Here is an 87172-nt window from a genome sequence, read left to right as displayed (position 1 = left end):
CCAGCCCGGTCTCCCCGGCGACAAGGAAAAGATTACATGCCCGGGATCAGCTCGTGAACACGGGGGTCCACTACTCGCGAAACCCCAGTTCAGCGGCCTGCCCGGGGCACCGATCCGACGAGCCGTAACCCGCCGGCGGTTGACCCATGGGGTCACCGATACACGTCAACCACGCACACCTCGCGGATATTCCGCTCCGCGGCCGTCAGCTCAGCAGCCGGACGCCCGCGGTGTTCCGCTTGCCCCTGCGCACCACGAGCCAGCGCCCGTGCAGCGCGTCCGACGCGGCAGGCCGCCAGGCCTCGTCCGTGATCTTCGTGTTGTTCACGTACGCGCCGCCCTCCTTGACCGTGCGTCGTGCGGCACCCTTGCTGTCCACCAGCCCGGTGGCCGTGAGCAGCTCGACGATCGTCGGCTCCTCGGACAGCTTGACCTCGCCGGTGGGCACCTCGGCCATGGCTGCGTCCAGCGTGGCGGCGTCCAGCCCCGCCAGCTCTCCCCTGCCGAACAGCGCCTGGCTGGCCGCGACGACCTGCCGGGTCTGCTCGCTACCATGCACGAGGTCGGTCAGCTCCTCCGCGAGCCTGCGCTGGGCGAGGCGGGCGGCCGGCCGCTCCACCGTCGCCGCCTCCAGCTCCGCGATCTCCTCCTTGCCGAGGAACGTCAGCAGCTTGAGGCAGTTCACGACGTCGGCGTCCGGCAGGTTGAGGAAGTACTGGTACCAGGCGTACGGCGAGGTCATCGCCGGATCGAGCCAGACGTTCCCGCCGCCCGTCGACTTCCCGAGCTTGCGCCCCTCGGAGTCGGTGATCAGCGGCGTGGTCAGCGCGTGCACCTGCTCGCCGTGCACCCGCCGCACCAGGTCGACGCCGGCGACGATGTTGCCCCACTGGTCGGAGCCGCCGACCTGCAGCCGCACGCCGTACCGCTCGAACAGTTCCCGGTAGTCGGTGGCCTGCAGGAGCATGTAGCTGAACTCGGTGTAGGACATCCCCTCGCCGTCGAGGCGGCGCCGGACGGTGTCCCTGGCGAGCATCGTGTTGATCGAGAAGTGCTTGCCGACGTCGCGGAGGAAGGCAGGCACTGTCATCGTGCCGAGCCAGTCCAGGTTGTTGATCTCGATCGGCGGCACCTCGGGGTGGTCGAAGTCGACGAACCGGGCGAGCTGGCCCCGCAGCCGGCCTGCCCATTCGCGCACCGTCTCCTCGGAGTTCAGCGTGCGCTCGCCGACATCACGCGGATCGCCGATCAGCCCGGTGCCCCCGCCCGCGAGCAGCACCGGCCGGTGCCCGGCGTTCTGGAAGCGGCGCAGCACCAGCATCTGCACGAGGTGACCGGCGTGCAGACTGGGTGCGGTCGGATCGAATCCCGCATACACCGCGATCGGGCCCGCGGCCAGGTCGCGACGCAACACGTCGAGATCCGTGGACTGCGCGATCAGCCCGCGCCAGGACAGCTCGTCAAGAATGTGCTCGCTCACGCCCTGAATCTTCCCTTACCCGCGCAATCAGGTTTGCGCCCGGGCGCGTACGCGGCCGCCGCGCCGGTACGTGCTGACCGCCGGAGAACCGTCGATCCAGAACCGCCACGGGATGTCCCTGGCGGCGGCCACTCCCACCCGCGGCCCCGCGCGAACCCGGTCCTCGGGCACCTGCGGGCCCGCGAACAGCCGGACCGGCGATGCGGGATCGGTCAGGTCCGACCCGTTGTGGGCGCGGTCGAGACCGAGCACCGAGGTCAGCACCGCCGGCCCTTTCGCCACGGCACCGTTCCCGCGAGCGGTCGGCCGCCTGCGCCTCGCCAGCTCACTGCCCTCGACGACCTCCCCGGCACGGACGAGGACCGCGCCCGGCTGGCCGTCGGTCAGGCCGACGACGTTCGCGCAGAAGTGCATGCCGTAGACGAAATACACGTACAGGTGACCGGCGGGGCCCCACATCACGTCGTTGCGCGCGGTGCGGCCGCGGTAGCAGTGGGAGGCGGGGTCGTCGAGGCCCCGGTACGCCTCGACCTCGGCCAGCCGGACCCGCACGGTGCCCTCGTCGCCACGGGACTCGAGTACACAGCCGAGCAACCGGCGGGCGAGCGCCACCGGGTCGATGGCGAGTTCCTCACGCGCCATGATCCGCTCCGCCTCGTCAGCGGCTCCTGTCATCGCGGCCTCCCCGTCGCTCCCCGGCGTCCCCAGGCTAACCGGCCAGAACGCCGGTGCTCGCCCAGGCTCGGTGCTCGCCGAGCCGCGCGACGAGCCGGTCGCGCTGCTCGGCGACGCGCGCGGGAGCGGTACCACCGCGGGCGTCGCGGGAGCCGACCGAGCCGGCGACGGTCAGCACCTCGCGGACGTCCGGCGTGAGCGCGGGATGGATCTTGGCGAGCTCGTCGTCGGTCAGCTCGTCGAGCCCCGCGTCGCGCCCCTCCACCACCCGTACGCACTCGCCCGCCGCCTCGTGCGCCGTGCGGAACGGAACACCCTGCCGCACGAGCCATTCCGCGATGTCGGTGGCGAGGGTGAAGCCGGCCGGGGCCAGCTCGGCCAGGCGGTCGGTGTGGAAGGTCAGCGTGCCGAGCATGCCCGCGATGGCGGGGAACAGGAGCTCGAGCTGCTCCACCGAGTCGAAGACCGGCTCCTTGTCCTCCTGCAGGTCGCGGTTGTAGGCGAGCGGCTGCGCCTTGAGCGTGGCCAGCAGCCCGGTGAGGTTGCCGATCAGCCGCCCCGACTTGCCCCTCGTGAGCTCGGCCACGTCCGGGTTCTTCTTCTGCGGCATGATCGAGCTGCCCGTGGCCCACGCGTCGTCGAGCGTGACGTAGCCGAACTCGGCGGTGTTCCAGATGATGACCTCTTCCGCGATGCGCGAGAGGTTCACGCCGAGCATCGCCACCGCGAACGCGAACTCGGCCGCGAAGTCGCGGGAAGCCGTGCCGTCGATCGAGTTCTCCACGGAGGCGTCGAAGCCTAGCTCCCCGGCCACGGCGTCCGGGTCGAGGCCGAGCGACGAACCGGCGAGCGCGCCCGAGCCGTAGGGCGACTCGGCGGTACGGGTGTCCCAGTCGCGCAGCCTGCCGATGTCACGCAGCAGCGACTGGGCGTGTGCGAGCAGATGGTGTGCGAGCAGAACGGGCTGGGCGTGCTGCAGGTGGGTGCGGCCGGGCAGGACCGCGTCGGGGTAACGTCCGGCCTGCTCCACCAGGGCGTCGATCACGTCGAGGGTGCCTGCCACGACCCGGCGCGCCGCATCGCGCAGCCACATGCGGAACAGCGTGGCGACCTGGTCGTTGCGCGACCGCCCTGCGCGGAGCTTGCCGCCCAGCTCCGCCCCGGCGCGTTCGAGCAGGCCACGTTCGAGCGCGGTGTGCACGTCCTCGTCGGCGACGGTCGGCGTGAACGCACCGGACGTCACGTCCTCGGCGAGCGTGTCCAGCGCCGCGAGCATGCCGTCCAGCTCCCCGGCACTGAGCAGGCCGGCCCGGTGCAGCACGCGGGCATGGGCGCGCGATCCGGCGATGTCATAGGGCGCCAGCCGCCAGTCGAAGTGCGTCGACGCGCTCAGCGCCGCCATCGCCTCGGCAGGCCCGCTCGCGAACCGCCCGCCCCACAGTGCCACGTGCTCTCCCCAATGCCACATTCGTTGCGTTCACGTTGCCCGATGTGGCATCCGGTGCGTCCAACGCACCGAACGCCACATCGGGGTGCTGCTCAGTTCTTGCTCTGCTGACGCTTCGCGGCGATCTTGCTCGGCAGGCCCCAGAGCTGGACGAAGCCCTTGGCGAGCGACTGGTCGAACGAGTCGCCCTCGTCGTAGGTCGCCAGGTTGAAGTCGTAGAGCGACTCCGCGCTGCGCCGGCCGGTGACGATGGCGTTGCCGCCGTGCAGCACCATCCGGATCTCGCCGGTCACGTGCTCCTGCGTCTTCGCGATGAACCCGTCGAGCGCGTCCTTGAGCGGCGAGAACCACAGGCCGTCGTAGACGAGCTCGCCCCAGCGCTGCTCCACCTGCCGCTTGAACCGGGCGAGGTCGCGCTCGACCGTGACGTTCTCCAGCTCCTGGTGCGCGGTGATGAGCGCGATGGCGCCGGGCGCCTCGTACACCTCGCGGCTCTTGATCCCGACGAGGCGGTCCTCCACCATGTCGAGCCTGCCGATGCCGTGCGCGCCGGCACGCCGGTTGAGCTGCTTGATGGCCTCCAGCACGGTCACCGGCTCACCGTCGATCGCCACCGGTACGCCCTTGTCGAACCGGATGACGAGCTCGTCGGGCGCCTGGAAGTGGACGGTCGGGTCCTCCGTGTAGGAGTAGACCTCCTTGGGCGGTGAGTTCCAGAGATCCTCGAGGACCCCGGTCTCGACCGCACGGCCCCAGACGTTCTGGTCGACCGAGAACGGCGACTTCTTGGTGACGTCGATCGGCAGGTTGCGCTCGTCGGCGTAGGCGATGGCCTTCTCGCGGGTCCACGCGAAGTCACGCACCGGCGCGATGACGTCCAGATCCGGCGCGAGCGCGCCGATGCCGACCTCGAAGCGCACCTGGTCGTTGCCCTTGCCGGTGCAGCCGTGCGCGACCGTGCTGGCACCGTGGTACTTCGCCGCCTCGGCGAGGTGCTTGACGATCAGCGGCCGGGACAGCGCCGACACCAGCGGGTAGCGGTCCATGTAGAGCGCGTTCGCCTGCAGCGCGGGCAGGCAGTACTCGTCGGCGAACTCGTCCCTGGCGTCCGCGACGACGGCCTCCACCGCGCCGCACTCGATCGCCCGCTTACGGATGGTCTCCAGGTCCTCGCCGCCCTGGCCGAGGTCGACGGCGACCGCGACCACCTCGGCACCGGTCTCCTCGGCGATCCACCCGATCGCCACCGAGGTGTCCAGCCCGCCGGAATACGCGAGCACCACCCGCTCACTCATCATCGTTCTCCTCACTGAATTCTACGTCCACAGTAGACGATCGCCGCGCCAGCGCCGCGAATCGTTCGGCCAGGTCCTTGCCCGACAGCGGTTCCCTGGCGATCACCGCTACCGTGTCGTCGCCGGCGATCGAGCCGACGACCTCTTCCAGCGCCGCCCTGTCGATCGCGCTGGCCAGGAACTGCGCCGCTCCCGGTGGGGTCCGCAGCACCGTCAGGTTGCCCGAGGCGTCCACCGACACCATCAGCTCGGCGAGCAGGCGGGACAGCCGGGAGGTACCGCCCTGCACTCCCCGGACCGGGCTTCCGTCCTCCGGTATGACATACACCGGCGCCCCGGAGTCGGCACCCCGCAGCTTGACGGCGCCGAGCTCGTCGAGGTCCCGGGACAACGTAGCCTGCGTGACCTCGATGCCCTCGGCCGCCAGCAGCTTGGCCAGCTCCGTCTGGCTGCGCACGGCCATTCTGGACACCAGCTCGATGATCCTGGCCTGGCGGGCTGCCCTGCTCATGCCGCCGCCGCGCGAGGGCGCACTCATCGTCACTCCACCTGATCGAGCAACCACACCAGCAGTGCCTTCTGTGCGTGCAGGCGGTTCTCCGCCTCGTCCCACACCGCGCTCGCCGGTCCGTCGATGACCTCGTCGGTGATCTCGGCACCCCGGTGGGCGGGCAGGTCGTGCAGGACGATCGTTTCCTTGCCGGTGCGTGCCAGCAACCCGGTGTTGACCTGGTAGCGGCGAAACGGTGACACCCGGTCCTTGCCGTCGTTCTCCTGGCCCATCGACGTCCACGCGTCGGTGGTGACCACGTCCGCGCCGTCGACGGCGGCGTGCGGATCGGTGAACACCTCGGCGCTGCCACCGGTCTCCGCGGCCCGTTTGGCGACGGCGTCCAGCACCTGCGGCGCCGGGTGGAACCCGTCCGGGGCCGCGACGCGCACGTGCAGCCCCGCGGTCACACCGCCAAGCAGCAGCGAGTGGGCCATGTTGTTCGCCGCGTCGCCGAGGTAGGTCAGGGTGAGGCCGGCCAGCTTGCCCTTGCGCTCGCGCACGGTCTGCAGGTCGGCGAGGATCTGGCACGGGTGGAACTCGTCGGTGAGCGCGTTGATCACCGGCACCCCGGCGGCCGCGGCGAACGCGTCGACGCGGGCCTGTGCAAAGGTCCGCCAGACGATCATGTCGACATAGCGTGAGAGCACCTTCGCCGTGTCCTCGATGGTCTCCTCCCTGCCGAGCTGCATGCTGCGCCCGTCGACGATCACCGGTTGCCCCCCGAGCTGCGCGATGCCGACCTCGAAGGAGAACCGGGTCCGGGTGGAGTTCTTCTCGAAGATCACCGCGACCGCCTTCGGCCCGGCGAGCGCGTCGCCGAACGGCTGCTTCTTGAACCGGTCGGCGAGATCGAGCACGGTGAACTGCTCGTCGGGGGTCAGGTCGTCGTCGCGGAGGAAGTGCCGGAGCATGTCAGTCCGTATCCTTTTCTTTCGCCGAGCCGAGCGCGGCGGGCAGGGCGGCCAGGAACTCGTCGGCCTGTTCGCGGCCGAGGATCAGGGGCGGGGCGAGCCGCAGCACGTCCGGCTGGACGGGGTTGATCAGGAAGCCGGCCCCCTGCGCCGCGGCGGCGACCTTCGCCGACACCTGTTCGTGCAGCACGATGCCCAGGAGGAACCCGGCGCCCCTGACCCCGCGCACCAGCGGGTGCCCGAGCTGCTCCACACCGGCGGCGAGCTCCTTGCCCGCCGAGGAGACGTGTTCGAGGAGTCCGTCGGCGGCGATCGTGTCGAGCACCGCGAGCGCGGCCGCGCAGCACACGGGGTTGCCGCCGAAGGTGGTGCCGTGCTGGCCCGGCTCGAAGAGCGCTGCGGCCGGCCCGGCCGCGATGCACGCGCCGAGCGGCAGGCCGCCACCGAGACCCTTGGCGAGGGTGACGAGGTCGGGCACCACGCCGGCCCGCTGGAACGCGAACCAGCTGCCGAGCCGGCCGATGCCGGTCTGCACCTCGTCGACGACCAGCAGGGCACCGTGCTTCGCGGTCAGCGAGCGAGCCGCCTGCAGATAGCCCTCCGGTGGCACCACGACGCCGTTCTCACCCTGGACGGGCTCGACGACGAACGCCGCGGTCTCGTCGTCGATCGCGGCTTCGAGCGCCGAGACGTCACCGTAGGGAATGTGCGCGACCCCCGGCACGAGCGGCTCGAACGGCCCGCGCTTGCCCGGCTGCCCGGTCAGCGACAGCGCGCCCATCGTGCGCCCGTGGAAGCCACCATCGGTGGAGACCACCCTGGTCCGTCCGGTGCGGCGGGTGAGCTTCAGTGCCGTCTCGATCGCCTCCGCGCCGGAGTTGCAGAAGAGCACCTTGCCTTCACCATCCATACCGGACAGATCGAGCAGCCGCTCGGCGAGCCGCAGCGCCGGCTCGTTGACGTAGAGGTTCGACGTGTGCCCGATGGTGGCGATCTGCTCCGTCACCGCCGCGACGACGGCGGGATGCGCGTGACCGAGTGCGTTCACGGCGATACCGGTAAGCAGGTCGACATAGCGGTTGCCGTCCGCGTCCCACACCACGGCGCCCTCGCCCCGCGTGAGCGTCAGCGCGGGCGTGCCGTAGTTGTTCATCATCGAGGCCTGCCACCGCAGCTGGTTGTCCTGGTTGGACATCATTCGCCCCCCGGATCGGGCAGGACCATCGTTCCGATGCCCCGCGACGTGAAGACTTCGAGCAGTACCGAGTGCGCGAGCCTGCCGTCGATGACGTGCGCCCGCTCGACGCCGCCCCGGATGGCGCGCAGGCAGGCCTCCATCTTCGGGATCATCCCGCTGGCCAGGCTCGGCAGGAGCTGTTCAAGGCGGTCCGCCGCGATCCGGTCGATCAGCGACGACCGGTCGGGCCAGTTCGCGTAGAGCCCCTCCACGTCGGTGAGTACCACGAGCTTCTCCGCGCCGAGTGCGGCGGCGAGCGCGCCTGCCGCCGTGTCGGCGTTGACGTTGTGCACCACACCGTCCACGTCGGGCGCCACGGTGGACACCACCGGGATGCGGCCGGCGTTGACGATGTCGAGCACCGCGTCCGGGTTGACGTCGGCGACCTCGCCGACCAGCCCGATGTCGACGGATTCGCCGTTCACCGTGGCCAGCTTGCGCTCCGCGGTGAACAGCCGCGCGTCCTCGCCGGAGATGCCGACCGCGTACGGGCCGTGCGCGTTCATCAGGCCCACTAGCTCGCGGCTGACCTGCCCGACGAGCACCATCCGCACGACGTCCATGGTCTCCGGGGTGGTCACCCTCAGGCCGCCCTTGAACTCCCCGACGAGGCCAAGACGGTCGAGCATCGAGGTGATCTGCGGGCCGCCGCCGTGCACCACCACCGGCTTCAGCCCTGCGAGCCGCAGGAACACCATGTCCTGCGCGAACGCCCGTTTCAGTGCGTCGTCGACCATGGCGTTGCCGCCGTACTTGACGACGACGGTCGCGCCGTGGAAGCGCTGCAGCCACGGCAGGGCCTCGATCAGCACACCGGCCTTCTCACCCGCGGTGGCCAGCCGCTCGTCCGCGGCGACCAGGGATTCCGGATTGCTCATGTCGAGTACGCCGAGTTCTCGTGCACGTAGGCGTGCGTCAGGTCGTTCGTCCAGATCGTCGCCGACTCGGCGCCCGCCTTGAGGTCGACGGTCACGGTCACCGCACGCTCGCCGAGGTCGACCTTCTCGCGCGGCTCGCCCGGCTCACCGCCCCGGCACACCCAGACGCCGTTGAAGGCGACGTCGAGCTCGGCCGGTTCGAAGGCGGCCGACGTGGTGCCGACGGAGGCGAGGATGCGGCCCCAGTTCGGGTCCCTGCCGAACACGGCGCACTTGAACAGGTTGCTCCTCGCGACGGCCCGGCCCACCTCCACCGCGTCGTCCTCGGAGGCGGCGTTGACGACCTCGATCGCGATGTCGTGCTCGGCGCCCTCCGCGTCGGCGAGCAACTGCTGGGCGAGGTCATGGCAGACGTCCGTCAGCACCACGCCGAACTCGGCCGCGTCCGGTGTCACGCCGGACGCGCCGCTGCACATCAGCAGCACCGTGTCATTGGTCGACATGCAGCCGTCGGAGTCGAGCCGGTCGAAGGTGACCCTGGTCGCCTCCCGCAGCGCCCGGTCGGCGGTCGCGGCGTCCACCAGCGCGTCGGTGGTGATCACCACGAGCATGGTGGCCAGCGCCGGAGCGAGCATGCCCGCGCCTTTCGCCATGCCGCCGACGCACCAGCCCTCGCCCTGGCGCAGCGACTCCTTGCTGCGCGTGTCGGTCGTCATGATCGCCTCGGCGGCGGCGGAGCCCCCGGTCGCCGAGAGCTCGGCGACCGCCCGCTCGATGCCCGTGGTGAGCTTGTCCTGCTGGAGCTGCTCCCCGATCAGGCCGGTCGAGCACACGACGACGTCGATCGCGCCGAGGCCGAGCGTTCCCGCGACGAGCTCCGCCGTGGCGTGCGTGTTCTGGAAGCCCTGTGGCCCGGTGTAGCAGTTGGCGCCGCCGGAGTTGAGCACGACCGCCCGCGCGCGGTGGTCCGCGAGCACCTGCTCGCTCCACAGCACCGGGTTGGCCTTGCACCGGTTCGAGGTGAGCACGGCGGCGGCGACGTCGGAAGGGCCTTCGTTGACCAGCAGGGCGACATCGGGCCTGCCACTCGCCTTCAGCCCCGCGGTGACGCCCGCGGCCCGGAAGCCCTGCGCGGTGGTGATGGTCACGGTGCGACTCCTACAGTCGGCAGCCCGATGGTCTCGGCGAGCCCGAGCGCGATGTTCATGGACTGGACGGCACCGCCCGCGGTGCCCTTGGTGAGATTGTCGATGGCGGCCACCACGATCAGGCGGCCCGCGTCGGTGTCGATGCCGACCTGGAGTTGCACGGTGTTCGAGCCGACCGTGGCTGCCGTGGCGGGCCAGGAGCCCTCCGGCAACAGGCGCACGAACGGCTCGCCGGCATAGGCCTTCTCGTAGACCTCCCTGGCCGCGGCCGGATCGGCCGGGCCGGCGAGCGGGGCGCTCGCGGTGGTGAGAATGCCGCGCGGCATCGGCGCGAGCACCGGGGTGAACGACACGGTCACCCGCTCCCCCGCGACGACGCTGAGATTCTGCGCGAACTCGGGCGTGTGCCGGTGCGCCCCGGCGACACCGTAGGCGCTTGCGGAGCCCATGAGCTCGGCCCCGAGCAGGTGCGGCTTGAGGCTCTTTCCCGCGCCGGAGGCACCGGTAACGGAGACGATGGTCACCTCGGGCCGGATCAGCCCACCGGAAAGGGCGGGTGCGAGCGCGATCGAGCCACCGGTCGGATAGCAGCCGGGAACGGCGACGCGTTTCACGCCCCGCAGCCGTTCGCGCGCGCCGGGCAGCTCCGGCAGCCCGTACGGCCACGAGCCCGCGTACTGCCCGCCATACCACCGCTGCCAGTCGCGTTCCTCCAGCAGCCGGTGGTCCGCTCCGACGTCGATGACGAGCACGTCCCGCCCGAGCCGGGCGGCGATCTCCGCGGAATGCCCGTGCGGCAGCGCGAGGAAGACGACGTCGTGCCCGGCGAGCGTGTCCGCGGTCGTGTCCTGCAGCACGCGGTCCGCGAGCGGAACCAGATGTGGATGATGCTGTCCCAGCGGCGTTCCGGCGCTGCTCGCCGCCGAAAGCACGCCGATCTCGACCTCCGGGTGCCCGAGCAGCAGGCGCAGGAGCTCACCGCCCGCGTACCCACTCGCCCCGGCCACCGCGACCTTCACCGTCATACGAATGATTATGCATGCCTACGCAAGTTCAATCAAACGAGTTCGGTTCACCCACTTCGGTGACCACTCGCGCGACCGCGCGGACGAGCTCCGAAACTGTCGTGCTCCCGGCCTAGCGTTGCCTCCACCAGCACCGAGAGATCCTGGGGGGACGATGGACGAGAACAGGGGTGGCGCGCAGGAGAGCCATCCGCTGACCGGAGCGGTGCGCGCCCGGCTCGCCGCGCTGGCCGACCCGGTCAGGGCCCCGCAGATGCGCCGGTACATGAAGTCCGACCTCCCGTTCCGCGGCGTGCCGAAGCCGGCGAGACAGCAGCTCACCCGCGAGATCTTCGACGAGTACGTGCTCACCGACGTGGACTCCTGGGAGCGCACCGTGCGGGAACTCTGGCACGGCGCCTCCTTCCGCGAGGAGCGCTACATCGCGATCGACCTCACCGGACATCGCCGCTATCTGCGCTGGCAGACGGCGGAGCGGATCCCGTTGTACGAGGAACTCGTGCGCACCGGGGCCTGGTGGGATCTCGTCGACGAGATCGCCATCCGGCGAATCGGGCCCATCCTCCGGGCCGAGCCCGCGGCCGTCGGGCCGGTGCTGCGCCGGTGGGCCACCGACCCGGATCGCTGGATCCGGCGCACGTCGGTCATCTGCCAGATCGGCGCGAAGGGCCACACCGATCGAACGCTGCTCACCGGCTGCGTGGAGGCCAATGTGGACGATACGGACTCCTTCATCCGCAAGGTGATCGGCTGGGCACTCCGCGACCACGCCAAGACCGACCCGGACTGGGTGCGCTCGTTCGTCGCCGACCATCCCGGGTTGTCCGGCCTGTCCCGCAGGGAAGCGCTGAAACATCTCTGAGAAGGAGCCACTGTTGCGAAACGGCATGACAGCACTCAGGACGACCACCGGCCACCTGCTCCGTGGCCTTCGCGGCCGCACCGGGCCGCCGCACACCTTCGGCCGAAGACGCCACGCGACGCCCGCGGCGCGACCCTCGGAGCGTCCGGACGACTGGCTGTGCGACACCATCGACGCGTTCGGCTGGGCGATCCAGTACGTCGTCGGCGACGAGGGGGCGCCACCGTTCGCCTACACGATCGGCCTGTCGGAGTACCGGCACCCGGAACTCATCCTGTTCGGCACCGACCAGTACACCGCCGGTGGAGTGCTCAACGCGCTCGGGAAACGGGTCCGGCACCGCCGGCCACCCGGCACCGGCGCGCCCCTCACGCTCGACGGCTGGCCGCACCGGGTGCACCTGGTACGGGTGCCCGACTCCTCGGGATTCCTGCTCGGCGCGAACTTCCGCTACCGCGCACCCGGCGGGCCGCCGGTGCCGGCGTTGCAGGTCGTGCACGACGACCTGTGGGGCCGGTTCCCGTGGGAGTCCGGCTACGGGATGGACCGCGCCCGGCAACCCGTGCTCGGCGCTCCCCCGGCGTCGTGATGGGCACGTCGCCGGCGACCGGCGGGTTCAGCCACGTAGGAAGGCGCCGAAACGCTCCTTCGCGGACGCCACCGCCGAGTCGCGTGCGTGCGTCGCCTCCTCCACCGTCAACGTGCGGTCCGCGGCACGGAAACGCAGCTTGTACGCCAGCGACCGCTTGCCCTCGCCGATCTGCTCGCCGGTGTAGGTGTCGAACAGCGCCACGTCCTCGAGCAGTTCACCGGCACCCTGCCGGAGCGCGTCCGCGAGGTCCGCCGACGGCACCTCGGCGTCAACCACCAGCGCGACGTCGAGCAGGACGGGCGGGTACGGCGACACGGCGGGCGCGGGCCGCGAGTCCGGAAGCGGGATCGCGTCGAGATCCAGTTCCATCGCCACGGTGCGCTTGGGCAGGCCCATCGCCTCGACGACCTTCGGGTGCAGTTCTCCCGCATGTCCGACGGGGCGGTCGCCGGCCAGCAGCCGGGCACAGCGGCCGGGGTGCCAGGGCAGCAGGTCCGCGGCCTCGGTACGCAGGCCGACCCCGGACGCCGCGGCCACCGTACGTGCGGACTCCACCGCGTCCGCCCAGGTCGCGGCCTCGCCGGGGCCCCACCAGCCGGTACGCAGGCGCTGGCCGGTGAGAACCACGGACACGTGCAGCGGCTGGACCGGCACCGACTGCTCGAGCGCCGCCAGCTCGTCGTCGGCGGGCCGGGCGTCGACCGCCAGGTCGGGCACGTCGGCGGGCTCGGCACTCGGCAGCACCACCTGGCCGATATGGAACAGCGCGACATCTCGGAACCCGCGGGAGAGGTTGCGCTGCAACGTCTCCAGCAGTCCCGGCAGGAGGGTGGTCGCCAGCTCGTCCTTGTCCGACTCCAGCGGGTTCAGCAGTGTCAGGCCACGCCTGCGGGGGTCGTCCTCCGGCAGCGCGAACGCGTCCCAGGTCGACTTCGAGACGAAAGGAAACGGGATGACCTCGACATAGCCGGCCTCGGCGAGCGCGCGGGACACCGTGCGGCGGCGCCGTTGCGACTCGGTGAGGCCGCGGCCCGCGGGCGCGGCGGGCAGGACCGACGGGATGCTGCCGTAGCCCTCCAGCCGAAGCACTTCCTCCACCAGATCCGCCTGCTGGCCCAGGTCACCACGCCAGCTCGGCGGCACCGCCGAAACCACCGCGGTGCCGTCGTCCCCCGTGCCGACCGCGACCTTGCAGCCGATCTGCGTCAGCCTGCGCACGGTCACGCCACGTTCGTAGCGCACACCGGCGACCTGGTCGGGCAGGCTGATGGGCATGGTGATGGCCGGCATCGGCTCCGTTCCGCCCTCGTCGGTGCGGCCCGGCCGGATACTTCCGTCGCCGTACTGGCGCAGCAGCCGCGCGGCCGACTCCACCGCCACAGCGCACAGCTGCGGGTCGGCGTACCGCTCGAACCGCTTCGCCGCCTCGGAGAAGAGCCGGTGCCTGCGAGCCGTCCGGCTGATGGACGGCGGGTCCCAGTGCGCCGCCTCCAGCAGGACATCGGTGCTGTCACCGCTGATCTCGGTGCCAGCGCCACCCATGGTGCCGGCCAGCGAGACCACCCCGGTGTCGTCCGCGATCACCACGTCGTCGGGGTCGAGCTCCCGCTCGACGTCGTCGAGCGTGGTGAGCTTCTCGCCTGGCCGGGCCCGGCGGACCACCAGGTCACCCTTGACCGAACCGGTGTCGAAGGCGTGCAGTGGCTGGCCCAGCTCCAGCATCACGTAGTTGGTGACGTCCACGGCAAGCGAGATCGACCGGATACCGGCGAGCAGCAGCCTCCGCCGCATCCACCACGGCGTCGGCGCGCCCGCGTCCAGCCCGGTCACCCGGCGCAGCACGAACCTGCGACAACCCTCGGTGTCCTCGATGCGCACCGGCCACGCGTCGCCCTCGGCCTCCGGCACGTCGGTGTTGGCGGGATCGCCGAAGGGGACGTCGAGCGCGCACGCCAGCTCGCGGGCCAGGCCGCGGACCGACAGCGCGTAGCCACGGTCGGGAGTGGGCGCGACCTCGATGACCGTGTCGTCCAGGTCGAGTACGTCGCGGGCGTCGTCACCGGGATCGGCCGTTCCGGGCGGCAGTACCAGGATTCCGGTGTGGTCGTCACCCAGGCCGAGCTCGCGGGCCGAGCAGATCATGCCCTCGCTGACGTGGCCGTAGGTCTTGCGGGCCGAGATCTCGAAGCCACCGGGCAGCACGGCACCGGGCAGCGCGACGACGACGAGGGCACCCTCCGCGAAGTTGGTGGCGCCACAGACGATGCCGTTCGTGCGCGCCCTTGGCGGATCGACGTCCTCGTCCTCGGTGGAGTCGGGCTCCCCGGTCTCCTCCACCGCATCCCCGAGAGCGGTACCGGCGTCGCCGAGCTCGACCTGGCAGTACCGGATCGGCTTCTTGAAGTCGGTGAGCTCCTCGATCTCGGCAACCCGGCCGATCACCAGCGGGCCGGTGATCTCACCGAGCGGGTGCACGCCATCGACCTCGATGCCGATGCGGATGAAGGCGTCGGCCAGCTCCTGGGCCGTGACCTCGTCGACCTTGTCGCCGAGCTCCAGGCGCTCCTTCAGCCAGCTAACGGGGACTCGCACTACTTNAGGCGTCGGCCAGCTCCTGGGCCGTGACCTCGTCGACCTTGTCGCCGAGCTCCAGGCGCTCCTTCAGCCAGCTAACGGGGACTCGCACTACTTCTCCGTTTCCTGCGGGACACCCGCACCCGGTCGGCGCAAACGATCCGCTCCGCAATCATCGATCATTCACGCCTCCGTTTCCTGCGGGACACCCGCACCCGGTCGGCGCAAACGATCCGCTCCGCAATCATCGATCATTCACGCCTCCGTTCCGAAGGGAAGGGTGAACCGGATATCGCCCTCCACCATGTCACGCATGTCCGGAATGCCGTTGCGGAACTGCAGGGTGCGCTCCAGGCCCATGCCGAACGCGAAACCCGAGTAGACGTCGGGGTCGACGCCGCAGGCGCGCAGGACGTTCGGGTTGACCATGCCGCAGCCACCCCACTCGACCCAGCCTGCGCCACCCTTCTTCTCCGGGAACCACACGTCCACCTCGGCCGAGGGCTCGGTGAACGGGAAGAAGTGCGGGCGCAGCCTGGTCTCGGACCGCTCACCGAACATGGCGCGGGCGAACGCGTCGAGCGTGCCCTTCAGGTGCGCCATCGTGATGCCCTTGTCCACGGCCAGTCCCTCGACCTGGTGGAATACCGGCGTGTGCGTCGAGTCGAGCTCGTCGGTGCGGTAGGTGCGGCCCGGGCACACGACGTAGACCGGCGGCTCCCGGTGCAGCAGCGTCCGCGCCTGCACGGGCGACGTGTGCGTGCGCAGGACCAGACCCGAGCCCTCCGGGGCGACGTAGAACGTGTCCTGCATCTGGCGCGCCGGGTGGTCCTTGCCGAAGTTGAGCGCGTCGAAGTTGAACCACTCGGCTTCGAGCTCAGGGCCCTCGGCCACCTCGTAGCCCATGCCCACGAACACGTCGGCGACCCGCTCGGCGATGGTCGCGACGGGGTGGCGCGCCCCGCGCGGCAGCCGGTCCCACGGCAGCGTGACGTCGACGCTCTCCTCGCGCAGCACGCGCTCGTCGCGTTCCGCCTGCAAGGTGGCGCGCCGGGAGTCGTAGGCCGCCTGGACAGCCTGCCGGGCCTCGTTCACCCGCTTGCCGGCTTCGGCCTTCCGGTCCTTCGGGAGTCCACCGATCTCGCGGCGCGCGAGGAGCAGCGGCGACTGGTCGCCGAGATGCGCGGGCTTGACCGCGGCCAGCGCGTCGAGATCCGCCGCGGCGGCGAACTCCTTCTCGGCCGTCTCGACGGCGGCGGACAGGGTTTCGGGCGCAAGCGGATCAGCCGGCTTGGGCTCTGGCTTGTCGAAGGCTTCGGACATAACTCCTCGGCGTCCGCTGTGACGGCTCTGGCGGGCTGCACGCAGGCGCGAGCGCACGTGAGCGATGGACGGGGCGATTCTAGGTGATCGGGCCGGGCACCCCGCTGGTCACCCTCGGTCAGTAGTCCGGCGACCCGCCGCCATGGCCGCGGCGTACAGGCACACGGCGGCCGCGGTGGCCAGGTTGAGGCTCTCGGCGCGGCCGTAGATGGGCACCCGCAGCGCCTCGTCGGCGTGCCCGAGAACCTCCGGCGGCAGGCCGTGTGCCTCGTTGCCGAACAACCAGGCCGTAGGCCGGTCCAGGCCGGTCGCCGTCTCGAGCCCCCGTTCGGCGTTCCCGTCGGCGGCCACGACGCGTAGCCCCGCCCGGCCGCATGCCCCGAGCGCGGCGAGGACGTCGCGCTCCCGGGCCACCGGAAGGTGGAACAGGCTGCCCGTCGACGCCCGGACGCACTTGCCGTTGTGCACGTCCACCGCGTCTCCGGCGAAGATCACCGCATCGGCGCCCGCTGCGTCGGCGACCCGGAGGACCGTGCCCGCGTTACCGGGATCGGCGACTCCGGCCAGCACGGCCACCAGCCGAGGGCGGCCGGCGAGTGCGGTCTCCAGATCGACGTCCACCGTGTCGCACACGGCGGCGATGCCCTGCGGCGTCACGGTCTCCGACAACAGTTCGGCTGCCCGCCGGTCGATCAGCGAGACCGCGGGCGCGTCAACGAGCAGATTCGCGTGCCGTTCGGCGGCGGACTCGGTGACGAACACCTCGTGCACCCGCCCGAACCGCAGCGCCTCGCGCACCGCCTGTGCGCCCTCGGCGAGAAACCGGCCCGCGTCGTCCCGGCCGGCCCGTGTGGTCAGCCGCCGGGCTGCGACGACCCGGGGCGTCTTGTGAGTGAAGACATCCCCGGGTCGTCCGGTGTCGCGGATCAGGCCGGCTTCTTCGCGTCGGCAGGCACGTTCTGCTTGGCGACCTCGGCGAGCGAGGCGAAAGCGGCCGCGTCGTTCACCGCGAGGTCGGCGAGGATCTTGCGGTCGACCTCCACACCGGCGGCCTTGAGGCCCTGGATGAACCGGTTGTAGGTCACGCCGTTCTGCCGGGCCGCCGCGTTGATCCGGGTGATCCACAGCTGGCGGAAGTCACCCTTGCGGGCACGGCGGTCCCGGTAGGCGTAGTTCAGCGAGTGAAGCGTCTGCTCCTTGGCCTTGCGGTACAGCCGCGAACGCTGACCGCGATAGCCGCTGGCCAGTTCGAGAGTTGCGCGACGCTTCTTCTGGGCGTTCACCGCCCGCTTGACGCGTGCCACGGGTCCATCCTGTCGATCTCGGGGGGTGCCTCGGCACCCCGGGGTTTACACGTTCTGGCTGCTCAGCGACCGAGCAGCCGCTTGACGCGGCGCACGTCGGGGGCCGCGACCTCGGTCGTGCCCTCCAGCCGGCGCGTGACCCTGCTGGACTTCTTCTCCATCAGGTGGCGGCGGCCCGCCTTCTGGCGGCGGATCTTGCCGCTGCCCGTGACACGGACACGCTTGGAGATCCCGCTGTGCGACTTGTTCTTCGGCATACTTTCCTCTTTCATGCGGCAGCACACCGACAACCGGTGTGCTGCTGGACGTGCTGACGGAAGCCGACCGTTCCGGCTAGGCGTTCTCGGGTTCCTTCGAAGCCTTCGCCTTCGCCTTCGCGTTCTTGTGCGGTGCCAGCACCATCGTCATGTTGCGGCCGTCCTGCTTCGGCGACGCCTCCACGAAGCCCAGCTCGGACACATCGTCGGCGAGCCTCTGCAGCAGCCGGAAGCCGAGTTCCGGCCGGGACTGCTCACGCCCGCGGAACATGATCGTCACCTTGACCTTGTTCCCCGCGGCGAGGAAGCGGGACACGTGCCCCTTCTTCGTCTCGTAGTCGTGCGGGTCGATCTTGGGCCGCAGCTTCTGTTCCTTGATGACGGTCAGCTGCTGGTTGCGGCGGGACTCGCGAGCCTTCTGGGCGCTCTCGTATTTGAACTTGCCGAAGTCCATGAGCTTGGCCACCGGCGGGCGAGCCTGCGGGGCGACCTCGACCAGATCGAGGTCCGCCTCCTGGGCGAGCCGCAGCGCGTCCTCGATCCGGACGATGCCGACCTGCTCACCGTTCGGGCCCACGAGGCGAACCTCGGGGACACGGATGCGCTCATTGATGCGCGTGTCGGAGCTGATGGGGCCTCCTTGGTCCAAGTGTCGTTGTTCTCGTGTCTCGACCTGGTGCCCACATACCGCGGGCCCCGTCACCAGTACTTTCGTACCCGTGTGCGGGGCCCTCAATCCGATCTGCATCCGGAAAACCGGACGCTCCGCGGAAAACCGGCCGAATCGGCCGCTTCTCCGCGGGGACCGGACCCGGCCGCCTGATGGAGCTCGGGCGGCGACTCGGGTGGGAGCGGGGCTCCACTTTGCGGCCCCCGAACATACGGGGGCTGGTCGCTCGTGGAAGGGTACCAGACGTGGTGGATAACGTTTCGCAGCAGCCCGATGATTCCCCGGAGGTCAGGGAACTCCACGACATCCCGAGCGTCGAGGTCATCAGCCGGGCCGCCGTGATGCTGCTCTCCGCCGCCGCCGAACGGCTCGGGCTCGCCGACGACGATCCGGAGTCGAGCCCCCGCCGCGACCTCGACGAGGCGCGCCGGCTGATCACCGCGCTGGCCGGACTGGTCACCGCCTCCGGGGAGTACCTCGGCCTGCACGCGGGCCCGTTGCGCGACGGGCTCCAGTCGCTGCAGAAGGCGTTCCGTGAGGCGTCGGCGGTCCCGGACGCACCCGGTCAGGGGCCTGGCGAGAAGTACACCGGCCCGGTCTACTGACTCACGAGCCGGTCACGGCAAGCGCGTCGATCTCCACGAGCAGTCCGGCGGGCAACCCGACGTAGACGGTGGTCCGCGCCGGAGCGGGCTCCTCGATCAGCGCGTTGTAGGTCTCGTTGAACTCGGCGAAGTGCGCCGTGTCGGTCAGGTAGACCCGCAACATCACGACGTCGGCCATGCTCGCCCCGGCGGCCGCGAGCACCGCCTCCAGGTTGGCGAGGACCTGCCGGGTCTGCCCGGTGACGCCCTGCGCCGCGACCTCCCCGGTCGCCGCGTCGATGCCCACCTGCCCGGCGACCTGCAGGATGCCGCCCTTGCGGACCGCCTGGGAGTAGTTCGCGACCGGCTTGGGCGCATTCTCCGTGCTGATCGAGACCTTGGCCATCTAGGGGTTTCCTTTCTCGTGTCCGGTCCATCCGCAGCGGACGGACGCCTCTTCCGCGGCCTTGCGCAGCTCGGGCACCAGCGCCAGCAGGCCGTCGAGATCCAGCAGGACGCGGGGCACCGAAAGGGACACCGCGGCGAGCACCTCGCCGCGGGCGCCGCGCACCGGCGCCGCGACGCAGTGGATGAAGTCCTCGTGCTCGGCGTTGTCGACCGCGTAGCCCCGCTCGGCGACCCGGTCCAGCTCGGCCAGGTAGTCACGCACGCCGGTGATCGTGCCTGCCGTGAGCGCCGGGTAGCCGAGGCCCTCCGCCACCTCTTCGCGCCTGCGTGGCGGGAATGACGCCACCAGCACCTTGCCCACGGCCGTGCAGTGCAGCGGCGCGCGTTTGCCCACCCGCGAGTACATCCGCACGGAGTGATGGCCCTCGAACTTGTCGATGTAGACCACCTCACCGTCCTCGTAGCTGGCGAGGTGCACGGTGTGACCGGTGCGCTCGTTGAGGCCGGCGAGCGCGGGCTCCGCACTGCGCCGCACGTCGCGCTGCTCCAGCGACTGGTTGGCCAGGTCGAACAGCGCCGTACCCAGCCGGTAGTGGCGTGCGCCCTCACGGTGGACGAAGTGGTGGGTCTCGAGCGTGCGGAGCAGGCGCAGCACGGTGGACTTGTGCACGCCGATCTCCCCGGCGAGCTGGTCGAGCGTCTTCGGCTCCCTGGCCAGGCACGCCACCAGGGTGAGAGCACGATCGAGGCTCTGGCTCATGGGCGCACCATGGCCTCGCTCCGGACCGGCACCTCGTCGGCCACCCGGCCCCCTCCGTTCGTCTGCTCCGTGCACGGACAGCGTTGACCTGCCACCGCGGCGATGCTACATCTAGCTAATGCGTTTTGCGCAACTTCTATTGCAGAGTATGCAACGGAATTACGGATGAAGCCGGCGGCGATGGACCCCGCGGCGCTGCGAGCGCTCCGGGAGGAACGGCTCGACTGGCGCTTCCGGGCCGTCCCCTCCGCCCTGTGGGGACTGAGCATCGAGGAGGCCGCCGCCCGCGGGCCCCGGCTGTTCGCCGACGGTTTCCTCGGCCCGGTCGTCGTCCTCGCCGAGGCGGCGCTCGAGCACAACCTGCGCACGATGGCTGCCTGGTGCGCCGAGCACGGTGTCATGCTCGCCCCGCACGGCAAGACGACGATGGCTCCACAGCTGTTCGACCGCCAGCTCGGCCACGGGGCGTGGGGCATCACCGCGGCCAATGCCGGCCAGCTGCGCGTCTACCGCGCCTTCGGCGTCTCGCGGGTGCTGCTGGCCAACCAGCTCGTGGACCCGGCCGCCCTGCGCTGGCTCGCGGACGAGCTCACCCGCGACCCCGGCTTCGAGTTCTGCTGCTGGGTGGACTCCGTGCGCGGGGTGGAGCTGATGTCGCGGGCACTCGCCGGGGCGGGCGCGCGGCGGCCGGTGGACGTGCTCGTCGAGCTCGGCGCCGAAGGCGGGCGCACCGGCGTACGGGACCGGGATACCGCACTGGCGGTCGCCGCGGCCGTGCGCGACAGCGGGGCGCTGCGCCTTGCCGGCGTCGGCGGGTACGAGGGCTCGCTCGCCCATGACGCAGGCGACGCCTCCCGCGGCCGGATCGCGTCCTATGTGGACGACCTGCGCGAGCTGGCTGTCGCGCTGGCCGAGGGCGGCTTCCTCGACCCGGCACGGCCGGTGACGGTCACCGCTGGTGGCAGCGCGTTCTTCGACCAGGTCGCCGACGGCATCGGCACGGGCTGGCCCGCAGGGCTCGAGGTGCTGCCGATCCTGCGCAGCGGGGCCTACCTCACCCATGACGACGGCTTCTACCGGGAGATCTCGCCGCTCGGCGAGCACCCGCGCGTCGCCGGCGTGCCGTTCGAGTCGGCGCTGCGTGCCTGGGCCCAGGTCACGTCGCGGCCGTCGGCCGAGCTGGCGCTGCTGACGCTGGGCAAGCGCGACGCCTCGTTCGACGAGGGCCTGCCGGTGCCCAGGCTGCATCGCGCGGACGGCGGTTCACCGGTCCCGCTGGCCGGGCACTCCGTGACCGCGCTCAACGACCAGCACGCCTTCGTGTCGCTGCCGCCGGGTTCCCCGCTCGAGGTGGGCGACTGGGTGGGGCTCGGCCTTTCCCACCCGTGCACGGTCTTCGACAAGTGGCCGCTCATCCCCGTGGTCGGCGCCGACGGCGAGACGGTCGTCGACTTCGTCCGGACCTTCTTCTAGGAGCGCGTGTGGACACGGTCCTGCGGGGCGCCCGGATCGCCGACGGTACCGGAGCCGAGGAGTTCGAGGGAGACGTCGGGCTGCGCGGCGGCCGGATCGCCCGGATCGCCGGTCCCGGCTCGCTGAGCGGGCGGCGGGTCGTCGACGCCACCGGTCTCGTGCTCGCACCCGGATTCATCGACATGCACGCCCATTCCGACCTTCAGGTGCTCGCCGAGCCCGGGCACGTGGCGAAGGTGTCGCAGGGCGTCACCACCGAGGTGCTCGGCCAGGACGGCCTGTCCTACGCGCCCGTCGACGACCGCACGCTGCCCGCGCTGCGCGCGCAGCTGGCCGGGTGGAACGGCGACCCGCCCGGGTTCGACTGGAACTGGCGCTCGGTCGGCGAGTACCTCGACCGGCTCGACGAGGGCATCGCCGTGAACGTGGCCTACCTGGTGCCGCAGGGAACGGTGCGGATGCTGGCCGTCGGCTGGGACGACCGGCCCGCCACCGAGGAGGAGCTGGACACGATGCGGGAGCTGGTCGCGCGCGGCATGCGCGAGGGCGCGTTCGGCCTGTCCTCCGGGCTGACGTACACCCCCGGCATGTACGCGGGCACCGACGAGCTCGTGGCCCTCTGCGAGGTCGCCGGCGCGCACGGCGGTTTCCACAGCCCGCACCACCGCAGCTACGGCGCGGGCGCCCTGGAGGCCTACGCCGAGATGGTCGCGGTGTCCCGGCGTGCCCGGTGCCCGCTGCACCTGGCGCACGCGACCATGAACTTCCCGGTCAACGAGGGCCGTGCGCCCGAGCTGCTGGCGCTGCTCGACGACGCGATCGCCGAGGGTTGCGACATCTCGCTCGACAGCTACCCGTACCTGGCCGGTGCGACCTACCTGTCGGCGCTGCTGCCGAGCTGGGCCGCCGAGGGCGGTGTCGATGCCACGCTCACCCGGCTGGCCGATCCGGGCGTCCGGGAGCGGATCAGGGCGGAGATCGAGGAGACCGGTTCCGACGGTGCGCACGGCGTGCCGGTCGACTGGGCAGCCATCGAGATCAACGGCGTCCGCGATGCAGCCAACGCGCACCTGGTGGGGCACAGCGTCGCCGAATCGGCTCGCTCCGCCGGGCTGGCACCCGCCGAGCTGTACTTCCGGGTGCTGATCTCGGACCGGCTCGGCACGTCCTGCCTCATGCACGTGGGGCACGAGGAGAACGTGCGGGCCGTCATGCGGCACTCGGCCCACACCGGCGGCAGCGACGGCCTGCTCGTCGGCGACCGGCCGCATCCGCGGGCGTGGGGCACCTTCCCCCGCTACCTCGCCCGCTACGTCCGGGAACTCGGCGTGCTGTCGCTGACCGAGTGCGTCGCCCACCTGACGGGCCGGGCGGCACGACGGCTGCGGCTGCCCGACCGCGGCCTGATCCGCGAGGGCCACGTCGCGGACCTGGTCCTGTTCGACCCCGGCACCGTGGCCGACACCGCAACGTTCGAGCAACCGCGCCGGCGCCCCGACGGCATTCCCCACGTGTTCGTGGGTGGCGTCGCCGCGATCGACGACGGCCGCCCCACCGGGGCACTCAACGGCGGCTCCCTGCGTCACCGCGGGCGGGCCGCATGAGGGTGTTCGTGGTCGCCATCCACTGTCGTCTACCGAGGAGTACACACATGTATGTAATTCCAGGGGCTCAGCGGTGAACCGCCGGACGCTGCTCGGTGCCGCGAGTGCGGCCGGAATCGCCGGTCTCCTCGGTGTGCCCGCCGAGGCCGCCGGCCGCGCGGGCGGTCCGGTGGTCTACCTCGGCGGCTACTCACCGGACGGACTTCGCGTCGCCGCCCGCGCGCGACGCGGCCCGGTGCTCACCGTCACGCGGACGGTGCCGGACGTCCCCGACGCGTCCTGGCTCACCGTTCATCGCGGCACGATGTACGTCACCAACGAGCACGCGGTCGACGGCACGGTGACGGCACTGAGCGTGCGCGATCCGCGGCGGCCGAGTTTGCTCGGCACGCGGCCGACCCTCGGCGGCGCGCCCACCCACCTCTCGGTGCATCCGAGCGGGCGATATCTGCTCACCGCCAACTACGTGGACGGAACCGTGGTGGTGTATCCGATCCGGCGGGACGGCGGCCTGGGTGAGCCGACCGACCTGGTCCGGCACACCGGCGCGGAGCGGCAGGCGCACGCGCACCAGGTGCTGCCCGATCCGAGCGGACGCTGGGTGCTCGCGGTCGACCTCGGCGCCGACTCGGTGTACATCTACGAGCTCGACCTCGCGAGCGGGCGGCTGGTGGCACGTGAGCGGCTGCGGCTGCCCTCCGGCGCCGGGCCACGGCATCTCGCGTTCCATCCGAGCGGGCACGTCGCCTACGTGCTCGGCGAACTGCGCCCGGAGGTCACGGTCACGGCGTGGGATCCCGCCCGCGGTCGGCTGGAGCCGCTGCGCACCGTTCCCACGGTCGCGGACTCCACGCCGGAGCCGCAGTACCCGGCAGAGATCGCCGTGTCCGCCGACGGCCGGTTCTGCTACGCCACGAACCGGGGCGAGGACACCGTCGCCACCTTCGGCATCGGCCGCGACGGCACCACGCTGACCCGTCTCGGAAACGTGCCGACGGGCGGGGTCTGGCCGCGGCACTTCACCTTCGACCCGGCACAGCGGTGGATCTACGTGGCGAACCAGCGTTCGGGCACGGTCACGTGGCTGCCCCGCGACCGCCGCACCGGGCTGCCCGGCCCGGTCGCGGGCTCCCTCGCCGTGCCCTCGGCCGCGTTCGTGACCTTCGCCTGACCATCCGGGCCGCGCGCCCGCCGGAAAGCGGTTCTCCGTTTCCTCCAAGTGGTCTAGACCCCTTGCGGTCTAGACCACGTGCGCCTTATCGTCGTTGCCTATTACGAGATTTTGGTTGCATGTTCTGCAACGGAGGTCCAGATGAGACTCAGGATGATCGCGGCAGGCCTGGCGCTGGCCATGGCCGCCGGCTGCGCGCCTGCCCAGTCCGGCTCCACGGGCGAGGGCGGCGACGAGCGGACGGGCACGCTGCGCGTCTGGCTCTTCGACGAAGCGAACCGCAACCCGAAGGAGAACGTCGTCAACGAGGCGATCGCCGAGTTCGAGGCCGCGCACGGGGGCGTCACGGTCGATGTACAGTGGGTGCCGGTCGAGAGCCGCGCGGACAAGTTCGCCGGTGCCTTCAACGACCCGTCCAACGCGCCGGACGTCGCCGAGTTCGGCAACACGGATCTGCCGGGCTACGTCGAGGCGGGCGCCTTCGCCGACCTCACCACGGAGGTCGAGGGCTGGAAGTCGGGGGCCGACCTGCTGCCCGACGTGCTCGACACGGCCACAGTGGACGGCAAGGTGTACGGAATTCCCTGGTTCACCGGTATTCGCGCGCTGTACTACCGCACGGACGTCTTCGCCGAGCTCGGCCTCGAGCCGCCGGCCACCCTCGCCGAGCTGACCGGGACCGCGCGCGCCGTGCGGCAGGCCAGGCCGGACATGTACGGCATCTCCGTCGGCGGCCAGTACGTGTACGCCATGCTGCCGTTCCTGTGGGCGTCCGGTGGCGAGCTGGCCCGCCAGGAGGGCGATGGCTGGACATCGGCCCTGAACTCGCCCGAGGCCCGGCAGGGCGTCGCGGCGTTCGCCGAGCTGATCGCGGCCGACATCTGCCCGCCCGAGCAGTGCGCGAACCTCACCGGAACGCAGAGCGTGCAGGCGTTCACCGGCGGGAAGGCCGCGATGACCATCGGCGGTGACTTCAACCGCAAGGCCGTCGAGGAAGCCGGACTCGACGGTAAGTACGCGGTCGTTCCGCTGCCCGGCACCGAGCCCGGATCGATCGCGCCCGCCTTCGCCGGGGGCAACCTCCTCGGCGTCTTCGGGGCCAGCGAGCGCCGCGGCCTCGCCGTCGAGTTCGCCCAGCTGCTCGCGAGCCCCGGATACCAGGCGAAGATGTACGCCGCCATGGGCAACCTGCCCACCCTCGCGAGCGTCCAGCGGGAGCTGGCGGGCAGCGACCCCTTCCTCACGCCGTTCGTGGAGACGATGTCCGCAGGAACGCGGTTCGTGCCCGCCACGCCCGCCTGGTCGAAGATCGACGCCCAGGGTGTTCTGCCCACCGCGGTACAGCGCATCGCCACTGGGGAACAGCCGGTGGCGGAGGCACTGGAGAACGCGGCCCAGCAGATGAACGACGCCTTCGCCGGATAGATGGCCACCCGGGAGCTCGTCCCCGCCCCGGCACCGGTCGCCGTCCCGCCCTCGCGCCGTCCCCGGCGCGGGCGGCGGGACGGCCACCCCGCCGCGCTGTACCTGGCGCCCGCGGCGGTGCTGCTGCTCGGAGTGCTGGCCTACCCGATCTACCAGCTCGTCGTCATCTCACTCTACGACTACGGGCAGGCCGAGGCGGCCGGGAACGCGCCGCTGGTGTTCCTGGGCCTGGACAACTACGCGGAGCTGCTGGCCCGCACCCAGTTCTGGGTCGTGCTGGCCAAGACCATCGGGTTCGCGGCGGTATGCGTCGTGGGCAGCCTCTTCCTCGGCACGGCACTGGCGGTGCTGGCCAGCCGCGTGCGCGCGGTGCCGCGGATGCTGCTGTTCCTCGCCGCGCTCGGCGCGTGGGCGACCCCGGCCGTCGCCGGATCCTACGTCTGGCTGTTCCTGTTCGACGCCGACTTCGGACTCGTCAACGAGGTGCTGGCCGGAATCGGCTTCGAGGCGATGGCCGGGCATTCGTGGACCTTCGGCACGTACAGCGCGTTCGGGCTGGTGGCGCTGGAGGTCATCTGGTGCTCGTTCCCGTTCGTCCTGGTCACCATGTACGCGGGGATCAAGGGCATTCCGGACGAGGTGATCGAGGCCGCCTCGCTCGACGGCGGCTCGTGGCCGCGGATCGCGACCTCGGTGATCCTGCCGATGCTGCGACCGCTGCTGCTGATCGCGACCATCCAGTCGATCATCTGGGACTTCAAGGTATTCACCCAGATCTACGTGATGACGAACGGCGGCGGCGTCGCGGGCCGCAACCTCGTCCTGAACGTCTACGCCTACCAGCAGGCCTTCGCGGGCCAGGAGTACGGCCGGGGCGCGGCGATCGGCGTGGTGATGACGTTGATCCTGCTGTCCGTCACCGCCCTGTACGTGCGGTCCCAGCGACGGAGCGTGGAGCCGACATGACCCGCCGGAGAGGCAGGCTGCTCGCCGAGATCGGCACCGTGGTCGTCGCGGGCGTCGTGGCGTTCCCGCTGTACTGGATGGTTCTTTCAGCGCTCAAGCCCGCGGGCGAGATCCAGTCCGCGCAACCGCGGCCGTGGACCTTCTCCCCCACGCTGGAGAGCTTCGAACGCGTGCTCACCGTGTCGGGGTTCGGCCGGTACTTCCTGAACAGTGTGCTCGTGGCCTGCGCCGTGGTCGCCCTTTCGCTGCTCATGTCGTTCCTTGCCGCGGTGGCGCTCACCCGGTTCCGGTTCCGCGGCCGGGTAGTGCTGCTGGTGATGCTGCTCGTGGCACAGATGGTGCCGATCGAGGCGCTCACGATCCCGCTGTTCTTCCTGATGCGGTCGGTCGGCGAGGTGGCGCCCGCGTTCGGGCTGAACGAGCTCGGCTCGCTCGTGCTGGTGCACCTGGCGTTCAGCCTGCCGTTCGCGATCTGGATGCTGCGCGGCTTCGTCGCGGCCGTGCCCGTGGAGCTGGAGGAGGCCGCCCGGATCGACGGCGCGAGCCGGCTGCGCTTCACGTGGCAGATCCTGTTCCCACTGGTGCTGCCGGGGCTGGTGGCGACCAGCGTGCTCGCGTTCATCCACGCGTGGAACGACTTCCTGTTCGCGAAGACGTTCATCATCTCGAAGACGGAGAACCAGACGCTGCCGCAGGCGATCCTGGTGTTCTTCAAACCCGAGGAGAACGACTGGGGTGCGATCATGGCGAGCTCGACGCTGATGACCGTCCCCGTGCTCGTGTTCTTCGTGCTCGTCCAGCGCAGGCTCGTCTCGGGCCTGGCCGGTGCGGTGAAGGGGTGAGCACGGTGCCCGGATTCGGCGCGCTGCTGCCGCGACCGGTCTCGGTGCGGCCCGCCCCCGGTGAATGCCTGCTGGATCCCGCGGCCCGGCCGGAGGTCGTTCTCGTCCCTGAGCTGCCCGCCGAGGGCTACCGGCTGGAGATCGGCCGGGACGGCGTGCGGATCACCGCCGCCGACGCGGCCGGAGCGTGCCACGCGGAGCAGACCCTGCGCCAGCTGAAGGGACCGGACGCGTTCCGTGCCGCGAACATCCACAGTGGACCGTGGCGGCTGCCTTGCGGCGTGGTCACCGACCACCCTCGGTTTCGCTGGCGCGGCTGCCTGCTCGACGTGGCCCGGCACTTCCGCACCAAGGCGGAGGTGCTGCGGTTCACCGACCTGCTCGCGACGCACAAACTGAACGTGCTGCACCTGCACCTCACCGACGACCAGGGCTGGCGGCCGGAGATCCCGCGCTACCCGCGGCTCACCGCCGTCGGGGCGTGGCGGCGGGAGTCGATGGTGGGCAGGCACGACGGCCCGGAGCGTGACGGCAGGCCGCACGGCGGCTTCTACACCCGCGCGGACCTGCGGGAGATCGTCGCCTATGCCGCGGCACGCGGGATCACGGTGGTGCCGGAGATCGACGTACCAGGGCACTCGCGGGCAGCGATCGCTGCCTACCCGGACCTCGGCGGCGGCGCCGAGGTGGACGTGTGGACGTCGTGGGGTGTGAGCGCCGAGGTGCTGGATCCTTCGGAGTCCACCATGGACTTCTATCGTTCGGTGTTCGACGAGCTGCTGGAAATCTTCCCGGCGCCGGTGATCGGGATCGGCGGTGACGAGGTCCCGGGTGCGACGGCCGCGCACCGTGGCTTCGTCGCGCGGATCGCCGAGCACCTGCACGCGCGGGGCCGCCGGGCACTCGGCTGGGACGAGGTGCTCGACGGCCCCCCGCTGCCGTCGGACACGATCATCGGAGCGTGGCGGGACGGTGCCGCCGCGGCGCGGGCCGCCGCGGCGGGCCACGATGTGGTGCTGTGCCCGGAGCGGCACGTCTACCTCGACCACCGGCAGTCCGCGCACCCGGACGAGCCGGTGCCGGCCGGGTTCGTCCGGACGCTCGCCGACGTCCACGGGTGGGAGCCGGAGGCAGGCCCGCACGTGCTCGGCGTGCAGGCGCAGGTCTGGACCGAGCACCTCGACTCGGTGCGCCGCGTCGACTACGCGGCCTTTCCGCGGCTGGCGGCGTTCGCCGAGGTGGCGTGGAGCTCCGGCCGCCGCGACTACACCGAGTTCCTGCCCCGCCTGCGGGAGCACCACCTGCCGCGGCTGGACGCCCTCGGGGTGGAGTACCGCCCACTCGACGGCCCGCTCCCCTGGCAGACGCGCCCGGGGGTGCAGGGCAGGCCCCGCTGAAGCCGTGTCCGCGCCCCACGCACGCGTGCCCGCGCCCCACGACGCGGGTGCGTGTGCACAGGGCGCGGACACGGCTAGGTCTTCGGTGTGTACCGGACCTCCGGGCGGCCCACCTGCCCGTAGTGCGGGCGCCGCCGGGCTGACGATGGCGACGCTGTTCATCGCGACGGCGCAGGGCAGCCCGCTCGGTGTCGGTGAGCAGATCTCCCTGCTGATCTTCATGATCATCGCGTCGAAGGGCGCCGCGGGCGTCAGCGGCGCCGGCATCGCGACGCTCGCGGGCGGCCTGCAGTCGCACCGTCCCGAGCTCGTCGACGGCGTCGGCTTCATTCTCGGCATCGACCGGTTCATGTCCGAGGCACGTGCCCTGACCAACTTCGCGGGCAACGCGATCGCCACCGTGCTGATCGGCAACTGGACCAGGGAGTTCGACCGGGTACAGGCGAGCCGGGTGTTCTCCGGGCAGGACCCGTTCAACGAGTCGACACTGCTCGACGCGCACGAGGAGAAGGCCGAACCGGCCCCCGAGAAGGCACCGGTGCCCGCCTGACCCGGTCAGGTCAGCAACGACCGGAGACCGCGCTGACCACGCCGCATCATCGCGGCGTGGTTGGCGCGGAACACCGGATGCGCGACGGGCGAGAGCGCGCGCAGCAGCCGCTTGTTCGCCACGACGCGCTGGGCGATCTCGACCCTGGTGCCGTGGACGTGCTCACTGAGCCGACCGGCGAGGGTGCCTTCGAGGTCACCGGTGAGGGAGACGCCGAGCCGGCCCTCGGACTTGTCCTGCTCGACACGGGTCATGCACAACGTCAGCGTGAACGGGAGCGTGGCGCGGCACGAGAGCTCCGCCGTCTCGTCGTCCACCCCGCTCACCGCGCGGACGTCGGGCCACCAGTCCGGGTAGCCGGCGATGTCCACGAGGGTCTCGAACACGGCGGGCGCGGGCGCGGCGATCGTCCACGCGGTGCGGAAGCGGTACTTCGTCAGTGGCACGTGGCCAGTATGCCGCCGGAGGACACTGTCGATCACGCCCGAACCACCGCGAGCTCAGCTCAGGATCGGCTGGAGGAACTGCCCGGTGTAGCTCTCCTCGATCGCCGCGACCTGCTCCGGCGTCCCTTCCGCGACGACGGTGCCGCCGCCCGAGCCCCCTTCGGGGCCCATGTCGACGATCCAGTCCGATGTCTTGATGACGTCCATGTTGTGCTCGATCACGAGGACGGTGTTCCCCTTGTCCACCAGCCCGTTGATCACACCCAGCAGCTTGCGGATGTCCTCGAAGTGCAGTCCGGTGGTCGGCTCGTCGAGCACGTAGACGGTCTTGCCGGTGGAGCGCTTCTGCAACTCACTGGCGAGCTTCACCCGCTGCGCCTCACCACCCGAGAGCGTCGGGGCGGGCTGGCCGAGCCGCACGTAGCCGAGGCCGACGTCGACGAGGGTCTGCAGGTGCCGGTGGATGGCCTTGATGGGCTCGAAGAACTCGGCGGCCTCCTCGATCGGCATGTCGAGAACCTCGGCAACCGTCTTGCCCTTGTAGTGCACCTCCAGCGTCTCCCGGTTGTACCGGGCGCCCTTGCACACCTCGCACGGCACGTACACGTCCGGGAGGAAGTTCATCTCGATCTTGATGGTGCCGTCGCCCGCGCACGCCTCGCAGCGGCCGCCCTTGACGTTGAACGAGAAGCGGCCCGGCTGGTAGCCGCGGACCTTCGCCTCGGTGGTGGCCGCGAACAGCTTGCGCACGTGGTCCCACACGCCGGTGTAGGTCGCCGGGTTGGACCGCGGGGTGCGCCCGATCGGTGACTGGTCCACGCGCACCAGCTTGTCCACGTGGTCGAGGCCGCGCACGCGGGTGTGCCTGCCGGGCACCTGCCGGGCCTTGTTGAGCTTGTTCGCCAGCACCGTCGCCAGGATGTCGTTGACCAGCGTCGACTTGCCGGAGCCGGAGACGCCGGTGACCGCGATGAGGCAGCCGAGGGGGAAGGACACGTCGATGCCGCGCAGGTTGTGCTCCCGCGCGCCGACGACCGTCAGCTGGCGCTTCCTGTCCGCCGGGCGCCGGATCGCCGGGATCGGGATCTGCCTGCGGTTCGACAGGTAGTCGCCGGTCAGCGAGTCCTTGTTGCGCAACAGCTTCTTGTAGGGTCCGCTGTGGACGATCTTCCCGCCGTGCTCGCCGGCGCCTGGCCCGATGTCCACGACCCAGTCGCTGGCGCGGATGGTGTCCTCGTCGTGCTCGACGACGATGAGCGTGTTGCCGAGGTCGCGCAGCCGCGAGAGCGTCTCGATGAGCCGGTGGTTGTCGCGCTGGTGCAGCCCGATCGAGGGCTCGTCGAGCACGTAGAGCACGCCGACGAGGCCGGACCCGATCTGGGTGGCGAGGCGGATGCGCTGCGCCTCACCGCCGGAGAGGGTGCCCGCGCCGCGGTCGAGCGAGAGGTAGTCGAGCCCGACGTCCAGCAGGAAGCGCAGCCGTGCCTGGATCTCCTTGAGCACCGCGCCCGCGATCATCGCCTCGCGCTTGCCGAGCACCAGCTCGTCGAGGAACTCCGAAGCCTCGGCGATGGAGAAGGCACACACCTCGGCGATGGAGCGCGGCCCCTGGGTGGCGTGCTCCAGCGTGACCGCGAGGATCTCCGGCTTGAGCCTGCTGCCCTGGCACGCGGGACAAGGCACCTCGCGCATGTAGCCCTCGTAGCGCTCCCTGGCGTAGTCGGAGTCGGTCTGTTCGTGCCGCCGCTCCAGGAACGGGATGACGCCCTCGAAGTTGGCGTAGTAGGAGCGCTGCCTGCCGTAGCGGTTGCGGTAGCGGACGTGCACCTGCTCGTCGACACCGTGCAGCACGGCCTTCTGTGCCTTTGCGGGCAGCCGCCGCCACGGCACGTCCATCCGGAAGCCGATGGTCTCGGACAGTGACTGCAGCAGCCGCTGGAAGTACTCGGCGCTCTGGCCGCCGCCCCAGGGTGCGATGGCGCCTTCGTCGAGCGAGAGCTCGTCGTCGGGCACCACCAGCTCGGGGTCGACCTCCTTGCGCACGCCGATGCCGGTGCATTCGAGACAGGCGCCGTACGGTGAGTTGAACGAGAACGAGCGCGGTTCCAGGTCCTCGATCGCGAGCGGATGACCGTTCGGGCAGGCCAGGTTCTCGGAGAAGCCGCGCAACCGGTGCGGGTCGTTGTCCGGCAGGTCGACGAACTCCAGCTCGATCAGCCCGTCGGCCAGCCGCAGCGCGGTCTCGATCGAGTCGGTGAGCCGTTGCTTCGCGGTGGGCTTGACCGCCAGCCGGTCGATCACCACCCCGATGTCGTGCTTCTCCTGCTTCTTCAGCTTCGGCGGATCGGTGAGCGAGTGGACCACGCCGTCGACCCTGGCCCGCGCGTAGCCCTGCTGCTGCAGGTTGGAGAACAGGTCGACGTACTCGCCCTTGCGGCCACGCACGACCGGGGCCAGCACCTGGAACCGGGTGCCCGGCTCCATGTCGAGGACTTGGTCGACGATCTGCTGCGGGGTCTGCTTGCTGATCGGCTCGCCGCACTGCGGGCAGTGCGGCTTCCCGGCGCGCGCGTAGAGCAGGCGCAGGTAGTCGTAGACCTCGGTGATGGTGCCGACCGTCGACCGGGGGTTGCGCGAGGTGGACTTCTGGTCGATCGACACCGCGGGCGAAAGGCCCTCGATGAAGTCGACGTCGGGCTTGTCCATCTGGCCGAGGAACTGCCGGGCGTAGGCCGACAGCGACTCCACGTAGCGCCGCTGTCCCTCCGCGAAGATCGTGTCGAACGCCAGGCTGGACTTGCCCGAGCCGGACAGGCCGGTGAACACGATCATGCTGTCTCGCGGCAGGTCGATGTCGACGCCGCGGAGGTTGTGCTCGCGGGCGCCACGAACTACAAGGCGATCAGCCACCCGAGGGTCCCTTCACTGGTCTTCGAAGCGCCGATGACATCGGCACCCACCATGCTAGGTCGCACCCCTGACAAAAACTGAGGGCGGACCCGGCACGGTCGCGGCGGGGCTGCCGTGGTGCCCGCTGCCCGGCCGCGGCCTCGTCAGCACACGGTACGCCGGCCGCTCGACGAGCACCGTCAGCAGCCACGCACCGGCCAGCACGGTGCCGAGGACGACCGCCAGCCGCAGCCAGCCGGAGGAGACACCAGCCTGGGTCAGCAGCCGGGCGATGACGTAGCCGAGCTGCTGATGCACCAGGTAGAGGCCGAAGCTGAGACCGGCGAGCCAGCTGATCGGGCGGCGCAGGGTGCTCAGCACCGGCTTGTCCCAGTCGGGTCCCCGTGCAGCCGCGCAGATCAGCCCCAGCATGATCGTGAAGCCGACCACCGACCAGAGTTTCGGCGGCCCGGAGCGGAAGGCGTGCAGCACCACGGTGACGGCCAGCATCGCGATCAGCTGACTGCTCGCGAGCCGGTGCCGGGACCACAGCCAGATCGCGGCCCCTGCCGCGAACAGGTGGGCGTAGAACAGCCCGCTCGCGGCGGGCAGCGTGCGGATCAGCAGGCTCAGCACCGGCGAAACGGCCGAGACGGCGAGCACGCCCCACAGCACCGCCTGAGCGCCCACGACGTGCCGCAGCCTGCTCCGCCACAGCAAAGCCGCACCGACGAAGGCGGCCATCTGCACCGGGATCGTCCAGTACGAGCCGTCCACCCGGTGCAGCACGTCGGGCGCCCATTCCTGGACGAGGAACATGTTCGCCAGCAGATCGCGGGCGTCCGGCACGTTCCACGGCGGCAGCGCGGCCGGGTCGGGCTCGGCCGGGGCGAGGGGTGCGGCGAACAGGAGGCCGAACATCCCTGGCCGGTGCTCCCAGCCGTTGAACCCCACCACGAAGTACCGGGTGACCACGTAGGTGAACAGCAGCGCGACGAGGTAGGCCGGCAGGATCCGCGCGAACCTTCCCCGCAGCCAGCGGGTGACGGTTCCGCGGCGGATGGTCGGGCAGACGAAGTAGCCCGAGACGACGAGCAGTGTCACGGTGCCGAACGGGATGCTGACCTCGAAGGGGTAGCCGTCGATACCGGGAATCGACGGCCCGAGGCTGGTCACGTGGCCGGCCACGACGAACAGGATCGCGATGACGCGGATCACGTCCCAGCTCATTCGCCTGGAGGACGACGTTGCACCTGTGGGTGAACTGGCCACGGAGAGTCCTGAGGTCGGGTGCACGGCGCCTAAGACATTAAGCCAGTCGTTCCAGCCCCCTCGCGCGGGTGGAGGCAACGGAGGCCGACCTACTACGGTGTGCCGGGTGAACGTCGTTGAGGAGTACACCGGTCACGTCGAGCCGGGAGGGGACGCCGCGCGGCGCACCCTCGACGCGCTGACGATCACCAAGCTGTCGGTCGGCCCGATGGACAACAACGCCTACCTGCTGGTCTGCCGGGCGAGCAACGAGGCGTTGCTGATCGACGCGGCGGCCGATCCGGAACGGCTCTCGGACCTCGTCGGGCACGGTCCGGACCGGCCCGCCCTGCGCACGATCGTGACGACGCACCAGCATCCCGACCACTGGCAGGCGCTCGGCGCGGTCGCCGGTGCCTACGGCGCGAACACCGCCGCGCACCCGGAGGACGCCGAGCCACTGCCGGTACCGCCGGACTTCCACGTCGAGCACGGCGACACCGTGACCGTCGGGGAGTGCACGCTGGAGGTCATCCACCTGCGCGGGCACACCCCGGGCTCCATCGCGCTGCTCTACCGCGATCCCGCCGGTCACCCACACCTGTTCACCGGTGACTCGCTGTTCCCCGGCGGTGTCGGCAAGACCAACTCGCCCGAGGCGTTCCGGTCGCTCGTCGACGACGTGGAGCAGCGGGTGTTCGCGGAACTGCCGGACGAGACGTGGTTCTACCCGGGCCACGGCGACGACTCCACCCTCGGCGCGGAGCGGCCGAAGCTGGCCGAGTGGCGCGAGCGCGGCTGGTGAGCACCGCACCCCTCGTGAGTGCGCACGCGAGTTAGAACTCGCGTGCGCACTCACGAGGGGGTGTGCCAGTCGGCGTGCAGGCGGCGGGCGGCGACCAGGTGGACGGCGATCAGCACGGCGACGGCCTCCGCGGCCAGCAGCCCGATCAGCACCAGCAGCTGGGTCACGCCCGCCTGCACCGGACTCGCCCCGCCCAGCAGCACGCCGACGTAGGCGCCGGGCAGCGTCACCAGGCCCACCGTGCGGGTCTGGTCGAGCGGCGGGATCAGCGCGTGCCCCGCCGACGGACGGCAGATCTCCAGCGCGGCCGCCCGCGGCGGGAAGCCGAGCGCGAGCGCCGCCTCGTACTCGCCGAAGCGCTCCCGCAGCTCGTCGACGGCACGCCGGCCGGCCAGTGACGTCGCCGTCATCGCCCCGCCGATCACGATCCCGGCGATCGGCACCACCGCCACCGGCCGCAGCGGCACGACTCCGGCCGCCAGCACCAGCGCCAGGACCGGCGCGACCCCGCCCCCGATGGCCAGCGCCACCGGCGGCACGTCCCGCGGCACGCCGATCCGCCGTGCCGACGTCACCGCCGCCACGCCGAACATGAGCAGCACGAAACCCGCGGTCAGCCAACCGGAGCGCAGGATGGCCGCGATCACCAGCGACACCGCCGCGAGCTGCGCCGCCGCACGCAGGCCCGCGGTGAGCACGGCACGGCCCGAGCCGAGCCCACCCCGCCACACGATCACCGCGGCGAGCAGCAAGAGCAGGGCCAGCACGGCGATCAGCATCGGGCCGGCGACGATCGAGGAGTTCGTCACGGCAGTGATCGTGCCGCATCTTCCCGGCTAGTCTCCGGAAGCGTGACGACCCACGACGAACCCGAGTACCGCCAGTCCCGGTTCCGGCCGCCTCCCGGCGCGACCCGGTTCCTGCTGATCCGGCACGGCGAGTCGGCGCCGGCACGGGCGAGCAGCCTGTTCCCGCTCGTCGGCGGCCAGGGTGATCCCGAGCTGGCACCGGACGGCCGGGTGCAGGCGGACCGGATCGGGGCCCGGCTCGCCGGCAAAGCCACTGAAACCACCAAAACCGCCCAAATCACCCAAACCGCTGAAGCCACCGAAACCGAAGCCATCGACGCGATCTACGTGACGACCCTGCGGCGCACCGTGCAGACGGCCGCGCCGCTGGCGGAGCGCCTCGGGCTGGAGCCCGTCGTCGAACCCGACCTGCGCGAGGTGCACCTCGGGGACTGGGAGGGCGGGCTCCTCCGCAAGCACTACGCCGAGAACCACCCGGTCGCACAACGCCTGCGCACCGAGCAGCGGTGGGACATCATCCCGAACGCCGAGGCCGCCGAGGAGTTCGAGGCCCGCGTGCGGGGCGCGATCGAGCGCCTCGCCGCAGCGCACCCGGACCAGCGCCTGGCCGTGTTCACCCACGGCGGCGTCATCGGGCAGGCACTGGCCCTTGCCAGCGGCTCCCAGCCGTTCGCGTTCGTCGGCGCGGACAACGGCTCGATCTCCGAGATCGTCATCGCCGGTCAGGCATGGATCCTGCGCCGCTTCAACGACACCGCGCACCTGACGGGTTGAGTGCCGCGCCGTCAGTCGATCCGGCCCGCCTCGGTGAGCATCCGCAGCACCCGGCGGCCGGCGGGCGGGCAGTGCCCCGCTTCGGCGGACGAGAGCCAGCCGAGCTCGGCGACCTCCCCCCGCGGCCGGGGAGTCCCGCGGTGGCTGGCGGTGTAGGCGGTCATGTGCACGAGCCGCCCGTCGGCGAAGCCGTCGGCCTGCTCCTCGAGCACACCGAAGAGACTGAAGCTCAGCGGATCGAGCTCGACGCCGAGTTCCTCCCGGATCTCGCGGCACAGGCCCGCGACGTCGCTCTCCCCCGGCTCCCGCTTCCCTCCGGGCAGGTAGAACTTCCGCTTGCCCTCGCTTCGTACGCACAGCAGCCGGCGGTCACGGACATGTACCCAGGCCAGACTGTCGATCATGTCGCACACGGTAGACCGCGCCCGGCGAAGCGCGCACCGAACCGTCGGACCCTGCGGGCAGGATGGACCCATGTACGTCGAAGCGCCCCCGCCGCACCGGCTGCGCGGCGTCGTCCGCTGTCTGTGGTGGGCCCGGACCGACGAGGCGAAGCGCATCGTGCCGGACGGCTGCCTCGACCTGATGGTGGCTGGCGACCAGGTGTTCGTCGCCGGGCCGGACACCCGGCCGTGGCGATCCGAGATGCGCGCCGGCACGCTGGTGCACGGCATCCGCTTCCGCCCCGGACACGCACCCGCCGCACTCGGTGTGGCCGCCGATGAGCTGACCGACCGGCGGGTCGCACTGAGCGACCTGTGGGGTCGTCGTGGCCGGATCGCCACCGATTTGCTGCTGGGCGACCCGGCGGCGCTGCCCGGGGTGGTGACCGGCAGCCTGGCCGAACGCGACGACCCGCAGCTCGAACGGCTGGTCGCCAGGCTGGACGCCGGTGCCGCGCGCGTCTCGGATGCGCTCGCCGGGCTCGGCGTCGGCGAACGCCAGCTGCGCCGCCGGTTCACGGTCGCCGTCGGCTACGGCCCGGCGACCTACCTCCGCGTGGCCCGCCTGCAACGGGCGCGAAACCGCGCCGGGCGGGCGGCGAACCTGGCCGCGCTCGCGGCGGAGGCCGGCTACGCCGACCAGTCGCACCTTTCCCGGGACTGCCGGGAGCTCACCGGCACCACGGCGAGCGCCTTCTTCGCCACCGCGTGACGGATCCCGGACGGCGCGCGTGATCTCGCGCGACAACGGGAATTCACCCCGCAGGCTGGACAAGACCAGCTGGCGGGAGGAAACTGAGTTGGATCGCCTACGCAAAGTGTTTGATTACGTGCGGTGTGTGTCGATCTCGGTGAATCCGGCCACATTCTCCGCGGAAAAGCGCACGAACCCGCACATCCGGGATACTCTATGCGCATGACTGTCGCGCTGAAGGATGTACTGGCACGGGCCGGGCTCAACGCCAGCACATCGGAGTTCCTGGCCTTGGTCGAGGACGCGGCGCGCCGGCTCTCCCCGCCGAGTCCCGACCCGTCACACTACTTCTCCCCGGACCAGCGCGCCGCGCTGGCAGACGTGGGCCTCGACCTGTCGCCGCAGGACGAAGGCGACCGTGACTACCGGGTGCGGACCGTCGCCGAGCAGGCCGTGTTCGCCGACTCGGCGCTCACCGTGTCGGACGCCGCGCGCAGGCTCGGCGTCGACGACAGCCGGATCCGGCACCGCCTCAAGGAACGCCGGCTCACCGGGTGGAAGGACCAGGGCGGCTGGCGGCTTCCGGCGTGGCAGTTCACCTCCAGCAGCGTGCTACCGGGCCTCGACGTCGTCCTGCGCGCCGTGCCGGACGACCAACCCGCGCTCGTGGTGGCGGCATTCATGAGCACGCCACAGACCGATCTCGTGATCAACGGCAAGCCGGCCACCCCGCGGCAGTGGTTGCTGGCTGGCGGGGACCCCGAACTCGTCGCGCAGGTCGCGACCACGCTCGGCACCCCGGCCTGACCCACGAAAGAGATCGACGAACGGTTAGTCACGCTGCATGGCACGGCTTCCTCTGCCGCCCGCACGGTCGGTCCTGGTCAACGAGCTGAACCGCACCGAGGACATCGTCGCGGTACATCCGGGGACCCGCCTCGTGCGGATCTTCACCGCGCGCGGCAACCACCCCCAGCAGTGGAACACCTTCCGCTACACCGGGCCGCTGCCGCACGGCCGGTTCGACCCCCAGGCACCCCGTCGCGGTGGCGACGGCAAGCCGGTGACCGATCCGCGCAACGGGGTGCTCTACTTCGGGTTGTCGGTGCGCACCAGTGTGGCCGAGGTGTTCCAGACGACGTCGATCGTGGACCGCAAGACCCGAGGACCTCACCTGGTCGTGGTGCGCCCTTCCCGCACCCTGCGGCTGCTCGACCTGTCCGGGCTCTGGCCCACGCGGGTCGGCGCCTCGCAGGAGATCTCCAGCGGCCCCAAGAGAATCACCCAGGCCTGGGCTCGTGCCATCCGCTCCGCCTTCGGTGATCTGGACGGCATCTGGTACCGCTCGTCGATGGACTCCGGCGCACCGGCGATCTGCCTGTGGGACCCGCCGTCCGGCGCCGCCCTGCCTTCGGCGCCGGACGTCCTGCTCTCCCTCGACCATCCTGGCCTGGACGTGCCGCTGACCCGTGTCTGCGAGGAGCTCAACTACGTGCTGCTGAACTAGCGGCCCGACGCCGCGTTTCCGCAGGTCACCGCTCGTGAGTGCGGAGCAGGGTTCTAACTCGCGTGCGCACTCACGAGCGGGCTCTAGCCGGTTTCCTCAGCCGGGCGCAGGTGGCGGGCCCACCAGTCGAGCACCGCCCCGAACCGCTGCACGCGATGCCGCGGCCTGCCCGAGCGGGTCAGCTCGTGCCCCTCCCCCGGGAAGATCAGCATCTCGGTGTCCACGCCGTTCCTCTTCAGCGCGACGAACATCCGCTGCGCCTGTTCGATCGGGCAGCGCCAGTCGTGTTCCGAGTGCACCACGGCGAACGGCATGCGGATGCGGTCGGCGTAGCTCAGCGGGCTGCGCCGCCGCTGCTCCTCCGGGTCCGCGCCCACGTAGCTCTCGGCGAACCACCAGCCGATGTCGGACGTGCCGGCGAACGAGTCCCAGGCGTTCACCGCACGCTCGCTCCACGCCGCACGAAACCGGTCCCCGTGGTGGGCGGCCAGCCAGCCGGTCATGAACCCACCGTAGGACCCGCCCATCACGCCGACGCGCTCACCGTCCATATCGGACCGCTCCAGCACGATGTCGAGCAGTGCCAGCAGGTCGTCGGCGTCGACGGTGCCGAGCCGGCCGACGACCGCGCGGCCGTGCCGCTCGCCGTATCCCGCGGAGCCGCGCGGGTTGGCCAGCACCACCGCGTAGCCCGCGGAGGCGTACACCTGCGCCTCGTCGAAGAAGCTCCACTCGTACGGCGCGAACGGGCCGCCGTGCACCAGGAGCAGCACCGGATGCGGGCCCTCGCCTTCGGGCAGCACCACCCAGCCGTGCACCGGATAGCCGTCGGCCGCCGTCGTGGTCAGCTCCTCGGCCGGGCGGACACCGGCTTCCCGCAGCGGCGCCGAGAGATCCGTGAGCGTGCGCGCCTCCCCCGGCGCGACGAGTACCACCTCGCCTGTGTCGGCAGGCCCGGTCAGCACCACCGCGACGGTGTCCCCGTCCGCGGCGAACCCGCGCACCGCGGCATTGCGGCCGGCGAGCCGCGGCAGCTCCGCCAGCGGCGCCCGGTCGCCGTCGCGTGGCACCGACCGCAGTTCGGCGGCACCGCGGTGACGCACCACGACCAGCACCCGGTCCTCGAACGGCACCGGTGCGCCCGCCGCGACCGCGCAGTCGACGGACTCGGTGTCGGTCAGCCTGCGCGGCACCGCGGGCGTGCCGTCGGTGGTCAGCGCCGCCGCCCACAGCCCGGTGTTTCGGGCCTCCTCGGCGAAGCCCTCGAACTCGGTGCCGTAGTAGAACACCGTGCCGTCCGCGGCGAACACCGGCTCGGCAACCACCCCGGTCGCCCGCACGGCCAGAACAGGTTCGCCACCCTCCGCCGCAACGGCGTAGAGGTCCTGGTGAAGCGTCTCCGCGCGGTCCCAGTCGCGCGGGGCGGCCACGAGCACGAAGTCGCCCCCCGGCGCCCACGCCGGGCCGGCGACATCGGCCGCGCCGTCGGTCAGCGGCGCGGGATCGAGCGGGGTTTCCGCCGCGAGCCCGGCGAGCACGTCGAGCACGAACAGCCGTTTCGGCCGGTCCCGGAGGTAGCCCACGTCGTCGAGCAGGTAGTCGTAGCGGGTGATCCGGCGGGGCCGCTCCGCCTCCGGCTCGGGTACGGCGCCGTCGACGTCCTCGGCGGTGCCGTAGCGCCCCGGCTCCGGCACGCGAGCGGTGAACGCCACGCGCCGCGAGTCGGGCGCCCATACCGGTGCGTCCATCCCGAGCGGCAGTTCGGTCAGGCGGCGTGGCTCGCCGCCCGCCGCGGGCATCACGTGCAGTTGCGGCCGGCCGAGCGGGCCGGAGCGACCGGTGGCGCGCAGGAACGCGACCCAGCGGCCGTCCGGGGAGATGACGGGCGAGGAGTCACGCTCTCCGTGGGTCCACGGGGTGTCGCCGCCCGGCTCGACCCGGCGCAGCGTGCTCCGGTAGGAGTCGGCGGCCAGGTCGGGCCGGGAGACGGCGACCAGCAGCAGGTCTCCCCGCAGGGCAGGCGTGCCCGGGGTGGCGAGCAGTTCGATCTCGGCAGGACGCATGGTCCCGACGCTACCGGATTGTTAGCTCACCTAACGGCCTGACCTACTTCTCGTCGTGCGAGCCCTCGCCGGGAGCGGCCGGCTGAAGCTCGATCTTGCCGACCGCGTCGGGATCCCGCCTCGACTTCGCCAGACTGGCGATCGTGGTGACGGTCAGCACCGTGACGATGACACCGAGCGACATCCAGTTGTTGATCTCCAGCCAGGCGGGCGTCACGTGGTACTCGTGCAGCGCGTGCAGGAACAGCTTCGCACCGATGAAGCCCAGGATGATCGCGAGTCCGTAGGACAGGTAGACGAGCTTCGTGACGAGACCGCCGAGCAGGAAGTACAGCTGCCGCAGGCCCATCAGTGCGAACGCGTTGGCGGTGAACACCAGGTAGGCGTCCTGGGTGATGCCGAAGATCGCCGGAATGGAGTCCACGGCGAACAGCAGGTCGGCACTGCCGATGGCCACGATGACCACGAACATCGGGGTGATCCAGCGCTTGCCGTCCCGCTTGACGAGCATCTTGTGGCCGACGTAGTCGTCGGTGACCGGAAAGATCTTGCGAACCCAGCGGGTCAGGATGTTCTCGTGGTACTCCTCGTGGTCGTCGTTGCCGCGGACCATGCTGACCGCCGTCCACACGAGGATTGCGCCGAAGAGGAAGAAGACCCACACGAAGTTCGCGATGAGCGCCGCGCCGACCGCGATGAACGCACCGCGCATCACCAGGGCGAGCAGGATGCCGATCAGCAGGACCCGGTGCTGATGGATGGCCGGCACCCGGAACGACGACATGATGACCATGAAGATGAACAGGTTATCGACCGAAAGGGAGTACTCGGTGATGTAACCGGTGAAGAACTCCACGCCGGGGTCGTGCCCGCCGAAGTACCAGACACCGGCACCGAAGACGATCGCGCACGAGATGTAGAAGATGACCCAGCGCGCGGCCTCACCGGTGGAGACCTGGTGCGGCTTGCGGTCGACGATCACCAGGTCGATCGCGATGAGCGTGAGCAGGCCCCCGAGCGTCGCGAGCCACAGCCAGAACGGCACGGTCATAGAATTGAACCTCCGGTTGGTGGAAAGGTGCCACTACCGGAGGTCTCTCCCACCGGGCACGCCGGCCGACGGCGCCGGGTGCCACTGAGGACAGCCGTGTTGACGACACCGCCGCGAAGGAATACTCCCCTCCACAACTCCTCCATCTTCGCGGTTCACCGTCGCGAATGCCAGCCATGATCGCCTTCGTCACCGCACCGCACGCGTAACGTGCGTCACAGCGGGCAACCTGCTCCTTACTGCCGGATGCCCGCGGACGACTCTCAGCAAACGTCCCATACGGTGAGCATCGTGCCCCGACTCCCGTTTCCCCGTGCCCGCCGCGCGCGCCTGGCGGCGCTGGCCGCCGCGATCGCCGTGCTGGCCGCCGGCATCGTCTGGTTCCGCGGCGGTGAGGAGCCGCCCGCGTTCGACACCCAGGAGGCGACGGTGGACGTCGCCGCGGCACCGGGCTCGGCCCAGCGCGTGCAACTCGACGTCACGCTCTACACGCCGGAGGCGACACCCGCTCCTGCGGTCCTGCTCCCGCACGGTTTCGGCGGGAGCAAGACCAGTGTCGAGGGACAGGCCACCGAGCTGGCCGAGCGCGGGTTCGTGGTGCTGACCTACTCGGCGCGCGGCTTCGGCCACAGCACGGGCCGGATCGCCCTCAACGACCCCGACTACGAGGTGGCGGACGCCGCCCGGCTGCTCGACTACCTCGCCCGCCAGCCCGAGGTCCTCCAGGACGGTGACGGCGACCCGCGGGTCGGTGTCACCGGCGCGTCCTACGGCGGCGCGCTCGCGCTGCTGCTCGCCGGTACCGACGAGCGGGTCGACGCGATCGCTCCCACGATGACCTACAACGACCTCGCGCAGGGGCTGCTGCCCAACTCCGCCACCACGGGATCCATCGAGGCGGACACGCCCGCCGCCGGGGCGTTCGCCCCGGACGGCGTCTTCAAGAGCGGCTGGGCGGGCCTGCTGTTCTCCGCCGGATCGGGACTGCCGTCGGAGGCGGGCGCTGGGCAGGAGGCGATCGAGCCGGGCGACGAGCCGGACGAGAGCGGCACGGAGACCGGCCAGGGCGGGTCCGCGGCCGCTCAGGGATCGCCCGGGCAGCCGGACACCCCCGTCCCCGGCGCCGACCCGTGCGGGCGGTTCACGCAGCAGGTCTGCCGGGCCTACACGGACGTCGCGGTGGACGGGCGCGCGAACCCGGAGACGGTCGACCTGCTGAAGCGGGTCTCCCCCGCGACGGTCACCGACGACATCACCGCACCGACACTGCTGGTACAGGGCGAGAACGACACCCTGTTCGGGCTCGACCAGTCCGACGCAACCGCCCGCCAGATCACCGAGGCCGGTGGCACCGTCAAGACCATCTGGTACACCGGCGGCCACGACGGCGGCGCGCCGGGAGAGCAGCTGCGCTCCACGATCGCCGACTTCCTCGAGTTCCATCTCACCGGCGAGGGCACCGACCCCGGCACCGGCTTCACCTACCAGGTACAGGGCGCGCTGCGCACGAACGGCGCACCGTCCGTGCGCGAGGTCCAGGCGCCTGCCTATCCCGGCCTCGGCTCCGGGAGCACCGAGCGCAGGCAGGTCTCGCTGAGCGGGCCGGAGCAGCCGATCGTCAACCCGCCGGGTGGCGTTCCCGCCGCGGTGAGCGGCCTGCCTGGACTCAACGGTGTCGTCGCCAACTCCTCGCGCCTTTCCGGCCTGTTCACGATCGACCCACCTGGGCAGTCCGCGACGTTCGCCTCGGAACCGGTCAGCTCCCAGCTGCTGGTCACCGGGGCGCCGCGCGTACGGCTCCGGGTGGCCGCCACCGAGGGCGAGGTGCCGGACTCCGGGGCAGTGTTGTTCGCGAAGCTCTACGACGTGAGCCCGGACGGCAGCCGCACGCTGCCGGGCAGTGCCGTCGCGCCCATCCGCATCCCCTCGCTGCCCGCCGACGGCTCCCCGGCCGAGGTCACCGTGACGCTGCCGGGCATCGTCCGGCCGATCGAGGCCGGGCACCGGCTCCAGCTCGTCGTCGGCACCACCGACCAGGGCTACGAGACACCACGGCAGCCCGCGGCATACCAGGTGTCCCTCGCCGGTGACGGCCGGCTGGCCGTGCCGCTGGTGCCGGGCAACGCGGTCGCCTCCGGCTGGCCGCTGGGCCAGCTGCTCGGTATCGGCGGCGCGCTCGCCGCCGCTCTGGCCGTCGCAGTCGTCGCGGGCCTGCGGCGCCGCAGGTCGCACCAGGTGGACACCGAGCTTGCCGGCACCCCGCTGGTGATCGAGGGACTCACGAAGCGGTACCCGGGCGGGCTCACCGCGGTGGACGACCTGTCCTTCCGGGTCGAACCAGGCCAGGTGCTCGGGCTGCTCGGCCCGAACGGCGCGGGCAAGACGACGACCCTGCGGATGCTGATGGGCCTGATCACGCCCACCGCGGGCGAGATCAGGGTGTTCGGCTACCGGGTGACGCCGGGCGCGCCGGTACTGTCCCGTATCGGCTCGTTCGTGGAGGGCTCGGGCTTCCTGCCGCACCTGTCCGGCGAGGCGAACCTGCGGCTGTACTGGGCGGCCACCGGCAGGCCGTGGGACAAGGCGCATCTCGCCGAGGCACTGGAGATCGCCGGGCTCGGCGATGCCGTGCACCGCAAGGTGCGCACCTACAGCCAGGGCATGCGGCAGCGGCTCGCGATCGCGCAGGCCATGCTCGGCCTGCCTGAGCTGCTCGTGCTCGACGAGCCGACCAACGGGCTCGACCCGCCGCAGATCCACCAGATGCGCGAGGTGCTCCGGCGCTATGCGGCGACCGGCCGCACCGTCCTGGTGTCCAGCCACCTGCTCGCCGAGGTGGAGCAGACCTGTACGCACGTGGTCGTGATGCACCGCGGCCGCCTGGTCGCGGCGGGCGAGGTTCAGGAGATCGCCGCTGCGGGCGGAGAAGCCACGTTCCGGGTCGACCGGCCGGAGGTCGCCGCCGAGACGCTGCGGGCCGTCAGCGGGGTGTCCGGTGTGGACGTCGAGGGCCAGCTCGTGCACGCCGACCTCGACGGGCTGCCCCGCTCGCGGGCCGTCGCCGCGCTGGTCGGCGCCGGGGTGTCGGTGGAACAGGCCGGGCCGCGGCGGCGGCTGGAGGACGCGTTCCTGCAACTGGTCGGGGAAGGTGAGGGCACATGAGCAACGTGTCCGAGGAGAACCCGCACATCGATCACGGTGTGCACACGGACCCGGCTGCGCTCGACGAGCTGACCAACGCGGCCAGCAGGGAGACCACGGAGAGCGGTGCCGACGGTGCCGTCGCCGGGTACCGTGCGGACCGGACACTGCGGCTGGGGGTCGAGCTGCGCAGGCAGCTCCGCCGCAGGCGGACACAGCTGCTGCTGGTGCTCGTCGCGCTGCTGCCGTTCATCCTGGTGCTCGCCTTCGAGATCGGCGACGCGAACCCGAACCGCCGCTCCGGCGGCTTCGTCGACCTGGCCACGGCGAGCGCGCCGAACTTCGTGGTGCTGGCGATGTTCGTGTCGGGGTCCTTCCTGCTGCCGATGATCGTCGCGCTGTACTTCGGTGACACGATCGCCAGCGAGGCGTCCTGGTCGAGCCTGAAGTACCTGCTCGCGATCCCGGTGCCACGGCACCGCGTGCTGCGGCAGAAGGCGATCGCCTCGGCCCTGCTGTCGATGCTCACCCTGGCGGTGCTGCCGCTGGTGGCGCTGCTCGTCGGCGTCGTCTGGTACGGCGCGGGCGACGCGATCAGCCCGACGGGCGATTCGGTGTCGTTCGGCCGCAGCCTGGTCGCGATCGCGCTCGGCACGTGCTTCATCGCGATCCAGCTGGCCTGGGTGGCCGGGCTCGCGCTGCTGCTCAGCGTGTCGACCGACGCGCCGCTCGGCGCGGTCGGCGGCGCGGTGCTGGTGGCGATCGTGTCGCAGATCCTCGACCAGATCACCGCGCTGGGCGATCTGCGCGACTTCCTGCCGACGCACTTCTCGTTCGCCTGGATGGATCTGATCGCGACCGATGTCGACTGGACGAACATCGCCAACGGCGCGCTGTCGGCGATCCTCTACGGCACCGTCTTCGGTCTGCTCGCGGCCCGGCGCTTCGCCACCAAGGACATCACGAGCTGACCCGGGGAGCGCCGATGCCTTCGATCCACCTGGAACCGGCAGGGGACGTGGCGGTCCTGCGCCTGGAGCACGGAAAGGCGAACGCACTCGACACCGAGCTGTGCCGGGAACTCGTCACGCGGCTGGACGAGGCTGAGGGTGCCGGATACCGAGCGGTGGTGCTGACCGGCAGCGGCGGCGTGTTCTCCGCCGGGGTGGACCTGCTCCGGATTCGCGACGGCGGTGCCGCGTACGTCCGCGAGTTCCTGCCCGCGCTGTCCGACGCGTTCCTGGCGCTGTTCGACTTCCCGCGCCCGGTGGTGGCGGCCGTCAACGGCCACGCGGTCGCGGGTGGCGCCGTGCTCGCCGCCGCCTGCGATCAGCGGGTCCTGCACGCCGGGCACGGCCGCTTCGGCTGGACGGAACTGCTCGTCGGGGTGCCCTTCCCTGTCGTGGCGCTGGAGATCCTGCGCTGCGCGTACGGTTCCCGGATCCTGCCCGAGCTGACCTTCGGCGCCCGGACATATCCCGCGACCGAGGCCGTCGTCCTCGGTCTGGGCAGCGAGGCGGCGGACGGGGCCGCGGTCCTGCCGGGCGCCCTGGAACGCGCCCGCGCCCTCGGTGCGGTCCCGGCCGCCGTGTTCGCGCACACCAAGAACCAGATCCACCGGCCGTTCAACGAGCGGATCGGGGAGCAACGTGCCGCCGACGACCTCAGGGTCGAGCAGCTTTGGACGGCGCCGGAGACCCTGGCCTCGGTCGACGCCTACGTCCGATCGGTGCTTCGCCCTGGTTGACGATCCGCGGACCTGGCAGCGCCATCCGGTCATGCCCCGGCGCCGCGGTAGCGCAGGTACACCATGCTGTTGCCGAAGCGGCGCTCCGCCAGCAGGTCGAGCTTCAGCCGGACACTCCCGGGCAGCGCACGCTTGCCACCGCCCAGCACCATGGGCACGACGAACAGCCGGCATTCGTCGACCAGCCCGGCCTTGAACGCCTCAGCGGCCAGGCCGGGCCCGGACACCGTGACGTCCGCTCGGCGGCCGCTTTCCACCGCCCGACCGCTTCGGCGTCGAAGTTCCGTTCGATCCGGGTCCTGGCGGTGGGAGCCGCCTCCAGGTGGAGGAGTACACGATCTTCTCGGTCGCCTGCCAGATCCGCGCGAAGTCCTTCGCGACCGGTGACCGGCCGGCGACGGCCTCATCGGTCTCCCAGCCGGCCATCATCTCGTACATCCGGCGCCCGTAGAGATAGGTGCCGATCGGCCGCTCGAGCTCGTTGATGAAGGTGTGCACCTCCTCGTCCGGCACCGCCCAGCCGAAGTCGCCGCTCTCGTCCTCGACGTAGCCGTCGAGGGACGCGATCATCGAATAGATCAGCGTGGCCATGGTGGACCTCCCGGACTCGCGCACCCCATCGCCGGCTACCGCGCACAGGTCCGTCGCCCCGCGGGCGTGCGGGCGGGCAACCTACTTCACCCCGGCGGCATCCATGCCGCGCAGCTCCTTCTTCAGGTCCGCAATCTCGTCCCGCAGCCGCGCCGCCAGCTCGAACTGCAGGTCACGTGCCGCCTGCATCATCTGCTCGGTCATCTGCTGGATGAGGTCGGCCAGCTCCGCGCGAGGCATGGAGCTGACGTTCTTGTCCACCAGCACGCCCGAGCTACGGACCCGGTCGCCCTGTTCGGGCTTCTTCCCGCGGGAGGCGTTGCGGCCGGAACCGCCGACGGCGACCCCCTGCTCGGAGTCGTCCGCCTCGGTGTAGACCCGGTCCAGGATGTCGGCGATCTTCTTGCGCAACGGCTGCGGATCGAGACCGCGCTCGGTGTTGTACTCGATCTGCTTGGCCCGCCTGCGGTTCGTCTCGTCGATCGCGTGCTGCATCGAGTCGGTGATCCGGTCCGCGTACATGTGTACCTGGCCGGACACGTTCCGCGCCGCGCGGCCGATCGTCTGGATCAGCGAGGTTCCGCTGCGCAGGAAGCCCTCCTTGTCGGCGTCGAGGATCGCGACCAGCGAGACCTCGGGCAGGTCGAGGCCCTCCCGCAGCAGGTTGATGCCGATCAGGACGTCGAAATCACCCGAGCGCAGCTGCCTCAGCAGCTCCACCCGCCGGAGGGTGTCCACCTCCGAGTGCAGGTAACGCACCCGGATCCCGAGCTCGAGCAGGTAGTCGGTGAGGTCCTCCGCCATCTTCTTGGTCAGCGTGGTGACCAGCACGCGCTCGTCCTTCTCCGCGCGCGTCCGGATCTCGTGGACCAGGTCGTCGATCTGCCCCTCGGTGGGCTTCACGACCACCTCGGGGTCGACGAGGCCGGTCGGGCGGATGATCTGCTCGACGAACTCACCACCGGCCTGACCCATCTCGTACGGGCCCGGCGTGGCGGAGAGGTACACGGTCTGGCCGATCCGGTCGGAGAACTCCTCCCAGGTCAGCGGCCGGTTGTCGAGTGCGCTCGGTAGCCGGAAACCGTGCTCCACCAGCGTGCGCTTGCGGGAGGCGTCGCCCTCGTACATGCCACCGATCTGCGGCACCGTCACGTGCGACTCATCGATGACCAGCAGGAAGTCCTCGGGGAAGTAGTCGATCAGCGTCGCGGGCGCCGAACCGGTGGGGCGCCCGTCGACGTGCCTGGAGTAGTTCTCGATGCCCGAGCAGAAGCCGACCTGCCGCATCATCTCGATGTCGTAGGACGTGCGCATCCGCAGCCGCTGGGCCTCGAGCAGCTTGCCCTGCTTCTCCAGCAGCGCGAGCTGCTCCTCGAGCTCGGCCTCGATGTCGTGGATGGCCTTCTCCATCCGCTCCGGACCCGCAACGTAGTGCGTGGCCGGAAAGATCCGCACGTCGTCGACCTCGCGGACGATGTCGCCGGTCAGCGGATGCAGGTAGTACAGCTTGTCGATCTCGTCGCCGAAGAACTCCACGCGGATGGCCAGTTCCTCGTACGCGGGGATGATCTCCACCGTGTCGCCGCGCACGCGGAACGTGCCGCGGGCGAACGCCAGGTCGTTGCGCGCGTACTGCACGTCGACCAGCGCGCGCAGGAACCCGTCCCGGTCGACCTCGTCGCCGACGGCCAGCCTGGCCGACCGGTCGAGGTAGGACTGCGGCGTGCCGAGGCCGTAGATGCACGACACGCTGGCGACCACGATGACGTCGCGCCGCGACAGCAGGTTCATCGTCGCGGAGTGCCGCAGCCGTTCCACGTCGTCGTTGACCGACGAGTCCTTCTCGATGTAGGTGTCGGTCTGCGGGACGTACGCCTCGGGCTGGTAGTAGTCGTAGTAGCTGACGAAGTACTCGACCGCGTTCTCCGGGAACAGGTCACGCAGCTCGTTGGCGAGTTGCGCGGCCAGCGTCTTGTTCGGCGCCATCACCAGCGTCGGCCGCTGCACCCGCTCGATCAACCACGCCGTGGTCGCCGACTTGCCGGTACCGGTGGCACCGAGCAGGACGACGTCCGGCTCACCCGCCTCGAGCCTGCGCTGCAGCTCGTCGATCGCGGCGGGCTGATCGCCGGCGGGCCGGTAGTCACTGACCACCTTGAATCGCCCGCCCGCGCGAGGGACGTCGGATACGGGCCGGAACTCGGAGTGCGCCAGCACGGGGTGCTCGGTTGCGAAAGCCACGTCATCCAGGGTAGGCGCCCCCACCGACATTCCGGGACGGGCAGCCGGAACGGCCTACCCTGCGGCGCTGAGGAAGCGCGGTACGGCCGGCGCGGCCACGGCGAGGCAGACCTCGCACGGCATCCCGGTGATCCCGGGCAGCAACTCCGCCTCGCCCGGCTGTAGCTCCGCACCGCACAGGGCGGTCAGGTACTCGGGCACGGCCTCCACGGGCGGAACGGGGACCACGTGACACACCCTTCTCGTCTCGCCGACGACTCCTCGGCGCAAGCGAACGACGGCTACCGTGTCACCCGGTTCAGGCATTGCGGACCCCATACAGGGAGATTAGGTGGCACGGAACCCGAACGCTTCGTGTTCGCCGACCAACGATCGACGACAACACTGGTACGCCGGACCGAAAAACTGTCCAGTGTCCGCCCTCGCGGCGACCAGTCTCAGCCGCGCCGGGTCTGCTGGCCGGTCAGCACGGCCGCACCGAGCCGGTGGCACACGTTGAGAGCCAGCTCCACGTCCAGCCGGTTGTCCGCCACCCGCCGCCCCAGCATCTCCTGCGCCTTGCGCACGCGGTACTGCACGGAGTTCTTGTGCATCACCAGTTGCGCGGCCGCGGCGGTGTAGCTGCCCCCGGTGGCGAGGAAGACACGCAGCGTGTCCCGCAGCCGCGCGTGCTGCTCGTCGTCGGCGGCGAGCTCGCCGAGCGTATCCGCGACCCACATCCGCGCCGCGTTCATGTCCGAGGTCATCAGCGCGATCGAACCGACGTCACGGAAGGTCAGCGCGCGGTCACAGCGCTCGCCCGCGGCCAGCGCGAGCGCCTGGACCCGCAGCGCCTGCCGGTGCGTGCGGCGGAAACCTTCCAGACCCGTGCCGGGATCGCCGAACGCGAGCCGCACACCGGGATCGGCGTCGGCGAGCACCTGCCGCACCCGGTCCCGGTCCGGCAGCACCGGGTCGCACACGGGCAGCCACACCCAGGCGCACACCTCGTCGTGCGGCACGAACAGCGGCTTCGTGCCGCCGGCCCGCTCGTCGGCGAACCGGCCGGCCAGCATCTCCAGCCGGGACAGCGCGTCCAGCGGGTGCGCGTCGGCCGAGTACCAGGCGATCATCCCGACGTGGTTGCCGCGCAACCGGTAGCCCACCGCGGCCTCGTTCGCGTCGACGTCGACCACGTCGTCCTCGAGGAGCGCGCGGACGCGGGCGATCCGCACGGCGCTCTGGTTGAGCAGCCACCGGTCCCGTTCCTCCTGGTAGGCGGACACGACCTGCTGGGTGACCCGGTCGATGAACACGAACGTCGTCGTCAGCGCGGCACGCATCGTCACGCCCAGCAGCGACGGCTCCGCTATCCGCCGCGCGCCCTCGTCGAGCGCGTGGTCGAGGATCGCGGTCTGGCCGAGGTAGTACGCCCGGATGAGGTCGATGGCCGGCGTGCCGCGCTGCGCCAGGCGCCGCGCGTACTCCATCGCCGCCGCGGGCGCCTCCACCCGGGCGGGGTCGATACCGTGCTGGAAGATCCGCAGCGCCGTGTCGATGTTCTGGTAGACGCTCGCCGAGAGCAGGCTCACCATGCTCTCGTCGTCGTGCACCAGGTGCGGTAGCTCCCGATCGTAGAGTTCGACCAGGTCGGCCGTCAGTTCGCTGGCACGCTCGCTGAGGACCCCGGCGATCTGGGCGAGGTGGTCTGCGACGACGGCGTCTTCGTCCGGCACGTGATCACTGTAGGGCGTGACATTCGCGGATTCGCTGTTAACCCGGAAGATGGTCGGCATGACTGGCACCGAGGGAGCGGTCCACCCGCCGAAGCTGGAGATGTTCGACGTCGCCGCGAAGACCAACACGGACCCGAAGGGGATCGTCCGGCCGGTCGAGGAGTACCGCGTGCTGCCGTTCGGCGTCTACATGGCGCGCCCGGCACCCGGGCGCCCCCAGTTCCACTTCATCGAGTCGTGGCTGCTGCCGGAGCTGGGACTGCGGGTGACGGACTTCTGGTTCAATCCGGGACACGAGCGCGACCAGGACTTCTACCTCGACGTCGTCGACGTCAACGACCACGGCGGCGGCCGGTGGCTCGTCACCGACCTCTACCTCGACCTCGTCCTGGACGGCGGACGCGGGGTGACCGTGCTGGACACCGACGAGCTGCTCGCGGCCCTCGGCGCGGGACTGCTCAGCCGGCAGCGGGCGCGGGCAGCACTGGAGACGGCCTACCTGACGCTCGACGCGCTCGCCCGGCACGGCTACGACCTCGCGGCGTGGCTGTCCACCCTCGGTGTGGAGCTGCACTGGCGCCGCCATCCGCCGATCGGTTGATGCGGGCGCCCCCGGTGGTGGAGCCGAACCGGGGCCGCCGGGGCGATCCGCCCGCGCCCCCGGGCGCGCCATGCTCACCGCATGCCGATCATCGAGGTACACCGGCTGCGCAAGCGGTACGGGGACAAGGTCGCGGTCGACGACGTGTCGTTCACGGTCGAGCGCGGCGAGATCTTCGGGATTCTCGGCCCGAACGGAGCGGGTAAGACGACCACCGTCGAGTGCGTCGAAGGGCTGCGCAGGCCGGAGGGCGGCACGGTCTCGGTACTCGGGCTAAACCCGTGGCGCGACACCGCCGAGCTCCGGCAGCGGCTCGGCGCGCAGCTGCAGGCGAGCCGGCTGCCGGAACGGCTCAAGGTCGGCGAGGCGCTGGACCTGTACGCGTCTTTCTACCGCGACCCGGCCGATCCGGAGGAGCTGCTGGAACGGCTCGGCCTCACGGAGAAGCGGAGCACGGCGTTCAAGAACCTCTCCGGCGGCCAGCAGCAGCGGCTCTCGATCGCCCTGTCGCTGATCGGCGATCCCGAGGTCGCCGTGCTCGACGAGCTCACGACCGGGCTCGATCCGCAGGCGCGCCGGGACGTGTGGGAGCTGATCGAGGGAATCCGTGACTCAGGGGTGACGATCCTGCTGGTCACGCACTCCATGGAGGAGGCGGAGCGGCTCTGCGACCGGCTCGCCGTGATCGACGACGGCCGCGTGGTCGCTGTCGACACGCCGGCCGGGCTGGTGGCCGGGGTCGACGACGAGCAGCGGATCCGGTTCCGCCCGTCCGCACCGATCGAGGATCACCTGCTCGCCGATCTGCCCGAGGTCCGCACGGTCGAGCGGCAGGGCGGCCGGATCGTGGTCACCGGCACCGGCAACGTGCTGCACGCGGTCACGTCCGTGCTCGCACGCAAGCAGGTCATCGCGGGTGAGCTGCGCGTGGACCAGGCCAACCTCGACGACGCCTTCGTGGCGCTCACCGGCCGGAAACTGGACTGAGAGGAAAACGTGTCCGCACTCGGCAAGATGACCATCGTCGAAACCAAACTCTTCCTGCGTGATCCGAGCGCGCCGATCACCGTGCTCGGCATTCCGCTGGCACTGCTCGTCGTGTTCGGCCTCATCCCGTCCGCGAACGAGCCGAGTCCGGACTTCGGCGGCAACTCGCTGCTGGCGAACCTGATCGCCCCGCTTGCCGTCGCCATCCTGCTCGGCATGCTCGCGGTGACGATCTTTCCCACCGCCATCGCGACCTACCGCGAGAAGGGCGTGCTGCGCCGCCTGTCGGCGAGCCCGGCCTCGCCCCGCCTCCTGCTCACGGCGCAACTGCTGGTGAACGTGGCGGCCGCGCTCGTCGTGGTGCTGCTGATCGTGGGCATCGGTATCGCGGTGCTCGGTGTCGAGGCGCCGGGCAACCCCGCCGGATTCGTCATCTCGGTCGTCCTCGGCGCCGCGTCGCTGTTCTGTATCGGCCTGCTGATCGCCGCGCTCGCACCGACCGGCCGGGCGGCCGGCGGGATCGGCTCGGCCGTGTTCTTCCCGATGCTCGCCCTTGGCGGTGTCTGGGTACCGAAGGAGCACCTGCCCACGTTCCTGCAGTGGGCCGCGGACGCGCTGCCGATGGGCGCCACGTACAACGCGATGCGGAGCACCTGGGCCGGCGGCGCCCCTGAGCCGGTGCAGCTGCTGTCGATGTCGGTGTTCGCGCTGCTGTGCGCGGTCCTCGCCGCCCGCCTGTTCCGCTGGGTATGACCTTGTCGGCGACGCCGGCGGTGACCGGCGAGGACAATGAGCCGATGAGCAGTGCTCCCGACCGGCCCCCGTCGGCGCTCCTACCGGTCGAGGCGGGCTCGCCCTGGCAGCCGTGGCTGCACCGGCTGGAGACCGCACTGCCGCACGTGCTGCTCGGCATCAGCGTGGCACTCAGCATCGCGGACACCGGCGACACCTGGCAGCATCAGTGGACGACGCTGGGCCTGGCCGCCGTCGCGGCGATGTGGGTACTGCTGACCGACACGCTGCCACCGGCGAGGTTGCGGACCCCGGTCTGGCTGGCCGTCTCGTTCGCGGGGCTGCTTGCGATCGCCGCGGTGCTCATGAGCAGGGACATCGTGTTCCTGGTATTCATGATCAGCGGTTTTTTCCGCGCGATCCCGCTGCGCCCGCCGCCGGTCATGCTGCTCGCGCTGGCCAGCACATCCGTGCTGATCAACAGCCTGGGCAGCGGCGGTCCGATCCAGGTGCTACGGGATTGGCCTTATCCGTTCCTCGTGATCGTCATCGTGCAGACCGCGGCGATCGCCCTCGGCGCGAGGATGTCGGGCAAGCTCGCCGAGCAGAACGAGCAGCGGCGGGTGGCAGTGTCCCGGCTCGAGGCGGCGCTGGAGGAGAACGCCGGGCTCCACCGCCAGCTGCTGACACAGGCGAGGGAGGCGGGCGTGCTCGACGAGCGGCAGCGGCTGAGCCGCGAGATCCACGACACCCTCGCGCAGGGGTTCACCGGCATCATCACCCAGATCGAGGCCGCCAGGCAGGCCGGCGACGATCCGGCCGGGCGGGAACGGCACCTCGCCGCCGCCTCAGCACTGGCGAGGGATAATCTCACGGAGACGCGGCGATCGGTGCACGCGCTGAGCCCGGCCGCTCTCGGGGACGCGGGCCTGCCCGCCGCGCTGGCGGGCGTCGTCGACCGCTGGTCGAACCTCACCGGGACGGCCGCCGAGTTCACCACCACCGGTACTCCCCTGCCGCTGCATCCCGAGGTCGAGATGACCCTGCTGCGCATCACCCAGGAGGCACTCGCGAACGTCGGGCGGCATGCGCGCGCGAGCAGAGTCGGCCTCACACTGTCGTACATGGACGACCAGGTGACGCTCGATGTCCGCGACGACGGCGCCGGCTTCGAACCTGACGCGGCGACTCGCAACGGCGCCTTCGGGCTCCGTGGAATGCGGCACCGGGTGCAGCGGCTCGCCGGAACGCTCGCGGTCGAGTCCGAACCGGGCGAAGGCACGGCGATCTCGGCCACCGTGCCCGCCATCATCGTGCGGGAGCAGCCTTGATCACCGTCCTGATCGTCGACGACCACCCCATCGTGCGCGACGGCTTGCGTGGCGTCTTCACCGGGGAACACGGGTTCGAGGTCGTCGGTGAGGCGGCCGACGGCGCCGAGGCCGTGCTGCTGGCCGAGAAGCTGCGGCCGGACGTCGTGTTGATGGACCTGCGCATGCCGGGAACCGGTGGGGTCGCCGCCATCGCCGACCTCGCCGGACGCGGCAATCCGGCGCGCGTACTCGTGCTCACGACTTACGACACCGACGCGGACGTACTGCCGGCGATCGAGGCCGGTGCGACCGGCTACCTGCTGAAGGACTCGCCACGGGCGGAGCTCTTCCGTGGCGTCCGGGCCGCCGCACGCGGTGAGTCGGTGCTCTCCCCCGCCGTGGCGAGCCGGCTCGTCGGTCAGGTGCGCGCCCCGGCCGTCGAACCGCTGAGCCGCCGTGAACTCGAGGTACTCGGGCTGATCGCGAGCGGCTGCGCCAACCGCGAGGCGGCGAAGCGGCTGTTCGTCAGCGAGGCCACGGTGAAGACCCACCTGATGCACATCTACGCCAAGCTCGGCGTCAACGACCGCGCCGCCGCGGTCGCCGCCGCCTACCGGCGCGGCCTGCTCTGAGCAGCCTGTCCTTGAACCTCTCGTGAGTGCGCACGCGAGTTAGAACACTGTTACGCACTCACGAATCCCATGAGCGCTACGGAGTCCAGCCGGTCCTGTCGGCCCACTCCTCGGCGCGGCGGAAACCCGCGTTCACCCACTCCTGCTTCTCGTCGGCGTAGCCGAGCACCGTGCCGTCCCCCTGATGTGCGCGCGCCAGCCGGTACTTCACCTCGGTGTAGGCGGCGACCTCGCCGGGGTTGGCCCGTAGCCAGTCACGGAACAGCAGCGCCAGCCGCCACGCCGGGCCGTCGGCGGCCCGCACGTGCAGGTTGACCGGCCGGCCCGGATCGGCCCCGAAGTGGAAACGTTTGGCCCACGGCTCAGCGGAGCCGTCCTGCGGGTCGTCGGCCCACTCCCCCTCCGCACGCGGGAACCCCGCATCGGAGAGCGCGTCCGCCAGCACATCCGCGTCATCCAGTGTGGACACCGTGAGCTGCAGGTCGAGGACGTCCTTGGCGTGCAGCCCCGGCACGGCGGTGGAGCCGATATGGTCGGCCCGCAGCGCCTTGTCTCCCGTGGCCACGCGAACGCGGTCCAGCGCCCGCCGCGCCTGCGCGGGCCACGTCTCGTCGTAGGCGGTGATGACGGGTGAGCGGGGCGGCCGGGGCTTCCGCAGTCGCAGGTTCGCCTCGAACGGCACCAGCCGGTCGGCCCACAGGGCGTCGACCTCGGCGAGCACGACGTCGCGCGTGCGGCTGTTGTCGAGCCACACGTCCGCGGCGGCGCGCCGCTGTTCCGGGGTCGCCTGCGCCGCGATCCGCGCCCGCGCGTCGTGCTCGGCCATGCCGCGGGACTCGACGAGGCGGCGCACCCGCACGTCCTCGTCGGCGTCCACCACGACAACGAGGTGGTAGTTCGGGGCGAGACCGCCCTCCACGAGCAGCGGGATGTCGTGCACGATGATCGCGTCCGGCGGCGTCTCCGCCATCAGCTGCGCGGTCCTGGCGCCGATCCGCGGATGCAGCACGGCGTTCAACCGGCCGCGGGCCTCCTCGTCGACGAACGCCTCCGCCGCGAGCGCGGCCCGGTCGAGCGTGCCGTCCGGGTTGACGATCCCTGGACCGAACTCCGAGACCAGCGCCGCCAGGCCGTCGGCCCCCGGCCGCACCACCTCCCTGGCGATGTGATCGGCGTCGATCAGCACGGCGCCGTGCTCCGCCAGCCGTACGGCGACGGTCGACTTTCCCGCCCCGATCCCGCCTGTCAGCCCCACTCGCAGCATGCCGGCAATTCAACCAGCCCGGGAGCGGGACGCTGACTCTGAGGCATCAACCAAAACGTAATGCAACTAGTTAGTGTGACACGCCGGGTGAGTACTACTGTTTCGATCCTCAGTTGCGTACGGTGCCGGGCGAAGGCAATCGCCCACTCGGAGGAACGATGCCAGCCAGCAAACACGTCGGTAAGCACCGGCTCGGTACGCCCGGCCTGGTGCACTGCGTCATGTATCGCCCGGTCGCCGTGGCGCTTGACGAGTACCGGCGAAACTGGCTGACCGCGCTGCTGGTTCCCGCCAAGCACAGCCTCGCCGGCCTGCGCCGCCGGGCCCGTGCTGCCGCCCACGAGCGCGCCTGGGCACCAGCCACCACCTGAGCCACCCAATGTGGCGTTCGTTGCGTTCAACGCAACGAACGCCACATTGGGCGTCCAACGCAACCAGTGCCGAAACGAAGCGGCGGCCCCGGTCTGTGTGGACCGGGGCCGCCGCTTGTTCAGTGCTTGCTACCTCACGCTCCGCCGGAGAGCTTCTCGCGCAGCGCCGCCAGCTGCTCGTCGCTGGCGAGCGTGCCACCGCTGCTGCGCTGGCTCGGCTCGGACTGGGCCGACGACGTGTAGCTCTGCTCGCCGGCACCCTCGGTACCGCCGCCACCACCACCGCTGGTGGTGCCGGTAGCGGCGTCCGCCGCGGCGGCCGCGTCGGCCTCGGCGGCCTTCGCGATCTGCCTCATGTGCTGCTCGTAGCGGGTGTGGGCCTCCGCGTACTGCTTCTCCCACTCCTCACGCTGCTTCTCGTAGCCTTCCTGCCACTCCTGCGTGTCGGGGTCGAAGCCCTCGGGGTAGATGTAGTTGCCCTGCTCGTCGTACTCGGCGGCCATGCCGTACTGAGTCGGGTCGAACTCGGTGTCCGGGGTCATGCCCTCGTTGGCCTGCTTGAGCGACAGCGAGATCCGCCTGCGCTCGAGGTCGATGTCGATGACCTTGACCATGACCTCGCTGTTGACCTGCACGACCTGCTCCGGGATCTCCACGTGGCGCTCGGCCAGCTCGGAGATGTGCACCAGGCCCTCGATGCCCTCCTCGACGCGGACGAACGCGCCGAACGGGACGAGCTTGGTGACCTTGCCCGGCACGATCTGGCCGATCGCGTGAGTGCGGGCGAACTGGCGCCACGGGTCTTCCTGGGTGGCCTTCAGCGACAGGGACACGCGCTCGCGGTCCATGTCGACGTCGAGCACCTCGACGGTGACCTCCTGGCCCACCTCGACGACCTCGCTCGGGTGGTCGATGTGCTTCCAGGACAGCTCCGAGACGTGCACCAGGCCGTCGACGCCGCCGAGGTCCACGAACGCACCGAAGTTGACGATCGAGGAGACGACACCCTTGCGGACCTGACCCTTGGCCAGCGCGTTGAGGAACTCGCTGCGCACCTCGGACTGGGTCTGCTCCAGGTAGGCCCGGCGCGACAGGACCACGTTGTTGCGGTTCTTGTCCAGCTCGATGATCTTCGCCTCGAGCTCGCGTCCGACGTAGGGCTGCAGGTCACGGACCCGGCGCATCTCGACCAGCGACGCGGGCAGGAAGCCGCGCAGGCCGATGTCCAGGATGAGGCCGCCCTTGACGACCTCGATGACGGTGCCGCTGACCGGCTCGTCCTTCTCCTTGAGCTCCTCGATGGTGCCCCAGGCGCGCTCGTACTGGGCGCGCTTCTTGGACAGGATCAGGCGCCCTTCCTTGTCCTCCTTCTGGAGAACGAGGGCTTCCACCGCGTCACCGACGGCGACAACCTCTGCCGGGTCGACATCGTGCTTGATGGACAGCTCGCGCGAGGGGATGACACCCTCGGTCTTGTACCCGATATCCAGCAGCACTTCGTCGCGATCGACCTTGACGATGGTGCCTTCAACGATGTCGCCATCGTTGAAGTACTTAATGGTCTTGTCGATGGCAGCGAGGAAGTCTTCCTCCGTCCCGATGTCGTTGATCGCGACTTGCTGCGCCGGCGCAGTCGGGGCGGTGGTGGTGTCGATGGTCATTAGGTGGGTTGCTCCGGTAACGGCTTGGTGTGAGTCGGTGTGCAGTTTGCGTGCGCCGTGGGAGACAAGGCGATCACCTTGCAAGCGTCCACGAAGAACGGCCGCGAGCGTCACCTCAAGGTGCGCGACCCCGGTTCCCAGCACGTGCACCGCTGAGTGAAAGGCAGCGCGAACCCACTGCGCTGACAACTATCCTACGCGGCTGCCCTGCTGCCCCACAACGCGGGTCCGCCGACGACGGCGGGGCCTCCGGCCAGGAAGGATACCGCTGTGCCCGCACCCTCTCCGAGCAACCGCCACGATACCGCCGAGCAGCGGCTCGGCACCGCCGGAGTGGCCCACCGCCAGGCGGCCGCGGCCGAGGCGACCACCGCCAACCGGGCGTGGTGGGACGCCGACGCCGACGACTACCTCGCCGAGCACGGCCCGTTCCTCGGCGAGGCCGACTTCCTCTGGTGCCCGGAAGGGCTCCTGGAGGCCGATGCCAGCCTGCTCGGCCCGGTCGAGGGTACGGATGTGCTCGAGGTCGGGTGCGGTTCCGCGCCGTGCGCGCGCTGGCTGACCGCGCAGGGTGCCAGGGTGGTCGCCTTCGACCTCTCCGGCGGCATGCTGCGGCACGCCCGCGCCGGCAACGAGGGCACCGGCCTGCGGCCGGCACTGCTGCAGGCCGACGCCGAGCGGCTGCCGCTGGCCGGCGCGAGCTTCGACACGGCATGCTCGGCGTTCGGCGCGGTGCCCTTCGTCGCCTCCCTCGACGCCGTGTTCGGCGAGGTGGCGCGCGTACTGCGGCCCGGCGGGCGCTGGGTGTTCGCCGTGACCCACCCGATGCGCTGGATGTTTCCCGACGATCCCGGCCCGCACGGGCTCACCGTCACGCAGCCGTACTTCGACCGGACGCCGTACGTGGAGGTGGACGCCACCGGCGCCGCGACCTACGTCGAGTACCACCGCACGCTGGGCGACTTCGTGCGCGCGCTCGCCGCCGCCGGGTTCCGCCTGGTCGACCTGGTCGAGCCCGAATGGCCCGAGGGGCACACCCGCAACTGGGGGCAGTGGAGCCCGCTGCGGGGCAGGTTCTTCCCGGGCACGGCGATCTTCCGCTGCGTGAAGGACACGTGACCGGCGCGGCCGATCCGCTGCTGCCGCCGGTGCCCGAGGTGCCGGAGGGCGAACGCCTCGGTGCGGTGCTCGCCGACGGCCGCGAGGTGACCGGCGTGCTCTACCGGGCACGCCACGACGGCTGGGACGGCCTGTGGCGGGCGCGGGAAAGCTGGGAGCTCACCCCGCTGCTCGGTGACACCGGCGGCGCGGGCATGGCGGCGCTGCTCTCCGCCCTGCGCAGGCGGCTGGACCAGGAGGCGCCCGGTACGGACTCCGCCTGCGTGGTCACCTGGCCCAGCCGGGACATGCCGGTCGCGCGGACACTGCTCGGCCACGGCCTGGTGCCCTACACGGTGCTCGGCGTCCGGGGTCCCGAACCGGTGGTTCCGGCGCCCGCGGCCGGGGTGACCGTCCGGCCGGCGACGGAGGCCGACATCGGCGAACTGCTGGAGCTGTGGCTCGCCGAGCTGCGCTACTCCGCCCTGGTGGGACCCGGCCGGGTGCCGGAGGATGCCGCCGGGCGGCTCGGCAACGAGCTGCGGCGGGCGCTGCAATCCGGTGATCCGGTGTGGCTGGCCGAGTCCACCGGGGTGGCGGCCGGGCTCGCCGTGTGCGGCCGGCCTGCGCCCGCGCCTCGCCGCCTCGCCGCGGGCAGGTGGGGACAGGTCGGCACCGTGTCGGTCGCGGCCACCGCCAGGGGGACGGGGATCGGCAGGGCACTGATGGCGGTGGTCCACCGCGATCTGCTCGCTCGGGGCGCGCGCGGAACGTTCCTGTTCTACAGTCCGCACAACGCCCTGGCCTCGGTGTTCTGGCACCGGCAGGGCTACCGTCCACTATGGACGACATGGGAGGTGCGCCCGGCCGCGGCGCTGCGGTGACCGACGGCCGACGGGGAGGGGGAGACGACATGGACAGGGGGACGGATCTGGTCGCGGCCCAGGCCGACCGGTTCGCCGCGATCGATCCATTGCTGCCGGTGGTGACCGAGCCGCCGGAGGGGCAGACGCTCGTCGCGACGCTGCCGGACGGTAGCCGGGTGACCGGCGTGCTGCGGGTCAGCTTCACCGATCCCGGCTCGCTGGAGGCGCTGTGGTCGGCGCTGGAGGTGTGGGAGCTCACGCCGATCCTCGGCGCGAACGGCACGGTGGCCATGGACGCCGTGCTGCGCGCGTTCCGGGCCAGGCTCGACCGGGAGTCGCCCGGCGAGGACTCCTCGTGCGTGGTGCCGTGGCCGAGCCGGGACGCGGAGGGCACACGCGCACTGCTGGACCACGGTCTGGCTCCGCTGACCGCGCTCGGGGTGCGGACGGAGACCGGCGCGCAGCCGGCGCCCGGCAATCCTGAGGTGACCGTCCGCGCCGCCCGCCCGGCGGACGTCGAGGCCATCCTGTGGCTCGAGCGCGCCGAGATCGAGTACTCGGCCAACGTGGGCGGCCTCCGGCCGCGGCCGGATCAGGGCACGTGCGACCAGCGCCGCGCCGCGCTGCGGAGACGTCTTGCCGACGACGCGCCGATCTGGCTCGCCGACCTCGGCGGCAGGCCGGTCGGAGTGGTCGACAGCGGCCTGCACGATGCCACCGCGGACCACTGGCTGGGCACGGTCCTGCCCGCGGGCCGGTGGGGCTACGTGCACAGTGTGGCCGTGCAGCCGGACGTGCGCGGGCACGGTGTCGGGCGAGCCCTGCTGAACGCCACGCACGCGGAGTTCTCCCGCGCCGGAGTCCGCGGCACCTACCTCTACTACAACCCGCCGAACCCGCTGGCTTCGGTCTTCTGGCACCGGCAGGGCTACCGGCCGCTGTGGACCGTCTGGGAGGTGCGCCCGGCCACGTTGCTGCGATAGGCGCCCGCTGCTCAACCGCTCAGTGGCCGGACACCGGCCGGCGCTGGCCGACGTGGTGCAGCGACGAGGGCCTGCCTTCGAGTGCCCGCCGCACCGCGACCGTGACACCGTCGACGATCTCCTCGTGCCGGAGCGGCCGGGGCGGGTTCTGCTCGGACACGGCGCCGAGCAGCACCTGCTGGGTGGGGTGGCCGATGAGCATCCGCCCGGGCTCGTCCGGTACCGAGCCCATCTCGGCGACCGTGCGCACCTCCACCACCGGCGCCCCGCGAGCGAGCAGTGGTTCGACCGCACCGATCACCGCCCGCCGGTAGGACTCGTGCACCCACGCCACCAGCAGCTCGGCCGGCTCCGTGAGCGCCTTCTTCACCTTGCCGACCAGTTCCTGCGGCCGGTCCCAGTCCGCCTCGACCCAGACGGCGCGGCCGTCCTCGCCACGGCCGCCGGCCCGTGACGAGAAGCCCTTCCGGGCGGATGCGGCACCGACGAGCTCATCCGCCACCGGCAGTGGGCTGTACCGCCTGCTCGGCAGCACCACCCGCCAGCCGTCGGCGGTGAGCAGCTGGGCAACTTCGCTCAGCATCCCGCTGCCGGCCAGAATCAGCGCGTTGCGGGTGGTCATGCTCACAACCTACCCAGTCCAGGCGTTTTTACCCTCGTGAGTGCGCACGCGGGTTCTAACGCGGTTCAACACTCACGAGGCACTAGTGCGCGGCCTCGTTCCAGGAGTGGCCGAAGCCGACCGACACCTCGAGCGGAACGGCAAGTTCGTAGGCCGCCCCCATCTCCTTGCGCACCAGTGCCTCGACCTCGGCATGCTCCGCATCGGCGACCTCGAGCACGAGTTCGTCGTGCACCTGGAGCAGCACGCGACTGCGCAACTCCGACTCGGCCAGTGCCCGGTGCACGCCGATCATCGCGACCTTGATGATGTCGGCTGCGCTGCCCTGGATCGGCGCGTTGAGGGCCATCCGCTCGGCCATCTCGCGGCGCTGCCGGTTGTCGCTGGTGAGGTCGGGCAGGTACCGGCGGCGACCGAAGATCGTCTCCGTGTAACCGTCCTTGGCAGCCTTGTCGACCACGCTGTGCAGGTAGTCGCGCACCCCGCCGAATCCGGCGAAGTACTCGTCCATCAGCCCCTTGGCCTCCTCGGTGGAGATCCGCAGCTGCTGGGAGAGGCCGTAGGCGGACAGCCCGTAGGCGAGCCCGTAGTTCATCGCCTTGATCTTGGCCCGCTGCGCACCGGTGACCTCGGTGGGCTCGACGCCGAACACGCGCGCCGCCGTCGCCGCGTGGAAGTCGAAGCCGGACTGGAACGACTCGATCAGCGCCTCGTCGGCGGACAGGTGAGCCATGATCCGCATCTCGATCTGGCTGTAGTCGGCGGTCATCAGCTCGGTGTAGCCGGAGCCGACGACGAAGGCGTCCCGGATGCGACGGCCCTCGTCCGTCCGGATCGGGATGTTCTGCAGGTTGGGGTCCACTGAGGACAGCCGCCCGGTTGCGGCGATGGTCTGGTGCAGGGTGGTGTGGATGCGACCGTCGTCGGCGATCGACTTGATCAGGCCCTCGACCGTGGTCCGCAGCCGGGTCGCGTCGCGGTGTTCGAGCAGGTGCTGCAGGAACGGATGCTCGGTCTTCTCGAAGAGCGTCTGCAGCGCCTCGGCGTCGGTGGTGTAGCCGGTCTTGGTCCGCTTGGTCTTCGGCATGCCGAGCTCGTCGAACAGCACCACCTGCAGCTGCTTGGGCGAGCCCAGGTTGATCTGCTTGCCGATGACGCGGTAGGCGTCGTCGGTGGCCTGCTTCACGCGGCTCGCATAGTGCGCCTCCAGCGTGGTCAGCTGTTCGGCGTCGACCGCGATGCCCGCCGCCTCGACCTCGGTGATGACCTGCAGCAACGGCAGCTCGATCTCGTCGAGCAGCTTCACGCCGCCGATCTTGCTCAGCTCCTCGGTCAGCGCGGCCGCCAGCTCCGCCACCGCGCGGGCGCGCACCAGCTCGTCCTGCACGAGCCTGGTGTCGGCGTCGTCGGTGTCCAGCAGGGAGAGCTGCCCGCCGTCGCCCTCGGACTCGGAGCGCAGCTCACGGCTGAGGTAGCGCAGCACCAGGTCCGCCAGCTCGAACGAGCGCTGGCCCGGCCGCACGAGGTAGGCGGCCAGCTCGGTGTCCAGCGTGAGGCCGGCAACCCGCCAGCCGCGCGCCAGCATGGCGTGCAGCGGCGCCTTCAACGCGTGGCCCACCTTGCGAACGCCCGGGTCGGCGAGCCAGCCGGCGAACGCCTTCTCGTCCGCCTCGTCCATCGCGGTGACGTCGAGATAGGCGCCCTCACCGTCGGGAGCCGCGAGCGTCACCGAAAGCAGGTCGGCCTGCACCGACGCCCCGGAGGTGCGAAACGCCAGGCCCACGGTCTCACCGGTACCGGCATGCCGGTCGAGCCAGCCGCCGAGCGCACCCGGCTCCAGCGCCCCGCCGCGCACGTCGAAGCCCTCGTCGGCCTCGGGCTCGGCGCTGGAGAGGGTCGCGAACAGGCGGTCACGCAGCACCCGGAACTCGAGGTCGTCGAACAGCCGGTGCACCGCGTCGCGGTCCCACGGCCGCAGGCCGAGGTCACCAGGGCCGGTCTCCAGCGGCACGTCGCGGATCAGCTCGGTGAGCTGGCGGTTGAGCAGTACCGCGTCGACATGCGCGCGCAGGGCGTCACCGACCTTGCCCTTGACCTCGTCGATCCGGTCGACGAGATCGCCGAGAGAGCCGAACTGCTTGATCCACTTCGCGGCCGTCTTCTCGCCCACCCCGGGGATGCCGGGAAGGTTGTCCGAGGGGTCGCCGCGCAGCGCCGCGAAGTCCGGGTACTGGACCGGGGAGAGCCCGTACTTCTCCTCGACCGCGGCCGGGTCGAAGCGAACCAGGTCGGACACGCCCTTCCTCGGGTACAGGACGGTCACGTCGTCGGTGACCAGCTGCAGCGCGTCGCGGTCACCGGTGCAGATCAGCACCCGGCAGCCCATACCGCACGCCTGGGTGGTGAGGGTCGCGATGATGTCGTCGGCCTCGAAGCCCTCCTTGATGAGCACCGGGATCCCGAGGACCTCGAGGACGTCCTTGATGAGGTCGACCTGGCCCTTGAAGTCGTCCGGCGTGGCCAGGCGGTTGGCCTTGTAGTCGGCGAAGGTCTCCGTGCGGAAGGTCTGGCGCGAGACGTCGAAGGCCACCGCCAGGTGCGTGGGCTGCTCGTCACGGAGCAGGTTGATCAGCATCGAGGTGAACCCGAACACCGCGTTCGTCACCTGGCCGGTTGACGTGCGGAACCGGTCCGCGGGCACGGCGAAGAAGGCCCGGTAGGCCATCGAGTGGCCGTCGATGAGCAACAGCCGGGGTGTGTCGTTGGCTACGGAAATGTTCTCGTTCGGGCTCACGGGAGCGAGTCTAGGGTGAGGCCCTGACAGTCCCGCCTGTCGTACCGGACTAGGAGCAGTGAGTGACCGAGCACGTGTCGGAAGCGGAGATCCGCGAGCAGCTGGCGGGCATCAATCCGCAGGTCGCGGACCAGCAACTCAACGGCAAGGTGGGGCTGTCCTTCACCGAGCTGAGCCCCGGACGAGTCGTGGGCACGATGCCGGTCGAGGGCAACCTCCAGCCGTACGGGCTGCTGCACGGCGGCGCCAACGCGGTCATGGCCGAGGCCCTGGGATCCACGGTGGCTGCGCTCAACGCTGGTGCCGGGCGCGCCGCGATGGGGCTCGAACTGTCCTGCACGCATCACCGCGCGGTGCGGGCCGGGTACGTGACCGGCGTGGCCACCCCCCTGCACGTGGGCCGCGGCACCATCACCGCGGAGATCGTCATCACCGACGAGTCCGGCAGGCGGACCTGCACGGCCCGGCTCACCTGCATCGTCCGGGACAAGCCGCCCGGCGCGTAGCGTGATGGCGTGGATCTCGACCTGGCGCAGGTACGCGCGTTCGTGGTCACCGCCGAGCTGCGGAACTTCAGCCGGGCGGCGGAGCGGCTGTACCTGACCCAGCAGGCGCTGTCGAAACGGATCCGGAGGCTCGAGGACACGCTGTCCGTGCCGCTGTTCCTGCGGACGAACCGAGCCGTCGAGCTGACCGCCGACGGCGAACGGTTCCTGCCGCACGCGCGCGAAGTCGTGCGGGTGGCCGACGCGGCGCTCGCCGCGATGGACCCCGGTGACGACCGGCCGCTCCGGCTCGACGTGATCGACCACCGGTTGTCGCCGACGTTTCTGCTGCGCCGTCTCGCCGAGCACGATCCGGTCCTCCGGGTCGAGCGGGACGCGCGGGGCGGGCTCGGGCCGGCGGTCGACGCGCTGCTGGCCGACGAGATCGATGTGGCGTTCGGCCGCGTGCGCGATCTCGGACGGCCGCTGCCCGCCGAGGTCGAGCACCGGCTGGTCCGGCTCGAACCGCTGGTGGCGCTCCTACCACCCGAGCACCCGCTGGCCGCGGGCGAGGCGGTTCGCCTGGCGGATCTCCGCACGGAGGCGCTGTGGCTGCCGTCGCTGCGGGGCCCGGGCGAGTTCCGGAGCTATCTCGAACGGCTCGGTCAAGCGTTCGACGTGCCCCTCGATTTCACCGGAACGAGTTACGGCCTGCGGCACACGCTGGAGCAGGCGCGGTACGGCAGGCAGCGGGTCACGCTGGTGGGCGCCGACATGGATCTGCCGCACGACCTGACGCTGCGGGTGCTGCCGTTCGAGCCGGTGCCCCTCTACCCGTGGTCGGTGGTGTGGCGCCGGGGTGCCGAGCGGCGCGCCCTCCGCGGGCTGCTGGCCCTGCTGGACCGGGTGAGCCGGGCGGAGGGCTGGTGCGAGCACGATCCAGAGCACGCCTGGGTGCCCGACGTGGACGGGATCAGGCCGGTTGTCCCCGCAGCCACCCGGTGATACGGGTGTCGACCTCGGCCGCCTGCGGTGTCTGTGGCGCGGGTTCCACGCCGGGCGGCTCGGCGATGCCGTGTCCCATGCCCTCGATCGTCGCCAGCATCGCCCGCTCCCCGAGTCGCTCGCAGAGCAGCCGCGCCGGCTCGCGGAAGGCGATGTCGTCGTCCGCTCCCGAGACCACGAGCAGCGGGACGTCCGGAAGTTCCCCGGCGCGCCGCACGAAGTCGAACCGGTCGGCCACGGCACGCGAAGTCTCGGTCCAGGGATAGATCACGCCGTGCTCGCGCTCGCCCGCGGCGACCACAGGGCCGAGCTGCACGACCGGGCTGATCAGCGCGGCCGCGCCGAGGTCCAGACCGGTCTCCGCGAGGAGGAGCAGCGCGACCGCACCGCCCGCCGAACCGCCCACGACGGTCACCGGTCCCTCCGCAATGGATAGTTTCGTCCGGAGTTCCGCCAGTGCCGCGGGGAACTCGCGGGCGGCCTGGGTGACGACGGGCTCGAAGAGCTTCTGCACGTAGTCCTCGGCGGCCAGGCCGAAGATCGCCTCGAAGCCGCCCTCCGGCATCCTGCTGCCGAAGAACGGGAGGCCGAGGTGGACCCGCCACGCCGGCACGTCGGCCAGTGGCAGCGCGGCCGCCATCGCGTCCTCGGTGCAGGGCGGGTCCATCAGGTGCCAGGTGATCACGAGTGGCGCGGGCCCGGTGCCGTTCCGCGGCGGAAGCGCCACGAACGGGACTCCCGCGGCAACGCCCTTGATCGCCGCCGGGGCTTGCGAAGTCTGCGAGGTCTGCATGGTTCCTCCAGTTGTCCCCCGGGCCTGATCGGCCCGCCATCGAGAGCAAACCGCGCCGGCGCACCCCTCGTCCAACAGCTTTCCGGCCACCACCACAACCCCCAGTTGTGGCGCAAAACTGAAGGGCGCTACTGGCCTATGCCGTCGATCACGGCCTCGGCGACCGCCTTCATCGTGGTCCGGCGGTCCATCGCGGTGCGCTGGATCCAGCGGAAGGCGTCCGGTTCGGTGAGACCCTGGGAGGTCATCAGCAGCCCCTTGGCGCGGTCGATCACCTTGCGCGTCTCGAGCCGGTCGGTCAGCCCGGCGACCTCGGACTCCAGTGCCTGCAGCTCCGCGAAGCGGCTGACGGCCAGCTCGATGGCGGGCACGAGGTCACGCTTGGCGAACGGCTTCACCAGGTACGCCATGGTGCCGGCCTCGCGGGCGCGCTCGACGAGCTCGCGCTGGCTGAAGGCGGTCAGGATGACGACCGGCGCCACCCGGTCACCGGTGATCTTGGCGGCCGCCTCGATACCGTCGAGCTTGGGCATCTTGACGTCGAGGATCACCAGGTCGGGCTCGAGCTCGGTGGCGAGCTTGATCGCCTCTTCGCCGTCACCGGCCTCACCGACCACCTGGTAACCCTCTTCACGCAACATCTCGACGAGGTCCAGCCTGATCAGCGCTTCATCTTCGGCAACGAGCACTCTGCGCTGTGGCGCGGTGACAGCACCGTTGGCCTCGGTAGCCGCTTCGGTCACCGGGGTCCTCCTGGGCGATCGACGGGTCGGATGGCGCGGCGTGCCGCTACTCAGAGGTTACCGGCAACGGCGGGCACGGATAGATGGCGTTCACCACGTTCCGTGAGCGACGCGTCGATGCGACCCGACCAGCGTTTCCGTGGTAGCCCCGATGACGCCACGCGGTCACAGCCGAGTACAGTCTGTGCGCACCGCCCCCGTAGCCCAATCGGCAGAGGCAGCGGACTCAAAATCCGTCCAGTGTGCGTTCGAGTCGCACCGGGGGCACGTACAGCATCTACACAAGCTCCGCCTGCCGTCTGGGAGGCGTTTCTTGTCGATGGTATGACTTCGGTGATCCTTTCTGCCGCGTGGGCGATCTGGGGTAGTTCGTCGGCGGGGAGCCTGATGGTCGTGGTTACTTCGTCGCTGTCGTCGTGCAGCGTGGGCAGATAGGGCAGGGCGTCCAGTAGCGCGGCGTCCTCGGCGCTGGGGCCGTCCGGGCTCAGCCTCGTCGGCGATGTCCAGCTCGGCGACAGCGGCCAGCGTGGCGGTTTTCTGGGCTTCCAGTTCGTTTTTTCTCGTGAGCTTATGCGTGAGCACGGATGCCGAGATTTGTCGTGAGAGCACCAATGTGTGGCGGCCTGGTGGCTGGTCATGCCGTTCGTCCCTAGCAACGGAATTGCTCGCCCCCACCAAAATCGCAGGCAAGATCAGGACACAGACAGCTTCGATCGGCCGCGTTTTGCCGCAGGTGACGCCTCTCAATATGCGGCCAGCTCACGCGCGCAGACGCCCAGCCCGTACTCGCTGGACGCCTTGACGAACACCACGTCTCCCGGCGCGATCAGCTCAGTGGCCACCCTGACAGCGCCGGCCACGTCCTCGACTGCGTGCACCTCGACCTCCGCGCCAGACGCCTCTCGTGCCATGGCCCGTGGGTCGCCTTCGCCGACTGCGATCAGCACGTCGATGCCGAGCTCGGCCACCAGCCGGCCCACCTGCTCGTGCCGCGCCCGCGAGGCGTCGGCCTGCTGCCCCATCGCTCCGAGCACCGCGATAGTGCGGCGGCCACCGGCCAATGCCCTGAACGCGTGCAGCCCGGCTCGCATGGATTCCGGGTTGGCGTTGTAGGCGTCGTTGACGACGGTGACGCCGTCGGGCCGCTCGGTGATCTCGAAGCGGCCCGATGAGCGGCCCCTGGCCCCGTTCAGCCCAGCGGCGATCTCGTCGGTGGACAGCCCCAGCGTGGCGGCGGCCGCGGCGGCGCCCAGCGCGTTGGCCACCTGGTGCTCGCCGATGAGATCGAGTGCGACCCGGGCCCGACCCGAGGGTGTGACCAGGTCGAACGCGGGCCGGGCCCTGTCGCCCAGGCATACCTCCTCGGCCCGCACACTGGCGCCCGGCGACCTGCCGTACAGCACGATCCGGGCCTTGGTGCGCGCCGCCATGCTCACAACGTACGGGTCGTCGGCGTTGAGCAGCGCATACCCATCGGGCGTCAGCGCCTCCACCAACTCCCCCTTGGCCTCGGCCACATCCGCCAGCCCGCCGCCTATGCGCGACACGTGCGCGGCGCCGACGTTGAGTACCAGGCTCACCTGCGGTGGCGCGATCCCGGTCAGGTACGCCAAGTCACCCTTCCTGCCCGCGCCCATCTCCAGCACCAGGTACCGGGTCCCGGGATCGGCCCGCAACACGGTGAGTGGCAGCCCGAGCTCGTTGTTGAACGAGCGGTCGGTCGAGACCGTCGGCGCACGCAGTTCGAGTATCTGGGCCAGCAGGTCTTTGGTCGTGGTCTTGCCCACGGAGCCGGTCAGGGCGATCACCGTGCAGTCGAGACGTGCGAGCACGTGCCCGGCCAGCACGCCGAGTGCTGCCTGCACGTCGTCCAGCACGATCGCGGGCACCCCGACGGGGCGGGAAGCCAGCACGGCCACGGCGCCGCCGGCGACGGCCTTGCCCGCGTAGTCGTGACCGTCAACCCGGACGCCGACCGTCGCGGCGAACAGGCCGCCAGGCGCCACCTCGCGCGAATCGACCGCCGAGGGCCCCGTCACCAGCGCCTCCGGGTCGGGCACGCCTTCCAGACTCGCGTCCAGGACGTGGGCGATCTCGGCCAGCGTCATCGGGATCACGCGCCGCTCCTCGCGAGTGCCAGATTGATGAGACGGTCCACCAGGTCCGGGTACGAGAGCCCGCTGGCTTCCCAGGCCCTGGCATAGACGGAACGAGGGGTGAAGCCAGGCATGGTGTTGATCTCCAGCACGTGCAGGTTGCCTGTGTGCTCCTCGTAGAGGAAGTCCACCCGGGCGAGGCCGTAGCCGCCGATCGCCCGGTAAGCGCGCAGGGACAGCTCGCGCACCTCCTCGGCGATCCGCTCGGGCAGCGCGGCGGGAATAGTGGCGATTTCAGAGTGGCTGAGGTATTTCGCCTCGTAGTCGAGCCAGTCGCCGTGGACATTGAGCTCGCCGGTGACCGAGGCATCGGGGGTGTCATGGTCGCCGAGCACGCCACAGATCAGCTCGCGGGCGATGATGCCCTGCTCGACGACGACCACCCGGTCGTAGCCGACGGCCAGCTCGACGCCCGTGTGCAGTTCCTCCATGGAGGTGACGCGGGAGATGCCGATGGAGGAGCCCATGTTGGCCGGTTTGACGTACATCGGCCAGTCGAGCGACTTCACCAGGCCCCATCGATCGGTCGTGGTGCGCCAGTCGTGCTCGGTGAACCAGACGTGCGGGGTGATCGGGATGCCGTCCGCCAGGAACGCCCGCCGCATCGCGGTCTTGTCCATCGCCACGGCCGAGGCCAGGACGCCGCAGCCCACGTACGGCAGGCCCAGCGTCTCCAGGTGACCCTGGACGACGCCGTCCTCTCCGTACGGGCCGTGCAACACGGGGAAGACCACGTCCACGACGCCCCGGCGCAGCTCCAGCGACCATCTGCCCTGCCGGTCGATGACGACGGGCATGGGCTCGTACCGCTCCTTCGGCAGCGCGTCGAGCACCGCCTGCCCCGACTGGAGCGAAACCTCATGCTCCGCAGATGGTCCGCCTGCCAGCACAGCTACGCGCAGGCGTTCAGTCATGATCGTTCAACCTTCCTCGCCAAAGCCAACCCGGGGAGTGTTGGATGTCCGGCCGATCGATTGCCAGACCATTCACTGTTCAATTTCTGGTCATCCCGGGAGCAGCACTCATCCGAGGGCAGACCTGCGACCGGCTGCGCTGCGGTGTACCTCCTGAGCGAGCGTGCGACCGTCCAGCATGGCCAGCAGCACATACCCATCACGCCGGTGCTCTTGCTCTTCAACGGGAACTTCCTTTGCCCGGATAGTGACCTTCGTTGGACCGGAGCACCGTAGAGTCCTTGACGGTCCATTTGACAGATCGCTTCCTGACCAAAAAGTGCTCAGCCAGCGTCGGCCGAATGGACAGTTTTTGGTCTGCGAAATGAATAAGGGCTCCGTCTAACCTGCCGAGACGGTAACGGACGGAGAGCCATGCGTACTATCGGTCTGATCGGCGGATTAAGCTGGGAATCGACGGTCATTTACTACCAGATCATCAATCAGCGGGTGCGCGAGCGCCTCGGCGGCAGCCATTCCGCCAACAGCCTGATCTGGTCGGTCGACTACACGACCGTCGAAGACCTCATCTTCGCCGGCCGGTGGGACGAGGTGGGCGAGCTGCTCGCCGGCGCGGGCGTCAGGCTGGAGGCCATGGGGGCCGAACTGCTGCTTATCTGCAGCAACACCTTCAGCCGGGTGAACGACGAGGTGGAACGGGCGGCGAGCGTCCCCGTGCTGCACGTCGCCGATGCCGTGGGCGCCGAGGTCAGCGCCAGGGGGATGCGTAAGGTCGGCCTGCTGGGCACCCGCTTCACCATGGAGGAGTCCTTCTACCGGGACCGGCTGGCCGGGCACGGCTTCGAGGTGGTCGTCCCCGGCCGCGATGAGCGCGAGCTGGTCCATCGGGTGATCTTCGAGGAGCTGGTGCGCGGGGTGCTGCGGCCCTCGTCCAGGGACGCCTATGTACGGACGATCGCCGGCCTGGCCGCCCAGGGCGCCGAGGCCGTCATACTCGGCTGCACCGAGATCGAGCTGCTGATCACCGACAAGGACACCGCCATCCCGTTGTTGCCGAGCGCCCGGCTGCACGCGGAGGCGGCGGCCGGCTTCGCGCTGGCCGGCTGACCGCACTCAGTTCGACCCGTAGAGTTCGCGGCGCCAGAGGTCTTCGGAGATGCGTTCGATGCCAGCGATCAGGTGACGGCGGTAGGTGGTGAAGGACAGGCCGAGGCGCTCGGCGGCGGCTTCCTGGGTGGGGGCGCCACGCAGGTAGGTGATGTCGAGGGCGCGGTGCAGCTTGCCCGCCTGCGGATCCCGGCCCAGGTCTCGGATACCCTCTTCGAGCAGCTCGCGCAGGGCCTTGACGGGGTCGCTCCGACCGGCGAGCAGCCTGCTGCGGGTGAGCGGGTTGGCGGCCAGCTCCCTGCATTTCGACAGGTGTCGCAGGGCCTTGCGGATGGCGTTGGTGAACTCCTCCTGTGACAGCACCACCAGCTCCGGCTCGTGCTTGACCGGGGTCTCCTGCGCGCCGGCCGGCAGCAGCCGGTCGAGCCAGACCTGCGCCGGGACGGCCCGCCAGTCGCGGGCGGGCAGAAGATACTCGACGTCCCCCTCCCACGCGTGATCCCCGAGATCGTGCATGTTGTAGTACTCGTAGCGGCCGCTCAAGGGGTCGTCACTGCGGACCGCCATGAAGGACCAGGCCATGCGTTCCGAGCGCAGGAACCAGGCCACCGCCCGCCACTGGACCAGATTCATCACTGGCGAGGCGCCCCAGTGGCACTTGCGCACCCAGCTCCGGTAGACGGCCAGGTGCTCGCCGAGCCGCAGCGGGGCATTGGCGCGGGCGTTGGCCCAGGCCGTGGCAACCACCGGGTCCGCCTGCGCCTCCGCCTCCGAGTCCAGGCGGAGCCAGGCGCAGGCTCCTACCAGCTCGCCGTTCGCGCTGCGCCGGTAGAGACGGAACGCCTGCGGCTGCCGGGCCGTCCAGTGGGACACAGCGGCCACAGTCCCCGTGTCCCACTCGGTAGCCAGGCGCAGCAGGTCCTCGGCGTCCTCGGGGCGGAAGACGTCCTCGTACACCTCGCCCACACCGTCCCAGACGTGCGGCTCTGGTGTCCGGCCTTCGCCGCGGTGCAGGTAGAACAGCGAGCCGACGGCCCCGAGCACGTCCGCGTCCTCGGCGGCCCGGATCTGCTGCGTGAGGTGGGCCTTGATACGCCGATGCATGTCGGCGTAGCCGTGCGGGTCGCGCCAGCGCAGGTCGGCTTCGAGGATCTCGCGGACGACGTCCTGTGGATACAACCCGAACGGGCTCGAGTCGACGAACGGCAGCCGCCGCAGCCAGGAGAACAGCGCCGCCGCGTCCTCGTCGGGCAGCACCGCGCGCAGCACGTCCTCCGTGGACATGTACGTGTGCGCGCAGACCTCCAGGGCATGCCGGTGCGCCGGACTGGGTACTTCGCCGACGAGCTGGTCGAGCAGGGTGGCGACCATGTCACGGGTGGGCGTCCAGCGGGAGTCGGCGGCGCTGTCGTTGATCGCCACCGCGGCCCCGAGCGACAGGGCGAGCGGGTGCCCGCCGGCGAAAGCGAGCAGCGGATCGTGCATCTCACCGGCCACGCCGCGGGAATCCAGCAGTGCGGCGGCGTCCACGGGCTTCAGGTCGCCCAGCGCGATGACCTGCAACATGTCGGCCCAGCCCGGGTCGGCCTGCCACATCATGTCCGGGGGTATGCGCCCGGCAACCACGACCAGCGCGCCGACCGGCAGCGTCGGCAGGAACCGTTCGCGCAGCCAACTTTCCAAGCCATGGATGCGCTCGAAGCTGTCGATCAGCAGCACCGCGCGCTCGTCGGCGAGCATCGACCTGGTCTCGGCCATGAAGGCCGCGTGGGACCCCTCGAGCATCCGCCCGTCCAGCATCAGTACGTTGCGATCGGCCTCGGCGGCCCGCTGGGCGAAGCGTCTCAGCAGCGCCGACTTGCCGACGCCGCCCGGGCCGTGCACGAACAGCACCCCGCCGCCGCTCCACAGCGCCTCGTCGAAGGCGGCGAGCTCCTCCTTCCGTCCGACGAAGGTATGTTGCCTCGCGGCCTGGAGATGCCCTTCCAAACGCCCGACATGCTGCCCCTCTTCAACGAGCTTGTAGACCACTGCGGATCTCCTGGGCCGTTGGTGGCGTGCCGCCGCTGTCTGGACGGTGCTCGAAGTGCCACCACTCGTTGTCGTGGATACGGTAGAGGTCGTAGCGGGCGCCGTGTTCTTCTAGCCAGCGCGCGCCTTCGACTGGGCGCACGTCCAGCGCGATGCCCTTGACGTGCCTGGATTCCGCTGGTGGCAGCACGAGCATCCGGGCCGCGGCCGGTGAGCCGGAGCGGCGCACCTCCTCGTCGAACAACCGCTGTTGGACAAGGGGATCGCGGTATCCCGAGGTGAGGCCGATGAGCTGCCCGTGGCGCCAGAGAGCCTCGGTGCGCGCCGCGGTGAACGCCGCCATGGCACCGTCGGTGAGCCCGGTGAGGTCCTCGGCGGGGAATCGCATCGCCAACGCCCAGCGGCAGGCCAGTTCGCGAGCGCGGCCGGGATTGCGGGCGAACGCCGCGGGCAGCAACAGCACGGCGAGCACCACCGTGACCACGGCGAACAGGCGGTCACGGGGCCGAAGTGGGATGGCGCGCAGTTCGTTCTTGACGAGGGTTGCTGTTCGTGCTGGTTCGCTGTAGAACATGCATCCAGTCAAGGCAGCGTGGTGTTGCCAGCCCGTATCCAGTTTTCGATATGCCGACGATATGCGCCTGCTCGTACCATCGAGCGGGTATGCGTGTGTTGATCGTCGAGGACGAGCTCTTTATGGCAGAGGCCATCCGTGATGGCCTACGCCTGGAAGCGATCGCGGCCGACATCGCCGGTGACGGTGACACCGCTCTGGAGCTGCTGAGTATCAATTCCTACGACATCGCCGTCCTCGACCGCGACATCCCCGGTCCCTCCGGCGACGAGATCGCCGAACGCATCGTCTCCTCGGGCGGTGGTATGCCGATCCTGATGCTCACCGCAGCCGACCGGCTCGACGACAAGCAATCCGGGTTCGAACTCGGCGCCGACGACTACCTCACGAAGCCCTTCGAGCTCCGAGAACTCGTGCTCCGTCTCAGAGCACTTGACCGCAGGCGCGCGCACAACAGACCACCGGTGAGGGAGATCGCAGGCCTGCGTCTGGATCCATTCCGTCGCGAGGTCTACCGCGACGGCCGCTACGTCGGGCTCACCCGGAAGCAGTTCGCCGTGCTCGAAGTCCTCGTCGCTGCCGAAGGCGGTGTCGTCAGCGCCGAAGAGCTACTGGAACGAGCGTGGGACGAAAACGCAGACCCGTTCACCAACGCCGTGCGCATCACCGTCTCGGCACTGCGCAAACGCCTCGGCGAGCCCTGGGTCATCGCCACCGTGCCCGGCGTCGGCTACCGCATCGACACAGGACCAGACGCCGGACGCGAGGCAGGCGAGCGTGGATAGGGCACCTGGGTTGAGCGTTCGCCTCAAGCTCACCCTCAGCTACGCCGGGTTCCTCATGCTTGCAGGTGCCTTGCTACTCGCGGTCGTGTGGGTATTCCTTCTGCGCTACGTGCCCGAACGTGTGCGCATCCCCGCTGCGCCCGGGCGTGGCCCCGGTATTTTTATTCCCAACCGGTCCGACCTCCTGGACGCCTTCGCTCCGAAGGCAGTCATCGCGCTGGCGTTCCTGCTGGTGTTCGGTCTCGTGGGAGGGTGGCTTCTTGCCGGCCGCATGCTCGCGCCCCTGACTCATATCACACATGCCACACGCCTGGCCGCGAACGGATCGCTCTCCCACCGGATCCAGTTGGAAGGCCGCAAAGACGAGTTCCGCGAACTCGCCGACGCCTTCGACACCATGCTCGCGCGGCTCGACGCACACGTCGCCGAACAGCAGAGATTCGCAGCCAACGCCTCCCACGAACTGCGCACCCCACTGGCGATCGCGCAGACACTTCTCGACGTGGCCCGCAACGATCCGAACCGCGAGGCCGACGAACTTGTCGACCGTCTCCACTTCGTCAACACCCGAGCGATCGACCTCACCGAAGCATTGCTCCTGCTCAGCCGCGCTGACCAACGGTCCTTCACCCGGGAACACGTCGACCTGTCCCTCATCGCGGAAGAAGCCACCGAAACGCTCCTCCCCCTCGCAGAAGAACGCGGCCTCACCGTCGAGACCGCCGGCGACATCACCCCCACCAACGGCTCACACGCGCTCCTGCTGCAGATGACAACGAACCTCGTGCACAACGCGATCGTCCACAACCTGCCTGAACAGGGCACAGTATGGGTCACGACCGCCGTTCACCCCAAGAGTGTGCTGCTCGCTGTCGAGAACACCGGCAAGGAGCTCGCCCCCCATGTGGTTTCCACTCTTGCCGAGCCGTTCCAGCGCGGCACCGAACGCATACGCACTGACCACGCAGGGGTCGGCCTCGGCCTGGCAATCGTCAAAAGCATCGTCCACGCACACGACGGAACCCTCACCCTCACCCCCCGCCCCGCTGGCGGGCTCCGCGTCACGGTGCAATTACCCGCCGCGCCAGCGCACACAAACAGATGACGATCAGGCCTGACGAACGTCCGGATCTCACAGGGAACCCCAAGCGGACAAGATCAACGACCGGGATCAGCTACGGCCTAGGTTCACCACCTGGGACACCCCTGACCAGCAATGTCTCACATAGGTGGTACAGAACGACTCTCATTGACCGGGGGCTACACGTTACACCGTGACAGTGGCTCCCGTGCCTGCGGACACAGACGAGCCATACCGCCATCAGGCCGCCGCGGCGCGCGCTCACTCGGACGCCGCTATTCACTACCGCCGCGCACTGACTGACCCATGGGGGGCGGGCGATGTTGGCAGAAGTCGGCTCCTGAACATCGCCGAGGAGACAAGAACAGGTTCTCACCCGGAACTACACCTTGGGGGTGCACCGACTGGCGACCACATGGTCCATTGTAGTGGCAAGCGACAGCAACCTGTCTCACCATCGCCCGTAGTGCAACCGCTGACGCACAGGTTCCATCCGCGCGATCGCCAAGAATCCGCGAACCTGCGCGCTTTCGACGTCGCGCTGCTGGCCTACCACGCGCTGGTACCCGACCGGCCCCTGGTCATGCGGTGCGGGCGCCGCTACGCGCACCGCAAGCTGCCCGGCCCCGTCGGCTGTGATTGGCCCTGGACGATCACCATCCCCCTGGCCGACGATGGCACCACGCCCGCCAGCTTCACCTGGACCGCATAGGAGGCGAACTGCTACCCCGACGGCCAACGAAGGCCGTCGGGGTAGCGGCGCTCCTACCGACGGGACACACGAGCGTGGCCCGTCAGCAAGCTGACAGCACGCGCGGGTAACTTTTGCCATCATCGCCTGTATATTTAAAATCTGAATCATCAAACACACCTGCGTAACGCCCGGCAAGTGTGTAACCTACCTTGTAAGCGATTCCCAGGTGACGCTCATTTAACCACAACCCCGGAATATCAACACATTTCCATCGGAAATAATCATCAATCCCCAACTCGCGCAAATAGAACCCCTCCAGTCCTTCGCGCTCCACACTCAGATCTGCAACCTCTGTGATAAGGAGATCCAAACTGCTGGGCGACCCCGACGCTCCTTCCAAAACGTTCCGGCCGCTAAACTTCCTAACCATTTCTGTGCCGAATCATGGTGGCGTACGAGTATCCCCTCCAGGTCTTTTCTCTTGGCAAAATGGGTGTCGTAGACGTTGCGCCTTCGCCTCCCCAGTTCCCGAACAATACGAGGCGGCGTACCTTCCTTCAACTTTCGATCGATTTCTAACTGAGCATCGCCATCGAGAAAGGAGGCCGCATGAAGAAGCGTGATTGATGCACTCACCTGATGAAGGCGAATCGACACTTCACGGATTCCGTTGGGAAGATTTCCTGCGAAACTATTGATACCAGTACGAGAAACTGCTTCTTCGACTGATTGTTACTAGGTCCATCCAAGCGGATGAGTCTGGACGACCCCGCGCAGCCAGAACCCAATCGCGTACCTCGTTTTCTCGTCGAACCGAGTTTCGAGATGCGTCCCAGCCGGCTTTTTGGATGCCGATAAGGAGATCATCGAGTGTCGACGGGGTGAACACCTCGGATATCCAAAACACTGGCCAGTGGACAATTTCGCCGTCAGGAAGCGTGAAGTAGTGAGCATGGTCGTTATGCATGCGCACTTGGTGATAGTCCCGCTGCCAATAAAGGCTCAGCGCCATCTGGGCTGCAGTGAGGGGTTTACGCAACAAACGAGGGAGACGCGCCCTGATGGCAGCCTGCTGGATCTTCTCCAAGAGTGCTTCCGGCCTTTGAATACCAGCCTGAAACATCACCTGGTTCCGCCTGATCGTCATTCCTCACAGTAGACACGCTAGCCCAGCCATGCTCTGCGCCGTTCGCGCGGCAACACTCGGGGGATCTCGGCGACTCCTTCCAAGATCGTCCCCTCTTCGGCTGAACGGTCCACGTTCGCCCAGGCAGTTCATCGAGATGGCAAGACACCGTGGGTGCGAGATTGGGTGCGAACCACGCTCGCACTACGCCTCTCATCCCTCGTTCGCACCCAACGAACCACTCCTTCCCGCAGGTCAGGGCGCTTCTCCTCACTCCGGAGCCGACTCAAAATCCGTCCAGTGTGCGTTCGAGTCGCACCGGGGGCACTTACCTGATCAAGCGTTTTCGCAGGTCAGCCCTGTTCCTCCTGCGAGGGCAACAGAGGGACGGAAACGCTAATCCCCAGGTCAGTTCCGTTCCCGTTGGTCTCCTACGGGGGTGCGGGCCGCGTTGGCACTTCAGCGGCCTCCCGCGCTGCAAGGGCACTCGTTGGACTCCAACGTCCGCTCGGCGGCATAGACAGATGTTCTGAGTGTTGGCTGGACGCGGGAACGTCCTCCTGATGTGCTGTCGGGCTTGGCGTCCCATCGCAGGAGGAGGACGTTCATGGGCAACGGTAGTGGCGTGTCCCGGGGTGATCGCAACCGCAACGCCCGACTGACCCGCCTACGGGCGCTGGTGCCGGTCGACAACGCGATCGTCGGCATCGATCTGGCCGACGCCAAGCAGATGGTCGTGGTGACCGACCACGACTCGAAGGTGTTGGCGCGCAGGACTTTTCGTTGTCGCACCTGAAACCTCGGGGCGGCGCTGGACTGGGCCGCGCAGCATGCCTCGGCCGTGAGGTTCGCCGGGGTGACAGTGGCGTGTGAGCCGACCGGGCACCGGTGGCGAGTGCTCGGGCAACTCGCCTCCGATCGCGGCACGCCCTTCGTGTGTGTCCAGCCGATGCTCACCTCGTGGTCTCGGTGGGCGGAGGACCTGACGTTGGACAAGACCGACGAGAAGGACGCAGTGCTGGTCGCCCGGCTCACCGCCCAGCTGCGCTGCTACGTGCCCGAACCCGTCGACGAGCCCTGGGGGCGGCTGCGGCACCTGGGCACCCGACGTGACCAGTTGATCGTCGCGATGACCGGGCAGGTGCAGCAGATGCGGTCGCTGTTGGAGTGCGTGTGGCCGGCGGCGTTGGACACCGCGAAGCAGCCGTTCCGTTCGCGCACCTGGATCTCCGCGCTGACGGTGGTCTGCGACCGCGGCGGCGGCGACCTGGCACGAACCCGTCGTCTCGGCTTCGACCGGGCCGTGCGGCGCGAGGTCACACGCCGTAGCGAGGCTCAAGCCCTCGCTGCGGATCGAACGCGCAGGGGACCGCCTGGCCCTGGCCGGACATCAGCACGACAATCGCCCGCCGCAACCGCACCGGGTCCTTCGCGGTCCTGGTGACCCGCTGAAGCTTCCGGCCCTCCTCCATCGATAAGGGCCTCACGAACACGCTCGGACGACGAGTCACGACCACCTCCCGCACTCGACATGCGGGACCAGCCTGGCCGATCAGCCCACAGCACCGATTACCGGGTCAACCCTCCGAGACGCGCCACTAGGCACCGCGGGTGGGCGCCACCAGCGCGAGGTGCAGGTGCACGCCAATGCTGATGACGGCGCCGGCCAGTGCGGTGCCGGCGGAACCGGCCGTGATCTTCAAGGCGCCGATCCAGACGAAGATCTGGCCTCTTCCTTGCGGGGGTGCGTATTCGCTGCGGGCGGCGAGGGTGGCGGCGAAGAAGTAGCCGTTGGCGATGCCGGCGGCCGCGTAGGTGGCGACGGCGATCGGGAACACGGGGGTGAGCAGCACCGCGAGCAGCGTGACGGCGACAACGGCGGCGAGCCGACTCATCAGCTGGTCGGCTTCGCCGGTCAGGGGACGGATCATCACGCCGATGGACCCGGCGAGGTTGCCGAGTCCGTAGGCGGCGGTCAGCACGCCCGCGGCGGCGGCGACGCCGACGCCGGACGGCTCGGTGCTGACGACTGCGGTGATCGGGAGCGCGGCGACGCCGAAGGCGACGGTGATGGTCAGGTACATCGTGCGCCGCAGCGGGCCGGTGGACAGCATCAACGTGAGGGTGCGTGCCTGGCGCGGGACGTCGTCGGCGTGCGTGGCGGGCGGTGAGTACGGCAGCAGCAGAACGAATGCCGCGGCGACGAACGTGCCCCCGGCCAGCGCCAGCGCGGCCGCCAGTGGCGAGGCCCATGCCGAGACGGCGGCGACGATGGTGGGGCCGACGGTGCCGCCGATGCCGTAGGTCGCGACGTCCCAGCCCTGTGCGCGGCGTTGCTGGGTGCGGGAGGCCCCGGCGATGGCCGGTAAGCGGCTGCTGATGCCGCCGGGAGCAGCGGCCCGACGAGCCCGGAGGCCATCAGCAGCAGTGCGGTGACCGTGGGGTGGGTAACCGGGTAGAGCAGCACCGCGGCGGCGAGCGTCGCGCCGTGGAGTAGACAGGCTACGGCGATGACCTGGCGTCCGTCGCGGGCGGTGTCGAGGCGGCGGGCGACGAAGGGGCCGAGCAGGTGGGGCGCGGTGATGCACGCGCCGAGCGTGCCGGCCAGCCAGCCGGGGCCGCCCCGGGAGGTCACCAGCAGCACGATCGCCACGACGGCGCCGCCATCGGCGGTCCGTGCCAGCGTGGCGGAGGTGACGTAGCGGGCGAGGCCTCCCCAGCCGGTGCTCGTCGGGGCAGTGGGGTTCGGCGAGGTGGTCATGGTCAGCGCAGATCGAGCTGTTCGATGACGTGGCGGACCCGCGCGCGGTCTTCGTCGCGCAGGCCGAGGATGGGCATCGGCAGGCAGGGGTGTCCGGCCAGACCCAGTTGCTCGGCGATGTCGGCCACGACGCGGAGGCTGCCGTGGCGTGCGAACAAGTCCCACAGCGGCTGCAGCTGCGCGGACAGTTCGGCGGCTGCGGCCGCGTCCCCGGCTCGCGCGGCACGGGTGATCCGCAGCGCCGGTTCGGGCAGAGTGCCGCCGACGACCGAGTACCAGGCGTCGCAGTCGGCGTTGAGCCCGGTCGCGGCGAACGCGTCGCCGCTGACACCGACGGTGACGTGCGCGGGCAGGAGCTTCCGCAGCGTCTGGATCCGCCTGGCGGCTGCCGCGCCGTCGGCCGGGACGCCGGGGATCTTGATCGACGCCACCCGCGGCAGCCCAGCCACCTGGGCGTACAGCTCGTCGGTGAAGGTGAAGTGCGTGGTGCCGGGGTTGTCATAGACCACCAGCGGCACGGACAGTTCGGCGGTGACGTCGCGGTAGAGACCGAGGACGTCGTCGTGCATCAGCGGCTGGTAGGACATCGGCGCCAGCAGCACGCCCGCGACACCGGCGCGCTGGGCGTCCTCGGCGTGGCGCAGCACATCGCGGGTGGCCAACGCCCCGACGCCGGCGACCACGGGCACGTCGCCGGCGTTGTCGAGCGCCAGCTCGATGACCGCCTCCGTTCCTCGCGGTCGAGGTAGGCATAGGAGCCGGTCGAGCCGAGCAACGTGATGGAGCCGACCTGCGCGGCGGCGAGGCGGCGCACGAGATTGGCGAACGCGTTTTCGTCGATCTTGCCGGCACTCGCCGGAGTGAGCGGGAAGGCACTGAGCCCGGTGAACACATCTCTCCTCAAAGGACGGCCGCCAGGTCGGCGGCGAAGGACGTGGCCTGCTGGGTGGTCATCGATGCGGTCGTCACGCGCAACGCACCGGCCCCGCGACCGCCCACCATGAAGTCCGAGCCGCCGCGCACGGGCAGCGCGTCCTCACCCCACCGCCTCACCCCAGGGGACACCGGCCGATTCTGATGGGCATCGACCTCGACCTCGGGCGGACTGCGAGCGCCGCAGTGGTCACGGTTTACCGACACAGGTGTCGGTGCCGCCGACAATGATGATCACGGTGTTCGCCGGTGATTGCCGATCACGTTGGCCAGCACGTCGACTGCCTGCACCCAGTGGTCGTCGTTGAGGCCGGCGTGGAGGGTGATGCGGAGTCGGGAGATCCCGTCTGGCACCGAGGGCGGCCGAAAGCAGCCCACTCGGACGCCGGCCGCGAGTGCCATGCCATGTGTGGCGAGGGCGGCCTGCGCCGACGCCATAGGCACCGAGAGCACGGCGCCCGCCGACCGCTGCACGCCGAATCGGTCGGCCAGTTCACTGCCACGTTGATGGATCCGCGACGGGAGATCGGGGTGCTGGCGCAACCGACGGAGTGCGGTCAGCGCACCTGCGGTGGGAGCCGGTGCCAGCCCGGTGTTGAAGATGAACGGGCGGGCGCAATTGATGAGGTGATCGATGAGCGCAGCCGAGCCGAGTACCGCACCTCCCATCGCACCAAGTGATTTCGACAGCGTCATGGTCATCACTACGTGCGGGTGGTCGGACAGGCCGTGGGCGTGCACCAATCCCTGTCCGCCGCTGCCGACCACACCGAGCCCGTGTGCCTCGTCGACGATGAGAAGCGCGTCGTGTTCGGCGCAGGCTGCAGCCAGGTCCGTGAGTGGGGCGGAGTCGCCGAGCACCGAGAAGATCGACTCGGTCAGCACGATCGCCCGTCGGCCAGCGGCCGCGGCCAACGCCGCCCGGACTGCGGCCACGTCGTTGTGGGGGACGACTTCGATCACTGAGCGAGACAGTCGCGCGGCGTCGATCAGCGAGGCGTGTACGTGCGCGTCGGAGATGATCAGCGACTGCTTGTCTGCCAGCGTCGTCACGGCAGAGAGATTGGAGTGGTATCCGGTCGAGAAGACCAGCGCCGCCTCGCGGCCGGTGAACTCGGCGAGTTCGCGCTCCAAGTCGGTGTGCAGGGTGGTGGTACCGGTCACCAGTCGAGAGGCACCCGCCCCGGCGCCCCAGGCGAGGGCGGCGTCGGCGGCTGCTCGTCGTACCTCCGGGATGGCTGCTCAGCCCTAGGTAGTCGTTGCTGGCGAGGTCGATGATGTCCTCGTTGGACGTCCGCGGACGCAACATGCGTTGCAAGCCGGCGTCCTCGCGCACGGTCCGCTGCTCTGCGAACCACTTGGCCCAGGTGCTCATCCGGCCTCCGCTGCGGCGGCGATGCCGGCACAGATGGTGGCGATGTCCTCGTCGGTGCACACGTACGGCGGCATGGTGTAGATCAGGTTGCGGAAGGGACGTAGCCACACCCCCTGAGCCAGCGCCGCCTTGGTGGCCTTGACCACGTCGACCGGGTGGTCGAGCTGCACCACGCCGACGGCGCCGACGACGCGTACGTCGACGGTGTCGATCTCGTGCAGGGCTTGCAAGCCGGTGTTGATCCGTCGCACGTCCCTCGCCCAGCTACCGGTGGCCAGCAGATCCAGGCTGGCCGAGGCCACTGCGCAGGCGAGTGGGTTGCCCATGAAGGTGGGGCCGTGCATGAGCGCGCCGGAGTCGCTGGCGGACACGCCCTCGGCCACCTCCGTGGTACACAGCGTGGCGGCCAGCGACAGGTAGCCGCCGGTGAGTGCTTTGCCGACGCACATCACGTCCGGGGTCACTCCGGCGGCCTCGGCGGCAAAGAGGGTCCCGGTGCGGCCGAAGCCAGTGGCGATCTCGTCGAAGACCAGAACCAGCCCGTGCTCGTCGGCGACCTCCCGGAAAACCGTCAGACAGGCGGCAGGGTAGGGGTGCATGCCGCCGGTGTTTTGCAGCAGCGGCTCCACGATCAGCCCAGCTAACCGGTCTGCGTGTTGGGCGGCGAGTGCGCGGAAGCCCGCGGCCCAGGCGTCGATATCGTCGCCGAGTCGTGGGGGACGTTCGCCGAATACGTGCTTGGGCAGTACGTCGGACCACATCGTGTGCATGCCGCTGTCCGGATCGCACACGCTCATGCAGTGGAAGGTGTCGCCGTGGTAGCCGCCGCGGATGGTGAGGAACCGGGTTCGCTCCGGACGGCCGGTACCACGCTGGTATTGCAGCGCCATCTTCATGGCGACCTCGACGCTCACCGACCCCGAGTCGGCGAGGAAGACCCGGTCAAGACCGGCGGGGGTGAGGTCGATCAGGCGTCGGGCCAGTTCAATCGCTGGCTCATGGGTAAGACCGCCGAACATCACATGCGACATCTGTTCCAGCTGGCGGCGTATCGCCGCGTCGAGCGCGGGGTGCCGATAGCCATGGATCGCTGACCACCACGATGCCATCCCGTCGACCACCTCGCCGACGCCGTCGAGGGTGATTCGGCTGCCAGAGGCGTCGGTGACCAGATGCGTCGGTGACGGGGCGGTCATCGAGGTGTACGGGTGCCACAGGTGTTCGCGGTCGAACGCGAGCAGTGTTTGTGGGGTCATCATCGGTCAGGCGTTGGGGAGGAGGTCGGTGCCCGCCCCACGGCGTCGGATCGTGGGATCGGTCGGTTCGAGCTGTGCGGCCTGTGGACTGAGGTCTCCCTCGGCGCCCAGGACGACGAAGCCGTTGTCCCGGATCATCTCCAGATCCGCCTTGGCGTCCTGGCCCTGCGAGGTGAGGTAGTCGCCGAGGAAGATCGAGTTGGCCACGTGCAGCGCGATCGATTGCAGCGAACGCAGGTGGATCTCGCGGCCGCCGGCGACCCGGATCTCCTTGTCCGGGCAGACGAAGCGCGCCATGGCCAGGATCTTCACGCAGCGAGACGGGGTGAGCTCCCAGGTGTTGGCCAACGGTGTGCCGTCGAAGGGAATCAGGAAGTTGACCGGGATCGATTCGCTGCCCAGCTTTCTCAGCGCGAACAACGCCTCGACGAGTTGCTCGTCGGTCTCGCCGAGGCCGGCGATCAGTCCGGAGCAGGGGGAAAGCCCGGCACCCGTTGCCTTCTCCAAGGTGTTTAACCGGTCGGCGTAGGTGTGGGTCTGGACGATGTTCTCGTGGTGACTCTCGGCAGTGTTGATGTTGTGGCTGTAGGCGTGGACGCCAGCGTCCTTGAGGCGCTCGGCTTGACCATCCTGAAGCAGGCCCAGGCAGGCGCAGATCTCGACCTCGGGGTAGGTCTGCTTGAGCGCCACGGCCATCTCGGTGACTTTGTCGATGTCCCGAGTGGATGGTCCGCGGCCAGAGGCGACCAGGCACACTCGGCTCGCTCCGCCCTCCAGCCCGGCACCGGCCTGCTTGAGGGTCTCATCCTTGGACAGCCACGAGTACTTGAGGATGGGGGCGTTGGAGCCAAGAGCCTGCGAACAGTAGCGGCAGTTCTCCGGGCAGAGACCGGACTTGAGGTTCACCAGGTAGTTCACCTTCACCGTGTTGCCGAAGTGCGCGCGGCGCAGCCGACCCGCGGCGGCTACGACGGACATCAGCTCAGCGTCGTCGGCCCGCAGCACCGCGAGAGCGTCTTCGGGCCCGGCCGGGCTCCCGGCGAGGATCGCATCGGCGAGTTGCTGGAAAGTGGCACTCATCGCTTCTCCGGCTTCAACCAGATTACCTACCTGAAGAGCGTTCACCTGAACGCTGTTCAGGTTAGACTGGTCGGGGTTGATCGTCAACGGAAGGACCTGCATGCGTTATCGCCGGGTCGACGTCGTGGACCGCGCGATCGAGGTCCTCGACGAGTACGGGCTGGAGTCGCTGACGATGCGCCGGCTCGCCGCCGAACTTGGGGTGCAACCGAGCGCGCTCTACCACCACGTGCCGAACAAGCAGACCCTGCTGGCCGCGGTCGCCGACGAGATCCTGACCCGGGGCCGACGCCCCCGCCGGGCTCGGGCGTGGGACCGGCGCGTGGTCGAGGTCTGCGCCGAACTTCGGGACGCGATGCTCGCCTACCGGGACGGCGCCGAGGTGGTCGCCACGGCATACACGTTCCGCCTCGGCGTGAGCGAGCCAGCCAACCAGTTGCACGCGGCTTTGCGGGACGGCGGCTTGCCCGACGACCTGGTCGACGTAGGCACCCGCGTCCTCCTGCACCTTGTCTTCGGCCGCACGGTGGAGGAACAGACCGCACTGCAAGCCGCGAGTGCCGGCGCGATCGATCGGCCGCCGGGCGGGCCGGCTGACTTCGAGCGTGGGCTTGAGTTGGTGCTCGACGGCCTCCGGTCGAGGATCAACGCCTACTGATCGAGAATGATCGGCGCTCAGGCAGGCCCCCGGGCGGGGCACGGCGGAGGCCGGTGGTTCGTGGTGGGTCCAGCAGGGAAGGGAGCGGTGGGCATACCAGCTCCCGGCTGCGG

General features: G+C 70.2%; 84 protein-coding genes, 1 tRNA gene and 2 pseudogenes. 38 read left to right on the top strand and 49 right to left on the bottom strand.

Features of this window, described 5'->3' with window-relative positions; all coding sequences use genetic code 11:
* Nucleotides 1-205 precede the first annotated feature (205 nt).
* The 10 genes from tyrS to argC form a co-directional block, all read right to left on the bottom strand.
* A complete protein-coding gene (tyrS, locus tag JAP66_RS26650; protein ID WP_199434586.1) occupies nucleotides 206-1480 on the bottom strand; it encodes a tyrosine--tRNA ligase in 1275 nt (424 codons plus the stop codon).
* A gap of 27 nt (nucleotides 1481-1507) precedes the next feature.
* Complete coding sequence (locus tag JAP66_RS26645; RefSeq protein WP_235999508.1) at nucleotides 1508-2155, bottom strand: DNA-3-methyladenine glycosylase; 648 nt, start codon at nucleotides 2153-2155, stop codon at nucleotides 1508-1510.
* A gap of 34 nt (nucleotides 2156-2189) precedes the next feature.
* Entirely contained in the window at nucleotides 2190-3623 is a 1434-nt protein-coding gene (gene argH / locus JAP66_RS26640) for an argininosuccinate lyase (RefSeq protein ID WP_199434585.1), read from the bottom strand.
* Between the two features lie 71 nt (nucleotides 3624-3694).
* Entirely contained in the window at nucleotides 3695-4897 is a 1203-nt protein-coding gene (locus JAP66_RS26635) for an argininosuccinate synthase (protein ID WP_307849728.1), read from the bottom strand.
* On the bottom strand, nucleotides 4890-5408 hold the full coding sequence (locus tag JAP66_RS26630) for an arginine repressor (protein WP_199434600.1): 519 nt from the start codon (nucleotides 5406-5408) through the stop codon (nucleotides 4890-4892). The genes JAP66_RS26635 and JAP66_RS26630 overlap by 8 nt, the downstream gene beginning before the upstream one ends.
* Before the next feature lie 29 nt (nucleotides 5409-5437).
* Nucleotides 5438-6361 carry an ornithine carbamoyltransferase gene (argF, locus tag JAP66_RS26625; protein WP_199434583.1) on the bottom strand — a complete coding sequence of 308 codons (924 nt, stop codon included), beginning with the start codon at nucleotides 6359-6361 and terminating at the stop codon, nucleotides 5438-5440.
* Nucleotide 6362: 1 nt separating this feature from the next.
* Nucleotides 6363-7556 carry an acetylornithine transaminase gene (locus JAP66_RS26620; protein WP_199434582.1) on the bottom strand — a complete coding sequence of 398 codons (1194 nt, stop codon included), beginning with the start codon at nucleotides 7554-7556 and terminating at the stop codon, nucleotides 6363-6365.
* Nucleotides 7556-8476 (bottom strand): acetylglutamate kinase, encoded by a 921-nt coding sequence (argB, locus tag JAP66_RS26615; protein ID WP_199434581.1) that lies wholly within the window; start codon nucleotides 8474-8476, stop codon nucleotides 7556-7558. The genes JAP66_RS26620 and argB overlap by 1 nt, the downstream gene beginning before the upstream one ends.
* Nucleotides 8473-9624 (bottom strand): bifunctional glutamate N-acetyltransferase/amino-acid acetyltransferase ArgJ, encoded by a 1152-nt coding sequence (argJ, locus tag JAP66_RS26610; protein ID WP_199434580.1) that lies wholly within the window; start codon nucleotides 9622-9624, stop codon nucleotides 8473-8475. Before argJ ends, argB begins: the two co-directional genes overlap by 4 nt.
* Nucleotides 9621-10649: an N-acetyl-gamma-glutamyl-phosphate reductase gene (argC, locus tag JAP66_RS26605; RefSeq protein ID WP_199434579.1), complete on the bottom strand. Its 1029-nt coding sequence runs from the start codon at nucleotides 10647-10649 to the stop codon at nucleotides 9621-9623. Before argC ends, argJ begins: the two co-directional genes overlap by 4 nt.
* 154 nt (nucleotides 10650-10803) lie before the next feature.
* Between argC and JAP66_RS26600 the strand changes: the two genes are divergently transcribed.
* Nucleotides 10804-11511 (top strand): DNA alkylation repair protein, encoded by a 708-nt coding sequence (locus JAP66_RS26600; protein ID WP_199434578.1) that lies wholly within the window; start codon nucleotides 10804-10806, stop codon nucleotides 11509-11511.
* A gap of 25 nt (nucleotides 11512-11536) precedes the next feature.
* Entirely contained in the window at nucleotides 11537-12100 is a 564-nt protein-coding gene (locus JAP66_RS26595) for a DUF4262 domain-containing protein (protein WP_199434577.1), read from the top strand.
* A gap of 27 nt (nucleotides 12101-12127) precedes the next feature.
* Here the strand turns inward: JAP66_RS26595 and pheT are convergent, their stop codons facing one another.
* From pheT to infC, 6 genes are all read right to left on the bottom strand, one after another.
* Entirely contained in the window at nucleotides 12128-14695 is a 2568-nt protein-coding gene (pheT, locus tag JAP66_RS26590; protein ID WP_199434576.1) for a phenylalanine--tRNA ligase subunit beta, read from the bottom strand.
* Nucleotides 14696-14932: 237 nt separating this feature from the next.
* Nucleotides 14933-16000 carry a phenylalanine--tRNA ligase subunit alpha gene (gene pheS, locus JAP66_RS26585; RefSeq protein WP_199434575.1) on the bottom strand — a complete coding sequence of 356 codons (1068 nt, stop codon included), beginning with the start codon at nucleotides 15998-16000 and terminating at the stop codon, nucleotides 14933-14935.
* Between the two features lie 108 nt (nucleotides 16001-16108).
* Entirely contained in the window at nucleotides 16109-16930 is an 822-nt protein-coding gene (locus JAP66_RS26580; protein WP_210770683.1) for a TrmH family RNA methyltransferase, read from the bottom strand.
* A complete protein-coding gene (rplT, locus tag JAP66_RS26575) occupies nucleotides 16927-17304 on the bottom strand; it encodes a 50S ribosomal protein L20 (protein ID WP_199434574.1) in 378 nt (125 codons plus the stop codon). The genes JAP66_RS26580 and rplT overlap by 4 nt, the downstream gene beginning before the upstream one ends.
* A gap of 62 nt (nucleotides 17305-17366) precedes the next feature.
* Nucleotides 17367-17561: a 50S ribosomal protein L35 gene (rpmI, locus tag JAP66_RS26570; RefSeq protein ID WP_199434573.1), complete on the bottom strand. Its 195-nt coding sequence runs from the start codon at nucleotides 17559-17561 to the stop codon at nucleotides 17367-17369.
* Between the two features lie 76 nt (nucleotides 17562-17637).
* A complete protein-coding gene (gene infC, locus JAP66_RS26565; protein ID WP_199434572.1) occupies nucleotides 17638-18210 on the bottom strand; it encodes a translation initiation factor IF-3 in 573 nt (190 codons plus the stop codon).
* A 215-nt stretch (nucleotides 18211-18425) separates the two neighbouring features.
* Here infC and JAP66_RS26560 point away from each other — a divergent pair, with 215 nt between their 5' ends.
* Nucleotides 18426-18836, top strand: coding sequence for a DUF1844 domain-containing protein (locus JAP66_RS26560; RefSeq protein ID WP_235999507.1), 411 nt, complete (start codon nucleotides 18426-18428; stop codon nucleotides 18834-18836).
* A gap of 1 nt (nucleotide 18837) precedes the next feature.
* On the opposite strand, the gene JAP66_RS26555 is transcribed toward JAP66_RS26560, so the two are convergent.
* Together JAP66_RS26555 and JAP66_RS26550 are read right to left on the bottom strand one after the other, a co-directional pair.
* Nucleotides 18838-19221: a RidA family protein gene (locus tag JAP66_RS26555; protein ID WP_199434570.1), complete on the bottom strand. Its 384-nt coding sequence runs from the start codon at nucleotides 19219-19221 to the stop codon at nucleotides 18838-18840.
* Nucleotides 19222-19983, bottom strand: coding sequence for an IclR family transcriptional regulator (locus JAP66_RS26550; RefSeq protein WP_199434569.1), 762 nt, complete (start codon nucleotides 19981-19983; stop codon nucleotides 19222-19224).
* A gap of 165 nt (nucleotides 19984-20148) precedes the next feature.
* Between JAP66_RS26550 and JAP66_RS26545 the strand changes: the two genes are divergently transcribed.
* The 8 genes and pseudogenes from JAP66_RS26545 to JAP66_RS26510 all read left to right on the top strand — a co-directional run.
* Nucleotides 20149-21456 carry an amino acid deaminase gene (locus JAP66_RS26545; protein ID WP_199434568.1) on the top strand — a complete coding sequence of 436 codons (1308 nt, stop codon included), beginning with the start codon at nucleotides 20149-20151 and terminating at the stop codon, nucleotides 21454-21456.
* Between the two features lie 8 nt (nucleotides 21457-21464).
* A complete protein-coding gene (locus tag JAP66_RS26540; RefSeq protein WP_199434567.1) occupies nucleotides 21465-23060 on the top strand; it encodes an N-acyl-D-amino-acid deacylase family protein in 1596 nt (531 codons plus the stop codon).
* A 73-nt stretch (nucleotides 23061-23133) separates the two neighbouring features.
* Nucleotides 23134-24231, top strand: coding sequence for a lactonase family protein (locus JAP66_RS26535; RefSeq protein ID WP_307849727.1), 1098 nt, complete (start codon nucleotides 23134-23136; stop codon nucleotides 24229-24231).
* A 141-nt stretch (nucleotides 24232-24372) separates the two neighbouring features.
* A complete protein-coding gene (locus tag JAP66_RS26530) occupies nucleotides 24373-25656 on the top strand; it encodes an extracellular solute-binding protein (protein ID WP_199434566.1) in 1284 nt (427 codons plus the stop codon).
* Entirely contained in the window at nucleotides 25657-26622 is a 966-nt protein-coding gene (locus JAP66_RS26525; protein ID WP_199434565.1) for a carbohydrate ABC transporter permease, read from the top strand.
* Nucleotides 26619-27464 (top strand): carbohydrate ABC transporter permease, encoded by an 846-nt coding sequence (locus tag JAP66_RS26520; protein ID WP_199434564.1) that lies wholly within the window; start codon nucleotides 26619-26621, stop codon nucleotides 27462-27464. Before JAP66_RS26525 ends, JAP66_RS26520 begins: the two co-directional genes overlap by 4 nt.
* A 5-nt stretch (nucleotides 27465-27469) precedes the next feature.
* Nucleotides 27470-28861, top strand: a complete 1392-nt coding sequence (locus JAP66_RS26515) for a beta-N-acetylhexosaminidase (RefSeq protein ID WP_199434597.1) — start codon at nucleotides 27470-27472, stop codon at nucleotides 28859-28861.
* A 139-nt stretch (nucleotides 28862-29000) separates the two neighbouring features.
* A pseudogene (locus tag JAP66_RS26510) lies at nucleotides 29001-29411 on the top strand (cation:dicarboxylate symporter family transporter); the annotation flags it as partial.
* Nucleotides 29412-29416: 5 nt separating this feature from the next.
* On the opposite strand, the gene JAP66_RS26505 reads toward JAP66_RS26510, so the two are convergent.
* The 3 genes from JAP66_RS26505 to JAP66_RS26495 are packed head-to-tail and all read right to left on the bottom strand — an operon-like array spanning nucleotide 29417 to nucleotide 33964.
* Nucleotides 29417-29857, bottom strand: a complete 441-nt coding sequence (locus JAP66_RS26505; RefSeq protein ID WP_199434563.1) for an SRPBCC family protein — start codon at nucleotides 29855-29857, stop codon at nucleotides 29417-29419.
* Between the two features lie 54 nt (nucleotides 29858-29911).
* Nucleotides 29912-32767 (bottom strand): excinuclease ABC subunit UvrA, encoded by a 2856-nt coding sequence (uvrA, locus tag JAP66_RS26500; RefSeq protein WP_199434562.1) that lies wholly within the window; start codon nucleotides 32765-32767, stop codon nucleotides 29912-29914.
* A gap of 54 nt (nucleotides 32768-32821) precedes the next feature.
* On the bottom strand, nucleotides 32822-33964 hold the full coding sequence (locus JAP66_RS26495; RefSeq protein ID WP_307849726.1) for an acyltransferase family protein: 1143 nt from the start codon (nucleotides 33962-33964) through the stop codon (nucleotides 32822-32824).
* Nucleotides 33965-34124: 160 nt separating this feature from the next.
* Between JAP66_RS26495 and JAP66_RS26490 the strand changes: the two genes are divergently transcribed.
* Nucleotides 34125-34802 (top strand): MBL fold metallo-hydrolase, encoded by a 678-nt coding sequence (locus tag JAP66_RS26490; protein WP_199434560.1) that lies wholly within the window; start codon nucleotides 34125-34127, stop codon nucleotides 34800-34802.
* Nucleotides 34803-34852: 50 nt separating this feature from the next.
* Here JAP66_RS26490 and JAP66_RS26485 read toward each other — a convergent pair whose 3' ends face one another.
* Nucleotides 34853-35581: an ABC transporter permease gene (locus JAP66_RS26485; protein ID WP_210770678.1), complete on the bottom strand. Its 729-nt coding sequence runs from the start codon at nucleotides 35579-35581 to the stop codon at nucleotides 34853-34855.
* 72 nt (nucleotides 35582-35653) lie between these two features.
* On the opposite strand from JAP66_RS26485, the gene JAP66_RS26480 reads away from it, so the two are divergent.
* On the top strand, nucleotides 35654-36385 hold the full coding sequence (locus JAP66_RS26480) for a histidine phosphatase family protein (protein WP_199434558.1): 732 nt from the start codon (nucleotides 35654-35656) through the stop codon (nucleotides 36383-36385).
* 11 nt (nucleotides 36386-36396) lie between these two features.
* On the opposite strand, the gene JAP66_RS26475 is transcribed toward JAP66_RS26480, so the two are convergent.
* A complete protein-coding gene (locus JAP66_RS26475; RefSeq protein WP_199434557.1) occupies nucleotides 36397-36789 on the bottom strand; it encodes an NUDIX hydrolase in 393 nt (130 codons plus the stop codon).
* Nucleotides 36790-36859: 70 nt separating this feature from the next.
* Between JAP66_RS26475 and JAP66_RS26470 the strand changes: the two genes are divergently transcribed.
* The 3 genes from JAP66_RS26470 (at nucleotide 36860) to JAP66_RS26460 (ending at nucleotide 39029) form a co-directional block, all read left to right on the top strand.
* Nucleotides 36860-37540 (top strand): DUF6597 domain-containing transcriptional factor, encoded by a 681-nt coding sequence (locus JAP66_RS26470; protein WP_199434556.1) that lies wholly within the window; start codon nucleotides 36860-36862, stop codon nucleotides 37538-37540.
* A gap of 204 nt (nucleotides 37541-37744) precedes the next feature.
* Nucleotides 37745-38329, top strand: coding sequence for a MerR family transcriptional regulator (locus JAP66_RS26465; protein ID WP_199434555.1), 585 nt, complete (start codon nucleotides 37745-37747; stop codon nucleotides 38327-38329).
* Between the two features lie 37 nt (nucleotides 38330-38366).
* Nucleotides 38367-39029: an RES family NAD+ phosphorylase gene (locus JAP66_RS26460; RefSeq protein WP_199434554.1), complete on the top strand. Its 663-nt coding sequence runs from the start codon at nucleotides 38367-38369 to the stop codon at nucleotides 39027-39029.
* A gap of 83 nt (nucleotides 39030-39112) precedes the next feature.
* On the opposite strand, the gene JAP66_RS26455 is transcribed toward JAP66_RS26460, so the two are convergent.
* Both JAP66_RS26455 and JAP66_RS26450 read right to left on the bottom strand, forming a co-directional pair.
* Nucleotides 39113-41092: a S9 family peptidase gene (locus JAP66_RS26455; protein ID WP_199434553.1), complete on the bottom strand. Its 1980-nt coding sequence runs from the start codon at nucleotides 41090-41092 to the stop codon at nucleotides 39113-39115.
* Nucleotides 41093-41135: 43 nt separating this feature from the next.
* Nucleotides 41136-42143 (bottom strand): TerC family protein, encoded by a 1008-nt coding sequence (locus JAP66_RS26450; RefSeq protein ID WP_199434552.1) that lies wholly within the window; start codon nucleotides 42141-42143, stop codon nucleotides 41136-41138.
* Between the two features lie 246 nt (nucleotides 42144-42389).
* Between JAP66_RS26450 and JAP66_RS26445 the strand changes: the two genes are divergently transcribed.
* The 3 genes from JAP66_RS26445 to JAP66_RS26435 are packed head-to-tail and all read left to right on the top strand — an operon-like array spanning nucleotide 42390 to nucleotide 47031.
* Entirely contained in the window at nucleotides 42390-45305 is a 2916-nt protein-coding gene (locus JAP66_RS26445; RefSeq protein ID WP_199434551.1) for an alpha/beta fold hydrolase, read from the top strand.
* Nucleotides 45302-46255 carry an ABC transporter permease gene (locus tag JAP66_RS26440; protein ID WP_199434550.1) on the top strand — a complete coding sequence of 318 codons (954 nt, stop codon included), beginning with the start codon at nucleotides 45302-45304 and terminating at the stop codon, nucleotides 46253-46255. Before JAP66_RS26445 ends, JAP66_RS26440 begins: the two co-directional genes overlap by 4 nt.
* 14 nt (nucleotides 46256-46269) lie before the next feature.
* Nucleotides 46270-47031, top strand: coding sequence for an enoyl-CoA hydratase/isomerase family protein (locus tag JAP66_RS26435; protein WP_199434549.1), 762 nt, complete (start codon nucleotides 46270-46272; stop codon nucleotides 47029-47031).
* Nucleotides 47032-47060: 29 nt separating this feature from the next.
* Here JAP66_RS26435 and JAP66_RS32445 read toward each other — a convergent pair whose 3' ends face one another.
* The 5 genes from JAP66_RS32445 to JAP66_RS26415 form a co-directional block, all read right to left on the bottom strand.
* Entirely contained in the window at nucleotides 47061-47258 is a 198-nt protein-coding gene (locus JAP66_RS32445) for a dihydrofolate reductase family protein (protein WP_307849725.1), read from the bottom strand.
* Entirely contained in the window at nucleotides 47233-47622 is a 390-nt protein-coding gene (locus JAP66_RS26430; RefSeq protein WP_235999501.1) for a dihydrofolate reductase family protein, read from the bottom strand. Before JAP66_RS26430 ends, JAP66_RS32445 begins: the two co-directional genes overlap by 26 nt.
* A gap of 81 nt (nucleotides 47623-47703) precedes the next feature.
* A complete protein-coding gene (gene uvrB, locus JAP66_RS26425) occupies nucleotides 47704-49863 on the bottom strand; it encodes an excinuclease ABC subunit UvrB (protein ID WP_307849724.1) in 2160 nt (719 codons plus the stop codon).
* 54 nt (nucleotides 49864-49917) lie between these two features.
* Nucleotides 49918-50091, bottom strand: coding sequence for a hypothetical protein (locus tag JAP66_RS26420; RefSeq protein ID WP_307849723.1), 174 nt, complete (start codon nucleotides 50089-50091; stop codon nucleotides 49918-49920).
* Between the two features lie 209 nt (nucleotides 50092-50300).
* Complete coding sequence (locus JAP66_RS26415; RefSeq protein ID WP_307849722.1) at nucleotides 50301-51578, bottom strand: PucR family transcriptional regulator; 1278 nt, start codon at nucleotides 51576-51578, stop codon at nucleotides 50301-50303.
* A gap of 58 nt (nucleotides 51579-51636) precedes the next feature.
* On the opposite strand from JAP66_RS26415, the gene JAP66_RS26410 reads away from it, so the two are divergent.
* From JAP66_RS26410 to JAP66_RS26390, 5 genes are all read left to right on the top strand, one after another.
* Complete coding sequence (locus JAP66_RS26410) at nucleotides 51637-52179, top strand: ribonuclease FAU-1 family protein (protein ID WP_199434546.1); 543 nt, start codon at nucleotides 51637-51639, stop codon at nucleotides 52177-52179.
* An 81-nt stretch (nucleotides 52180-52260) separates the two neighbouring features.
* Nucleotides 52261-53166 (top strand): ABC transporter ATP-binding protein, encoded by a 906-nt coding sequence (locus JAP66_RS26405; RefSeq protein WP_199434545.1) that lies wholly within the window; start codon nucleotides 52261-52263, stop codon nucleotides 53164-53166.
* 27 nt (nucleotides 53167-53193) lie between these two features.
* Nucleotides 53194-53919, top strand: coding sequence for an ABC transporter permease (locus JAP66_RS26400; RefSeq protein ID WP_199434544.1), 726 nt, complete (start codon nucleotides 53194-53196; stop codon nucleotides 53917-53919).
* 44 nt (nucleotides 53920-53963) lie between these two features.
* Nucleotides 53964-55229: a sensor histidine kinase gene (locus JAP66_RS26395; protein WP_199434543.1), complete on the top strand. Its 1266-nt coding sequence runs from the start codon at nucleotides 53964-53966 to the stop codon at nucleotides 55227-55229.
* Nucleotides 55226-55843 carry a response regulator gene (locus JAP66_RS26390; RefSeq protein WP_199434542.1) on the top strand — a complete coding sequence of 206 codons (618 nt, stop codon included), beginning with the start codon at nucleotides 55226-55228 and terminating at the stop codon, nucleotides 55841-55843. The genes JAP66_RS26395 and JAP66_RS26390 overlap by 4 nt, the downstream gene beginning before the upstream one ends.
* Before the next feature lie 76 nt (nucleotides 55844-55919).
* On the opposite strand, the gene coaE is transcribed toward JAP66_RS26390, so the two are convergent.
* A complete protein-coding gene (gene coaE / locus JAP66_RS26385; RefSeq protein ID WP_199434541.1) occupies nucleotides 55920-57107 on the bottom strand; it encodes a dephospho-CoA kinase in 1188 nt (395 codons plus the stop codon).
* Nucleotides 57108-57265: 158 nt separating this feature from the next.
* On the opposite strand from coaE, the gene JAP66_RS26380 reads away from it, so the two are divergent.
* Nucleotides 57266-57478, top strand: coding sequence for a hypothetical protein (locus tag JAP66_RS26380; RefSeq protein WP_199434540.1), 213 nt, complete (start codon nucleotides 57266-57268; stop codon nucleotides 57476-57478).
* 134 nt (nucleotides 57479-57612) lie between these two features.
* On the opposite strand, the gene rpsA is transcribed toward JAP66_RS26380, so the two are convergent.
* A complete protein-coding gene (rpsA, locus tag JAP66_RS26375; RefSeq protein WP_199434539.1) occupies nucleotides 57613-59139 on the bottom strand; it encodes a 30S ribosomal protein S1 in 1527 nt (508 codons plus the stop codon).
* A gap of 270 nt (nucleotides 59140-59409) precedes the next feature.
* Between rpsA and JAP66_RS26370 the strand changes: the two genes are divergently transcribed.
* From JAP66_RS26370 to JAP66_RS26360, 3 genes are read left to right on the top strand one after another with little or no spacing between them, the layout of a single operon-like run.
* Nucleotides 59410-60258, top strand: coding sequence for a class I SAM-dependent methyltransferase (locus JAP66_RS26370; protein WP_199434538.1), 849 nt, complete (start codon nucleotides 59410-59412; stop codon nucleotides 60256-60258).
* The gene (locus tag JAP66_RS26365; RefSeq protein WP_199434537.1) at nucleotides 60255-61121 is read left to right on the top strand and encodes a GNAT family N-acetyltransferase; all 867 of its coding nucleotides are present in this window, start codon (nucleotides 60255-60257) and stop codon (nucleotides 61119-61121) included. The genes JAP66_RS26370 and JAP66_RS26365 overlap by 4 nt, the downstream gene beginning before the upstream one ends.
* Before the next feature lie 29 nt (nucleotides 61122-61150).
* A complete protein-coding gene (locus tag JAP66_RS26360) occupies nucleotides 61151-62086 on the top strand; it encodes a GNAT family N-acetyltransferase (RefSeq protein ID WP_199434536.1) in 936 nt (311 codons plus the stop codon).
* A gap of 19 nt (nucleotides 62087-62105) precedes the next feature.
* Here JAP66_RS26360 and JAP66_RS26355 read toward each other — a convergent pair whose 3' ends face one another.
* Both JAP66_RS26355 and polA read right to left on the bottom strand, forming a co-directional pair.
* The gene (locus JAP66_RS26355) at nucleotides 62106-62708 is read right to left on the bottom strand and encodes a Rossmann-fold NAD(P)-binding domain-containing protein (protein ID WP_235999493.1); all 603 of its coding nucleotides are present in this window, start codon (nucleotides 62706-62708) and stop codon (nucleotides 62106-62108) included.
* 82 nt (nucleotides 62709-62790) lie between these two features.
* Complete coding sequence (gene polA / locus JAP66_RS26350; RefSeq protein WP_199434535.1) at nucleotides 62791-65502, bottom strand: DNA polymerase I; 2712 nt, start codon at nucleotides 65500-65502, stop codon at nucleotides 62791-62793.
* 62 nt (nucleotides 65503-65564) lie between these two features.
* Between polA and JAP66_RS26345 the strand changes: the two genes are divergently transcribed.
* A complete protein-coding gene (locus JAP66_RS26345; RefSeq protein WP_199434534.1) occupies nucleotides 65565-66008 on the top strand; it encodes a PaaI family thioesterase in 444 nt (147 codons plus the stop codon).
* Nucleotides 66009-66017: 9 nt separating this feature from the next.
* A complete protein-coding gene (locus JAP66_RS26340; RefSeq protein ID WP_199434533.1) occupies nucleotides 66018-66992 on the top strand; it encodes a LysR family transcriptional regulator in 975 nt (324 codons plus the stop codon).
* Here the strand turns inward: JAP66_RS26340 and JAP66_RS26335 are convergent.
* Together JAP66_RS26335 and JAP66_RS26330 are read right to left on the bottom strand one after the other, a co-directional pair.
* Nucleotides 66961-67785: an alpha/beta hydrolase gene (locus JAP66_RS26335; protein ID WP_199434532.1), complete on the bottom strand. Its 825-nt coding sequence runs from the start codon at nucleotides 67783-67785 to the stop codon at nucleotides 66961-66963. The genes JAP66_RS26340 and JAP66_RS26335 overlap by 32 nt on opposite strands.
* A gap of 128 nt (nucleotides 67786-67913) precedes the next feature.
* Nucleotides 67914-68528, bottom strand: a complete 615-nt coding sequence (locus JAP66_RS26330) for an ANTAR domain-containing response regulator (protein WP_199434531.1) — start codon at nucleotides 68526-68528, stop codon at nucleotides 67914-67916.
* Nucleotides 68529-68721: 193 nt separating this feature from the next.
* Between JAP66_RS26330 and JAP66_RS26325 the strand changes: the two genes are divergently transcribed.
* Nucleotides 68722-68795: transfer RNA gene (locus JAP66_RS26325), tRNA-Leu, on the top strand.
* 476 nt (nucleotides 68796-69271) lie between these two features.
* Here JAP66_RS26325 and JAP66_RS26320 read toward each other — a convergent pair.
* Together JAP66_RS26320 and JAP66_RS26315 are read right to left on the bottom strand one after the other, a co-directional pair.
* Nucleotides 69272-70636, bottom strand: coding sequence for a UDP-N-acetylmuramoyl-tripeptide--D-alanyl-D-alanine ligase (locus JAP66_RS26320; RefSeq protein WP_210770670.1), 1365 nt, complete (start codon nucleotides 70634-70636; stop codon nucleotides 69272-69274).
* Between the two features lie 5 nt (nucleotides 70637-70641).
* The gene (locus tag JAP66_RS26315) at nucleotides 70642-71598 is read right to left on the bottom strand and encodes a D-alanine--D-alanine ligase family protein (protein WP_199434529.1); all 957 of its coding nucleotides are present in this window, start codon (nucleotides 71596-71598) and stop codon (nucleotides 70642-70644) included.
* Nucleotides 71599-72012: 414 nt separating this feature from the next.
* Between JAP66_RS26315 and JAP66_RS26310 the strand changes: the two genes are divergently transcribed.
* Nucleotides 72013-72705 carry an aspartate/glutamate racemase family protein gene (locus JAP66_RS26310; protein WP_199434528.1) on the top strand — a complete coding sequence of 231 codons (693 nt, stop codon included), beginning with the start codon at nucleotides 72013-72015 and terminating at the stop codon, nucleotides 72703-72705.
* A gap of 6 nt (nucleotides 72706-72711) precedes the next feature.
* On the opposite strand, the gene JAP66_RS26305 is transcribed toward JAP66_RS26310, so the two are convergent.
* Both JAP66_RS26305 and vanY-N read right to left on the bottom strand, forming a co-directional pair.
* Complete coding sequence (locus JAP66_RS26305; protein ID WP_199434527.1) at nucleotides 72712-74736, bottom strand: ATP-binding protein; 2025 nt, start codon at nucleotides 74734-74736, stop codon at nucleotides 72712-72714.
* The gene (gene vanY-N, locus JAP66_RS26300; protein ID WP_199434526.1) at nucleotides 74717-75310 is read right to left on the bottom strand and encodes a D,D-peptidase/D,D-carboxypeptidase VanY-N; all 594 of its coding nucleotides are present in this window, start codon (nucleotides 75308-75310) and stop codon (nucleotides 74717-74719) included. Before vanY-N ends, JAP66_RS26305 begins: the two co-directional genes overlap by 20 nt.
* 89 nt (nucleotides 75311-75399) lie before the next feature.
* Here vanY-N and JAP66_RS26295 point away from each other — a divergent pair, with 89 nt between their 5' ends.
* From JAP66_RS26295 to JAP66_RS26285, 3 genes are all read left to right on the top strand, one after another.
* Nucleotides 75400-76095 (top strand): response regulator transcription factor, encoded by a 696-nt coding sequence (locus JAP66_RS26295; RefSeq protein WP_199434594.1) that lies wholly within the window; start codon nucleotides 75400-75402, stop codon nucleotides 76093-76095.
* Complete coding sequence (locus tag JAP66_RS26290) at nucleotides 76088-77200, top strand: sensor histidine kinase (protein ID WP_199434525.1); 1113 nt, start codon at nucleotides 76088-76090, stop codon at nucleotides 77198-77200. Before JAP66_RS26295 ends, JAP66_RS26290 begins: the two co-directional genes overlap by 8 nt.
* Nucleotides 77201-77642: 442 nt before the next feature.
* The gene (locus JAP66_RS26285) at nucleotides 77643-77888 is read left to right on the top strand and encodes a hypothetical protein (RefSeq protein ID WP_199434524.1); all 246 of its coding nucleotides are present in this window, start codon (nucleotides 77643-77645) and stop codon (nucleotides 77886-77888) included.
* A gap of 82 nt (nucleotides 77889-77970) precedes the next feature.
* Here the strand turns inward: JAP66_RS26285 and JAP66_RS26280 are convergent, their stop codons facing one another.
* Together JAP66_RS26280 and JAP66_RS26275 are read right to left on the bottom strand one after the other, a co-directional pair.
* Nucleotides 77971-78204 (bottom strand): hypothetical protein, encoded by a 234-nt coding sequence (locus tag JAP66_RS26280; RefSeq protein ID WP_199434523.1) that lies wholly within the window; start codon nucleotides 78202-78204, stop codon nucleotides 77971-77973.
* 357 nt (nucleotides 78205-78561) lie between these two features.
* A complete protein-coding gene (locus JAP66_RS26275; protein ID WP_199434522.1) occupies nucleotides 78562-79017 on the bottom strand; it encodes a hypothetical protein in 456 nt (151 codons plus the stop codon).
* A gap of 586 nt (nucleotides 79018-79603) precedes the next feature.
* Between JAP66_RS26275 and JAP66_RS26270 the strand changes: the two genes are divergently transcribed.
* Together JAP66_RS26270 and JAP66_RS26265 are read left to right on the top strand one after the other, a co-directional pair.
* On the top strand, nucleotides 79604-79792 hold the full coding sequence (locus JAP66_RS26270; protein ID WP_199434521.1) for a hypothetical protein: 189 nt from the start codon (nucleotides 79604-79606) through the stop codon (nucleotides 79790-79792).
* Nucleotides 79793-79852: 60 nt separating this feature from the next.
* Nucleotides 79853-80440: an IS110 family transposase gene (locus tag JAP66_RS26265; RefSeq protein WP_199434520.1), complete on the top strand. Its 588-nt coding sequence runs from the start codon at nucleotides 79853-79855 to the stop codon at nucleotides 80438-80440.
* 154 nt (nucleotides 80441-80594) lie between these two features.
* On the opposite strand, the gene JAP66_RS26260 is transcribed toward JAP66_RS26265, so the two are convergent.
* From JAP66_RS26260 to bioB, 7 genes and pseudogenes are all read right to left on the bottom strand, one after another.
* Entirely contained in the window at nucleotides 80595-81110 is a 516-nt protein-coding gene (locus JAP66_RS26260) for an MFS transporter (RefSeq protein WP_199434519.1), read from the bottom strand.
* Complete coding sequence (locus tag JAP66_RS26255; protein ID WP_199434518.1) at nucleotides 81110-81757, bottom strand: MFS transporter; 648 nt, start codon at nucleotides 81755-81757, stop codon at nucleotides 81110-81112. The genes JAP66_RS26260 and JAP66_RS26255 overlap by 1 nt, the downstream gene beginning before the upstream one ends.
* A gap of 2 nt (nucleotides 81758-81759) precedes the next feature.
* Nucleotides 81760-82446: a dihydrodipicolinate synthase family protein gene (locus JAP66_RS26250; RefSeq protein WP_307849721.1), complete on the bottom strand. Its 687-nt coding sequence runs from the start codon at nucleotides 82444-82446 to the stop codon at nucleotides 81760-81762.
* A gap of 211 nt (nucleotides 82447-82657) precedes the next feature.
* The gene (locus tag JAP66_RS26245) at nucleotides 82658-82822 is read right to left on the bottom strand and encodes a hypothetical protein (protein ID WP_199434517.1); all 165 of its coding nucleotides are present in this window, start codon (nucleotides 82820-82822) and stop codon (nucleotides 82658-82660) included.
* A 102-nt stretch (nucleotides 82823-82924) separates the two neighbouring features.
* Nucleotides 82925-84065, bottom strand: a pseudogene (locus tag JAP66_RS26240) (8-amino-7-oxononanoate synthase).
* Nucleotides 84062-85321: an adenosylmethionine--8-amino-7-oxononanoate transaminase gene (locus JAP66_RS26235; protein WP_199434593.1), complete on the bottom strand. Its 1260-nt coding sequence runs from the start codon at nucleotides 85319-85321 to the stop codon at nucleotides 84062-84064. Before JAP66_RS26235 ends, JAP66_RS26240 begins: the two are co-directional and overlap by 4 nt.
* 6 nt (nucleotides 85322-85327) lie before the next feature.
* Nucleotides 85328-86401 (bottom strand): biotin synthase BioB, encoded by a 1074-nt coding sequence (gene bioB, locus JAP66_RS26230; protein WP_199434592.1) that lies wholly within the window; start codon nucleotides 86399-86401, stop codon nucleotides 85328-85330.
* A gap of 100 nt (nucleotides 86402-86501) precedes the next feature.
* Between bioB and JAP66_RS26225 the strand changes: the two genes are divergently transcribed.
* Complete coding sequence (locus JAP66_RS26225) at nucleotides 86502-87059, top strand: TetR family transcriptional regulator (protein WP_199434516.1); 558 nt, start codon at nucleotides 86502-86504, stop codon at nucleotides 87057-87059.
* Nucleotides 87060-87172: the final 113 nt, after the last annotated feature.

It is taken from the genome of Qaidamihabitans albus (assembly GCF_016464705.1).
Taxonomy (GTDB): domain Bacteria; phylum Actinomycetota; class Actinomycetes; order Mycobacteriales; family Pseudonocardiaceae; genus Qaidamihabitans; species Qaidamihabitans albus.
Note: the sequence above shows the minus strand (reverse complement) of the source record. Positions and strands in the feature narration are given on the sequence as shown.

What these genes read in the sequence shown, in the direction of transcription:
- JAP66_RS26645 (WP_235999508.1), bottom strand. Translation starts at nt 2,155, where the DNA reads ATGACAGGAGCCGCTGACGAGGCGGAGCGGATCATGGCGCGTGAGGAA.
- argH (WP_199434585.1), bottom strand. Translation starts at nt 3,623, where the DNA reads ATGTGGCATTGGGGAGAGCACGTGGCACTGTGGGGCGGGCGGTTCGCG.
- JAP66_RS26635 (WP_307849728.1), bottom strand. Translation starts at nt 4,897, where the DNA reads ATGAGTGAGCGGGTGGTGCTCGCGTATTCCGGCGGGCTGGACACCTCG.
- JAP66_RS26630 (WP_199434600.1), bottom strand. Translation starts at nt 5,408, where the DNA reads ATGAGCAGGGCAGCCCGCCAGGCCAGGATCATCGAGCTGGTGTCCAGA.
- argF (WP_199434583.1), bottom strand. Translation starts at nt 6,361, where the DNA reads ATGCTCCGGCACTTCCTCCGCGACGACGACCTGACCCCCGACGAGCAG.
- JAP66_RS26620 (WP_199434582.1), bottom strand. Translation starts at nt 7,556, where the DNA reads ATGTCCAACCAGGACAACCAGCTGCGGTGGCAGGCCTCGATGATGAAC.
- argB (WP_199434581.1), bottom strand. Translation starts at nt 8,476, where the DNA reads ATGAGCAATCCGGAATCCCTGGTCGCCGCGGACGAGCGGCTGGCCACC.
- argC (WP_199434579.1), bottom strand. Translation starts at nt 10,649, where the DNA reads ATGACGGTGAAGGTCGCGGTGGCCGGGGCGAGTGGGTACGCGGGCGGT.
- JAP66_RS26600 (WP_199434578.1), top strand. Translation starts at nt 10,804, where the DNA reads ATGGACGAGAACAGGGGTGGCGCGCAGGAGAGCCATCCGCTGACCGGA.
- JAP66_RS26595 (WP_199434577.1), top strand. Translation starts at nt 11,537, where the DNA reads ATGACAGCACTCAGGACGACCACCGGCCACCTGCTCCGTGGCCTTCGC.
- pheS (WP_199434575.1), bottom strand. Translation starts at nt 16,000, where the DNA reads ATGTCCGAAGCCTTCGACAAGCCAGAGCCCAAGCCGGCTGATCCGCTT.
- rpmI (WP_199434573.1), bottom strand. Translation starts at nt 17,561, where the DNA reads ATGCCGAAGAACAAGTCGCACAGCGGGATCTCCAAGCGTGTCCGTGTC.
- JAP66_RS26555 (WP_199434570.1), bottom strand. Translation starts at nt 19,221, where the DNA reads ATGGCCAAGGTCTCGATCAGCACGGAGAATGCGCCCAAGCCGGTCGCG.
- JAP66_RS26550 (WP_199434569.1), bottom strand. Translation starts at nt 19,983, where the DNA reads ATGAGCCAGAGCCTCGATCGTGCTCTCACCCTGGTGGCGTGCCTGGCC.
- JAP66_RS26545 (WP_199434568.1), top strand. Translation starts at nt 20,149, where the DNA reads ATGAAGCCGGCGGCGATGGACCCCGCGGCGCTGCGAGCGCTCCGGGAG.
- JAP66_RS26530 (WP_199434566.1), top strand. Translation starts at nt 24,373, where the DNA reads ATGAGACTCAGGATGATCGCGGCAGGCCTGGCGCTGGCCATGGCCGCC.
- JAP66_RS26525 (WP_199434565.1), top strand. Translation starts at nt 25,657, where the DNA reads ATGGCCACCCGGGAGCTCGTCCCCGCCCCGGCACCGGTCGCCGTCCCG.
- JAP66_RS26520 (WP_199434564.1), top strand. Translation starts at nt 26,619, where the DNA reads ATGACCCGCCGGAGAGGCAGGCTGCTCGCCGAGATCGGCACCGTGGTC.
- JAP66_RS26485 (WP_210770678.1), bottom strand. Translation starts at nt 35,581, where the DNA reads ATGCTGATCGCCGTGCTGGCCCTGCTCTTGCTGCTCGCCGCGGTGATC.
- JAP66_RS26475 (WP_199434557.1), bottom strand. Translation starts at nt 36,789, where the DNA reads ATGATCGACAGTCTGGCCTGGGTACATGTCCGTGACCGCCGGCTGCTG.
- JAP66_RS26470 (WP_199434556.1), top strand. Translation starts at nt 36,860, where the DNA reads ATGTACGTCGAAGCGCCCCCGCCGCACCGGCTGCGCGGCGTCGTCCGC.
- JAP66_RS26465 (WP_199434555.1), top strand. Translation starts at nt 37,745, where the DNA reads ATGACTGTCGCGCTGAAGGATGTACTGGCACGGGCCGGGCTCAACGCC.
- JAP66_RS26460 (WP_199434554.1), top strand. Translation starts at nt 38,367, where the DNA reads ATGGCACGGCTTCCTCTGCCGCCCGCACGGTCGGTCCTGGTCAACGAG.
- JAP66_RS26455 (WP_199434553.1), bottom strand. Translation starts at nt 41,092, where the DNA reads ATGCGTCCTGCCGAGATCGAACTGCTCGCCACCCCGGGCACGCCTGCC.
- JAP66_RS26450 (WP_199434552.1), bottom strand. Translation starts at nt 42,143, where the DNA reads ATGACCGTGCCGTTCTGGCTGTGGCTCGCGACGCTCGGGGGCCTGCTC.
- JAP66_RS26445 (WP_199434551.1), top strand. Translation starts at nt 42,390, where the DNA reads ATGCCCGCGGACGACTCTCAGCAAACGTCCCATACGGTGAGCATCGTG.
- JAP66_RS26440 (WP_199434550.1), top strand. Translation starts at nt 45,302, where the DNA reads ATGAGCAACGTGTCCGAGGAGAACCCGCACATCGATCACGGTGTGCAC.
- JAP66_RS26435 (WP_199434549.1), top strand. Translation starts at nt 46,270, where the DNA reads ATGCCTTCGATCCACCTGGAACCGGCAGGGGACGTGGCGGTCCTGCGC.
- JAP66_RS26430 (WP_235999501.1), bottom strand. Translation starts at nt 47,622, where the DNA reads ATGGCCACGCTGATCTATTCGATGATCGCGTCCCTCGACGGCTACGTC.
- JAP66_RS26410 (WP_199434546.1), top strand. Translation starts at nt 51,637, where the DNA reads ATGACTGGCACCGAGGGAGCGGTCCACCCGCCGAAGCTGGAGATGTTC.
- JAP66_RS26405 (WP_199434545.1), top strand. Translation starts at nt 52,261, where the DNA reads ATGCCGATCATCGAGGTACACCGGCTGCGCAAGCGGTACGGGGACAAG.
- JAP66_RS26400 (WP_199434544.1), top strand. Translation starts at nt 53,194, where the DNA reads ATGACCATCGTCGAAACCAAACTCTTCCTGCGTGATCCGAGCGCGCCG.
- JAP66_RS26395 (WP_199434543.1), top strand. Translation starts at nt 53,964, where the DNA reads ATGAGCAGTGCTCCCGACCGGCCCCCGTCGGCGCTCCTACCGGTCGAG.
- coaE (WP_199434541.1), bottom strand. Translation starts at nt 57,107, where the DNA reads ATGCTGCGAGTGGGGCTGACAGGCGGGATCGGGGCGGGAAAGTCGACC.
- JAP66_RS26380 (WP_199434540.1), top strand. Translation starts at nt 57,266, where the DNA reads ATGCCAGCCAGCAAACACGTCGGTAAGCACCGGCTCGGTACGCCCGGC.
- rpsA (WP_199434539.1), bottom strand. Translation starts at nt 59,139, where the DNA reads ATGACCATCGACACCACCACCGCCCCGACTGCGCCGGCGCAGCAAGTC.
- JAP66_RS26360 (WP_199434536.1), top strand. Translation starts at nt 61,151, where the DNA reads ATGGACAGGGGGACGGATCTGGTCGCGGCCCAGGCCGACCGGTTCGCC.
- JAP66_RS26355 (WP_235999493.1), bottom strand. Translation starts at nt 62,708, where the DNA reads ATGACCACCCGCAACGCGCTGATTCTGGCCGGCAGCGGGATGCTGAGC.
- JAP66_RS26335 (WP_199434532.1), bottom strand. Translation starts at nt 67,785, where the DNA reads ATGCAGACCTCGCAGACTTCGCAAGCCCCGGCGGCGATCAAGGGCGTT.
- JAP66_RS26320 (WP_210770670.1), bottom strand. Translation starts at nt 70,636, where the DNA reads ATGACGCTGGCCGAGATCGCCCACGTCCTGGACGCGAGTCTGGAAGGC.
- JAP66_RS26315 (WP_199434529.1), bottom strand. Translation starts at nt 71,598, where the DNA reads ATGACTGAACGCCTGCGCGTAGCTGTGCTGGCAGGCGGACCATCTGCG.
- JAP66_RS26310 (WP_199434528.1), top strand. Translation starts at nt 72,013, where the DNA reads ATGCGTACTATCGGTCTGATCGGCGGATTAAGCTGGGAATCGACGGTC.
- vanY-N (WP_199434526.1), bottom strand. Translation starts at nt 75,310, where the DNA reads ATGTTCTACAGCGAACCAGCACGAACAGCAACCCTCGTCAAGAACGAA.
- JAP66_RS26295 (WP_199434594.1), top strand. Translation starts at nt 75,400, where the DNA reads ATGCGTGTGTTGATCGTCGAGGACGAGCTCTTTATGGCAGAGGCCATC.
- JAP66_RS26275 (WP_199434522.1), bottom strand. Translation starts at nt 79,017, where the DNA reads ATGACGATCAGGCGGAACCAGGTGATGTTTCAGGCTGGTATTCAAAGG.
- JAP66_RS26270 (WP_199434521.1), top strand. Translation starts at nt 79,604, where the DNA reads ATGGGCAACGGTAGTGGCGTGTCCCGGGGTGATCGCAACCGCAACGCC.
- JAP66_RS26260 (WP_199434519.1), bottom strand. Translation starts at nt 81,110, where the DNA reads ATGCTGTCCACCGGCCCGCTGCGGCGCACGATGTACCTGACCATCACC.
- JAP66_RS26255 (WP_199434518.1), bottom strand. Translation starts at nt 81,757, where the DNA reads ATGACCACCTCGCCGAACCCCACTGCCCCGACGAGCACCGGCTGGGGA.
- JAP66_RS26235 (WP_199434593.1), bottom strand. Translation starts at nt 85,321, where the DNA reads ATGACCCCACAAACACTGCTCGCGTTCGACCGCGAACACCTGTGGCAC.
- bioB (WP_199434592.1), bottom strand. Translation starts at nt 86,401, where the DNA reads ATGAGTGCCACTTTCCAGCAACTCGCCGATGCGATCCTCGCCGGGAGC.
- JAP66_RS26225 (WP_199434516.1), top strand. Translation starts at nt 86,502, where the DNA reads ATGCGTTATCGCCGGGTCGACGTCGTGGACCGCGCGATCGAGGTCCTC.